We start from the raw sequence: 96,024 nt of genomic DNA, 5'->3' as shown, positions 1-96,024 counted from the left end.
GGCTGACCTGACGACGGCTGACCTGACGACGGCTGACCTGACGACGGCTGACCTGACGACGGCTGACCTGACGACGGCTGACCTGACGACGGCTGACCTGACGACGGCTGACCTGACGACGGCTGACCTGACGACGGCAGGTCGGATGGGGCGGCGGGCGATACGGGCGGTGTCGTCGCGGTCATGGTCGGCGACGAACCCGCGCCGCGCGCCCGCTGTCAAGCAACGAATTGCCCGGCAAGTCGTTTTTCGGCGGTGAACCATGCCTTCCTGCCTCCCGGCCCCGATACCTCCGCCGGCGCTTGGCGCGTCGAGCCGCCGCGCCGCACCGACGCGGTCGCGCGGTCGTTGCGCGCCGCGCTCGGCGGCCCGGCCGACCTTCCCGAAGACATGCGCACGCTGCTCCGCCGCCTCGGCGCCCGCCTCCCCCCCGCCCCCTGCTGACCCAATTCCTCCCCGGGCCACGCCCGGGGAGGGGGACCGCGCGGCAACGCCGCGTGGTGGAGGGGCCGCCGCGCCAGCGGCGGAACGCCCCCACGAAACCACCCCCATTCCTCCCCGGGCCCATGCCCGGGGAGGGGGACCGCGCGGCCACGCCGCGTGGTGGAGGGGCCGCCGCGCCAGCGGCGGAACACCCCCACGAAACCAACCCCAACGCTACCCGCCAATCCCCCAGGCCACACCCGGCGAGCGAAACCGTGCCGCAACCCCACGCCGCGGAACGCCCCGCCGCAAACCCGGCGACGCCTGCCGCCCCAAGCCCCGAGAGCCCCGCCCCCCGGAAATGCAAAACGGGGCGGCGCCCCTCGGCACCGCCCCGTTCCGCAAACCCGTCGCGCGCGATCAGCGATCGCGGCTGAGTTCCTCCACCTGTCCCATGATCGTGTCGAGCGCGCTCTTGCCGTCGGGGTTCTTCTGGCTCGATCGCCGCGACGGCAACTGCCCTTCGCTCAGCAGCGCCTCGAGCGCGACGCGGCCGCGCGCGACGCGGCTCTTGATCGTGCCCACCGCGACCTGACAGATCTCGGCGGCCTCCTCATAGGCAAAGCCGCCCGCGCCCACCAGGATCAGCGCCTCGCGCTGCGGTTGCGGCAGGTGGAGCAGCGCGCGCTGCATGTCCGAAAGCTCGACATGCCGGTCCTGGCTCGCGGGCGCGGCGAGCAGCCGGTCGGCGACCAGGTCGTCCCACTCGCCCTTGAAGCGCGCGCGGCGCATCTGGCTCAGATACAGGTTGCGCAGGATGATGAAGGTCCAGGCGCGCATGTTGGTGCCGGCCTGGAACCGCTTGCGCGCGGCCCATGCCTTCAGCAGCGTCTCCTGCACCAGGTCGTCGGCCAGATCGCGGCTTCCCGACAGCGACCGGCCAAAGGCGCGCAGATGCGGGATGACGAGCGCGAGCTGCTTTTTGAATTCGGGGTCGGAAAGCGAAACATGCGGTGCGGCCGTCGGCGCATCCTGTTCCTCGGGCGCCGTCTCCCCGCCGGGCGCACGATTTTCGGGGGTGTCGTCGTCGGTCATTCGATCCCGTTCGGTTGCGCGTGCCGCGATCGCAGTCGCGGCCGGGGCGCGGGTCAGGGTTGGGCCGGCGGCAAGCGCCGTCTGCATCGCCGTCACCGCCGTCACGACCAGACGATGATGGCAAAGGCGATGATGACCAGCGCCAGCCCGAACCCCAGCACATATCGAACCATGTGCGGCGTCGATCCGGCGCGGGCCCGATCGGGCGACAGGTGGATGGGGTCGTTCTGGTCAGCCATGCCGACATCAACCCCCCAACACCGTTTTGGGTCCGTATCCGTTGGAACCCGCGCCGGAATTTTTTCGTCGTCAGGCCGGAACGGTGGCCTCGTCAAAGAACAGCGCCTGGCTGATCGTCGTCTTGACCGTCTCGCGCTGGAACGGCTTGGTGATGAGGAAGGTCGGCTCGGGCCGCTCGCCGGTCAGCAACCGTTCGGGGAAGGCGGTGATGAAGATCACCGGCACGCTGAACTGCGCCAGGATGTCCTTCACCGCGTCGATGCCCGAACTGTCGTCGGCAAGCTGGATGTCGGCGAGCACCAGCCCCGGGCGGTCCTCCATCGCCAGCGCCACCGCCTCGTCGCGCGTCACCGCCACGCCGGTCACGTCATGGCCCAGATCGCGGACGATCTGTTCCAGGTCCATCGCGATCAGCGGCTCGTCCTCGATGATCATCACGCGCGTGCGCGTCTGGCGCTCGATCTCCGAAACCGCCTCGCGGACCAGGTCGCCGACCGCGTCGGCATCGGCCTCGATCAGATATCCGGCATCCTCGAGGCTGAACCCCTCCACCGTCGTCAGCAGCAGCGCCTGCCGCGACAGCGGGGTCAGCCGCGCCAGCCGGCGCCGCGCGATCGATTCGGCGTCGGCGACGCCTTCCTCGCCCTGCGCCTCGGCATCGAGGTTGGTCGACTGCCAGATCGCCTGAAAGGTGCGATACAGGCCCAGCCGCGGCTCGACGTCGCGGGGAAACTGGTCGGGTGCGGCGACGATCGCCTCCAGGGCGGCGCGCACATAACGGTCGCCTTCCGCCTGGCTTCCCGTCAGCGCGCGCGCATAGCGGCGGAGCAGCGGAAGATGCGGCGCAAGTTGCTGTCCAAGCGACATAAGCGGTACGTTCTCCTTCGTGGGCGCGTGGGGCATCTTGCGCCCCCACGCCGTTCCTTGGCAATCCATTCTGCAGTCCGAAGGAGCCCCTCCCCGGATTTCGCATCGGCTGTGGAACAATCGAGGCGCTATTTGGTTTCATGGCCAGCGTCGGGACGCACAAGGGCTTTGCCAAACGGCTTGCACTGTGGCGTCATGGCGCTAATCGGACGCCCGACGTCCGGAAACCGTCGTTCATTATCCGAGGCTCGGGGTCGCCGGGTGCTCAGGGGGGAATTGGTGCGTTCCGCAAAAGACCAGACGAAGCAGCCGCCGAAAACCAAGCGCGGAGCGGATGCCGGCAAGCCCGGTCGCGATGTCGGCGCCGCGTTGCGCCGCGCCTATGACGAGACGCTGGGCGAAAGCGTCCCGGACGATCTTCTCGACCTCCTGAAAAAGCTGGACTGACCGGCGCCGGCATGGGCGATTCCGAACCGCAGCGGCAATCGACCGGGCTCGCGGTGGCGATGGCGCGCATGTCGACCGGGGCCAAGGTTTTCCTGATCCTCGTCGGCGCGCTGTTTCCGCTCGCACTGATCGCGCTGCTCATCACGATCCAGACGACGCGCCACGCCAGCACCGAATCGCGCGAACAGCTCGCCGCCATCTCGAACGAAAGCGCCAGCATCGCCCAGAACATGCTCGGCGCCCAGGTCGCGCAGCTCGGCGAGGGGCTCGCCGCGCTCGAGGCCGATCCGCGCGACGCGCCCGCCTGCACGCGCCTCGTCGGCACCTTCGCCACCCAGTCGGGGGTGCGCTTCGCGGTGTTCGACGCGCGCGGGCGGCTGCTCTGCGGCCAGCGCTTCGACGCCGGCAACCGCGCGGCGCTGCGCCCGGCACAGGTCGACGCCGTGCTCAACGATACCGGGCTCGCGCTCCATATCGGCGGCACCAGCGGTGCGCGCGCGGTCGCCTTCTACCCGCTCGACGCGCTGCGCACGCTCATCCGGCCCAGCGGTTTCGTCCCCGATTACGGCGCCGCGCTGGTCGAGGGCGACGACCGGCTGGTGCTGCGCCGGCTGGCGCAGCGCGGCCCGCTCGAAAGCGCCGACACGACGCGCACGCCGCTGTCGCTCGACGGGCTGACGCTCGAAATGTCGATGCCGATCGCGCCGATCACCTCGCCGCTGGTGATCGCGACGGTACTGCTCGTGCTGATGTGGATCGCCGCGGCGGCGATCGGCTGGTTCGTCGTCGACATCCTGCTCATCCGGCCGATGCGGCGGCTGCGCACCAGCGTCGCCAATTACCGGCCCGGCGACGTGATCGACCTGCGCCGCTTCGGCGCGGTGCCCGCGCAGGAGCTGCGCGAGCTGGGCGAGACCTTTCAGCAGATCAGCCGCACCGTTCAGGCGCACGAGGCCGATCTGGCCGAGGGGCTGGTGCGCCAGACGCGGCTGACGCGCGAGGTGCATCACCGCGTCAAGAACAACCTCCAGGTGATCGCCAGCCTCATCAACTTCCATGCGCGCGGCGCGCAGGGGCCGGAGGCGGCCGAGGCCTATGCCTCGATCCAGCGGCGCGTCGATGCGCTCGCCGTCGTCCACCGCCACCATTATGCCGAGATGGAGGAAAATCGCGGGCTCGAACTGCGCGCGGTGATGGGCGAGCTTGCGTCGAACATCCGCGCGACCGCGCCCGATTCGACGCGGCTGGCGATCACGCTCGATGTCGAGCCCGTGCTCGTCAGCCAGGACGTCGCCACCGCGGTCGCCTTCCTGCTGACCGAGATCATCGAGCTGGCGATGCGCTGCAATCCGGGCGCGCAGATCCGCATCTCGCTCAAGATCGCCGACGACGATCCGGCGCGCGCGACGCTCCGCGTCGTCTCGCCCGCGCTGGTCGAAAGCCCCGAGTTCGAGGCGCTGCTCGAAAGCCGCTATGGCCGCGTCATCGGCGGGCTCGCGCGCCAGATGCGCACGCGGCTGCATCACGACCCGCTCGTCGGTGCCTACGAAAGCACGATCGCGATCAACGGGCGTCCCTGACGCATCTGACGCATCGAGGCTGGCGCATCGACGCTGGCGCATCGACAAAAGGGCATGCGTCATCGGCGTTCGCCGAACGGCGGCTTTTGGCGCCGCAACGACGGAAATCGACGCGCGATTGCGCGAAACGTCCCGGCAACGGCGCCATAATCCCCGAAAAAAATCTGCATTGGGGGGAACCGGGGATCGCGGAGGCCGTTATCAGCTTCGGATAGTGACCTTTTGCCCCCCCGCTCTCGCTATCCAACAGCAAGGCCCGGAAGCGTCAACCCTCCCCCCCCCGGTGGCGCTTCCGGGCCTCACCTATTTGGGGCTTTTTCCTTTGTTTTCATGGCTTTGAAGGCGCTCGGTCCGCGCATGGAACGAAGCCGCCCCGTCGCGCATTCCCTGTCCGCCCACTCATCAGGGAGAGATTTCGATGCGTAAGATCCTGGCCTGCGCCACCCTCGCCGGCGCCCTCCTCGTCGCCGCCTGCAACACCGTCGAAGGCGTCGGCAAGGACGTCTCCTCGGCGGGCGACACCGTCGCCAACACCGCGGAACGTTCCAAGTAAATCAATGGCTTGAGCCCCGCCCCGGCGCCGCCTTCGGGCACCGGGCGGGGCGCGGGCTCACCCCGCCTGCCCTTCCGCCGCCGCCGCGCGCTCGCGCCGCCGCCGCGTGAACCAGATCGCCACCAGCGACAGAAAATACAGCCCGATCAACGGGATGGCCAGCAACAGCTGCGATCCGACATCGGGCGGGGTCAGCACCGCCGCAATCGCCACCGCGCCCACCACGGCATAGCGCCATGCCCCTTTCAGCTGCTCATAGGTGACGATTCCCGCATGCTCGAGCAGCATCAGCAGCACCGGCAGCAGGAACGACAGCCCGAAGCCGAAGATGAACTGCATCACGAACTTGAGGTAGCTGTTCACATCCGGCAGCGCCTGCTGGTGAACGCCGCCCAGATTGCCTTGGAATCCCAGCAGAAATTTGAGCGCGACCGGCACCGCGACGAAATAGGCCATCGCCGCGCCCGCCAGGAACAGCACCGGCGTCGCGAGCAGGAACGGCAGCAGCGCCTGCTTCTCGCGGCGATAGAGCCCCGGCGCGACGAACTGCCACAACTGGTTGGCGATCACCGGAAACGCGATCATCAGCCCGGCAAAGAACGCGACCTTCACCTCGACAAGGAAACCGCCGAAAATCTCGGTGTTGATGATCGTCACCTGCCCCGCCTGCTTGAGCGGAGCGACCAGAAATCCCAGGATCGCACGCGCGAAATACAGGCAGCCGCCAAATGCGACGATCAGCGCGCCGATCGACCAGAGCAGCCGGCGGCGCAGCTCGATCAGATGTTCGAGCAGCGGGGCCTGGGTGTCGTCGATCTCATCCACGATGCGGCGGTTCCGTCGAAGGGGTGTGAGGGCCGGGCGCGGCGGGGTCGGCCACGACCGGGCCGGCGGGATGCGGTGCGGCGGCCACCGGCGCCGGGTCGGGATGGATCACCGGCGGCGCCACGGTCTCGACCGGCGGCTCGCCGTCCGCCCCGCCGCCGCTTTCGCCGGCAACCGGTGCGGGAAGCGCCGCGATCTCGTTCGATCCCAGCGGCGACGTCACCGGGCTGTGCGCGGGATGCTCGCGCATGATCCGCTCGTTCTCCGCCTTCCACTGCTTTTCCAGCTCGGCCAGCTCGGACTCGCGGATCATGTTGTCGATGCCCGAACGGAACTGCCGCGCGACGCCGCGCGCGCGCCCGATCCATTTCCCCGCGACCCGCATCGCGGCGGGAAGATCCTTTGGCCCGATCACCACCAGCGCCACGACGGCGACCAGCAGCAGTTCGGTCGGCGCGATATCGAACATTCTGTCGGCTTATCCCACTCGCATCATGCGGCACCCGCCGCGATCCGCGCCGGCTGCCCGGCGCCCCGCGCCGCGCTATTCGTCCCCGGCACGGCGGCCGGGGCGGCTGTCGTTCAGCGCTGCTCCTCGCGGGCGCGCTCGGCTTCGGGCGTATAGCTCGGCTCGGGGGCCGGCTTGCCCTCGATGCGGGTCGGCTGGGCCGGCTTGGGCGCCTCGTCGTCCTCGGCCATCCCCTTCTTGAAGTTCTTGATGCCCTTGGCCACGTCACCCATCATGTTCGAAAAGCGACCACCGCCCAGCAGGAGGATCGCCAGAACGCCGACCACGATCCAGTGCATCAGGCTGAAACTACCCATTAGACTTCTCCTTGTCCCCGTCGCTTATCTAGGCGTCGGCAGCGCCCGGAGCAACGGCCCCGGCGGTCCCCCGCGTCGAATCGAGCAGCATGGGCGCCGCCCTAATCGGCTTGCGTGACAGTTTCGCTAGCCGCAGCGTCGTCGTCCGCGCCATCCGCATCTTCCCCGGCGTCGATCCGCTCCATCGCCAGGTCGACCGGATCGAGCAGCCCGGCGGCGCGCAGGTCGTCGATCCCGGGCAGGTCGCGGCGGCTCGCCAGCCCGAAATGGCTCAGAAAGGCGGGCGTCGTCGCGTACATCAGCGGCCGGCCCGGCACCTCGCGGCGTCCGGCGGGGCGCACCCATCCCGCCTCCATCAGCACGTCGATCGTGCCCTTGCTGATCTGCACGCCGCGGATCGCCTCGATCTCGGCGCGCGTGACCGGCTCGTGATAGGCGATGATCGCCAGCGTCTCGATCCCCGCGCGGCTCAGCTTGCGCGTCTCCTCGCGATCGCGGCGCAGGAAATGCGCCAGGTCGGGCGCGGTCTGGAAGTGCCAGCGGTCGCCGCGCCGGACGAGTTCGATTCCCCGTCCCGCATAATGCCGCACCAGCACCGCCAGCGCGCCGCGAACATCGGCCGTGCTGCCCACATGCGCGCGGATCTCGTCGACCGTCATCGGCTGTTCGGCGGCGAACAGCACCGCCTCGACCGCGCGGACGACGCCCTCGCCCGCATCTGGCGACGCGCCCGTCACGACACCCCGCGCAGATAGAGCGGTGCAAAGGGCGACTGCTGGCGCAGTTCGATCCGCCCCTGGCGCGCCAGTTCGAGCGCCGCCACGAACGACGAGGCGAGCGCCGAGCGCCGATAGCTGCCGCTGGCATCCTCGGGAAGAAAACTCTCGATCGTGCTCCACGTCACCCGCGTGCCGATCAGCCGCGACACGCGCTCGATCGCCGCGTCGAGCGTCATCACGTCGCGCTGTGCGACGACGTGCATCACCGGCCGCGTGCGCGCGCTGATCCGGCCATAGGCGGCGATCAGGTCATAGATTTCGGCCGTCCACCGCGCCTGACGCGCCACGCGCAGCCCCTCCGGCGCCCCGCGCGGAAACACGTCGCGTCCCAGCCGGTCGCGCGCGATCAGCCGCGCGCCCGCCTCGCGCATCGCGTTCAGCCGTTCCAGCCGCAATTGCAGCCGCAGCGCCATTTCCTCGGGGCTCGGCGTCTCCTCGGGATTGCGCGGCAGCAACAGCGCCGATTTGAGATAGGCGAGCCACGCCGCCATCACCAGATAGTCGGCCGCCAGCTCCAGCCGCAGCGCGCGCGCCTGGTTCACGTAATCGAGATACTGTTCGACCAGTTCCAGGATCGAGATCTGGCGCAGGTCGACCTTCTGGTTGCGGGCAAGCGCGAGCAACAGGTCGAGCGGCCCTTCCCAGCCCTCGACCTCGATCGTCAACGTGTCGCCCGCATCCTCGCTCATCGGCGCAGACTAGGCGATCGTCACGGGCGGGCGCAAATGCGCGTCAGGCACATGCGAGCAGCGCGTCGCGGCGAGCGATCAGCGCCTCGAACGACGTCCGGTCGCCGCCGCCCGGCGCCGCCACGCTTGCCATCGCCCGCGCCAGCCGCGTCAGGCACGCCGCGTCGGCATCGGGAATCCGCCCGGCGATCTCCACCATCTCGTCCATCCGCGCCCAGCAATCGAGCACCACGTCGCATCCCGCCGCCAGCGCCGCCGCGGCCTTCTCGCCCGGCGTGCCCGACAGCGCCTTCATGTCGATATCGTCGGTCATCAACAGTCCGTCGAAGCCGATGCGGCCGCGGATCACCTCGCCGATCACGCGCGGCGACAGCGTCGCCGGCCGTTCGGCGTCCCATGCCTCGAACACGACATGACAGGTCATCGCCATCGGCGCATCGGCAAGCCGTTCGAACGGTGCCAGGTCGGTCGCCAGTTCCGCCTCGGATGCGGCGACGCGCGGCAGGGCGACGTGGCTGTCGACCTTTGCCCGGCCATGCCCCGGCATGTGCTTGACGACGCCGACCACCCCGGCGCGGCGCAGGCCGTCCAGCATCGCGCGGCCCAGCGCGGCGACGCGCATCGGCTCGCCGCCAAAGGCGCGATCGCCGATCACGTCCGAACTTCCCGGTTGCCGCACGTCGAGCAGCGGCGCGCAATCGACCGTGACGCCGACCTCGGCAAGCATCGTGCCCAGCGCCTCGGCATTGGCGCGCACCGCCTCGATCGCCGAAACCGGCGCGGTGTCATACAGCGCGGCGAACGCCTCGCCCGCCGGAAATGCCGGCCATTCGGGCGGCACCATCCGCGCCACGCGCCCGCCCTCCTGATCGATCAGCACGGGCAGGTCGCTTCGCCCGGTCAGGTCGCGCAGGCTGTCGGTCAGCGCGCGCATCTGCTTCCGGTCGACGCAGTTGCGACGGAACAGGATAAACCCCAGCGGGTCCGCCTCACGGAAAAAGGCGCGCTCGTCCGCGGTCAGCGCAGCGCCCGCAACGCCAAAGATCACCGGTTTCATGGCGTCCCCCTAGCCCAGCGCGCGCAGCCGCGAAACCGCGAACGGCGATCGTCCGGGCGGCCGCGGCTCAATTGGCGATGAAGCAGCTTTCGCCCGCAACCTTCAGCCGCCCGCACAGTTCGCGCGCCTGGCCGTTGCTGCCGGCGTTGACGCGCAACCGATAGAGCGTCTTGCCGTCGCGCGCGACGGGCTCGACCGACTTTCCAAGCGCCGCCAGATAGGCGAAGCGGCGCGAAAAGCGGACCCACGCCACATTAGCCGCGCCCTCGCTGGGATAGGCGCCGAGCTGGATCACCGCGCCCGATCCGCTCGGGGCGCTGGCGACCGGTGCGCCGGTGCCGTTGCGCAGCACGGTCTTGCTCCCCGGCACGGTCGGCGTCGCGGCCTTGGGCAGCGAGAGCTTGGCCGATGCCGCGGGGGTCGCCGCGGGCGACGGGCTCGCGGCCTTGCGCCCGTCGATCGGCGCTTCGGGAAGGCGGCCGACATTGATGCCCGCGTTGGTCTGCGCGCCCTGGCTGGTGGCAAAGACCGAATCGCCTTCGCCTTCCACCTGCATCCCGCCCGGATCGGTCGGCTTGATCTTGTACGGCGCCGCGGGTGCCTTGATCAGCGCGCCGTTGCCGCCCGCCGTGCGGCTGTGGTGCAGCCAGTACCAGCCGCCGCCCACCGCCGCCATCGCGGCGATGACCAGCCCGACGAACAGCAGGAAGCGGCCCGCCCATGGGCGTTCCTCATATTCCTCCTCGACCGTCTCGAGCCACGGCAGCCGCTCGTTGTCGATCTCGCTCCCGTCGGCGGCGGTGGTCATGCCTCACATCTCCTGAACGGCTTCGACACCCATGATACGCAAACCATTGCGGATAATCTGCGCGATGGCCTGTGCGAGGTAAAGCCGCGCACAGCTCAGCGCAGGGTTCTCCGGCACCAGGAAACGGCGGCTGGGGTCATCCTTGCCCATATTCCATTGTGAGTGAAGTTCCGCCGCCAGGTCATAGAGATAAAAGGCGATACGGTGCGGTTCGCGCGCCGCTGCGGCGCCTTCCACCACGCGCGGGAACTGCGCCGCCAGCTTCACCAGCCCCAGCTCGGCCGTATCAAGCAGGGACAGGTCGGCCGTCGCGCAGGCGATCCCCGCCTCGGCCATCCGGCGCCCCAGCGACGCGACGCGGGCATGCGCATACTGCACATAGAATACCGGATTGTCCTTCGACGCCTCGACCACCTTGGCAAAGTCGAAGTCCATCTGCGCATCGGCCTTGCGGGTGAGCATGGTGAAGCGGACCACATCCTTGCCCACTTCGCGCACCACGTCGGCCAGCGTGACGAAATTGCCCGCGCGCTTCGACATCTTCACCGGCTCGCCCGCGCGCAGCAGGCGCACCATCTGCACCAGCTTGACGTCGAACTTGGTCTTGCCGCCGGTCAGCGCCTGCACCGCCGCGACGATGCGCTTCACCGTGCCGGCATGGTCGGCGCCCCAGATGTCGATCAGCTGGTCGGCCGACTGCGCCTTCTGGAAGTGATAGGCGAGGTCGGCGCCGAAATAGGTCCAGCTGCCGTTCGACTTCTTGATCGGCCGGTCCTGGTCGTCGCCGAACTGGGTCGCGCGGAACAGCGGCAGTTCGACCGGCTCCCAGTCCTCGGGCGTCTCGCCCTTGGGCGCCTCGAGCACGCCGTCATAGACGAGCCCGCGCTCGCGCAGCCATGCCTCGGCCGCCTCGGGCTTGCCCGCCGCCTGCAGCTCGGCCTCGGACGAGAACAGGTCGTGATGGATGCCCAGCAGCGCCAGGTCGTCCTTGATCATCACGAGCATCGCCGCCACCGCCGTCTTGCGGAACAGCACCAGCCACTCGCTCTCGGGCGCGCCGACATATTTGTCGCCATATTCAGCCGCGAGCTGCTGCCCCACCGGCTTCAGATAGTCGCCCGGATACAGCCCCTCGGGGATCTCGCCGATGTCCTCGCCCAGCGCCTCGCGGTAACGCAGGTGCGCCGAGCGCGCGAGCACGTCGACCTGGCCGCCCGCGTCGTTGACATAATATTCGCGGATCACCTTGTGCCCGACATATTCGAGCAGGCTTGCCAGCGCGTCGCCCACCACCGCGCCGCGGCAATGGCCCATGTGCATCGGCCCCGTCGGGTTGGCCGAGACATATTCGATGTTGACGGTCACGCCGCTGCCGACCGTCGAGCGACCGTAATCGTCACCCGCGTCGCGGATCGCGCCAAGCTCGCCGCGCCAGGTCGCGTCGGTGAGCGTCATGTTGATAAAACCCGGCCCCGCCACCGAAACCGCAGCGACCGCGTCGATCTTGCGCAGCTCGGCCGCGATCAGTTCGGCCAGCGCGCGCGGATTGGTGCCGGCGGGCTTGGCCAGTACCATCGCGGCGTTGGTGGCCAGATCGCCATGGCTCGGATCGCGCGGCGGCTCGACCGTGACCGCGCGTCGTTCCAGCCCCGCAGGCAGATCGCCGGCGAGGACGAGCGCATCCAGGGCAAGGTTCAGATGCGCGGCGAAACGAGCATAGAGCGTCATGGGCATTCCAGCGGTTGAAGGAAGGGCGGTGCTGTAGCGGAACAGACGCCCTTCGTCACCCATCAGGATCGATCCCCGCGCGCCCGGGTTCCGCGCGCTAGCACTCAGCCATATTTGGCGTGAAAAGCGGCCTCGCTCATGCAGGCATAGATGATCGCCTCGACGAACGCCACAATCCCGGGAATGAAAGTCCAGCAGAACAGCAGATAAACGATGCCCCATCCGGCACGCCCGAGATAGAACTCGTGAATCCCGATGCCACCCCCAATTGATCAAAAAGACCGGGCGATAGCCGCTGACCATCGCCCGTCATCAGATGGCGCACGGAATCTTTCAATGCGACAGCTTACTGTTTCAACGGCACCATCTCGAACAACATGCCCGTTATACTTTCTTCTGCGCAGCTATGCGCGTATCAGTCCGGTCAGCGGACGGGCGGCAGACGGGTCTGCGAACAGCGTCGTCGCGACGCGGGCGGCTGGAAGGCCAAAATGCTCGGCCAGCGCGCCGCCGATCAGCCCGTCGAGCGCCGTCGTGGGGCGCAGATCCCGCCCCTCGTACAGCGCCGCATCCCCCAGCCCCGGCCAGTCGGCCTGCACCCGGCCGCCCTGCACCGCGCCGCCGAGCAGCATCGCGACCGATCCCGTGCCGTGATCGGTGCCCCCGGTGCCGTTGGCCTTCACCGTCCGGCCGAACTCGGTCGCCACCACCACCAGCGTATTGTCCCAGTGCGGTCCCAGCCCCGCCTTCAGCGCCGAGACCATCGCGTCGAGCGCCTTCAACTGCCCGTTCAGCCGCCCGCGCTGGCCCGAATGGGTGTCCCACCCGCCGGTCTCGATCATCGCGAGCCGGGCGCCGCCGGGCGCCGAGAGCAGCTTGGCTGCCAGCGTGCCGGTATCGACGGCCCGCTTGCCCGAATCGCCGCCGATCTCGCCGGCGAGCATCCGCGTCGCCATCGCCTCCTGCCACAGCGGGTGGAGTTGCCTGTCGCCCTCGTACATCGCGGTCACGCGCGCGAGCAGGTCGTCCGACGGATCGGGCAACGACGATGGGGCATAGCTCGCCACCTCCGCGGCACCGCGCAACGCCATCGGCACCGTCGCGGCGATCGCGATTGCCTTGTCCTCGGCGGGCAGCAGCCGCAGCAGCCGGTTCATCCAGCCGTCCTTGAGCTGGTAGGCCGAAAGCCCCCCCGTCTCGAGCACATTCTGCCCGTCGAAATGCGACCGGTCCCGGTACGGCGAGGCGACGGCATGGACGAACAGCGCCTGCCTCGCCTGATAAAGATCCAGCATGTGCGCCAGCGCCGGGTGCAGCGCGAACATCGCGTCGAGCCTTGGCGCGCTCGCGAAATCGGCGGCCAGGTCGCCGCGCGCGGGGGCATAGGCGGGGTCGCCCACCGGCGCCACGATGCCCAGCCCGTCGGCCGCGCCGCGCTGGATGATGAACACGAACCGCCGCTCGGTCGCCGCGCGCGCAAACGCCATGCGCGGTCCCATCAGCGTGGTGACGAATGCGCCCGTCCCGAGCGCGACGAAATTGCGCCGCGTGACCATTGCCTTCACCTCCGCATGAATTCGGGCGTGACGAGCATCAGCGCCGTCGCCTGTGCCGGGCTTTCGGCCCGTGCGATCGCCTGCGCACTGGCCGCACCCAGCGCACCTGGGAACAGTGCCGCCGCCCGCGCACGCGCGTCGATCGGGCTCCGCAGCCGCTGCGCCAGCCGCTGCGCCGCCTCGACCCGCCGCATCACCGCATCGGGCCCGGCCCAGCTCGGCGCGACATCGTCCCATCCGGCAGGCGATCCGGGCTTCCACACCGGCTGGCCCAGCTGGACGAGCAGCCCCTGCACCGGCTGCGCCTCCACGCGGTCGGTGCCCAGCGCGCGCATCGCCGAGATCGTCCATTCCCACGGCGTCTTGAACTTGGCCGGTGCCGGCGCCCAGCACTCGCCCGCGCCGATCAGCACGGCATAGAGGCTGGGGAGGTCGCCGCCCGTCTCCAGAAAGCGCTTCTCCAGCCGCGCGACCAGCGACGGCGGCGGATCGTCGGCCGCGAAATGGCGGGCCAGCTTGGTGGCGATGTGGCGCGCGGTCGCCGGATGCGTCGCCACCAGGTCGAGCACGGCCGCCGCCTGCGCCTCGCCCGCTTCGGCAAAGCGCCGGCCGAGCAGCATGCGGTCGCCGGGTTCGTGCAGCGCGGCAACGAAGCGGAAGCTGCCCGGCGCGCTGCCGTCGTCGCGACCGCCGCGCATCCCCGCCGCGGTCCATCCGGTCAGCGCCCGCGCGAATTCGGTGACGTCGGCCTGGCTGTATCCCGATCGCACGCCCAGCGTGTGCAGTTCCAGGATTTCGCGCGCCAGATTCTCGTTGAGCCCCGGCGTGCGCCCCCGCCCCGCCGCGCGGCGCGCATAGGGGCTGTTCGGCCCGACCGACTCGGCCTGGTTGAGGTAGACGAGCATCGCCGGATGCCGCTCGACCGCGTCGAGCATCTCGCCGAACCGGCCGAGGACGTGCGGACGGATCGCCTCGAACTCCAGCGTCCCGGCAAGCGCCGTCATCTCCATATTGTCCGCCGAAACCGCGAAATGATTGGCCCAGAAATGCACCAGCCGCTCGACGAACGGCGTGTCGGACATCACCGCCGTCGCCGCACGCGCGCCGACCATCGCGACATAGGATTTGCGCGCCTGCTCGTTCGCATCGCGACGAAGCTGCGTCAGCGGATCGTTCTCCGCTGCGGTTGTGGGTGCCGGCATCGGCGCCATCGCCGCGCCCGCCGGAAGCGGCGCCGCCGGCATCGGCCCCACCGGCGGCGGGACCATGGCCGGGGCCGCAGGCGTCGTGCCCGGCGGCACCGCGCCCTTGCCGGGACCGAACTGGGCACGCAGCAACCGCGCCTGCTCGCGATAATCGCGAATGGCCGTCACGACCGCCATGCTCGTCGCCACGCCGTCGAGCGATGCGGGACGCGGTTCAAAGCGCTTGAGCTGTGCGGTCAGCCAGCGGCGGGGGTCGCCGCCGGGATCATCGCCCGGGCGCCCGCCCAGGCCAAAGCGGTTCAGCGCAACACTGGCAGCAGCATCGGACACCGGCGACCAAGCTCCTTCGATCCTCTTGCGGGATGCACCGAGTCTAACGCGCGTCTGTCGCAAAACTGTGTCGGCGGGCGCGCCGGCGGCATTTTTGAGCAGGGGTATCGCTTGCACGCGCTGCAACCTGACCATGCGCGCTTTGCGTTTGCGATTACGCTGCACCGCACCATATCTGCACGATCAAGAAGGGATCATGGGCGGTCGCCGATCGGCACCGACCCGCACAAGGAAGGACCAACGATCGTGTCGCGCACCCTGTTGATTGCCGCCGCCGCCCTGCTTCCCCTCGCTGCGCCCGCGCATGCGTCCGAACGCGCCTTCACGCGCGACGGCGTCACCTACACCTACACCGTCACGCCCAAGGGCGACGCGACGGTGATCGAAGGGCGCGCGACCGGCGGCAGCCGCTTCCATCTCGTCGTGCGCGACGGCTGGGTCAGCGGCTTTTCGGGCACGACGCGCGTGTCGTTCCGCGCGCCGCAGGGCAATTCGGATCCGCTGGCGGTGGCGGGGCGCTAATCCCCCCCTCACACGCGCCAGCCATCACGGCGGATGCTGAAGAAGGGGCTCCCGATCGGGGGCCCCTTCGCTTTTGGGGGTCATGCACGCCCGCGACCGGCCGCGGCGATCAGAAACCTTCGGGCAGGTCGATCGACCCCACCAGCTCGCGATAGCGGGCGATGGCGAAGCGATCGGTCATCCCTGCGATGAAATCGGCGATGTGGCGGCTGTGGTCCGGCTCGTTGGCGGGCAGCGCCTCGCGCCATTCCTCGGGCAACTGCGCCGGATCGCCGCGATAGGCGTCGAACAGCCCCGCAACCACCTTGCGCGCGGCCTCGGCGGCGGCAAGCTGGCTCGGATGGTGATAGAGGTTGGCGTACATGAAACGCTTCAGCCCGCGCTCGGCCTCGCGCATCGCGTCCGAGAAATCGCCCAGGCAACGCCCCGCGCCGCGCACCTCGTCCACCGTCGCGACGCCGCTGTCCGCCACCCGCGCGCGCGTCGCGGCGATCAGGTCGTTGACCATCTCGCCGATCTGCGTGCGGATCAGTTCGCCGACCAGCCGGCGCTGCGGCACGCCGGGAAACTTCGCCTCGATCCGGCGCCAGCTCTCGGCCACCATCGGCACCGCCATCAGCTGGTCGAGCGTCAGCAGCCCGGCGCGCAGCCCGTCGTCGATATCGTGGTTGTCATAGGCGATGTCGTCGGCGAGCGCGGCGACCTGCGCCTCCAGCGACGGCCAGCTATCGAGCGCCAGCGGGAATTCGGCATCCACCGCCGCCAGCGCCCATTGCGGGTGCGGAACCGGCCCGTTGTGCTTGGCCAGCCCTTCCAGCGTGTCCCAGCTCAGGTTCAGCCCGTCCCACAGCGGATAGGGACGTTCCAGTCGCGTCAGCACGCGCAGCGTGTGGCCGTTATGGTCGAACCCGCCCTGCCCGTTCAGCGCAGCCTTCAGCGCCTCCTCGCCCGCATGGCCGAACGGCGGATGGCCGATGTCGTGCGCCAGGCACAGCGCCTCGGTCAGGTCCTCGTTCAGCCCCAGCGCCCGCGCGATCGTGCGGCCGATCTGCGCGACTTCCAGGCTGTGCGTCAGCCGGACGCGGAAATGGTCGCCGTCGGGCGCCATGAACACCTGCGTCTTGTGGCGCAGCCGGCGAAAGCTGATCGAATGGATGATGCGGTCGCGGTCGCGCTGGAACGCATCGCGCGGCCCGCGCACCGCACCCCGCGCTTCGGGATGCAGCCGCCCGCGCGTCTGTTCGGGCATACAGGCCCATGGAGCGCGTGGAATCACTTTTCCTCCAGCCGGGAAACCTTCTGCCCGGCGTCACTGGTAAAGACGAACGCCGAAACGCCCTGTTTGCGCAGTCCGTTGACGAATGCCTGCGCCTCGGCCTGCGTCTTGAACGGGCCGGTGAGCACGCGGTGCGTCGCGCGCAGCGGCGTCGACCAGCCCGTGCGACCGCGGAACGCGCCCGGCGCCTTGGCCGTCGTGGCCTTCCACGCCTTGCCCAGGTCGCCCGGGTTGGCGCCGCCCGCCACCTGGACCCAGATGCGCGACGGCTCGCCCTTGCCGGGATGGCGCGGATCGGGCTTGGTGCCGGGTTTTTCGGATTTGTCGGGCTTGTCGCCCTTGCCGCCGCGCGCGCCCTTCTCGGCGCGGTCGCCCTTGTCGTTGCGATCGGGCTTGGCACTGCGATCAGGCTTGGCGTTGCGCGCCGGCTTCTCTTCCGCCGCATCGGCCTTGCCGCCGCGCCCGGGCTTGGCGTGGGGATCGGGCTTGCGGGTGCCCCCGCGCGCCGTCGCCTCCGCCGCCTCGGCCTCGCGCGTCCGCGCCGCGGGCTTCTCGCGCGTCGGCCGCTCGCGCAGCGTGACGGCAGGCCGTTCGGGCGCCGCTTCGACGCGAGCATGCGCCGGCGGCGTCACCGGCGCGGGCACCGCGACCGGGCGGTTGACCGCCTCCAGCTCCTCGGCCGGAATGGCGATGCCGGCGACGATCGAATCGAGCGAGCCGTCGGCCTGAACCGGATGCCCGGGCGAGGTCGGTGCCGTCGTCTCGGGCGTCGCAGGCGGAACCGGCGCCGGTTCGGGTGCGGGCGCGGGCGCGGGCGCGGCTGCTGTCGCCGACCCGGCCGCGCTCGACGACACCCCGGCGGGACGCGCGGTCGGCGGCAGCGTCGTCACCACGGTCGGCATCGCGGCGGCGGCAAGTTGGGTCGGGTTCGCCACGTGCGGCACCGGGGGCTCGGTGCGCGTCGGCGCGGCGGCGACCGGCGCGGCAGCAGTCACCGGCGGCGTCGCGCCCGGATGCACCGGCACGGTGACGTTGGTCTCGGGCGGCGGGGCCTGGACCGGCGCCGCCGGGGTCGACCGCACCGCCACGGCCACCGGCGCCGCGGCGGCGAGCGTCGACGCCGCGGGCGCCGTCGTCTGCACCGCGGCCGGCACCGTGTCGCCGCTCCGGCCGCGCGAGCGGCTGCGCGTCGCATGCGTCGGTGCGGCCGGCCTCGGCGTCGCCGCGGCAAGCGCGGCCGCGGGCGGCGCCGGAACATAGGCGGGCATCGCCGGCGCCAGCCGCGCATCGGCGATCCGCGCGGGCGTCGGCGAAAGCTCGCCGAAATGCACTGCAAAGGCGCGGTCCGCCGGGTTCAGCCCCGCCAGCCGCCGGAAAAAGGGCGTCATCGACTGGCCGAGCGCCCCCGGCATCATCGTCGTCGCGATATGCTCGGCCCCCGCGACATCGCCGTTCATCGCCAGGACGAACGCGCGCGCGCGCCACGCCGCGCGATCATTGCGCCGCAACAGCGGGTCGAGCAGCCTTCCCGCCTCGTCGCTCTTGCCGGTGATTCCCAGCGACAGCGCCAGCCGCCGCACCGTCTCGTCATCGGGCGCATCGGCCAGCGCGCGGCGGTAATCGGCCTGGGCGAGCAGCGGCTGGCCGATCAGGTCGTGCGCAAAGCCGCGGTCGCTCGCGAAATCGCGCATCGCCACCCCGCCCGCCTCGGCCGACTGGAACAGGCGCAACGCCTCGCCCGGCCGCCCCGTGCGGACCAGCGCGACCGCACGCCCGGCCGCGATCCGCGGGTTGCTCGGCTCCACCGCCTCGGCACGCGCAAAAAAGGCGAACGCCGCCGCGCTGTCGTCGAGCCGCGCGCTCAGCACGCCCGCGTCGATCAGCGTCGGCACGTCGCGCGGATTGGTCGCCAGCAATCGAATGTCCTGCGCCAGCCGGTCGGCGTCGCTGTTCCCCGCGGGGACGACTTCGGACTGGGCCTGTGCCTGGGCTTGGGCCTGTGCCGGCGGCGCCAGCGCACCCGCGGCCAGGATAAGCGCCAGCGACAGCGGGCGCGCAAGACGATGCTGCTTCATGATCGCGGACTCCAGGGCGCGCATCCACCTGAACCCGGGATGACGCACCGCCGGCGCTGCGCCGAAACGCGTGTCGCCGGCGGTGACAGGCGCCTTACTGGTTGTTCTGGCTGCGCAGGAAACGCGGGATGTCGAGCGGATCGCTCTCGCCCTCACCCTGCTTGGCCGCCCCGCGCGAGGCCGACGCCATCCGCTCGAACAGCGTGCCGCCCGAACGACGCGCCGGCTTGGCCTCGCCGCCGACATCGTCGTCGCCGCCGGTCAGCCAGCGACGGCGGCTGCCGAATTCCGGCGCGGGTGCGGGTGCCGGGGCCGGCGCGGGCGTCGGCGTCACCGGCGGCACCGCGGTCTCGGCGCCCAGCAGCAGTTCGTCCGAAGCGCTCGCGTCCTCGACCGGGGCGGTCGGCGCCACCGGCTCGGCGGCCACGGGCGCGGGGGCCGGCGCAGCGACGGGCTCGGGCGCAGGCGCGATCGGCTCGGCGGCCGCTTCGGGCGCCGGCTGCGGCGTCGCGGGCGCATCGCCGACGCCGGTGCGGCGCGGCGTCGCGAACGAGAACACGCGCGGCTGTTCGGTCGCGGCGGGCGCCGGAACCGCGGTGCTGTCGGCGTCGATGCCGGTCGCCACGACCGACACGCGGATGCGGCCTTCCAGTTCGGGGTTGAACGCCGAACCCCAGATGATGTTCGCGTCGGGATCGACCAGTTCGCGGATGTGGTTCGCGGCCTCGTCGACTTCCAGCAGGCGCATGTCCTCGCCGCCGGTGATCGACACGATCACGCCCTTGGCGCCGTTCATCGACACGCCGTCGAGCAGCGGGTTGGCGATCGCCTTCTGCGCCGCCATCAGCGCGCGGTCGTCGCCCTCGGCCTCGCCGGTGCCCATCATCGCCTTGCCCATTTCCTGCATCACCGAACGCACGTCGGCGAAGTCCAGGTTGATGAGGCCGGGCATGACCATCAGGTCGGTGATGCCGCGCACGCCCTGCTGCAGCACCTCGTCGGCCATTTCGAACGCCTGCTTGAACGTGGTGTTCGCGTTGGCGATCAGGAACAGGTTCTGGTTGGGGATGACGATCAGCGTATCGACATATTTCTGAAGCTCTTCGATGCCCTTCTCGGCCGATTGCGCGCGGCGGCGGCCTTCGAAGGCAAACGGCTTGGTGACGACGCCCACCGTCAGGATGCCCATGTCGCGCGCGGCCTTGGCGATCACGGGTGCGGCGCCGGTGCCGGTGCCGCCGCCCATGCCCGCGGCGATGAACACCATGTGCGCGCCCTCGAGCGTCTTCTGGACCTGCTCGATCGTCTCTTCCGCGGCGGCGCGACCGATCTCGGGACGCGAACCCGCACCCAGCCCTTGCGTGATCTTGGCACCCAGCTGGATGCGCTGCCCGGCGGGCGACTGCTTCAGCGCCTGCGCGTCGGTGTTCGCGACCAGGAAATCAACGCCCTGCACGTCCGCGCGGATCATGTTCGCAATGGCGTTGCCGCCCGCTCCTCCGACGCCGATGACGGTGATCTTGGGCGTCAGCTCATCCTCGTCGATCGGAAGAAATTCGATACTCATTCCTATTCTCCCCTGGCGACGCCCCCGCGCTGGAGCGCCACCGTGAAACCTTTTGATGCACGAAGGGCGGAGCCGACTCTAGTGCAAACGCACGCCCTCTGTCGCTTTTCCTCAATAATTCGCCCGGAACGCCGCGATCAACCGCTGTAGCAGCGCAGTCGGGCTCGATTTTGTCACCATCTGGTGTGCCGGCTGCATCGCGCGCAGGTCGATCGGGTCGCTCGCGGCAAAGCGCGCCAGCCCCGCCAGCGTCGAAAAGGCCGGCCCGGCATGCGCGTCGGGAAGCACCGTCAGGCCCTTTGGCCGTCCCAGCCGCACCGCGCTGCCCAGCGCCTGCTGCGCATAATCGGCGATGCCGGTCAGCTCGGCGCCGCCGCCCGTCAGCACGATCTGCCGCCCCACCGGGTCCTGGAAGCCCAGCTTGCGCAGCTCCTTCTGGATCTCGGCCATCAGCCGCTCCAGCCGCTGGCGGATGATCGCGTTGAGCTGCGCCTTGGTGATGCGCGGCCCCTCGGCGCCGTCGTCGGGAACGGCGGGCATCACCTCGATCATCTCGTGGTTGTCGCGCGGGCTCAGATTGGCCGATCCGTGGAAGCACTTGGTGCGCTCGGCCCATTGCCGCGCCGCGCCGAACGCCGATGCGATGTCGTCGGTGATGTCGGCCGATCCCATCGGGATCGACGCCAGCCCCGCCAGCACGCCGCCGCGGAACACCGACACATTGGTCACGCCCGCGCCGATCTCGACCAGCGCGACGCCCAGTTCGCGCTCCTCCTCGCTCAGGCACGCAAGCCCCGTCGCCACCGGCGCCGCGATGATCGAACGCACCTCCAGATGCGCCGAACGGACGCACAGGTCGAGGTTGCGCACCGGCGATCCGTCGGTCGCGACGACATGGATGTCGACGCCCAGCCGGTCGGCATGGAGGCCCAGCGGGCGCTTCACCCCGGTCAGCCCGTCGACGGTATAGCGCGTCGGCTGCGCATGGAGCACCATCTTGCCCTGCGGGTCGATCGCGTCGCGCCCGGCCTTCAACAGGTCGTCGATGTCCGACTGCTCGACGCGATGCCCGCCCAGGTCGGCTTCCAGCTTGACGATGTCGGAAACCAGCCCGCCCGCCGAAAAGCTGACCCACACATCCTCGATGTTGGTCCCCGCGATGCGTTCGGCCTGCTCCACCGCCTCGCGGATCGCGATCTCGGTCGCATGCATGTCGGCGACATAGCCGCGCTTGACGCCGCGGCTCTCGCGCTGGCCGGTGCCCAGCACGACCAGCCCGCCCTCTTCCGATCGCCGCGCGATCAGCGCGGACACCTTCGACGATCCGACGTCGAGCGCGGTGATCAGGCCTTCGGTGACGGTCTTCGCCATGCTCCGCTACGCTCCCATCCCCTTGTCGCCGCCGTCCGGCCCGGGGCCGACCGGCGCCGGACCGGCGGGTGCCGGGCTCGCGCTCGGGCTCGCCGACGGCGTCGCCGCGGGGGCGCCCGGTGCGCCGGCCGTGCCCGGCGTCGCGGTCGCGCCGGGCGTGCCCTGCGGCCGCTGGATCACCATATTGCCCGGCACGCGCATGTCGAACCGCACGATACCGCGGTTGAGCAGCCGCTGCTCGCCCTCCAGCGCCGCGAACTTGCGGATCGCCAGCGCCGCCTCGCGCTCGCCCTCGGGCAGTTGCAACCGCTCGCCGGTGTTGAATACCAGATCCCAGCGGCGATTGCCCACCCATGTCGCCGCCTTGATCAGCGGCTTCAGCGCGGGCGCTTCCTCGATCAGCCGGTCGCGCGCGGCGACCTGGCCGTTCGCCCCCTCGCCGATCACCAGCGGCAGGTCAGGCATCGCGTCGGGCGACACCGGCTCCAGCGCGACGCCGCTCGCATCGACCAGCGTCAGCCGCCCCTGGTTCTGCCACACCGCGGCGGGCTCGCGCTCGACGATGAAGATGCGCAACGTGTTGGGCAGCCGCCGCGAAACGCGCGCGTCCTTGATCCACGGATAGCGCAGCAGCCGCGCGCGCACGCCCGCCAGGTCGACCAGCGGCATCGCGCGCGAATCCTGGTCGAGCGCCTGCGACAGCACCGTCATCCGGTCCATGTGCTTCAGCCCGTCGATCTGGATCTCGTCGACCTTCAACCCTGCCTCGCCGATCGCGCCCGCCACCGCGGTGCCGATCATCGCGGGCAACCCGGCCAGCACCGCCGCGCCCGTCACCGCCACGCCCAGCACGCCCACGATCGCCCAGGCGGTGATCCGCTGGAGCGTCGCCTCGCTCACCGGCAGCGCGGCGACCGCGTGGTCGAGCAGGCCGGGCCGGTTCGGCCGGCGCTGCTGCTTGCGCGGCTTGGGCTTGGCGCCGCGTCGGGTCGCGGTGCGCTGGACGGGGCGACGGCTCAAGCGGCGGCTCCCGCCATCGCCTCGTCGACGATCCGCTGCACCAGCTCGGCATAGCTGATGCCCAGGTGGCGCGCCTGTTCGGGCACCAGGCTCAGCGGCGTCATGCCCGGCTGGGTGTTGACCTCCAGCAGGAACAGCCCCTCGACGCCGCGCTCGTCGTCCCAGCGGAAATCGGCGCGCGACGCGCCCTTGCAACCGAGCAGCCGGTGCGCGGTCAGCGCGATCCGCTTGCATGCCTCGGCGACGTCCTCGGGAATCTGCGCCGGAAAGACGTGCTCGGTCAGCCCGTCGGTATATTTGGCGTCATAATCGTAAAAGCCGCTCTTGGGCTTCAGCTCGGTGACGCCCAGCGCCTGGTCGCCCAGCACCGCCGTCGTCAGCTCGCGTCCGCGGATGAACGGCTCGGCGAGCAGCGTGTCGAAATCCTGCCACGGCCCGCGCGCGTCGGGGTTGATCGGGTTGCCGTAATTGCCCTCGGCGGTGACGATCGCGACCCCCACCGACGAGCCTTCGTTCACCGGCTTCAGCACATAGGGGCGCGGCAGCGGATCGTGGCGGAACAGCTCGTCCGACGACACCATGCGCCCGCCCGGCATCGGCACGCCGTGCGGCACCAGCGCCTGCTTGGTGAGCTGCTTGTCGATCGCGATCACCGAAGTGACCATGCCCGAATGGGTATAGCGGATGCCCATCAGGTCGAGCATCCCCTGCACGGTGCCGTCCTCGCCCGGCGCGCCGTGCAGCGCGTTGAACACCAGGTCGGGGCGCAGTTCGCTCAGCCGCACCGCGACGTCGCGGTCCATGTCGATCCGCGACACGCGATGGCCCAGGCTTTCCAGCGCATCGGCGATCCCCGCACCCGAGCTCAGCGAAACCTCGCGTTCGGACGACCAGCCGCCCATCAGCACCGCGATGTGGAGCGAACGGCGCGCGCCGATCCTTGCCTTCCCGGACAGGATGTCGGTCTCTCCGCTCACTTCGCCACTCCCACGCGCTGAATCTCCCATTCCAGTTCGATGCCCGACTGCGCCTTCACCCGCGCCCGGACTTCCTCGCCCAGTCCCTCGATCTCGCCCGACGTCGCATTGCCAAGGTTGAGCAGGAAATTGCAGTGCTTTTCGCTCACCTGCGCATCACCCTGCCGCAACCCGCGGCATCCGGCCGCATCGATCAGCGCCCAGGCCTTGTGCCCCTCGGGGTTCTTGAAGGTCGATCCGCCCGTTTTCGACCGCAGCGGCTGCGACTCCTCGCGCGCGGCGGCGATGCGGTCCATCTCCGCCTGCACCGCGGCGGGTTCCTTCGGAAAGCCCCGAAAGGTCGCGCTCACCACGATCGCGCCCTCGGGCAGGCTGCTGTGGCGATAGGTATAGCCCAGCTCGGCATTGGTCAGCGTCCGGCGCTCGCCCGAACGCAGCACGACCTCGCATTCGACCAGGATGTCGCACGTCTCGCGGCCATAGGCGCCGCCGTTCATCCGCACGAACCCGCCCACCGTGCCGGGGATCGAACGCAGGAACTCGATCCCGCCGATCCCGGCGTCGCGCGCCTTTGACGAAACCAGGATGCCCGACGCGCCGCCGCCGCAGCGCAGCGTCACCGGGTCGAGCGTCTCGACCGCGGCAAAGGCCTTGCCCAGCCGCACCACCACGCCCGCGACGCCGCCGTCGCGGACGATCATGTTCGATCCCAGCCCCAGCCCCATCACCGGCGTCGCCGGGTCGAGCGCCTTCAGGAAATCGGCCAGGTCCTCGGCGTCGGCGGGCTCGAACAGCCATTCGGCCGCGCCGCCGCTCTTGAACCAGACGAGCGGGGCCAGCGGGGCGTGCGGAGTCAGCTTGCCGCGCACGGGCGGCAGCGCGCTCATCGCTTCCCCCGCGCCGCCGCCGCGGCGATCATTTCCATCCCCACAGGCCGGCCCATTGCTTCCACGCGGCCAGGTTCGCCTCGACCGCCTTCTGGCCGGCCTCCTGCATCCGCGTCCACTGGCGGCCGCCGTCGATCAGCTTCTGCGCCGCGTCGAACTGCGCCGTCTGCGCCTTGATGAGGTCGCGCTGCATCGCGACCATCGTCGACATCCAGTCGCTCATGCCGCCTCGTCTCCACGCAGCGCCGCAATCGCGGGGGCCAGCCCCGCCGCCCATTTGGTGATGTCGCCCGCGCCCAGGCAGACGACCAGGTCGCCCGGTGCCACCACCGGGGCCAGCGCCGCCGCCAGCGCGGCCGGATCGGCTACCGCCGCCGCCGCGCGGTGTCCGCGCCGCTTGATGCTCGCCACCAGCGTCTCGGCGTCGACGCCCTCGCGCGGCGTCTCGCCCGCGGCATAGACCGGCGCGACATAGACCATGTCGGCATCGTTGAACGCCTGCGCGAACTCTTCCATCAGGTTGGCGAGCCGCGAATAACGGTGCGGCTGCACCACCGCGATCACCCGGCCGCGCGCGCTCTCGCGCGCCGCCGCCAGCACCGCGCGGATCTCCACCGGATGATGGCCGTAATCGTCGATCACGGTCGCGCCGCCGACTTCGCCGACCTTGGTAAAGCGGCGCTTGACCCCGCCGAACTGCGCAAAGCCCTTCTGGATCGTCGCGTCGGCAATCCCCAGCTCCAGCGCGACGCCGATCGCGGCAAGCGCGTTCTGGACATTGTGACGGCCGGGCATCGGCAGCTCGATATTCTCGATCGACCGCGTCGTCCCGTCGCGCTGACGGATGATCGCCTCGAACCGGTTGCCGCCGGGATAGGGCGTGACGTTCACCCCGCGCACATCGGCGCTCGCGGCAAAGCCATAGGTGACGATGCGGCGGTCATGCACGCGCGGGATGATCGCCTGGACCTCGGGATGGTCGAGGCACAGCAGCGCCGCGCCGTAAAAGGGCACATTCTCGATGAACTCGACGAACGCGTCCTTCACCCGGTCGAACGAGCCGTAATGGTCCAGATGCTCGGGGTCGATATTGGTCACGACCGCGATCGTGCCGTCGAGCCGCAGGAAGCTGCCGTCGCTCTCGTCGGCCTCGATCACCATCCATTCGCTGTCGCCCAGCCGGGCGTTCGAGCCGTACTGGTTGATGATGCCGCCGTTGATGACGGTGGGGTCGATCCCGCCCGCGTCGAGCAGCGCGGCGACCATCGACGTGGTCGTCGTCTTGCCGTGCGTCCCCGCCACCGCGACGGTCGACTTCAGCCGCATCAGCTCGGCGAGCATCTCGGCGCGGCGCACCACCGGGATACGGCGCTCATACGCGGCCTCGACCTCGGGATTGTCGCGATGGATCGCGGTCGACGTCACCACCACCGCGGCATCGCCGACATTCTCCGCCTTGTGGCCGATCGTCACCGGGATGCCCCGGTCGCGCAGCCCCTGGACGACATAGCTGTCGGCCATGTCCGAACCCTGCACGCGATAGCCCAGATTGTGCATCACCTCGGCGATACCGGACATCCCGATCCCGCCGATGCCGACGAAATGGATCGTGCCGATGTCGGTTGCGACACCTTTCATGCGTAAGCGGGCCTCCCGCCCGAAACTGGCGCCGGCCGCATCCCGATCGGGGCGGCGGGCGCGTTGATGGATTCAACGAGATCGGCAAGGTCGCGCACCGCGTGCGGCCGCCCGCAACTGCGCGCGCGCGACGCCGCCAGCGCCAGCCCCTCGGTGTCGAGGCCCAGCTTCTGGATCTGCTTGGCAAGTTCGGTCGCGGTGAACAGTCGCTGCGGGATCGTCCGCGCGCCGCCCGCCTTGGTGATCTCGCGCGCATTGGCGGTCTGGTGGTCGTCGGTCGCGCTGGGCAACGGGACCAGGATCGCCGGGCGCCCCGCCGCGGTCAGCTCGGCGATCGTCGATGCGCCCGCGCGCGCGATCACCACATGCGCCCAGGCCAGATGCTCGGGCAGGTCGGGAAGATAGGTGGCGATCTCGGCCGCGATGCCGTGTTCCTGATATTTGGCGCGGACCATGTCGATATCCTCGATCCGCGCCTGGTGCGTCACCTGCAACCGGCGGCGGAAATGGATCGGCAGCAGCGCCAGCCCGTCGGGCACCACCTGGCTCAGGATCGACGCCCCCTGGCTGCCGCCGGTGACGAGCACGCGAAAGATGCCGTCCTCGTCCAGCGCGGGATAGGGCCGGTCGCGCAGGTCGAGCACCGTCTCGCGCACGGGGTTGCCGACCAGGTGCGTCTTGGCCGCCCAGCCCGGCTTCATCCGCTCGACCGCGTCGTAGGAGGTCGCGATCGCGTCGACGCGCGGCGCGACGAAGCGGTTGACGCGCCCCAGCACCGCATTCTGTTCGTGGATGATCGTCGGCACGCCCGCCGAAAACGCCGCGAGCAGCGCCGGCAGCGCCGGATAGCCGCCGAAACCGATCACCGCCGCCGGCTCGATCTCGCGATACAGGCTGCGTGCCATCGCGCGTCCCGCCAGCACCTTGCGCGCCGCGCGCAGATAGCCGAGCGGCCCGCCGCCCAGCCGCCCCGCGGGCAGCACATGCGTCTCGACGCCGTCGAACAGTCCGGGAAAGCGCACGCCGCGGTCGTCGCTCACCAGCGCGACCTGGTGCCCCCGGTTCGCCAGTTCCACCGCCAGCGCCGCGGCGGGCACCATGTGCCCCCCGGTTCCGCCGGCTGCCAGAACATAGGTTCGCGAATTCGTCATGCCTTGCTCCACCGCCCTGCATAGGGAGAGCGCTTCAGATACGGGTTTCGACGCGTGAAAGCGAGCAGCAGTCCAAAGCCGATCGACAACGCGATCATCGACGACCCGCCATAGCTGATGAAGGGCAGCGTCATGCCCTTCGACGGCGCGATGCCGACGTTGACCGCCATGTTGATCATCGCCTGCACGCCGAACTGCGCCGCCAGTCCCGATGCCGCGAGCAGCCGGAACGCGTCCTCCTCGTCGAGCATCTTCATGAACACGCGGATCACGATCGCGGCATAGAGCAGCACGATCACCGCGCACGCCATCAGCCCGAATTCCTCGCCGATCACCGAAAAGATGTAATCGGTATGCGCCTCGGGCAGCCGGAACTTCACCTGCCCCAGCCCCGGCCCGGTGCCGAACAGCCCGCCCTCGGTCAGCGTCTGGTGCGCCATCTCGATCTGGTAGCGGTCGGCGAGCGCGGCGTCCTTGGTCGGGAACAGGAAGTTGTCAATCCGCGTCCGCGCGGTCGAATAGAACAGATAGGCCGCGACCACGCCCGCCACCGCACTGCCCATCAGCGCGCCGATCGCCGCGGGCGAGATGCCGGAGATCATCAGCAGGATCACCCACACCGTGCCGAACACGATCGTCTGGCCGAAATCGGGCTGGAGCATCAGCAGCACGCCGATCAGCGCGGTCAGCGCACCCGTCAGGAACAGCACGGGCAGCTCGGGATCCTTGGCGCGGAACGAAAGCATCCACGCCGTCGCCACGATGAACAGCGGTTTCAGGAACTCCGAAGGCTGGAATTCGGAAACGCCCAGGTTGATCCAGCGCCGCGCGCCGTTGGTCTCGTGCCCGATCACCGGCACCAGCATCAGCAGCACGACGAACACCGCCGCGCCTGCCAGCGCCAGCCGCCGCGCCGCCGTCACCGGCAGCATCGACACGCCGACGAGCACGGGCAGCGAGACGCACACCCACATCACCTGCCGCCAGAAATAATACATGGTCGGCATGATGTGCGTGGCGTCCGAATAACGCCGCGCGGTCGCGGGCGACGCCGCCGCCACCGCGACCAGTCCGATGCCGATCAGCAGCAGCACGAGCAGCAGCAGCACGCGATCGACTTCCCAGAACCACATGCCCGCGCGCGACGTGTTCGCGCGACCGAGCTGTTTCTGGACGCGACGCTTCACTTCGGTGCCGATGGTCTCTCCCTCGGCGGCGTCGCTCATCCCAGCGCCTCCACCGCCTCGACAAAGGCGCGGCCGCGCGCCTCATAGTCGCGGAACTGGTCGAACGAGGCGCACGCGGGCGACAGCAGCACGACCTCGCCCGGCTGCGCCAGCGCCGCCGCGCGCGCCACCGCCGCGGCCAGCGTCCCCGCCGCCTCGACGGGCACCGTGCCGGTCAGCAGCCGCTCGAACATCGGCCCGGCATCGCCGATCGTATAGGCGCGCACGACATGGCCGAACCCCGGCCGGCATGCCTCCAGATTGTCGGTCTTGGCGACGCCGCCCAGGATCCAGTGGATGCGGGGATATGCCGCAAGCGCGGGCGCGGTCGATTCGGGATTGGTCGCCTTGCTGTCGTTGACGAACAGCACGCCGTTCCGCGTCGCGATCCGCTCCATCCGGTGCGGCAGCCCGGGAAAGGTCTCCAGCCCGCGGTCGATCGCCGCGCGGTCGATGCCCAGCGCATCGCACGCGGCGATCGCGGCCAGCGCGTTCTGCGCATTGTGCGGCCCCTGCAGCGCGGGCCAGCGCGACTGGTCCATGCACGCGCCCGGCGCGATCTTGGTCACGTCCCCGCTGCGACCGGAGAGCGCGACCTGCCGGGCGATGTTCGCCGATGCCGCATCGCCGATGCCGATGATCGCGGCATGGCCCTTGGTCTGCATGCCGAACAGCCGCGCCTTGGACGCCGCATAGCCCGCGAAGCCGTCATAGCGGTCGAGATGGTCGGGCGTGATGTTGAGCAGCACCGCGACATCGCAGTCGAGGCTGTGGGTCAGGTCGATCTGATAGCTCGAAAGCTCCAGCACATAGACGCCGCCCGCGGGCAGCGGCTCCTGCCCCAGGATCGGCAACCCGATATTGCCGCCCAGCCGCGCGGGAATGCCCGCGGTCGAGAGGATGTGATGGATCAGCGCGGTGGTCGTCGACTTGCCGTTCGTCCCGGTGATGCCGACGACGCGGTGCGGCGGCAGGTCGCCGCGCACCTGCGCGAACAGCTCGATGTCGCCGATCACCGGCACGCCCGCCGCGCGCGCATGCGCCGCGATCGGGTGGCGGTTGATCGGCACGCCCGGCGAAACGATCATCCCGGCATAACCGGTCAGGTCGGCGGCCAGCGGATCGCCGATCGTCAGCGCAGACCCCGCATCGGCGACGGCGGCCCGCGCCGCCTCGTTCGTGTCCCACGCCAGCACGTCCGCCCCGCTCGCCGCCAGCGCGCGCACGGTCGCCGCGCCCGTGCGGGCGAGCCCGAGCACCGCATAGCGTTTGCCGCGCCAGGCCGCGCTGGTAATCACCGCAGCTTCAGCGTCGCAAGACCGGCGAGCGCCAGCACGAAGGCGATGATCCAGAAACGGATCACCACGGTCGGCTCGGCCCAGCCGAGCTGCTCGAAATGATGGTGGATCGGCGCCATCTTGAACACGCGCTTGCCGGTGCGCTTATAGAAGAACACCTGGATGATGACGCTCAGCGCCTCGATCACGAACAGCCCGCCGATGATCCCCAGCACCAGCTCGTGATGCGCGGTGACGGCGATCGTGCCCAGCGCGCCGCCCAGCGCCAGGCTGCCCGTATCGCCCATGAACACCGCCGCCGGCGGCGCATTGAACCACAGAAAGGCGAGCCCCGCCCCGACGATCGCGCCGCAGAAAATCGAAAGCTCGCCCGATCCCGGCACGTGGGGGATGCCCAGATAGGTGGCGAACTTGGCGTTGCCCGTCAGGTAGACGATCACCATGAAGGCGAGGCTCGCGATGATGACCGGCATCGACGCCAGGCCATCAAGCCCGTCGGTCAGGTTCACCGCGTTGCCGAAGGCGACGATCGTGAACGCGGCGAACAGGATATAGAAATAGCCGAGGTCCGGATGGACCCAGCTCAGGAACGGCACGTAAAGCTGCGTCCCCGACTGCGACACGATGATCCAGCTCGCAACGCCCGCGATCGCGAATTCGCCCAGCAGCCGCACGCGCCCGGAAACGCCCGCGGTGCTTGCCTTGCGCACCTTGTCATAGTCGTCGAGGAACCCGATCATGCCGAAGCCCAGCGTGACGAACAGGCACGCCCACACATAGGCGTTCGACAGGTCCATCCACAGCAGCAGCGACACCGAAAGCGCGGTCAGGATCATCAGCCCGCCCATCGTCGGCGTGCCGCGCTTGGCCAGGTGGCTCTGCGGCCCGTCGGTGCGGATCGGCTGCCCCTTGCCCTGCCGCACGCGCAGCCAGCCGATGAAGCGCGGCCCGATGATGAGCCCCAGCAACAGCGCCGTCGCGATCGACGCGCCGGTCCGGAACGTGATGTAGCGGAAAAGATTCAGGACTCCGGGAAACCCCAGATGCTCCGCGATCAGATAGAACATGCTTGCCTTTCCGCCAGCGCGGCGACGACGGTCGCGAGCCGCACGCCGTTGGACCCTTTGACGAGAACCGCGTCGCCGGGGTGGAGCATGGCTTCAAGCCGGCTCAGCGCCGCGGCGGCGTCGGGCACATGGACGAAATCGGTGCGTCCCTCAAGCGCCTTTGCAAGCGGCGCCATCGCCGGCCCGACCAGAATCGCCTTGGCGACGCCCGCCTCGGCGATCGGTTCGGCGAGTTCGGCGTGGAATGCCTCGGCATGGTCGCCCAGCTCGCGCATCTCGCCCAGCACCGCCAGCCGGCGCCCCGGCTCCTGCCCCAGCACCGCCAGCGTCGCGCGCATCGACGCGGGATTGGCGTTATAGCTCTCGTCGATCACCAGCGCCTCGCCGTCGCGCACCGGCGCCAGAAAGCGCCGTCCGCGCCCCGCAAGCCCGTCCATCTCGGCCAGCGCCAGCCCGGCCAGCTCCAGGTCGCCGCCCACCGCGTCGACGGCGGCCAGGATCGCCATCGCGTTCGCCACCCAGTGTGCGCCGGGCTGGCCGATCGTGAAGCTCAGCTCGCGCGCATCGAACCGCGCGGTGACAAAGGTGCCGCCGGTGCGCGTGCGCATCGTGTCGGCCGCCCGGTAATCGGCGCCCTCGCCCAGCCCGAAGGTGACGATACGCCCCGCATGGTGCCGCGCCGCCGCCGCCAGCCGGTCGCGATACGGGCTGTCGAACGGCACGATCGCGGTGCCGCCGGGCTCCAGCCCCTCGAAAATCTCGGCCTTGGCGTCGGCGATCGCGCCGACATCGGCGAAAAAGCCCAGATGCGCCGGGGCGATCGTGGTGACGATCGCGACGTGCGGGCGCACCAGCCGGGTGAGCTGCGCCAGCTCGCCGGCATGGTTCATCCCCATCTCGAACACGCCGAACCGCGCGTCGCGCGGCATCCGGGCAAGGCTCAGCGGCACGCCGGTATGGTTGTTGTAGCTCTTGACCGAACGATGCGCCGCGCCCGGCTCGATCCGGTCGAGCGCGGCGAACAGCGCCTCCTTGGTGCCGGTCTTGCCCACCGATCCGGTGACGCCGATCACCTGGCCGCGCATCCGCGCACGCGCCGCGCGCCCCAGCGCGTCGAGCGCCGCGCCGGTATCGGCCACGCGCACCTGCGGCCCGTCGCACGGCTCGGCAACCACCACGCCCGCCGCGCCCGCGGCCAGCGCCTGCGGCACGAACCGGTGGCCGTCGGTGCTCTCGCCCTTCAGCGCCAGGAACAGGTCGCCCGGCCCCACCTCGCGCGAATCAAAGGTGACGCCCGTGACGGCAAAGTCGCCCGATGCGCTGCCGCCGGTCGCCGCGGCGATCTCGGCGGCGGTCCATAACGGGGCGGCGCCGCTCATGCCGCGCACTCGCGCGCGACGGCGACGTCGTCGAACGGCAGCACCAGGTCGCCGACGATCTGGCCCTGCTCGTGTCCCTTGCCCGCGATCAGCACGATGTCGCCCGCGCCCGCCGCGGCGATGGCGGCGGCGATCGCCTCGCGGCGTCCGGCGATCTCGGTCGCGCCCGGCGCGCCCTTCATCACCGCCGCGCGGATCTGCGCGGGATCTTCCGAACGCGGATTGTCGTCGGTGACGATCACCATGTCGGCGCCCGCGGCCGCCGCCTGTCCCATCGGCTCGCGCTTGCCCGTGTCGCGGTCGCCGCCCGCGCCCAGCACCAGGATCAGCCGCCCGCTCGCATGCGGCTTCAGCGCGGCGATCGCCGCCTCGATCGCGTCGGGCGTGTGCGCGTAATCGACATAGACGGGGGCGCCGACGCGCGTGATCGCCGCGCGCTCCAGCCGCCCGCGCACCGGCTGCAACCGGCCCAGATCGGCGATGGTCCGCGCCACCTCGCCGCCGGTCGCGATCACCAGCCCCGCCGCCACCAGCGCATTCGCCGCCTGATAGGCGCCGATCAGCGGCAGCGTGACCTGGTGCACCTGCCCTGCGGCCTCGATCTTCAGCTTCTGGCCGAGCAGCGTCGGCTCGCGCCCGACCAGCTTCAGCGTCTCGCCATGCTCGCCCACGGTCACCAGCGCGTTGCCGCGCATCCGCGCCAGCTCCTCGACGCGCGGCGCGTGCGCGTCGTCGGCCCACACCACGGCGGTGCCGTCGGGGTCGAGCACGTCGGCGAACAGCCGCAGCTTCGCGCAGAAATAGGCGGCCATGTCGCCGTGATAGTCCAGATGGTCGCGGCTCAGATTGGTGAACGCCGCGGCGCGCACGGGCAGCCCCTCGGTGCGATATTGCGACAGGCCGTGCGACGACGCCTCGAACGCCAGGTGCGTCACGCCCTCGCGCGCCAGCCCGGCGACGTTCGACAGGAAGGTGACGATGTCGGGCGTGGTCAGCCCGGTGCTCACCCGGTCCTCGGCGGTGGTGACGCCCAGCGTGCCGATCGACGCGGCGTGAAAGCCCGCCATGCGCCAGAGCTGGCGCGTCATCTCGACGGTCGACGTCTTGCCGTTGGTCCCGGTGACAGCGACCGCGACCGGCGGGAACGGCGCAAAGAAGCGCGCCGCCAGCCGCGCGAACCGCTCGCGCGGATTGTCGTCGGCGATGTGCACCGCGCCCTCGACCACGGCCTCGGGCCGGGCGACGATCGCGATCGCGCCCGCGCGCACCGCGTCGGCGATGAAATCCTCGCCGTTGACGCGTGCGCCCTGGAACGCGCCGAAGATCGTTCCCGGCGCCACCTTGCGGTGATCGATGGCAAAGCCGGTGACGGTCGCCTGCTCTCCATTGCCGGTCAGTGCGCCTAGCTTCATTGTGCTGCGAGCCTCTTGTCCTTGGGGTTTCGCCAGATCAGCGGCGTCAGCTCGCTCACATCGATGTCGCGCGCGGCATCGGGCCGCACGCCCAGGATGGCACCCACGCGCGTCACCACGCGCCCCACCACGGGGGCGGCGGTCCAGGCGGCGGTGGTCAGGCCGAAGGTCTTGGCGTTGCCGATCGGCGAGTCGAGCATGGCGACCACCACATAGCGCGGTGCGTCCATGGGGAAAGCCGCGGCAAAGGTCGAAACGTTCGAATGCTTGTTATAACCGCCCGCCTGCGCGACCTCGGCGGTGCCGGTCTTGCCGCCGACGCGAAAGCCGACGGCGTCGCCCTTGCGGCCGGTGCCCTCCAGCACGATCAGCCGCAACAGCTGGCGCATCCGCGCGCTCGTCGCCTCGCTCACCACGCGCTGGCCGGGATTGGCGTGCGCGGGATCGATCTTCAGCAGCGTCGCCGGGCGCAGCGTGCCGCCGTTGACGAGCGCGGCATAGGCCTTGGCAAGGTGCAGCGGCGTCACCGCGATGCCATGGCCATAGGCGGTGGTCATCACCGTCGTCCGCGCCCAGAAGCCGGGCCATAGCGGGCGGGCGCCGTCGCCCAGCTCGATCTGCGGCCGCTGGTCGAAGCCAAGCCGGCGGAACATCGCCTGCATCCGCTCCGGCCCCACCTCGTCGGCGATCCGCGCGGTGGCGATGTTCGACGAATAGATCAGCGTCTCGGGAATGTTCAGCCAGCGCTTCTGCTCGTCGCCGCGATCGTCGTGGATCGTGAAGCGCCCGACCTTCAGCGGCACCGTCGCGTCGAACCGCCGCGCCATCGACGTGACGACGCCCGCGTCGATCGCCGCCGCGACCGCGATCGGCTTGAAGGTCGAACCCAGCTCGTACACGCTCTGCGTCACGTTGTTGCGCGGCGGGATGCCGGTGATCGCATTGGGGTTGAACGCGGGCAGCGACACCATCGCCATCACCTCGCCCGTGCTCACGTCCAGGATCACGCCCGCCGCGCCCTGCGCCTGGAACGCGGTCATCGCGCTGCCCAGCTCGCTCTCCAGCGCCGCCTGCACGCGCGAATCGATCGACAGCGCCACCGGCTCGCGCCGCCGCGCCGGGTCGGTCAGCCGCGCGTCGAGCGCCTTTTCCATCCCCGCGACGCCGTGGCCGTCATAGCCGATATAGCCCAGCACATGCGCCGCCATCGCCGACTGCGGATACAGCCGGTCGGGCTCGCGCTGGAACTCGACCGCGGGCTCGCCCAGCGCGTTGATCGCATGGACCAGCTCGGGCATCGCGCGCCGCTTCAGATAGGCAAAGCCGACATTCGACTTCAGCAGCGCCTCATATTGCGCCGCGCTGCGCTCGGGCAGCAGCTCGGCCAGCTTCTGCGCCAGCGCGGCCTTGTCGCCGATCACGCGATTGGGGTGGATCGCGATCGACCAGGCGTCGATCGTGCGCGCGAGCGGCGCGCCGTTGCGGTCGACGATGTCGCCGCGCGCGGGCACCAGCCCGGCGGTGATGTCGCGCGCGGTCGCGGGCTCGGTCCACACCGCCAGAAAGGCGAGCTTGGCGACCAGCACGAACGCGCCGAACCCGAACAGCAGCGACAGGATCATCAGCCGCAGCTGCGCAACCGCGATCAACGCCTGGCGACTGACGCCCGGACGCCGGTTTCGCGCAGGCGGGGCGACGACGACGATCAACGGAGCGCCAGCTTCTCGCGCTTCGCCAGCTTCTCCAGGTCGCTGATGGTCGACGTGCTCAGCACGCCGTCGCCCATCATCGCCACCGCGCGGCGATCCGCCTTGCGCATCAGCTTGCGCAGATTGCCGTCCTGCTGCGCCGGCGACGCGGTCAGCGCCGCCACGCGCGCGGGCGCGGCGTGGGCCGGGGTCGCGCGCACCGGCGTCGCCGCGGCGACGCGGACCGGCGCGGCGGGCCGGGCGGCGGGTGCGGGTGCGGGTGCCGGAGCCGGGCTCGGGGCTGCCGCGGCCGTCTGGACGGCCGCCGCCGGCGGTGCCGAGGCGGCGGGCACCACCAGCGCGGCGGTCTCGACCGGCTGCGCCTGCGCGTCGACGCGGTCGAGGCTCGCCAGCGCCGCCTCGCCCGGCAGATACTGCGTCGCGACCGGCGCGGCGAGCGCCAGCACGTCGCCGTTCCACCGCTCGAGCTGCGCCAGGTTGGCGCGCGTGTTGAACTCGGTCTCCAGCGAGCGGATGTCCTTCTGCGCGGTGACGATCGCCGCCTTGGTGGCGTTGAGCTTGGCCTGTTCGGCCGCGCCCTGCGAGTTCACCAGGTAGCAGGCCGGCGCGACGATCACGCCGACCAGAAACCATCCCAACCCTTCGAAACGCGCGAGCGCCATCAGCCTTGTCCTTCCCTGGTCCACGCGGCCGCCGCGGTCCGCCGCGCGACGCGCAGCGTGGCCGAACGGGCGCGCGGGTTACGCGCAACTTCCGCCTCGCCGGGGCGCAGGGCCTTGGCGGGCGGTTCAAAACTCGGTTCGGCCCGGGGGCCGGTGGCGGGGCGGTGGCGCGATCCGGCGGGCTCGCTGCCGCTGCGCTCGCGCAGGAAGCGCTTCACCACCCGGTCCTCCAGGCTGTGGAACGTCACCACCGCCAGCCGTCCGCCGGGGGCCAGCACGCGCTCGGCGGCGTTCAGCGCGTCGCCCAGCTCGTCCAGCTCGCGGTTGATGTGGATGCGCACCGCCTGGAAGGTCCGCGTCGCCGGGTCCTTCTTGTCGTGCGGGCGGTGGCCCAGCGCGCGGCGCACCACGGCGGCCAGCTCGCCCGTCCGCGCCAGCGGCCGCGCGCGCACGATCGCGCTCGCCACGCGCCGCGCCCGCGGTTCCTCGCCATATTGGAACAGCACGTCGGCGATCTCGCCCTCGTCGGCGGTGTTCAGCCATTCGGCGGCGGTCATCCCCTCGCCCGCCATCCGCATGTCGAGCGGCCCGTCCTGCTGGAACGAAAAGCCGCGCTCGGCCTGGTCGAGCTGCATCGACGACACGCCGATGTCGAGCGTCACGCCGTCCACCGGCGCCAGCCCGCGCGCGACGATCTCGTCGGCAAGCCGGCTGAACGGCGCCTCGATCAGCACCAGCCGCCCGTCGGCCGCCGTCACCAGCGCCTGCCCCGCCGCGATCGCGCTCGGGTCGCGGTCGAACGCGATCACCTGCGCCCCCGCCGCCAGCATCGCGCGGGTATAGCCGCCCGCGCCGAAGGTCGCGTCGACATGGCGCTCGCCGGGCACGATGGCGAGCGCGGCGATCACCTCGTCGCGCAGCACGGGGATGTGCGGGGCCGCCGCATCGGCGACCCCGGCCCCGGCGGGCATGGGAGCGGTTTCGGGGTGAAGCGGCGCCGCGGTCACAGCTTGACGCCCTTCGATTCGCACAGGAACGCACAGATCTCGCGCAGGTCGGGATCGACGCTGTCGTCAGCCAGCAGCACCTCGGGCGCCCAGATGTCGAACGTGTCGCCGCTGCCGTTGAAGAACGCCCATTTCTGGATGCGCGCCTTCATGCGGAAAAAGGGCGGGATCACGAACCGCCCGCTGTCGTCGAACTGCGCCTTTTCCACCTTGCCGAACGCCGCCCGCTTGGCGCGCGCGTCCGCCGCCTCGCCGCGGTCGGCGGCAAGCTGTTCGCGGCGGTCGATGCGTTCGTACTTCTCCTTCGACCAGGCGACGTCGTGCGCCGAAAGGCACGGGTCTTCGGGGTGGAGCCCGACGACGATCTGGCGGTCTTCGGAATTGCGCTCGACGGCGACGCGCAGGTCTGCGGGGATCGCGACCCGGCCCTTCGGGTCGACGGCTTGCAGCGCAAAGCCCTGAAAGATCTCCCGTTCCGCCACGTTACGCCCCGCTTTGGGCACGACTTTCCCGCGTCCGGAATCGCGGCTTTCGCCGTGCCGGAGCCTGTGAATCGACGGTGAAAGGGTCGTGCCCCCTTAAGCTTCACTTTTAATCATAGATGCCCGCGGGAGACAACGGGAGATTGCGGAAAATCACGGGCAAAACCCCCACTCAGCCCCACCGGAACGCCGTTTTCGCATTACGATCCCTATTCGTTCCTTTCGCGTTCCACGCGCTCGCGACGGTGCTCCGCATCATTCCGGATGGGGCCGAAACGGGAGTCGGCGGGCCGCGGCAACGAACAGGGTTAACGGCCCGCGCCGATGGCGGCGGCGCGCGCGCACGGCACCGCGACGCGCGCGGCGGGCGATTCGGGCATGTCGAAGGGGCGCCGCGCGCCACGCCGCCACGATGCGCGACACACGACGTGCGGCACGGGGCGCGGCACACGGCTTGCGGCAACAGGGCGCGGTGCAACGATGGCGCACCGGCCGCCCGCGCGATCGCGTCGGCGGCGACGACGATGCCGGTCCGGCGGGCGTCAGGCGGGCGTCAGGGCGGCGGCGCGCCCGCGATCAGTGGCTGGGGGTCGTAGTCCCGTGCGTCCCCGACTTGCCGTCGGTGCTCGGCGCGACGCCCAGCTCGGCGAGCGGCTCGTCCTTGCCCTTGTCGGCGACCATGTTGGTCTGCTCGACGGTCATGTTGGCGACTGCGGAGGCGTTCGGAGCGCCGATCGCCGCAACCGGTTCCTCCCGGTTGGCGGACGAAAAGATCGCGCTGGCCAGCGCGATCAGCACCATCACCATGGCCAGCCCGGTCACGCCGACGCGGACCCGCTGCATGGATTGGCTGGTTTCTTGCGATCCCGACTTCATAAGCTGTGGCATAAATGTAACGCCTCGCTTGCCCTTTGTCGAGATAACCAGTGTCCCAGTGGCGGCGGATTGACGCAGCACAACAACCCGGTCAGAAAAACCGATCGTGCCGCGCCGCGCTCATCCCTCTGCTGCCGCTGCGGAATCCAGCCCGTTCGCCGCGCACCATTCGGGGTTGAACAGCGTCGACAGGTAACGGAACCCGGTGTCGCACAGGATCGTCGCGATCCGCTTGCCCGGCCCCAGCTCGCGCGCCAGCCGCACCGCCCCGGCAACGTTGATTCCCGACGACAGCCCCAGGCACAGCCCTTCCTCGGCCAGCAGCCGGCGCACCCACGCCATCCCCTCGGCATCGCTGATCCGGAACTGCGCGTCGACCGGCGCGCCCTCCAGATTGGCGGTGATCCGGCCCTGGCCGATCCCCTCGGCGACCGAATGTCCCTCGGCGCGCAGCTCGCCGCACGCGAAATAGGAATAGAGCGCGGCACCGTGCGGGTCGCTCAGCGCGATGCACACGCGCTCGTCCTTGGCCTTCAGCCCCAGCCCGACGCCGGCAAAGGTGCCGCCCGTCCCCACCGCACAGGTAAAGCCGTCGATCCGCCCGTCCATCTGTTCCCAGATTTCCTCGGCGGTGCCGCAGATATGCGCGCGGCGGTTGGCGATGTTGTCGAACTGGTTGGCCCAGATCGCGTTGGGCGTCTCGTCGGCGATCCGGCGGCTCGTGTGGACGAAATGCGCCGGGTTCGAATAGGGCGCGGCGGGCACCAGCACCAGCTCGGCGCCCAGCGCGCGCAGCGTGTCCATCTTCTCGCGGCTCTGCGTCTCGGGCATCACGATGATCGTCTTGTAGCCCTTGGCGTTGCCCACCAGCGCCAGCCCGATGCCGGTATTGCCCGCCGTCCCCTCGACGATCGTGCCGCCCGGCGCGATCAGCCCGCGCTCCTCGGCGTCCTGGACGATATACAGCGCGGCGCGGTCCTTCACCGACGCGCCGGGGTTGGTGAACTCGCACTTGCCATAGATTTCGCAGCCGGTGGCCTCGCTCGGTCCGCGCAGCAGGACAAGCGGGGTGTTGCCGATCAGGGCGAGCGTATCGGGAGTGACGTGCATGGCGCTAGATAGGGGTGCCGTCCCCCGGATCGCAAGCAAGCGTTACTTGGGATCGACCCCGGCGCGCTTCAGATGCGGGTCGAGCCGCCCCGTCAGCCACAGGAAGAACATCCGGTAATCCGAAACCAGCGACCACAGCGGATAGGTAAAGGTCGCCGGGCGATTGCGCTCGACGGTGAAATGCGCCGCCCAGGCAAAGCCGTAACCCGCCAGCGGCACCGCCAGCCACCACCATCCGCCCGCGCGCGCCGCCACCACCAGGAACAGGATCGACAGCGCGGTTCCGGCATAATGCAGCCGTCGCGTGCCGGGTCGCGCATGCTCCTGGAGGTAATAGGGCCAGAAGTCGCGATAGCGGGTGATCGTCCGCGCCATGGCGCAACGCTAACCCAGCCCCCGCCGCCGCTCAAGCGTCCGCGCCGCGCCCCGCGCCGCCGCGGCCTGTCCTGTGCCTGCCCCGTCCTGCCTGCCCCGTCCTGCCCGCCCGCCCCGCCTTTACCGCCGTCACCCCGTCCCGGCTGGCCGCACCCGACCGGGTCCGGCTATAGCGCCCCCGTTCTCCTCCGCCCCGAAAGCGCCGCCGCCCGCCATGACGTCCCCCGCCCCGCCCACCGCCGATCCGCGCAAGCACAGCTTCCCGCCGGTGGTCGACGATGCGGTGCGCCTGCTCGTGCTCGGTTCGCTGCCCGGCGAACGCTCGCTCGCCGAACGCCGCTATTATGCGCATCCCCAGAACCAGTTCTGGCGGCTGATGTCGCCCGTGGTCGGCGTCGATCTCGCCGCGCTCGATTATCCGCGCCGCCTCGACGCGCTGCTCGCCGCGCATGTCGGGCTGTGGGACGTCGTCGCCTCGGCGCGGCGGTCGGGCAGCGCCGATGCCGCGCTGCGCGACGTTGCCGAACACGATCTGCCGGGGCTCGCCGCGCGGCTGCCCGCGCTTCGGGCGATCGCGTTCAACGGCGGCACCGCGCACCGCATCGGGCTGCGCCGGCTCGGCGAGGCGGCGCGGCGCTGGACGATCGTGGCGCTGCCGTCGAGCAGCCCGCTCCACACGATCGGCCTCGCCGCCAAACAGCCCGACTGGCTGCGGCTGCGCGACCTTCTCGCCGACTGAGCCGACGAAACGGCGCGCGCGACCGCGCGCGTGCCCGGCCTGTTCTCCCGTTTTTATACGTGCCCCGCGCGCCTGTCGGACGGCGTCCGAAACTGGTTTCCGCGCAATTTACCGAAACTTCAGCATCTTGGCGCGAAACATGCCGCACAAGTAACCAAAACGGCGAACCCGTTAGGGGGCTTTACGTAATGGGAAGCGCCGGTCCGCGAGTTCACATCGATGCAACTAATTCACCCGGGGCGCACCTTGGAACCGCAGGTCGACCTTTCCGATCGGTACATCGTTCCGCCGAAGTCGCGCGATTCAGGCCGATTCCGACTGCTCGAGCTGCTGTCCGAAACTGCCGGTGAACTTCTCGCCAGCGACGATGTCTGCACCTCGGTCGCGCGAATCTTCGATTCGATCCGCGAGGCGCTCCATGTCGATCTTTTCCTTTACTACCGGCTCGACGGCGACGCGCTGATCCTCGACGGGGCGGGCGGCATCCCCGGCGACGCGCGACGGCGCATCGCCCGCGTCGCGCTGACGGGGACGCGCTCGGTCGACGCCTCGGTCGCGCGCGGACGCGAAATGCGCATCCTCGATCATGTCCAGGGCTCGGCCTCGCCCGCCACCCAGGCGCTGCGCGCGCTGGGCGTGGGCAGCTATGCCGCGATGCCGCTGCTCCATGGCGAGGTGGTGCTCGGCACGCTCGGCTTCGGGCGGCGCAACGGCATGCCCTTCGACTCGTTCGAGGTGCAGTTCCTCCAGACGGTGACGCGCCATCTCGCGCTCGCTCGCCACCGCGTCCGCGTCGAACAGGCGCTGCGCACCGGGCTTGCCGAACGCGACCGGCTGCTGGCCGAACATCGCGAGCTGCACGACGACATGATCGAGCTCACGCGGATCAGCGCGATGGGGACGATCGCCGCCACCGCCGCGCACGAACTCAACCAGCCGCTTGCCGCCGCCGCCAACTATGTCTCGGCGGTGCGGCTGGGCGGGACCGCCGATCCGGGGCGGGTCGAGGAACTCACCCGCGCCGCCGAACAGCAGTTGCTGCGCGCGGGCGCGATCATCCGGCGGCTGCGCCGGATCGTGTCGGGCGACGCGATGCCCGCCGAGCCGCAGGATCTCGGGCGGCTGTGCGGCGAGGCGATCCATCTCGTCGCCGCGACGCGCAGCGAGCGCGAGACGCATTATCGGCTCGATCTGCGGCCCGACGCACAGACCGCCTGTGTCGAGCCGGTGCATCTGATGCAGTTGCTCGCGACGCTCTTGCGCAACGCCGCCGACGCTGCCGGCGACGACGGCGAGGTCGAAATCCGCTCGCGCCGCGACGGCGCCGATGCGGTCGAGCTTGCGGTGGTCTTCCGCCCGCGCGACGAGTCCGGCCCCGCGACCGCGCGGCTGCGTTCGATCGCGCGCGGGCTGCGGGCACAGGCGACCACGCTCGACCTGCGCCCGCTCGGCGACGGCCGGCTCGCCGCCTGCTTCAGCGTCGCCGCCGCCTGATTACGGCTTGGCCGGGGTTGCCGGCGTCGCGGCCGCGGGCGTGACCGCCGGCGTGGCCGACGGCCTGGCTTCGGGCGCGGGCGCGTCGGGGCGCGCGCATCCGGCCAGTTCGCGGTTGCCGATCGTCACGCGCGCCTGCAACGGCGCCGGCTTCCCGCCCGCGTCGCAATCCGCGCCGCGCAGCGCGATCGTCACCGGCTCGGCCGCCGACGTCTTGGTGACGAAGCGCGCGGTGTCGCCCTCGACCTGCGGCGACACCGGATAGAGTTCGATCGGCGTCGCGGTGCCGCTGCGCGGCCAGTAGCGGATCTGTCCCGGCGCGATCGCCAGCCGCCACCCGCCCGCGCCGCTCGCCGTCAGCGCGCGGTTGAGGTCGACGCCGTTCAGCTTCGGGCCGGGTTTGGGGGCGGGCAGCGTCACTTCGCCATTGTCCGCATCCGCCGCGTTGCCCGCGTCGGTGCCGCCGCATCCGGCCAGCGCCAGCAGCGCCGTCGCCAGTCCGGCCGCGCCCGCGATCCGCCGCGTGCGCGTCGTCGGTCGGGTCATTGCCTCGTCTCCCTGATTGCGGCGGCCCTGCCCGCCCGTGCCGCCCTTCTTTCGCCGCGCCGCACCGGGGCGGTCAAGCATGTCACCGCGTGTCTTGGATCGGCACGTTTCGGCGCGCGAATGCCGGGATCGGGACGCGATTGGCGCGCCAACGCCATGCAATTGCAACAAAATGCGGTCATCGGAACGGCATTGGACGGTGCTGCGTAACAATGCTGCCGTCATGTTGCGGCGCACAAACGCAATGTTATCCTGTCTCACGAATCACTTGACGATTCTTGCCCCTTCGCCGAAAGCCCCACGGTCATGAACAAAGCTCCCATTCTTGCCGCCGCCGTCGCCCTGCTCTCGCTGACGGCTTGTGAGAACAAGCCCCAGGAAGTGACGAGCACCGCGCCCGATCCCATGGAGGCCCAGCTCCGCAACGCGGCGCCGGTCGAACTTCCGCCCGCGATCCTCAAGTCGGTGTCGATGCGCTGCGGCGACAACTCGCTGGTTTTCATCGAGTTTTTCCAGGGTGAAAAGCAGCTCAACCTGCGCACCGAAAAGGGCGGCACGCCCACCATGCTCAAGGCGCCGGCCGCGGGTGAGCCCTATGTCGCCGACGGCGGCTACAAGGTCACCGGCACGCCCAAGAGTGTCTCGGTCACGCTGCCCGGCAAGGGGGCCAAGACCTGCAAGGCTTGATCCTTCGTCGCAAAGCGTTTTGAACAGGGGCTGGCGGAATGTTCCGCCGGCCCCTTTTGATTCCGGCCCTTCGCGGCTGCGGAAAGGAGAGCGACAGCGTGGCGACGATCGCGGTCTACAGCCTCAAGGGCGGCGTCGGCAAAACGACGATGGCGGTCAACCTCGCCTGGGCCGCCGCCACGCTCTCGGCGCGCCGCACGCTCGTCTGGGATCTCGACCCCCAGGCCGCCGCGACCTATCTGCTCGGCGGCGAAGGCCGCGCGCGCGACCAGGCCCAGGCGATCTTCTCGCGCGACGTCGCGCCCGACCGCATGGTCCGCCCCACCGCGTTCGAACGGCTCGACCTGATCGGCGCCGACGCCTCGCTGCGCGGGCTCGACCATATGTTCCACGCGCTCGACAAGAAGAAGCGGCTCGCCCGCCTGCTCGACGATATCGGCAACGGCTATGACCGCGTGCTGCTCGATTGTCCGCCCGGGCTCACCGACACCAGCGAACAGGTGATGCGCGCCGCCGACCTGATCGTCGTGCCCGTCGTCCCCTCGCCGCTGTCGACGCGCGCCTTTGACGAGGTCGCGGCGCATCTCGCCGCGCGCAAGGGCAAGGTCGCGCTGCTGCCGGTGCATTCGATGGTCGATCGCCGCCGCTCGCTCCACGCGCATGCGCTCGCCGCGCATCCCGACTGGCCGGTGATCCCGATGGCGAGCATGATCGAGACGATGGCCGAACGCCGCGCCCCCGTCGGCAGCTTCGCGCCGCGCAGCCCGGGCGCGCTCGCCTTCGCCGCGCTGTGGCAGGAAATCGAACAGCGGCTCGCCGCCGTGCGGGTGGCGGCATGACGCGCGCGCGCACCGCCATTCCCGACCTCGAACCCGCGATGGTGCTGCGCGCCTATGCCAGCGGCGTGTTCCCGATGGCCGATGCGCGCGACGCGCAGGAGATTTTCTGGGTCGAACCCAAATATCGCGGCGTGCTGCCGATCGACGGCTTCCGCCTGTCGCGTTCGCTGCGCAAGACGATCCTCGCCGATCGTTTCCGCGTCACGGTCGACACCGCATTCGAATCGGTGATCCAGCTCTGCGCCGAATCGGCCGAGGATCGGCCCGACACCTGGATCAACGGTGCGATCGAATCGGTGTTCGTCGCGCTGCATCGCGTCGGACTGGCGCATTCGGTCGAATGCTGGGACGGCGACCGGCTCGCCGGCGGCCTTTACGGCCTCGCGCTCGGCCGGGCGTTTTTCGGAGAATCGATGGTCACGCGCGTGCGCGACGCGTCGAAGGTGGCGCTCGCGCATCTCGTCGCGCGGCTCAAGGCGGGCGGATTCACGCTGCTCGACTGCCAGTTCATCACCGATCACCTCGCCTCGCTCGGCGCGATCGAGATCCCGCGCAAGCGCTACATGGCGTTGCTGGGCGCCGCGCTGGGAACGACCTCTTCGGCCCCCTCTTCGCCGCCCTCGCTCTCCTCGGCGGATTTCTTCGCGCTCGACCGGCTCGATCCGCCGCCCGTCACCGCCGGCGCGGGCAGGGTCTCGTCGCCCGAATCGCGGAAGGTCATTTCGCAGCTTTTGGGCCACACGTCGTAAAGCGGGTTCTGGACGACGTTCGCGGCTGGCCGTTCCTTGAACAGCCAGCCCGAAAACATGCGCCGCCACGACTTGTCGGGCTGTTGCAGGTCAAGCTGGACGAACGCGCCGGTCAACGGCTCCTGCTCCCAGGGCGCGGTGCGGTCGCACGCGCGCAGCCGGACGATCAGGTCGCCCAGCCGCACCGCCTGCCCCGGCTTCAGCGTCAGGTCGCGCGTCTGGCCGTTATGCTTGTTGAGCACGCCGATCACCGCGACGCGTTCGGCCATCGGCGTCGCCGCGGCGTTGAGCGTGGCGGCATCGGGCCCGGTCGAAACCAGCTCGGTCGATCCGGGAACCGTCCCGCCGCCGGTGATGACGACATCGTCGGCGGCGTTGCCCGCGGCGGCATTGCCGTCGCTGCCGCCCTTGCACGCGCCGGTCATCAGCAGCAGCGCCAGCGCCGCTGCGCGTCCGGCGCCGTGGATCATGCGTCGGGAGTCCAGGCCTCGTAATCGCCCGTCGCACGGGCGCGATGGCCACCCGCCTCCAGCGCCCCGGCGGGACGATAGGCCTGGGTGGTGCCGGTCAGGTTCGGCTCGGCGGGCTTCTGCCACACCCGCACGGGGGGCAGCGCGCGATCGGGCACGTCGTCGATCTGGTGATGAAGCCAGCTGAACCATTCGGGCGGAACCCGGCTGGCATCGTTCGAGCCCTTGTAGATCACCCAGCGGCGCGGAATGCCGTTGGGATCGCGGCCGCCCTCGAAATAGACGTTGCCGAGCGAATCCTCGCCCACCTTGGTCTTGCCACGCAGGCCAACCCAGGTTCCGAAGGTGGCGCCTTCCCACCAGGTAAAGATCGACTTCAAAAGACCCATGCCCCGCCGATACTCCGGGAGCGGCCCGGGGGCAACAGGGTGCGTGCGCTCGATGCACGCTCTTTGCCCCAATCTTTGTGCCGAGCTGCGAAAAACCCGCGCCGCCGCCCGTGCCGACGGTCCGGCGCCGCCGCGAACGGCGTCAGCGGATCGTCCAGCGCACGCGGTCGCCCACCGCGATGCCCAGCGCGGCGGCGCGCCCGCCGGGGATTTCGAGCACCGCCGCCACCGGCTCGCCCGACGCGATCGGCGTTTCCGAAAAGGGTTCGGCATTGGCCGCGATCCGCGCGATCGTGCCGTTGCGGCGGATATACACGATGTCGAGCGCGCTCGGCGTGTTGTGCATCCAGAACGAGGCTTCGCGCGGCCCGCTGCCGTCGGCGGGATAGGGATAGAACAGCATCCCGCCGTCGTCGGGCAGTTCGGTGCGATACATCAGCCCGCGTTCCTGCTCGTGCGGCGTCCGTGCCAGTTCGACGCGGAATGCGCGGGGTCCGCCGCGCGTCTCGATCGTCAACGCCACGCGGCGCGCGCGCTCGGCGGGCGTCGCCGTCGCGGCACCGCCCGCATCCGCCGCGGCCTGGCCCGGCCCGCGCACCGCTGCGCTGGCTGCAAGCATCGGCACCGTCGCGACCGACATCGCCATCGCGACAACGGCGATGCCGCGCGCCGCCCGCATCGCCTCGATTCGCTGCCTGGGGGCCGCACGATCGGTCTGCATCCCGGGGTGGCGCCGCGCCATGGCCGTTTCCTTCCGCTTCACTCGGTGCGCGGTCGCGTCAGTCGCCGCGCTCCACCAATACCGCCAACAGCCCCTTTTCGCCATCGACGATCCGCGCGCGCAGCGTGTCGCCGGGCTCGACTTCCTGGATGTCGGCGCGGCGCAGCGTCTCCATATGGACGAAAACGTCCGCCGGATCGCTCGCGCGCACCAGGAAGCCGTAACCCTTCAGCCGGTTGAACCACTTCACCGTTACCGGCTCGAACGGTCCCGCCGACGCGACCAGGTTCAGCCGGTCGGGGCGGTCGTTCGCGCGCTTCGGCGCCTCGATCGCCTGGCTCAGGTCGATCGAGACGATCTCGCGCGCCTGCATCCCGCGCTCGCGCCGCACCGCATAGCATTCGACCCGTGTCCCTTCGGGCAGGCTGCGCCGGCCATGCTCCTGCAGGACGGTGAAATGGATCAGGATATCGCCCACCCCCGGCTCGTCGGCGACCAGAAAGCCGAAGCCCCGCGTCACGTCGAACCATTTGACGATACCGCGGTGAAGCTCCCCCTGCTCCTCGCTCGTCACGCGTTGCTGCTCCCGCACCTCGCCATCCGCCTCCGCCGGCGGGGCAGCAGGGACGGCGCACAGCGGAGAATCGAGCGACGCCTCGGGCGTCGCGTCGGAAGGAAGGTCTGTAATGCTGCCATCCGACGAAGCGACCGCGAAGTCGTTGGCAGCAAGCCGTTTTTGAGCGTGCATTGCTATTCCCCCAACCCGAATGGATAGCATAGACCAAAGGCGGATTGAATCGCTTTATACACTGCAAAAGCGACACTTAACGGGACAGTTCCCCCTCCCCTTCCCCCGGAAACATCTTGACTATTTTGCGCGCGATGTCCGGCGCGTGTCCGGCCCGCAGCATCGCGGCAAACTGGCGGCGTTGCGCGTCGGGATCGGCGGGCGCGCTCGCGAACGGGCCGATGCGGCGGCGGCGGGCAAAGACCAGCGCACTGTCCATCGCCGCCGTCTCGGGATCGTCGTCGGGCGGCGGCGCGGCGGCATCGTCGACGCCGGCATGGCGCAACGCCTCGGCAACCCGACGCGCGCCCAGCCCGCGGCGCGCCATCGACCGTGCCTTCGCCGCGGCATAGGCGGCATCGTCGACATAGCCGCGCGCCACCATCCGGTCGGCCAGCGCATCGGGATCGGCGGGGGTTTCGCCGTCCCAGCCGCGCTCGCGCAGCTTGCGGCGCAGATAATCGGCCAGCTTGGCCCTTGTAGTTGCGAAGCGTTCGACGTAGCGGAGCGCGATCCGCTCCAGATCGGCGCTGTCGAGGGGCGGAAGCGGGCGGTGGGTGCGGGCCATGCGCCTTGTTTGTGCCACACTGGCAACCGATTTTGAACCATAGTGCGTAGCAGACGCGGGCGGATGGGCTGCGTCGGGGGAGCACGAACTGCTACCTCACAGGGGCACGGGACATAGAATGATTTTGGAAGACACGGGATCGCAACAACAAGCCGCGGAGACGACGACGGTCGCTCCCACCCCCACCGACGATACGCTGCCGCGCCGCCTGGCCGACTTCGCCACCTTGGGCGAGGCGCTGGACTATGCCGCGCGCGGCCGTCGGGGGATGAATTTCCATGACCCGCGCGGCACGCTGGTGCGCCCCTATCCCTTTTCCGAACTGCGCACCGACGCGCTGCGTCAGGCGCATCGCCTGATCGCCGCGGGCGTCCGGCCGCAGGATCGCGTCGCGCTGATCGCGGAGACCGGGGCGGAGTTCGCCGCGCTGTTCTTCGGCGTCGTCTATGCCGGCGCGTGGCCGGTGCCGCTGCCGCTGCCGACCAGCTTCGGCGGGGCGCAGTCCTACATCGACCAGCTTCGCGTCCAGCTCGACAGCTGCGACCCGACGATGCTGCTCTTCCCGCCCGAACTCGGCGCGATGTGCGCAGAGGCGGCGCGGCTTGCGGGGACGCAGGGGATCGCCTGGGACGAATTCGACACGCGCCCCGCACCCGAGGCCCCGCTGCCGCAGGCGAAGAGCGACGACATCGCCTATCTGCAATATTCCAGCGGTTCGACGCGCTTTCCGCATGGCGTGGCGATCACGCACCATGCGCTGCTCAACAACCTCGCCGCGCATTCGCACGGGATGCAGCTTCGCGAGACCGACCGCTGCGTCTCGTGGCTGCCCTGGTATCACGACATGGGGCTGGTCGGCTGCTTCCTGTCGATCGTGGCCAACCAGGTCTCGACCGACTATCTCAAGACCGAGGATTTCGCGCGGCGTCCGCTCGCCTGGCTCGACATGGTCAGCCGCAATCCGGGCACCAGCATCTCCTATTCGCCGACCTTCGGCTACGACATCTGCGCGCGCCGCATCTCGACCCAGACGCGCGCGAGCGAGCGGTTCGACCTGTCGCGCTGGCGCGTCGCGGGCAACGGCGCCGACATGATCCGGCCCGACGTGATGCAGTCGTTCGTCGACGCTTTCGCCGATGCGGGCTTCAACGCCTCGGCCTTCCTGCCCAGCTACGGCCTTGCCGAGGCGACGCTCGCGGTGTCGCTGATGCCGCCGGGCGAAGGGATCGTGGTCGAGCTGGTCGAGGAAACGCAGCTTTCGGGCAGCCCCCAGGGCAGCGGCCGGCCGCAGCGTTTCCGCGCGATCGTCAATTGCGGCAAGCCGGTGAAGGACATGCGGGTCGAGGTGCGCGAGGAAGACGGCACGCCGCTTCCCGAACGCGCGATCGGCAAGGTGTGGTGCAAGGGGCCGTCGCTGATGGTCGGCTATTTCCGCGACCAGGAATCGACCGACGCCTGCATGAAGGACGGCTGGCTCGACACCGGTGACATGGGCTATATGTCCGACGGCTATATCTACATTGTCGGCCGGGCGAAGGACATGATCATCGTCAACGGCCGCAATCACTGGCCGCAGGACATCGAATGGGCGGTCGAGCAGCTTCCCGGCTTCAAGCAGGGCGATATCGCCGCCTTCGCGATCACCACGCCCGGCGGCGAGGAGACGCCGGCGGTGCTCGTCCAGTGCCGCACCTCGGACGATCGCGAACGCGCGCGGCTGCGCGACGAGATTCGCGAGCGCGTCCGCGCGGTCACCGGCATGAACTGCGTGATCGAACTGGTGCCGCCGCGCACGCTGCCGCGCACCAGCTCGGGCAAGCTCAGCCGCGCCAAGGCGCGCAATCTCTACCTCGCGGGCGCGATCAAGCCCTACGACATCGCCGCCTGACCGGCCGCCGCGCCGGCGGCCGATGACGACCGGGCCGGATGCGCCGGCGGGTTCGCCCGCGGCGCATCCCCCGTCCCGGCTTTTTCCAAAACCTGCCGCCGCCGCAACCAGTCGCTAACCAGCGCGGCTGTATGTTCGGCGGGTGACCAGCCAGACCAATTCGCAATTCGCGTCGCCGCGGATCAACGCCTGGGCGCTGCTCGGGCTCTATGACCCTGCCGATTCGACCGATTGGGGACCGATCCGCGCGGCCCAGCTGCGCGCCGGCGGCCGCTATGCGCTCGCCCTGTTCGCCGCCAATCTGGTCGGTGCGGGGCTGCTGGTGATGGCGCTCGCCGGGCGCGAGCCGCTGTGGCAGCTCGTCGGCTGGGGCGGCGTCACCGCGATGATCGCGTGCGCGGTCGCGCTGCGCCGCCTGCGCCATCGGTCGAGCGACCGGACCACCGCCAGCCTCGAGGAAGTCCGCGAGACCGCGCTCGAGGGGCTGGCGCTCGGCGCGATCTGGGCGGTGCCGCCGCTCGCCTTCGGCCGCGCGGCCGATGCGCCGACCTATGCCGCGCTGCTGCTCGTGCTGTCGATCCTGATGACCGCCGCCGCCGTCACGGCCGCGGCGCTGCCGCTGTCGACGCTGCTCTTCGTCACCGTCGCGGGTGGCGCGCTTGCCGTCCAGCTCGCGCTGCAGGGCTTTTCGGTGCTCGCCGCCGCCGCAGGGCTGTTCATGCTTCTCCTCATCGTCGCGACGATCGAGCGCGGCCGCGCGCTCGTCGTGATCCGCGCCGCCGAGATCGCGATCGCCGAGCGCGACGAGACCGTCAGCCTGTTGCTGCGCGAGTTCGAGGATGCCGGCTCCGACTGGCTGTGGGAAATCGACGCCCAGCGCCGCGTCGTCCGCGCCAATCCGCGTTTCGCGCTGTCGATCGGCGCCGATCCCGCGACGATCAACGGCACGCCCTTCCTCCAGCTTCTCGCCGGTCCAAGCTGGGACACCGGCGATTTCGCGCCCGAGCTGCGCCAGCTCGCCGACAAGCTCAAGCAGCGCGAGGCGTTCCGCGACCTGCTCCTCCCCGTGCTCGTCGACGGCCAGCAGCGCTGGTGGGAGATGTCGGCCAGCCCGCGCTTCGACGATCGCGGCGCCTTTGTCGGCTTTCGCGGCGTCGGCTCCGACGTCACCGAACAGCGGCGCTCGGCGGACAAGATCAACCGCATGGCGCGCTTCGACACGCTCACCGGGCTGCCCAACCGCCTTCACGTCAACGAAGCGCTCGTCCGCGCGGTCGCCGATGCCGAGCAATGGGGCGCGCGCTGCGCCTTCATGATGATCGACCTCGATCGCTTCAAGGCGGTCAACGACACGCTCGGCCATCCGGTCGGCGACCGGCTGCTCGGCCGCGTGTCCGAGCGGCTTCAGCAGATGATGACCGACAACGAGATCATCGGCCGCCTCGGCGGCGACGAATTCGCCGTCGTCGTCCGCGATGCCAACGACAGCGCGCGCGTCGAACGGCTCGCGCGGACGATCATCGAGGTACTGTCGCGGCCCTATGAGGTCGACAACCACACGCTCTATATCGGCGCCTCGGTCGGTCTTGCGATCGGCCCGCGCGACGGTCGCACCGCCGAGATGCTGATCCGCTCGGCCGACCTCGCGCTCTATCGCTCGAAGGACCAGGGCGGCGGCGTCTTCCACGCCTATGAGCCCCAGCTCCACGTCGCCGCCGAGGAACGCCGTGTGCTCGAGATCGCGCTGCGCAGCGCGGTCGAGAACGGCCAGCTCCACCTCGCCTATCAGCCGGTGGTCAGCGCCGCGACGGGACAGCTCAACGGGTTCGAGGCGCTGGTGCGCTGGACGCATCCGGAACATGGCGCGATCCCGCCGTCCAAGTTCATCCCGCTCGCCGAGGATGCGCGGCTGATCGTGCCGATCGGCGAATGGGTGCTGCGTACCGCCTGCCAGGAGGCCGCGCGCTGGCACGTCCCGGCGCGCATCGCGGTCAATGTCAGCCCCGAACAGCTCCACAACCCCGCCTTTGCCAGCGTCGTCGCCCAGGCGCTCGCCCAGTCGGGGCTGCCGGCCGAACGGCTCGAACTCGAAGTCACCGAAAGCGTGTTCATGCGCGAAGGCACCGCCGCGACGCAGGTGCTCGAAAAGGTGCTCGACCTCGGCGTGCGGCTCAGCCTCGACGATTTCGGCACCGGCTATTCGTCGCTCGGCTATCTGGCGCACACGCGCTTCAGCTCGATCAAGATCGACCGCAGCTTCATCCAGGCCGCGGCGCGCGGCGGCAAGGAGGCGGTCGCGATCATCCGCGCCGTCGTCGCGCTCGCCGAAAGCCTCGGCATGGCCACCACCGCCGAGGGGGTGGAGACCGAGGAGGAGCATCTGATGGTCCAGCGGTTCGGCTGCACCAAGGTCCAGGGCTATTATTTCGGCCGTCCCCTCCCGGTCGAGGAGGCGCGCCAGCTCACGATGCACGATCCGGACAGCATCGCCGCCGCCTGACCGGGGCGACGTCCGCGCCCCGGCGGCCGCATCGTCCCGGCCGCGCGATTTGCGGCGCACGATTTCTCGCCCATGCGGTGCGTCTCCCCCCTTGCGGCGGGGCGCGGACCCCGCTAGATGCCGCCGAACCAACCCGCCCCGGCACGCACGCCGCGCCAGGGCCGGTGGGATTAGGGGCGTAGCTCAGCTGGTTAGAGCGTCGGTCTCCAAAACCGAAGGCCCTCGGTTCGAATCCGAGCGCCCCTGCCATTTCCCGACAGCGCGAATCATCCTGCCGCCGCATCCGTGCGCCGCGCGCGCGTCCGCCGCGACACCGCTTCGATTGCACCGCAGCGCGGAACCTGCAAAGGCGGGGCAAACGTCCCTAGGAAACCGGATACGCATGTTTCGCCCGATGTATGACTGGGTGCTGCGCATGGCGCATCACCGCCACGCGCTGCGCAGCCTCGCGATCGTCGCTTTTGCGGAAAGCAGCTTCTTTCCCATCCCCCCCGACGCGATGGTCGTGCCGATGGTGCTCGCGCGCCGCGACCGCGCCTATACGATCGCGGCGGTGTGCACGATCGCCTCGGTGCTCGGCGCGATGCTCGGCTATGCGATCGGCTATTACCTGCTCGAAAGCGTCGGCCAGTGGCTGATCCAGCTCTATCACATGCAGGAAAAGATCGGGCAGTTTCAGCATATGTACGGCGAATACGGCGCCGCGATCATCCTGCTGAAGGGGCTCACCCCCATTCCGTTCAAGCTGGTGACGATCGCCAGCGGCATCGCGCACTTCAACTTCCCGCTGTTCGTGCTGCTGTGCGCGATCACGCGCGGCGCGCGCTTCTTCCTGATCGCCGCGCTGCTCCGCCGCTTCGGCCAGCCGGTGCAGACCTTCATCGAGGAACGGCTCAACCTCTTCGCCTGGGGTTTCCTGATCCTGCTCGTCGGGGGTTTCGTCGCGGTCGCCTATCTCTGATGCGCGGCGGCGGCGCTTCGCCATGGCAGACCTTGCGCCGCCGTGGCGAAGCGTCTAGATAGAGGGCTCAATCCGACAGCGCGGAAGGAAAAGCGCCGGTCCCTCGCAAGGGCCGGGCAGCGGACCCATGCCCCGCAACCGGAACAAGTTTTAGCGAGGGTGGCCCAGGTGGCAAAGACCAGTCCCGTCGAATTCATGAACCAGGTGAAGGCCGAGGCCAAGAAGGTCGTCTGGCCGACGCGCAAGGAAACGATCATGACCGGCGTCATGGTGTTGATCATGACGTCGCTTCTCGGCATGTTCTTCCTTGGCGTGGACGCGTTCTTCGACGCGGTTGTCCGCTTCCTGCTCAGCCTCGCTCAGTAAAGGGACGCCGATGTCGCGCTGGTACATCATCCACGCCTATTCCGGATTCGAGGGCAAGGTTCGCGATCAGATCCTTGCCGACGCCACCCGTCTCGGGCTCGAACGCTTCGTCGACGCGGTCGAGGTGCCGACCGAAACCGTCACCGAGGTTCGCCGCGGCAAGAAGATCCAGGCCGAACGCAAGTTCTTCCCGGGCTATGTTCTTGCCAAGCTCGACATGAACGATGACGTCTATCACCTGGTGAAGAACACGCCGAAGGTGACGGGCTTCCTCGGCGCCAGCGGCAAGCCCCAGCCGATCACCGAGAACGAGGCTGCACGCATCCTCAACACCAAGGAAGAGGCCGCCGCTGCGGCGCCCAAGACCAAGGTCAAGGTCGATTACGACATCGGCGACACGGTCAAGGTCGTCTCGGGCAACTTCGCGACCTTCTCGGGCGTGGTCGAGGAACTCGATTACGACAAGAACCGGGTCAAGGTCTCGATCTCGATCTTCGGCCGCGCGACCCCGCTCGAACTCGGTTTCGAGGACGTCGAACGCGCCAAGTAACGCGCCCCGCCCGGCCGCCACGGCGGCACGGGTCCGGGCAACGACCAGCAAGAAGCCGGGGCGCAAGCTCCGGCTTTTTTGCTGCCGGGCCGCTGCCGCTCGTCGTGGCCGCTGAAATCCGCTTGCCGTCCCCTGCCGGCTGCCGCCAATAAACACGCCGCCCGGCGCCGGGGCGCCGCATCGGGGGGATCTGCCATGTCGAACACCACACCGGCCCAGACGCGCGCGCGGATTGCGCTTGCGGCGGCGATCGCGGTCGCGGCGCTGTGGATCGGCGCGGCGTTCGTGCCGTCGGTGCTGTGGGCGGGCGTGCTCGCCATCGCGGTCGAGCCGCTGCGGACGCGACTGCTCGACCGCTGGCCGGGGCGGGAGACGGTGGTGGCGGCGCTGCTCACGCTCGCTGTGGTGCTGATCGTCCTCGTCCCGCTCGTGCTCGCCGCGTCGCAGGCGGTGGTCGAGGCGCAGGCGGCGTTCGGCTGGATCGCCCAGGCGCGCGCGCACGGCGTTCCCGTTCCCGACTGGGTCGCACGGCTGCCCTGGGGTTCGGCCGAGCTCACCGCCTGGTGGACCACGCACCTCGCCACCCCCGCCGCGGCGACGGCGGAGATCGGGCGGCTCGACCATAGCCTGTGGCTCAGCCGTTCGGGTGCGCTCACGCACGGGATCGTCCGTCGCGCGGTGGTGTTCGGCTTCACGATCGTCGTGCTGTTCTTTCTGTTGCGCGATCGCGATTCGATCGTGCGCCAGCTCGAACGCGGCGCGACGCGCGCCTTCGGCGACGCCGGCGAGCGGCTGGGACGCCAGATCTTCGCCGCGGTGCGCGGTGCGGTCGACGGGCTCGTCCTGCTCGGCTTCGCGCAGGGCATCCTGATGGCGATCCTCTACTTCTCCGGCGGCGTGCCGCACCCACTCCTGCTCGGGCTGTTCTCGGGGCTCGCCTCGATGGTGCCGTTCGGCCTCGTCGCGGTGCTCGCGGTCGCGGTGCTGCTGCTGGTCGCGCAGGGCAGCGTCGTCGCCGCGATCGTCGTCGGCGCGATCGGCTTCGCGCTCAACTTCGTCATCGATCATTTCCTGCGCCCGGGGCTGATCGGCGGGACGACGCGCCTGCCCTTCGTGTGGGTGCTGATCGGCATCGTCGGCGGCGTCGAGACGATCGGGCTGCTCGGGCTGTTCGTCGGGCCGGCGGTGATGGCGGCGCTGGTGCTGATCTGGCGCGAATGGGTCGCCGACGGCGATATCGGCGGCCCCGACCTGCCGGGCGCCCCGCCCGCGCACCCCTGACCGCCGCCGCCCGGCGCAACCCCTTGACAAATGGGCGAAAGTTCGCCATATGTTCCGGTGCTCACCGCCTGCTTCACACGATGAACGAGCCTAAACTTCCTAAACTTCGCCCGCCGCGACGGGGGCGGATCGCACCGCGGGGCATTGCATCGCCGCGCCACATCGGCTAAGGGCGCGCGCTTCCAGCGCATTCGTGGTGGAACCATGCGGGAGGCGGCCATGCGGCCGTCGCTTGACCGCTCGACTTGAAAGAGAGTGACATGGCAAAGAAAATTACCGGCTATATCAAGCTGCAGGTGCCGGCCGGCGCCGCCAACCCCTCGCCCCCGATCGGCCCGGCGCTGGGTCAGCGCGGCGTGAACATCATGGAATTCTGCAAGGCGTTCAACGCCCAGACCGGCGATGTCGAAAAGGGCACGCCGCTGCCCACGATCATCACCGTCTATGCGGACCGTTCGTTCTCGTTCGAGACCAAGACGCCGCCCGCCACCTATCTTCTGAAGAAGGCCGTCAACCTCAAGTCGGGCTCGAAGGAGCCGGGCAAGGTCGTCGCCGGCAAGATCACGCGCGCCAAGCTCGCCGAGATCGCCGAGATGAAGATGAAGGACCTGAACGCGAACGACATCGAGGCCGCGACCCGCATCATCGAGGGCTCCGCCCGTGCGATGGGCCTCCAGGTGGTGGAGGGCTGAGACCATGGCAAAGCTGACCAAGAAGCAGAAGAGCTGGACCGTCGACAGCCAGAAGCTGCACGGCGTCGATGAGGCGATCGCGATCGTCAAGGCGAATGCGACCGCGAAGTTCGACGAGACCGTCGAGGTCGCGCTCAACCTGGGCGTCGATCCGCGCCACGCCGACCAGATGGTCCGCGGCGTCGTCACCCTGCCCGCGGGCACCGGCAAGACCGTGCGCGTCGGCGTGTTCGCCCGTGGCGCCAAGGCCGATGAAGCCAAGGCCGCCGGTGCGGACGTCGTCGGTGCCGAGGATCTGATGGAAGCCATCCAGGGCGGCAAGATCGACTTCGATCGCTGCATCGCGACCCCGGACATGATGGGCCTCGTCGGCCGTCTCGGTAAGGTGCTGGGTCCGAAGGGCCTGATGCCGAACCCGAAGCTCGGCACCGTGACGATGAACGTCGCCGAAGCCGTCAAGGCGGCCAAGGGCGGCCAGGTCGAATACCGCGTCGAAAAGGCCGGCATCATCCATTCGGGCATCGGCAAGGCGAGCTTCTCGGCCGAGGATCTGCGCAAGAACTTCGACGCGCTGGTCGATGCGGTCGTCAAGGCCAAGCCGTCGGGCGCCAAGGGCAAGTATCTGAAGAAGGCGGCGCTGTCGTCCTCGATGGGCCCGGGCGTGCGCCTCGACGTGACCGAGATCGCGACGGCCTGATCGCCGTCATCGGTTTCGAAATCAGGAAAGGGCCGGGAGCGATCCCGGCCCTTTTCGCGTGAACGGGGGAGGAAGAAGGGCGGCTCAGCCCTCGCCGTACAGGTCGGGCCGCCAGTTGCGTGTCACCGTCACCCGGTCGCCCAGCCGAACGACGCGGAACAGCAGTGCCGCGAACTCGTCGGGCACGCCGATGCAGCCATGGGTGGCATAGCGGTTCTCGACCACGTCGCCGCTGCCGTGGATCGAAATGCCGTCCCAGGTCAGCCGCATCATGTACGGCATCGGGGCGCCATAGAGGTTGGAGACATGGTGCCGATCCTTCTGGAGCACCGTGAAGCTGCCGAGCGGGGTCGGCATCTCGTCGGCGCCATAGATCAGGATCGTGCGCCCGATCTCCACTCCGCCGCGATAGACGTACATCCGGTCGCGTGCGACATCGGCGACGATCTCGATCCGCCCGGTCCGCGGGGCATGCGTCGTCTCCCACAGATATTCGCCGGGCTCGAGCGGCGAATCGACGTCCAGAACGCCGCGCACCGCCGGTCCCCGCTGGACGGTTCCGGCCGGGGCGGCGACGGCCGGAACCGCTGCGGGAACCAGCGCGGCGCCGGCCAGCATCAGCGCCAGCGCGCGAATCACGGCGCCGGAGGCGCGCTTCGGGGCATGGTTTCGGCTCATGCCACCCTCTATTCCCCGCCCGGGCGGCGCTGGCCAGTCCCCGAAATCCCGCTGTGCCGCCGGGGGACGGCATCCGGCGACGTTAACCGCCGCGATGACCCGCGCCGTCCCGGCTTGCGGCCGATTGACTTTTCGTCCGCAGCCGCTATGTGCGCAGCCTCGTGCATGGGCTTGCCCCCTGCGCGTGCCGTCCGAGACAGCGAGCGACCGGGATCTGCCGGTCTTAATCTCTCGCCAAGACGGGGACAGATTTTTTCGGATCTTCCGCCCTGCCCTGGTTGCAGCGCGGCGTTCCGGGTCATGCCGGGGAAACCTCTGGCCGCTGACGATCGTGCCCCTCGGACATCGATGTAACCGGTCCTCGCTTCCGGCGGGGATCATAACGAGGAGACCGGCATGGATCGTTCCCAGAAGACCGAAGCCGTTGCCGAGCTGAACCGTACCTTCAACGAGGTCGGCGTGGTGGTCGTCACCCGCAACCTCGGCATGTCCGTCAAGCAGTCGACGGACCTGCGCAACAAGGTGCGCGACGCCGGTGCGAGCTACAAGGTCGCGAAGAACCGCCTTGCCAAGATTGCCGCTCAGGACACCGATTACTCGGTGATCGCGGACCTGCTTACGGGTCCGACGGCGCTCGCCACCTCGGTCGACCCCGTGGCTGCGGCCAAGGTTGTCGTCGAGTTCGCGAAGACCACCGACAAGATCGAGATCGTCGGTGGCGCGATGGGCGCCCAGCTGCTCGACGCCGAAGGCGTGAAGGCGCTTGCCTCGCTGCCGTCGCTCGACGAGCTGCGCGGCAAGATCGTCGGCCTGCTTCAGGCGCCGGCGAGCAAGCTTGCGGCGGTCACGCAGGCGCCGGCCAGCCAGCTGGCCCGCGTCTTCAAGGCATATGCGGAAAAGGACGCCGCGTAAGCGGTATCCCCCCTGCGACTTATTCCCGAAACCATCTGAATTTGATTGGAGTTTACCATGGCTGACCTGAACGCGCTCGTTGACCAGCTTTCGGAACTGACCGTCCTCGAAGCCGCCGAGCTGTCGAAGATGCTCGAAGACAAGTGGGGCGTCACCGCCGCTGCTCCGGTTGCGGTTGCGGCCGTTGCCGGCGCCGGCGCTGCGGCTCCGGCTGCTGAAGAGAAGACCGAGTTCGACGTGATCCTCACCGGCGACGGTGGCAAGAAGATCAACGTCATCAAGGAAGTCCGCGCGATCACCTCGCTCGGCCTGACCGAAGCCAAGGCGCTCGTCGAAGGCGCGCCGAAGCCGGTCAAGGAAGGCGTGTCGAAGGACGAGGCCGAGAAGATCAAGAAGCAGCTGGAAGAAGCCGGCGCGACTGTCGAGATCAAGTAAGCCTCGGCTGCACTTCGCAGCAGAGTTCGGGAAGGGCGGTGCCGCAAGGCGCCGCCCTTTTCGCATGCCCCGAAACCGCCGCCCGTCCCTGCCCCGTCGCCCTGCACAAAAACCCCCGGCAACCGTCGGGCTGCCGGGGGATCAGGGCGATCCGATGGCGCCGGGCCGGCCGGCGCCAGTGCGATCAAGTTCAGAAGCGGCCGCTCAGTTCCACGCCATAGAAACGCGGCTCGCCCGGAATATAGGTGGGGTCGCCAAAGGCACCGCCGGTGTTGCCGGCGTCGAGCAGATACTTCTCGTTGGTGATGTTGCGCATCCATCCCGCCACTTCGTAGCGGCCGTTGGCAAAGCTCACACCGGCGCGGGCGTTGAACAGCGTCGTCGCCTTCTGCGAGATCGCCTCCTTGTTCGGCAGCTCGAAATAGATCTTGCTGCGATAGGTCACGCTCGGCGTCGCGAAGAAGCGGATGCCGTCGCCCAGCGGCGCGTCGATCGTGAAGCCGGCCGCCGCCTGGGTTCCGGGCTGCAGGCGGAACTTGTTGCCGCGGAACTGGCCGTTGGCGGCGTTGTCGTCAATCCCGCCGTCGATATAGCCGATATTGCCGAACACGTTCAGCCACTTCGCCGGCTTCAGGTTCAGCTCGGCCTCGACGCCCAGATTGCCGGCGCTGCCCGCGCTCTGCGTCACGCTCTTGCCGCTGCTGTCGGTCACGCTCACCTGGAAGTTGTCGTACTTCTGGTAATAGACGCCCAGCGAGCCCGACAGCATGCCCAGCTTGCCCTTGATGCCGCCTTCATAGTTCCAGACGGTTTCCTCGGGCACCGGCGTCAGGCGCTGCGCCAGCACGCCGTTCACCTTCTGCGCGTCGAGCTGGACGACCGGCGAGCGGCGCCCCTTCGACACGGTGGCATAGAGGTTGATGTCGGCGTTCAGCCGGAACAGCGCGTTGAAGCGCGGCAGCACCGCCTGGAAGCTGTCGTGCGCCCACAGCGTCGTGCCCCCGGTATCGACCTGGCCGGGGATCAGCGCGCCCTTGGTCAGCACCGAATTGGGAACGATCGCATAATAGCCCGACTTGCGCCGTTCGGCGAGCACGCGCACGCCCGCAGTGAGTTCCAGCCGATCGACCGGCTTCCAGGCGACGTCGGCGAACACCGACCAGCTGTCGTTGACGCCCAGATTGGCGAAGGTCGAGCTGTAGGGCAGCACGGTCGCCAGCCCCTTGGTCAACAAGGCCGTCGCCTGGCTCGCCGTCACCGTGCCGTTCGGCGCGACGCAGCCAAGGCCCTGGATCACATTCTGCGCGCACTGGGCAAAGGTGCCTTCCTCGGTCGAGAAGGGCACGACCTGACGGTTGTTTTCGTGGAAGAAGTTCCACCCCGCCGAAACGCGCAGTCCGTCGCCGGTATAGGTGAAGCGCGATTCGTGGTTCACCTGCCAGCCCTTGGCGTTCTCGGCGAACTCCAGATACCAGGCGGCCGAGCCGTCGGCGTCGAACACCTCGCGCGAATCGAAGTCGCGATAGCCGTTGACGGTGGTGAAGTTCCAGTGATCGGCAAAGTCATAGGACAGCGTCAGGTTGCCGTCATAGACGTTGCGGCGCAGCCCGAGATGGTCATAGCCGAGCGTCGCCTTGGAGACCGGCGAGCCCGAAAGATTGGCGTCGCCGAACGGATTGCCCGGCCCGCTCGCGGTCGGATAGAGCTTCGACACGAACGGCGTGCCGCTGTTGCGCTGGCGGTCGAAGGTGCCGATCAGGTCGACGGTCAGCTTGTCGTTGGGCGTGAAGCGCAGCGATCCGCGCAGGCCGAACTGGTTCTGGGCGTACAGGTCGTCCTGCGTCGCCGACAGATTGTGCACGTAACCGTCGTGCTTCTTGTATTCGAACGCGATGCGGCCCGCGATCACCTCGTTGCCCAGGTTGACCATGCCGCGCAGCACCCGCGAATCATAATTGCCGATGCCGCCGGTAAGCGCGCTTTCATAGCCGGCCTTGGGACGGGCCGAGATCATGCTGATCGCGCCCACCGCGGCGGCGGTGCCGAACAGCGTCGCCTGCGGCCCCTTCACCACCTCGATCCGCTCGAGATCGTAGACGGCCTGATAGACGCCGCGCGACCGCGAAATGTCGACGCCGTTGTAATAGACGGTGACGCGCGGGGCCTGCTGCGCCGAACCGCTGTCCGAGGTGATGCCGCGGATCACGATGCCCGGATTGTTCGCGCTCTGCTCCTGGATGTTGAGCCCGGGGATATAGGCCGCGACCTCGTCCAGATCCGAAACGCCCAGCGCCTCCATCCGCGCGGCCGACACCGCCGAGATGGTGATCGGCACGTCGTTGGCGCGCTGTTCGACCTTCTGGGCGGTGACGATGATGTCGGTGTCGCTGGCGGCGCCCGCCTGCTGCGCCTGGGCGTCGGCGGATGCCGGTGCCGCCGTCTGCGCCTGCGCTGCGAATCCGGAAACGCTGCAAAGCAACGCTGCGACCGTACCAATCTGCTTGTGCATTTTGCCCTCCCTGTGGAAGCCGGTCCCCTGTCGGGTGGGCGTTTCATTACCAAGACAGATCGATTGCGATTCCATGGCGCACAATGCTTTTGTTGGGCGGCGCAGCGTGAACGCACGAATATGCGCGTGAAACGCAAGCCGCCGCCGCCCTGCCCCGGCATGGCATCCGGGACGGGGCGGCGGCGGTGATGCGCCTTGCTTCTTACTTGGCGGCGGCGTCGACCGGCGCGATCGGCAACAGCACCGCGCTCGACTGCGCGCCGCCATAGACGATCGTCACCGTCGCCTTCTGGTAATCGCTCGGCTTCGCAAAGAAGATGTTCTCGACATATTTCTGCGGGTTGCGATCATAGACGGGGAACAGCGTCGACTGCACCTGCACCATGATCCGGTGGCCGGGCTGGAACGTGTGGTTCACCGTCGGCAGCCGGAACTTGTACTCCTGCACCTTGCCCGCCGGGATCGGCTGCGGATGCTCGAACGAGTTGCGATAGCGGCCGCGGAAGATGTCCATCGCGATCGGCAGCTGGAACCCGCCCATCTCCTTCTGGCTCGCCATCTCTTCGGGATAGACGTCGATCACCTTGACGACGAAATCGCCGTCGGTGCCCGTCGTCTTGGCAAAGATGTCGGCGATCGGCGCACCCGAAAGCCGCATCGGCTGGGTCAGCGGTTCGGTGACATAGGTGAGCACGTCGGGGCGCCCTTCGACGAAACGCTGATCGGTGACCAGATAGGTGCCCCAGCGCCCGTCGCCCAGGTTGATCGGCCGCGGCAGGTGCGGCACCGGCTTGGCGGGGTCCGAGACATAGCTGTCTTCGCCGGCGGCGGGCTTATCGAAGCCGGCCTGCTCGCTCTTCGTCAGATAGAGCGGGGTAAGCCGCTCGGCGAGCGGCCAGCGGTTGAGATATTCCCAGCGGTTCTCGCCGGTGTTGTAGATGCTCGCGGTTGCCGGACGGAAGGCCGGCGCACCGTCCTTCAGATGGGCGTTGAAGAACGGCAGCAGGATATCGCGGCGCGCCTGGAGCGCGGTGTCGCCCTCGAACTCGAGCTGGCCGAGCTTCGAGCCGTTATAGTTGAACTGCGAATGGCGCCACGGGCCCATCAGCAGGAAGTTGTTGTTCGCCTGCGGCGTCTTCTGCAGTTCTTCCCAGGCATGCACCGCGCCGTACATGTCCTCGTGGTCCCACAGCCCCTGCTCCCACAGCGTCGGCACGTTCGAAGGGTTGGCGGCCAGGATCTTGTCGAGCGCCTGCCCCTGCCAGAAGGCGTCATAGGCGACGTGCTGGCTCAGCTTCTGCCAGAAGGGCAGCTGGTCATAACCGTATTTCTTGGCCCAGTCGCCGGCCGAACCGATCTTGCGGAACGTATCATAATCGTCCCAGCCGCCGCTCGGCGGGGTCGGCCCGCCCGCCTTGTAGCCGGTGATGCCCGAGATCCAGCCGATATTGGGCAGGCGGAAGGCGCCATGGTGGAACCAGTCGTCGCCCATCCAGCCGTCGATCATCGGGCTTTCCGGCGCCGCGACCTTGAGCGCCGGGTGCGGGTGGAGCAGCGCCATCACCACGGTCCAGCCCTCATAGGACGATCCGAGCATGCCGACCTTGCCGTTCGACTCGGGCACATTCTTGACCAGCCAGTCGATCGCGTCCCACGCATCGGTCGTGTCGTCGACCTTGGTCGGGTTGAGCGGCCCCACCGGCGGGCGCGTGACGACGAACTCGCCCTCCGAACCGTATTTGCCGCGGATGTCCTGGAAAACGCGGATATAGCCCGCCTTGACGAAGACCTCGTCGCCTTCGGGCAGCGCCGACAGCATCTTGTTGCTGTCCATCCGGCGCGCACGGCCGCCGGCATTATAGGGCGTGCGCGTGAACAGGATCGGTGCGTTCTTGGCGCCCTTCGGCACCACGATGACGGTGAACAGCTTGGTCCCGTCGCGCATCGGCACCATCACCTCGCGGCGGACATAGTCCTTCGAGGCCTCCGGGAGCGTGAACTTCTCGGGAATGTCGTTGAAGCCCGGCGTGCGCGTGGGCGCCTGCTGGGCCACGGCCCCCGTTCCGGCCGCCACCGCGACCAAGGCAAGCCCGGCAAGGGCCAGATGACGATACCCCATTTGAATCTCCCCGAGAGCGCGCCGTTGCGCGTCATAAAGTTTCAATTCGCCACCGATGCGGCACCGCCGATCTATCCCCGGCGTATCGCGATGGCGAGGAAAATTGCTTCGCCCGCCGATTTCACGCGCCAATTGCGTCGATTGCACCGCCGCGCGCCTGTCGGCATGTTTGACAGAATCCTACACGCTCCCTATATCCGCCCCATCTCCACAGGACCGGGAAAGGGTGCGTCGTCGCGCAACGTGCTTCTCGTATGGGTCCGTGGAACAGGGACGCCGAAAGCTGCCGAAACCCGGTAAGGGGTTCGTGCGGCCTTTTCGCGTCCTTTGCTGCGTCCGGGGCCCGGGGAAAACGGGGCATACGGTTTACGGCTGACGAGGCAATATAAACTCATGGCAACCAAGATCGAAGAAGGCGCGGTTCAGCGCGCGGGCTCGGGCGGGACGGTCAAGCGCCGTATCCGCAAGGTGTTCGGCAACATCCACGAAGTCGTGCAGATGCCGAACCTGATCGAGGTCCAGCGCGAATCCTACGAACAGTTCCTGCGCTCGGATCCTTCGATCGGCCACGTCTCGGGGCTGGAAAAGACGCTGCGTAGCGTCTTCCCGATCCGCGACTTCGCCGGCACGGCTGAGCTCGATTTCGTCAATTACGAGCTCGAGCCGCCGAAGTTCGACGTCGAGGAATGCCGTCAGCGCGGCATCACCTATGCGGCACCGATGCGCGTCACGCTCCGCCTGATCGTGTTCGAGGTCGATCCCGATACCGAGGCCCGGTCGGTCCTCGATATCAAGGAGCAGGACGTGTACATGGGCGACATGCCGCTCATGACCGAGAACGGCACCTTCTTCATCAACGGCACCGAGCGCGTCATCGTCAGCCAGATGCACCGTTCGCCGGGCGTGCTGTTCGACCATGACCGCGGCAAGACCCACGCCAGCGGCAAGTATCTCTTCGCCGCGCGCGTGATCCCGTATCGCGGCTCGTGGCTCGATTTCGAGTTCGACGCCAAGGACATCGTCAACGTCCGCATCGACCGCAAGCGCAAGCTGCCGGTGACGAGCCTGCTCTACGCGCTCGGCATGAACTCGGAAGAGATCCTCAACCACTTCTACAACCGCGTCACCTTCCTGCGCGGCCCGAACGGCTGGCAGATTCCGTTCCATGCCGAGGCATGGCGCGGCATGAAGCCGGCGTTCGACATCGTCGACGCGAAGTCGGGCGAGGTCGTGTTCCCCGCGGGCCAGAAGATCAGCCCCCGTGCGGCCAACAAGGCGGCGAAGGACGGGCTCGAGACGCTGCTGATCCCGACCGAGGAAATCTTCGGCCGCTATTCGGCCTATGACCTCATCAACGAATCGACCGGCGAGATCTACATCGAGGCCGGTGACGAGGTGTCGCCCGAGAATCTCGAAAAGCTCGACAAGGCCGGCATCGACCGGATCGAGCTGCTCGACATCGACCATGTCACCACCGGCCCGTGGATCCGCAACACGCTCAAGGTCGACAAGGCCGAGGAGCGGGAACAGGCGCTAGCCGACATCTACCGCGTGATGCGCCCTGGCGAACCGCCGACGCTCGAGACGGCCGAGGCGCTGTTCCACGGCCTGTTCTTCGATCCGGAACGCTACGACCTCTCGGCCGTCGGCCGCGTCAAGCTCAACATGCGCCTCGAACTCGACGCGCCCGACACGGTCACGACGCTGCGCGCCGAGGACATCCTCGCCGTGGTCAAGACGCTCGTCGACCTCAAGGACGGCAAGGGCGAAGTCGACGACATCGACAATCTCGGCAACCGCCGCGTCCGTTCGGTGGGTGAGCTGCTCGAGAACCAGTATCGCGTCGGCCTGCTCCGCATGGAGCGCGCCGTGAAGGAGCGCATGTCGTCGGTCGACGTCTCGACGGTGATGCCGAACGACCTGATCAACGCCAAGCCTGCGGTCGCCGCGGTGCGCGAGTTCTTCGGTTCGTCGCAGCTGTCGCAGTTCATGGACCAGACCAACCCGCTCTCCGAAGTGACGCACAAGCGTCGCGTCTCGGCGCTCGGGCCGGGCGGTCTCACCCGTGAGCGTGCGGGCTTCGAAGTCCGCGACGTTCACCCGACCCATTATGGCCGTATCTGCCCGATCGAAACGCCGGAAGGCCCGAACATCGGTCTGATCAACAGCCTCGCGACGTTCAGCCGCGTCAACAAGTACGGCTTCATCGAAACGCCGTACCGCAAGGTCGCCGACGGCAAGGTGACCGACGAGGTCGTCTATCTGTCGGCGATGGAAGAGCAGAAGCACACCGTCGCACAGGCGTCGGCGACGCTCGATGCCGAGGGCCGCTTCGTCGAGGATCTCGTCTCGGCACGCCAGGCGGGCGAGTTCCTGATGGCGCTGCCGTCGCAGATCACGCTGATGGACGTCTCGCCGAAGCAGCTCGTCTCGGTCGCCGCCTCGCTGATCCCCTTCCTCGAGAAGGACGACGCGAACCGCGCGCTCATGGGCTCGAACATGCAGCGTCAGGCCGTGCCGCTGGTGAAGGCGGAAGCGCCCTTCGTCGGCACCGGCATGGAAGAGACCGTTGCGCGTGACTCGGGCGCGGCGATCGCCGCCAAGCGTTCGGGCATCGTCGACCAGGTCGACGCGACGCGTATCGTCATCCGCGCTACCGGCGAGGTCGATGCCAGCGAGAGCGGCGTCGACATCTACACGCTGATGAAGTTCCAGCGCTCGAACCAGTCGACCTGCATCAACCAGCGTCCGCTGGTGAAGGTGGGCGACGTGGTGCAGGCCGGCGACGTGATCGCCGACGGCCCCTCGACCGAGTTCGGCGAGCTGGCGCTGGGCCGCAACGTGCTCGTCGCGTTCATGCCGTGGAACGGCTACAACTACGAGGACTCGATCCTGATCAACGAACGCATCGTGAAGGACGACGTGTTCACGTCGATCCACATCGATGAGTTCGAAGTGATGGCGCGCGACACCAAGCTCGGGCCGGAAGACATCACCCGCGACATCCCGAACGTCGGCGAGGAAGCGCTGCGCAACCTCGACGAGGCGGGCATCGTGTATGTCGGCGCCGAAGTGGAGCCGGGCGACATCCTGGTCGGCAAGATCACGCCCAAGGGCGAAAGCCCGATGACGCCGGAAGAAAAGCTCCTCCGCGCCATCTTCGGCGAAAAGGCTAGCGACGTGCGCGACACCTCGCTGCGTCTGCCGCCGGGCGTTTCGGGCACGATCGTCGACGTCCGCGTGTTCAACCGTCACGGCATCGACAAGGACGAGCGTGCCCTGGCGATCGAGCGCGAGGAAATCGAGCGTCTGCGCAAGGACGCCGACGACGAACGCAACATCCTCAACCGCGCGACCTGGTCGCGTCTGCGCGAGATGCTGCTGGGTCAGACCGCGACCGCGGCGCCCAAGGGCATCAAGAAGGGCGTGACGATCGACGAGGAAGTGCTCGACAGCGTCGACCGCCACGAATGGTGGAAGTTCGCCGTCGCGGACGACAAGGTCCAGGGCGACCTTGAAGCGGTGAAGGGCCAGTATGACGAGGCCGTGAAGCGCATCAAGGACAAGTTCGAGGATCGCCGCGAGAAGCTGGAGCGGGGCGACGAGCTGCCGCCGGGCGTGCTGAAGATGGTCAAGGTGTTCGTCGCGGTGAAGCGCAAGCTGCAGCCGGGCGACAAGATGGCCGGCCGCCACGGCAACAAGGGCATCATCAGCCGCATCCTGCCGCAGGAGGACATGCCGTTCCTCGAGGACGGGACGCCGGTCGACTTCCTGCTCAACCCGCTGGGCGTGCCTTCGCGCATGAACGTCGGGCAGATCTTTGAAACGCACCTCGGCTGGGCTGCGCGCGGCCTCGGCCGCAAGATCGGCGCGGCGCTCGACGCATGGCGGGCCGCCAACCCCGATCCGCAGGCGGGCGAGCCGCCCGAAGCGGTCAAGGACATGCTCAAGACCGTCTATGGCGAAAGCTATGCAGACGAGCTCGATCATCGTTCGACCGACCAGGTGATCGAACTGGCGCAGAATGTCCGTTCGGGTGTTCCGATGGGCACGCCGGTGTTCGACGGCGCGGTCGAAAAGGACGTTGCCGACATGCTGCGGCTGGCGGGGCTCGACGAGTCCGGTCAGGTGACGCTGTTCGACGGCCGCACCGGCGAGGCGTTCGACCGCAAGGTGACCGTGGGCTACAAGTACATCCTGAAGCTCCACCACCTTGTCGACGACAAGATCCACGCACGTTCGATCGGGCCGTACAGCCTCGTCACCCAGCAGCCGCTGGGCGGTAAGGCGCAGTTCGGCGGTCAGCGCTTCGGTGAAATGGAAGTGTGGGCGCTCCAGGCCTATGGCGCGGCCTACACGCTCCAGGAAATGCTGACGGTGAAGTCGGACGACGTGGTCGGCCGCACCAAGGTCTACGAAGCGATCGTCAAGGGCGACGACACCTTCGAGGCCGGCATTCCGGAGAGCTTCAACGTGCTCGTCAAGGAAATGCGCTCGCTGGGTCTCAACGTCGAGCTCAAGTCGATGGAAGAGGACGGCGATCTGGCCGAGGCGGCGGAGTAACGGGTGCGGGCGCCGCCGCCCCGCGGCGCCCTTCCCTTCGCCCGTTGCTGACGAACTTACCCTCTAGAGGGATAAAAAAATGAACGAACTGACCAACTTCGCGAACCCGCTCGCCAAGCCGGAGACCTTCGACCAGATCCAGATCGGGATCGCGTCGCCGGACCGGATCCGCAGCTGGTCCTTCGGTGAGATCAAGAAGCCCGAGACGATCAACTACCGCACGTTCAAGCCCGAGCGTGACGGCTTGTTCTGCGCGCGCATCTTCGGTCCGATCAAGGACTACGAATGCCTGTGCGGCAAGTACAAGCGCATGAAGTACAAGGGCATCGTCTGCGAAAAGTGCGGCGTGGAAGTGACCGTGTCGAAGGTCCGCCGCGAACGCATGGGCCATATCGAACTGGCCGCCCCGGTCGCGCACATCTGGTTCCTGAAGTCGCTGCCGAGCCGCATCGGCCTGCTGCTCGACATGCAGCTCAAGCAGCTCGAGCGCGTACTGTACTTCGAAAGCTACATCGTCATCGAGCCGGGCCTGACCGGGCTTGAGAAGTACCAGCTTCTCACCGAGGACGAACTGCTCGACGCGCAGGACGAGTATGGCGAGGACGCCTTCTCGGCCGGCATCGGCGCCGAGGCCGTCAAGCAGATGCTGATGGACCTCGACCTCGAAGGGGAGCGTCAGGACCTGCTCAAGGAACTGGCCGAGACCAAGTCGGAGCTGAAGCCCAAGAAGATCATCAAGCGCCTCAAGGTCGTCGAGAGCTTCATCGAATCGGGCAACCGTCCCGAATGGATGATCCTCGACGTCGTGCCGGTGATCCCGCCCGAACTGCGCCCGCTGGTGCCGCTGGACGGCGGCCGCTTCGCGACCTCGGATCTCAACGATCTTTATCGCCGCGTGATCAACCGTAACAACCGCCTCAAGCGGCTGATGGAGTTGCGCGCGCCGGACATCATCGTCCGCAACGAAAAGCGCATGCTGCAGGAAGCCGTCGACGCGCTGTTCGACAATGGCCGCCGCGGCCGCACGATCACCGGCGCCAACAAGCGTCCGCTCAAGTCGCTGTCCGACATGCTCAAGGGCAAGCAGGGCCGCTTCCGTCAGAACCTGCTCGGCAAGCGCGTCGACTATTCGGGCCGTTCGGTCATCGTGACCGGTCCGGAGCTCAAGCTGCACCAGTGCGGCCTGCCGAAGAAGATGGCGCTCGAGCTGTTCAAGCCGTTCATCTACGCCCGTCTCGATGCCAAGGGTCTGTCCATGACCCTGAAGCAGGCGAAGAAGTGGGTCGAGAAGGAGCGCAAGGAAGTCTGGGACATCCTGGACGAAGTGATCCGCGAGCATCCGGTTCTGCTGAACCGCGCGCCGACGCTCCACCGTCTGGGCATCCAGGCGTTCGAGCCGGTGCTGATCGAAGGCAAGGCGATCCAGCTCCACCCGCTGGTCTGCTCGGCGTTCAACGCCGACTTCGACGGTGACCAGATGGCCGTCCACGTTCCGCTGAGCCTTGAGGCGCAGCTGGAAGCGCGCGTCCTGATGATGTCGACCAACAACATCCTGAGCCCCGCGAACGGCAAGCCGATCATCGTGCCGTCGCAGGACATGGTGCTGGGTCTCTACTACATCACCATGGAGAAGGAAGGCGAGCCGGGCGAAGGCATGATCCTCGCCGACATGGCGGAGGTCCACCAGGCCCTCAACGCCGGCGCGGTGACGCTGCACACCCGCATCACCAGCCGCGTTCCCCAGACCGACGAGAACGGCAACTCTTACCTCAAGCGCTACGAGACCACGCCGGGCCGCATGCTGCTCGGCGAGTGCCTGCCGAAGAGCCACAAGGTGCCGTTCGACGTCGTCAATCGCCTGCTCACCAAGAAGGACGTGGGCGACGTGATCGACGAGGTCTATCGTCACACCGGCCAGAAGGAGACCGTGCTGTTCGCCGACGCGATCATGAGCCTCGGCTTCCGTCACGCGTTCAAGGCCGGCATCTCGTTCGGCAAGGACGACATGGTGATCCCGGCCGCGAAGGAAGCGCTGGTCGAGGAAACCCGTGCGCTCGTGAAGGACTATGAGCAGCAGTATCAGGACGGCCTGATCACCCAGCAGGAAAAGTACAACAAGGTGATCGACGCCTGGAGCCGTTGCGGCGACCAGGTGGCCGCGGCGATGATGGACGAGATCAAGGCGGTCAAGAAGGACCCCGAGACCGGCCGTCTGATGCCCGACAACGCCATCTACATGATGGCCCACTCGGGTGCCCGTGGTTCGGCGGCGCAGATCAAGCAGCTCGCGGGCATGCGCGGCCTGATGGCCAAGCCCTCGGGCGAGATCATCGAAACGCCGATCATCTCGAACTTCAAGGAGGGTCTGACCGTCCTTGAATACTTCAACTCGACCCACGGCGCCCGTAAGGGTCTGGCCGACACCGCGCTCAAGACGGCGAACTCGGGGTACCTCACCCGCCGTCTGGTCGACGTGTCGCAGGATTGCGTCGTGGCCGAGGACGATTGCGGCACCGAACGCGCGCTGGAGATGAAGGCGATCGTTCAGGGCGGCTCGACCATCGCGTCGCTCGGCGAGCGTATCCTGGGCCGTACCACGGCCGAGGATATCGTCGATCCCAAGACGAACACGATCGCCATCCCGGTCGGCACGCTGCTCGACGAGCCGATGATCGCGCAGATCGAGGGCATCGGCGTCCAGTCGGTGAAGATCCGCTCGCCGCTGGTCTGCGAAGCCAAGATGGGCGTGTGCGCCAAGTGCTACGGGCGTGACCTCGCCCGCGGTACGCCGGTGAACATCGGCGAGGCGGTCGGCGTCATTGCGGCGCAGTCGATCGGTGAGCCGGGTACCCAGCTGACGATGCGTACCTTCCACATCGGCGGCGCGGCGCAGCTCAACGAGCAGTCGAACCTCGAAGCGCCGGCCGACGGCACGATCCAGTATCGCGACCTGCGCGTGATCCTCGATCACCGTGGTCGCCGCGTCGTGCTCAGCCGCTCGGGCGAGATGGCGATCGTCGACATGGACGGCCGCGAGCTCTCGGTCGATCGCATCCCCTATGGCGCCTATGTCATGTTCGATGACGGCCATGTGGTGAGCCAGGGCGACCGGATGGCCGAATGGGATCCGTTCACCATGCCGGTGATCACCGAAACCGGCGGTACGGTGAAGTATCAGGACCTCATCGACGGCAAGACCATGACCGAGCAGGTCGACGAAGCGACGGGCATCGCCCAGCGCGTCGTCACCGAATATCGTGGTGCGGGCAAGAAGGAGGACCTCCGTCCGCGCCTGACCCTCACCGGCGAGGCTGCCGGCGAAGCCGCCCGCTACATGCTGGCGCCGGGTGCGGTGATCTCGGTCGAGGATGGTGCCACGGTTCAGGGCGGTGACGTTCTGGCTCGTGTGGCCCGCGAGTCCGCCAAGACCCGCGACATCACCGGCGGTCTGCCGCGCGTCGCCGAGCTGTTCGAAGCGCGCAAGCCCAAGGAAAATGCCATCATCGCAAAGGTCTCGGGCCGCGTGGTGTTCGGGAAGGACTACAAGGCCAAGCGCAAGATCGGCATCCAGCCGGAGGACGGCGGCGAGGTCGTCGAGTATCTGGTCCCGAAGTCGAAGGTGATCGACGTTCAGGAAGGCGACTACGTCAAGCGTGGCGACAACCTGATCGGCGGCTCGCCCGATCCGCACGACATCCTGGAAGTCCTCGGCATCGAGGCGCTGGCCGAATATCTCGTCAGCGAAATCCAGGAAGTCTATCGACTGCAGGGCGTGAAGATCAACGACAAGCACATCGAAGTGATCGTTCGCCAGATGCTGCAGAAGGTCGAGATCACCGACGGCGGCGACACCACGCTGCTGGCCGGCGAACAGGTCGATCGCGAGGAAATGGACGACCTCAACGCCAAGCTGGCCCCCGGCCAGCAGCCGGCGCAGGGCAAGCCCATCCTGCTCGGCATCACCAAGGCGTCGCTGCAGACCCGCAGCTTCATCTCGGCGGCGTCGTTCCAGGAAACCACCCGCGTGCTCACCGAAGCGGCGGTCCAGGGCAAGAAGGACACGCTGCTCGGCCTGAAGGAGAACGTCATCGTCGGCCGCCTCATCCCGGCGGGTACCGGCGCGGGCATGAACCGCCTTCGTGTCGCGGCGACCTCGCGCGATGCCGCGCTCCGCGTCGCGCATCGCAAGATGGCCGAGGCTTCGCTCATCGCGCCCGCCACGGCGGCCGAGGAGCATGCTGCCGAGCTCGCGCGCAGCCCGCGTGACTCGGCCGGCACCGGCGACGACGCGCTCGCCACGGTCGTGTCGTCGGGCCATGGCACCGACGCCGATGCCGGCGATTATCTGAACGACGCGGAGTAATCCGCGCCGTCCGGCGGGCATCGCCCGCCGCGCCGGATGATCGGCATCGACCGTTCGCAACCCACAAGGCCGCCGTCCGGGCAACCGGGCGGCGGTTTTGTTTTGCGCGGCGTCCGCCGCCCCGCCCCACCCCCGCCGCGCTGCCTCGGAAACAAATGAGCCGCCGCCCCGGGGGAACGGGGGCGGCGGCTCGACTGCCGGGTGCCGGCGCGTCCCGGCAGTCCCGTCACGGCATCGCGGGCGATCGCCCGGCAGGATGTCGCGACCGCACCGGCGCCGTCGGGACCCGGCGCCGGTGTTCGGGCGATCAGGGCAGCACGACGCTGTCGATCACATGGATCACCCCGTTCGACTGGTTCATGTCGGCGGCGGTGATGCGCGCGGTGCCCCCCTTGGCGTCGGTGAGCATCCAGCCGCCGTCGGGCGCCTGCGATACGGTCAGCATCGCACCCTGCACCGTCTTCAGCGTCGCCCGGCCACCCGCCGCCTTCGCGCGCGCGGCGATATCGGCGGCGTTCAGCCGGCCCGGAACGACATGATAGGTCAGCACCGCAGCCAGTTGCGCCTTGTTCTCCGGCTTGAGCAGCGTCTCGACGGTGCCCGCCGGCAGCTTGGCAAAGGCGGCGTTGGTCGGCGCAAAGACCGTGAACGGCCCCTTCCCCGCCAGCACGTCGACCAGCCCGGCGGCCTTCACCGCGGCGACCAGCGTGGTGTGATCGGGCGAGGCGACCGCCGCGTCGACGATCGTGCCCGACCCCGCCGGGGCGGCATGGCCGGCATGCATCGCCCCCTGCCCGCCGGCCAGCGCCGGGGCGGCGGCGCCCATCGCTGCGATCAGGGCCAGCGTCGCGATCGTGGCGGTCTTGGAACGCTTGTGCATCGTGCATCCTCCTCTTGCACGCCCCCCGCCATCCGGGGGGCACGCTCAAGCTACGAATGCACCGGCGCTGCGGATGCAGCCGCCGCGATCAGATTGTCGAAATCTTGCCTTCGGCGACGCGCGGGCCGGTCGGGCGCGCATGCGGCGCGTCGGCGCGCGGCTCCATCGTGATCGCCAGCACCGCGCCTTCCTGCATCAGCTTGCGGTGCGGCACCGCGACTGCCAGCTGCGACACACCCCGCGCCGAAACCTGCCCCAGCGACCGCGGCACGCCGTCGGCCGGGATCACCCACAGTTCGGGCTTGAGGGCGCTGTCGGGCATCCGGATCGCGCGGATGCGCAGCACGCCCGTCGCCGGTTCGTAATTGGCCGCAAGGAAAGCATCGACCGTCTCGCCTGCGGGTGCTTCGAGTTGCGCGACGACGACCGCGTTGGGCTCCTGCGAGCGCGGCGGCGAATCGACGACTTCCGACGCCGGCTGGAGCAGGATCACCAGCAACAGTGCCGCCGCCACCGCGGCCGACGCCAGCGTGCTCCACCGCCAGAAGCGCAGCCGCTCCTCGGCCTCGTCGGCGGCGCCCAGCCGCGCCTCGATCTGCGGCCACAGCGCCGGCGGTTCGGCCGCGTCGAACCCGGCGCACAGCGGCGCCATCCGCTCGGCCCAGGCGTCGCATGCCCGCGCGAAGTCGCGGTCGGCAAGTTTCAGCCGCAGCGCCTGCGCTCGCGCCTCGCCTTCCAGCAGGCCCAGCGCCAGCTCGGCCGCGAGCAGGTCGCGTTCTTCGGCAGACATCGGCTCAGCCATCGCCCAGGCACGCCTTCAACTGGATCAGCCCGCGCCGCACCCAGCTCTTCATCGTTCCCAGCGGGACCGCCATCGCCTGTGCGAGCTGCGGATAGGAATAGCCGTCGAAAAAGGCGCTGCGGATCGCCTGGCCCTGATGCGGTTCGAGCGCGGCGAGGCATGCCGCAATCCGCGCCTCTTCCTGCGCGGCGGCGATCTGGTCGGGGGCGCCGGGCCGCTCATCGGGCATCTCGGCTGCGGCCTCTGCGGGCAGCGTGGCCTCCGCCGCCGCCACGAGGCGCGAGCGGCGCCAGTCGATCGCGGTGTTGCGAGCGATCGTGCACAGCCAGGTCACGGGGCTCGCGCGGTCCGGATCGAACCGCCCTGCCCGCTGCCAGACCTTGAGATACACGTCCTGCAAGATGTCCTCGGCCGCATCACGATCGCCGGCAATGCGCAGGCACACGCCAAACAGCTTTGCCGCAGTCATATCATAGACGAGGCGGAGCGCCGCGCGGTCTCCCGTCGCCACGCGCTTGAGCGCGGCTACCAGCCGGTTGCGCGCCGGGTCCAGATCCGCCTTGGCAATCACCCCTTTGCTCTAGCCTTGCTCACCCTGCCCCCGCAAGCGCGCATCGCGCATCCGCAGCGACCGGAGCCCGCGGCACTTCAATGCGTTGTCCGGAAGCAAGCCTGCCGCTTGCCCTGAAAGGACCATCATGCCCAACACCCGCCCGCCGCTCGCGCTCGTCACCGGCGGGTCCAGCGGCATCGGACTCGAACTCGCCCGCTGCGCCGCCGCCGACGGCTGTCGGCTCATTCTCGTCGCGCGCGATCCGGCGCGGCTCGAACAGGCGGCGGCGTCACTGCGCACCGCGGGCGCAGCCTCGGTCGAATGCTGGTCGCTCGATCTCGCCGCGCCCCGGGCGGGCGTCACGCTGTTCGATCGCTGCCGCGACGCGGGCGCCATTCCCGATTATCTGATGCTCAATGCGGGCACCGGCGCGCTCGGCGATTTCGTCGGCGAAACCGACCTCGCGCTCGAACGCGAGGCGATCGCGGTCAACATCGCGTCGGTGGTCGACGCGGCGAAGCACTTCCTGCCGGCAATGGCAGCGCGCGGCTCGGGCCGCCTGCTCATCACATCGTCGATCGTCGCATTCGGTCCGTCGCCGCGGCTCGCGGTCTATTCGGGCACCAAGGCGTTCCTCTATGCCTTTGCCGAGGCGCTTCGCGACGAGGCGGCGCGCCACGGCATCACCGTCACCGCGCTGATGCCCGATCTCACCGAAACGCGCTTCTTCGTCCGCGCCCATGCCGAGGACAGCCGCACCGCGCACGAGCCCAAGGCCAGCCCGCGCACGGTCGCGCATGACGGCTATGCCGCGATGCTCAGGGGCGCCGACCATGTCGTCACGCCGATCACCGCCCGCCTCAAGACGGCGGCGGCGGCGCTCCTGCCGCCGCGCCTCGCCGCACGGCTGGCGCGCGCGGTGTGACGCTCGGAGTCAGTCGGGACGCACCAGCCCGCGGCGCATCGCGCGCACGCCGCCGATGATCTGGCTCGTCACCAGGTCGGGCGCCTGCGCGAGCGGCACCGGCGCCCGCCGCGCCGCCACCGCGCGACGCAGCGTCAGCGTGCCGGCCCGGATGCTGGCGCGGCACACGCGCCACCACAACTCGCCCACCGCCTGCTCGACGGGGGCCGCCGCTGCCGCGCCCCGGTTTTTGAGAAAGGCGGCGCGCAACCGTCCGATCCCGTCGAACAGCCGCCGCAACGTCGCCGCATCGGGCACCGCCTCGCGCGCCATCACGTGCCGCTGGACCAGAGCGGCGAGTTCGGCGTCGGGCGCCCCCAGCAACGCCGCCTGGCGTTCGCGCAGCAGCCGCTCGGCATTGGCGCGCATCACGTCGGCATGGCGTCGCGACGCGCCTTCGGGATGCTGGCGATACAGCGTCAGCACGGCGTCGATCTGCGCGATGCGCCCGAACGGCCGCAGCCGGTGATACAGGTCGAAATCCTCGACATAGCGATAATCGGGCCGCTCGAACGGCGACAGCCGCCGCGCCGCCTCGGCGCGGAACATCACCGACGACCAGACGATCGGATTGCACACCAGCATCTGCCAGTCGATCAGGTCGGGCGACAGCGCGCGGGCCGCGGGCCACGGCACGCGCCGTCCCGCGACCAGCTGGTCGGTCGCGCTCGCCACCAGCACCGTGTCGGGCGCGGTATCGAGCCACGCGACCTGCTGCGCCAGACGTTCGGGCAACGCGATATCGTCCTGGTCGAGCGCGGCGATATAGCGGCCGCGCGCCTCGGCAAAGGCGCGGTTGCGCGCGACCACCGGGCCGCCGTTCACCGCCGATTCGATCACCCGCACCCGCGCGTCGCCGCACGCGCGCAGCAGCGCCGGCGTCGCGTCGGTCGACCGGTCGTCGACGACCACCAGCTCCCAGTCGGTCAGCGTCTGGGCATACAGGCTCGCCAGCGTGTCGGGCAGCCAGGCGGCACCGTTATACGCCGCCATGATGACCGAAACGCGGGGAGTCACGCGACGCGGCGCTCGGGTTGGTCGAGCAACTGGTCGACGATCATCTGGCCGATATCGTTCTGCCACAGCCACAGGCCGTTGGCCTTGCCGCTGAAGCTCGCCTCGCCGCCCAGCGCGCCCTCGGGGACATGCCCCGACGCCAGCCCGATCCCGAATACGCCCGGCACCGGTCGTCCGTCGCGATCGATCACGCGGCATTGCTGGTCGACCAGTCGCGGCCGCCCCGGCGCATCGGCCGCCAGCGCGATCCGCGTCCCGTCGGCGGCATAGAGCGGCAGCGCCCGCGGGCGATAGCCCAGCGCGCCGATCACCACGTCGGCCGCGGCGATCTCGTCGCGGATCGTCGCATCGTCGATCGTGCCGATCTGGCGCAGCCCCATGCGCGGATCGGGCGCGCGTCCGCCGATGCCCAGCATCCGCAGCACCAGTTCGCGCGCTTCCAGCCGGAATCCTGCCAGCCGATAGACGAAACCGCTCACCGGGCAGATGTCGTCCGGCCCGAAGTCGAAGAAGCCGTCGGCATGCGCCGCCTCGACCGACGGATAGAAGGGCCGCAACGGCCGCCGGTGGTACATGCGCAGCGCCTCGGCCCCCAGCGGCAGCGCCGGCGCGGCCTTCAGGATCAGCGCCGCCGCCGCGACCGCGCTGGTCGATCCGCCGACGATCGCGATCCGCGGCGCCCGCTTGTCGCCCAGCCGCGCGCGCAGCGCGTCCATCCCGTCGAGCCGCAAAAAGGCGTCGCCGCCCATCAGCCGGTCGCCCGCCAGTTCGGCCAGCGGCGTTCCCGCGACGGTTTCGGCGCCGATCGCCTCGAGCGACTGATAGCCGCCGGTCGCGATCACCAGCCGCGCGGTCCGCATCACGCGCGTCTCGCCGGTCAGCAGGTTGCGCACGTTCACCGCCCAGTTGCCGTCGTCGGTACGGCGCGCGTCGATCACCTCGCTGCGCGTTGCGATATGGCCGCCATGCGCGGCGACCAGCGCGCCCAGCTCGGCGCCCGTCGCCTCCAGAAAGCCCGTCGTGCGCGACAGCGGCACGCCCAGCCGCCCGGCATATTGCGCGATTTCCTGCCCCGAATGGTGCTGCGACAACGCCGCGACGCCGGGATGCGCATTGTCTTTGACCGCGGTCAGGAACGTCTCGGCGGTGCTGTCCGACGTGATGGCATAGGTGCCCAGCTCGCCGCGCCCCAGCACCGCGTCGCGCTCGACGATCGCCAGCCCGCGTTCGGCGAGCGGCAGCAGCGTGCCGTTCTTGCTCGCCGCGGTCAGCAGCGCGGTGCCCGCCGGACCGCCGCCGACGATCAGCGCCGAATGGACGAAGCTGCCGCGCCGCTCGCGCCCGATGTTGCGCGCGCCCGACTGCGCGCACGCGTCCATCAGCGCGATGCACACCGCCTCGGCATCGGCCTCGGTCATCGCGTCGGTGACGGGCAGCGACAGGATGCGCCCCGCCACGTCGTCGCACACCGGCAACGCGCCAAAGCTTGCCTGCGCGCGAAACCATGGCTGCTCGGCCAGGTGCGGGCTGAAATAATGTCCCGCACCGATCCCCTCGGCACGCAGCATCGCGATGATCGCACGCCGGTGTCCGGCAAAGGCGCGCGGCAGCAACAGCGACTGGAACTGCAACGCCGGCCGCGATCCGCGCAGGTTCTGGAACTCGAACCCGCGCTCGGCGGCGAAACCGCCCAGCCGGTCGCGATAGACCGCGTCGAGCGCCATGCGATGCGCCGCCACGCGTTCGATCTCGTCAAGCTTCGCCTCGGCAAGCAGCCCCATCACCTCGGACAGCTTGGCGTTGAGCCCCGGCCCCTCGGCCGAACGCCCGCCCGCAAAGCCGAAATTGCTCATCCGGCGCAGTGCGGCGATCAGTTCGGCGTCGCCGCTGTGCACCAGCCCGCCCTCGGCGGTCGCGAACACCTTGGTCGCGTGCATCGAATAGACGACGGCAAAGGGCGCCCCCCGCCCGAACTGCCGCCCCTCGGCGTCGAGCGCGCCCAGCGACGCCGCCGCATCGACGACCACGCCGACGCCGCGCGCGGCATAGTCGCGATAGCGCGCCAGGTCGATCGCGGTGCCGAACGTGGCATAGGGGACCACCACCGCGATCCGTTCGCCATGCTCCGCAAACGCACGCGCCTCGGCCTCGGCGCTTGCGGCCCAGTCCCCGGGGTCGATGTCGCACAGCAACGGGGTCAGACCGGCCCACTGCGCCGCCTGCGCGGTCGCGGCAAAGGTAAAGGCGGGGATCAGCGCATAGGCGCCCGTGCCCGCGCGCGGCCCGGCGGCGTGGCGGATCGCCAGCATCAGCCCCAGCGTCGCATTGGCAACCGCCAGGCAGTCGCCCTCGCCGCCGAACAGCGTCGCCGTCGCGCGCGCCTCGAACCCGCGCACCACCGGCCCGCCGTTGCTGAACAGCTGGCGTTCCTCGATCGCGCGCAACGCATCGCCCATTTCGCTCAGCCGCGCCGGATGCGGCACGATCAGCGGCAGCCGATCCATCTCAAATCTCCCACCCCTTTCGGCCGCCGCGGCAGCGGTGCCGATCGCCTTCGCGCTTACGCCTGCGGGGGCTTAGAATTGGTAAAGCGCGACGCCTGCCGATGCAGACGCCGCGCTTCCTGGGATCATTACTTAGGCCGCGACCGGCCGGGGCCGCGCGGCCCCGGCGCGGCGGGTCAGAATTCGGCCCAGTCGCCGTCGGCTACCGCCGACACCGGCACCGGCTTCACCGACGCCGCCGATCCCTCGCCGCCCGGCGCGGGCAGCGGCGATGCGGCAGGACGCTGCGGCACGAAGCTGCGCGGCCCCGGCCGGTTGTCGCTGCTCACCTTGAACCGGTGCGCGCGGCTCGCCAGCGTCTCGACCTCGTGCGCCAGCGTGCGCGCCGCGGCCGAAGTCTGCTCGACCATCGCCGCATTTTGCTGGGTCGAACGGTCCATCTCGTTGACGACGCTCGCAATGCCGCTGATCGTCGTCGACTGGACGCGATTGTCCTCAGCCATGCTGGCGATCAGCGTGTGGACCTGCTCGACGCTCGACGAGATGCTCGCCAGCGCGCCGTCGACATTGTGGACCGCGCTCACCGCCTCGCCGATATCGTCCTGCGTCGCGGTGAGCTGTTCGCGGGCGCGCTTGGCTTCCTCTTCCGAACGCATCGCCAGCTGCGACACCAGGTCGGCGACGACGGCAAAGCCGCGTCCCGCCTCGCCCGCCCGGCCGGCCTCGACCGCGGCGTTCATCGCCAGCACGCGCGTCTGGAACGCGATCTTGTCCAGGCCCTCGATGACGCCGTCGATGCCCTGCGCGCTTTCGGCGACGCGGTTCATCGCCGCGACCACCTTGTCGGCGGTGGCGCGACCGCCCTCGACGTTGGCGACCGCCTCGACCGTCTGGCCGACGGTCCGCTCGGCGGCAGCGGCGGTGCTCTTCAGCCGCTCTTCCATCTGCGACAGCGAGGCAGAGGCTTCCTCCAGGCTCGCGGCATTGGTCTCGGTGCGACGCGCCAGGTCGTCGGCGGCACGCGCGATCTCGTCCGATCCGGTGCGGATGCCGTCGCTCGCCTCGGTCATCGCGCCGATCAGCTCGCGCAGGTGCTGCAGCGCCTCGTTGTAATTGGCGCGCAGCGCTTCATACCCCGCCGGGAACGCCTCGCGGATTTCCAGCGTCAGGTCGCCCTGCGACATCGCCTCGAGCCCGCCGGTCAGCGCCTCGACGACGATCTTCTGCGCCCGGTCGGCCTCGGCCTTTGCGGCTTCCGCCTTTTCCTTGGCCAGCGCCGAGTCACAGAACACGCCCAGCGCCTTGGCCATGTCGCCCAGTTCGTCGATCCGATCCAGGCCCGGCACGTTGCTCGTCGCGTCGCCGTCGGCAAGCGAACGCATGCGGCGCGTCAGCGCGTTGAGCGGCATCGTCACCGACCGCGCGAGCAGCCAGCCGAGCCCGGCCATGCCGACCATGCCCATCAGCGCCAGCCCGATCAGGATCATCGACTGCTGCCAGACGCCGCTCCACACGTCGTCTTCATACAGGCCGGTGCCGACGATCCACCCCCAGGGGGCGAACAGGCGGACATAGGAAACCTTGGGCTGCGGATCTTCCTTGCCCGGCTTGGGCCAGCGATACCGCACCACGCCGCCCTTGGGGTCGGCGGTCGCGGTCTTGACGAACTCGACGAACGGATGGACGCCGTCGGCGTCGACCTGGCTCGACATGTCCTTGCCGACCAGCTCGGGCTTGACCGGGTGCATCAGCATCCGGCGCGACTTGTCGTTGATCCAGAAATAGCCGCTCTCGCCATAACGCATCGCGCGCACGGCGTTCATCGCCGCGGCCTGCGCCTGGTCGCGCGTCATCGCGCCCTTTTCTTCCTGCGAATGATAATATTCGACAACGCTATAGGCTGAATCGGTCGTGCCGTGAGTCTGGCTCTCGATCTGGTCGAAGAGCACCGCGCTCAGGCGGAAAAGGGCCATGCCCAACCCGATCGTCATCGCACACAGCGCCGCGACGGTTAGCAGGTTCAGCCGCCCCGCGATCTTCAAACGCATCTTCCCAAAACTCCGGTATGCCTTCCCCGGACTTATAGGATGCGCAGGCACCCGGGCGGAGAAAACCGCCCGATTCTGGTGGATTTTACTTATGCTTCCGCAGGATAGCTGCGGCCCGTGCCGCGCTTACCGTAGCGTCAGGCGCTGCCCCTGATGCGGCAGCACGAACCGCACGCCCAGGTCGTTTCCAGCCGCCAGTTCGGCCATGATCCGCGCGCCGGGCTGTTCGCGCGTCAGGGCATATTTGACGTGCGACACCACCACCGTCAGCCCCTTGAGCGATCCGCGACCGCCCGCCAGCGCCTCCAGCTCGTGCAGCGAGGCGAGCAGCCAGCGCGGCGTCAGGTGGCCGAACAGCTTGTCGTCGGGCCGGTCGGACGGGAACGATACCTCGACGATCACCGCCTTCAGGCGCCGCTCGCGCACGCGGTCGGCCACCGCCGCCCAGATGCGGTGCATCGCATCGGCATGTTCGACCGGGTCGGGGCCGGTGTCGCCGAAGCACAGCATCGCGTCGCGGCCATGCTCGATCAGGAACGCGGTCGATTCGGTGCCGCCATGCGCCAGCGGAAATGGCGTCACCTGCATCGCCGTCCCGGCGATCGGCGTCGCCTCGCCGGGGCGCAGCGCCGCCATGTGATATTTGCCCAGCCGCGGCGGCTCGCCGGCGTCGGTGAAGTTGCTCCACGGCCCCGCGCGGAAATAGCTGCGCAGCAATTCGCTCTCGACCGACGGCAGCGCATAGATCGGCTTGGGCGCGTCCTCGGGCGACGCGGTCACCAGCCCTGCGATATGGTCGAGATGCGCGTGGCTGATCAGATAGCCCTTGATCGTGTCGCGCAGCACCCAGCCGACGCGGCTCAGCCCGGCATCGGCGGGAACGCGGATGTCGTCCAGCGCATGCGCGCGCTCGGCGGCGCGGATGCCGTTCACCAGAGCGCCCGCGTCGCACATCACGCCCGCGGTCGCGCCCGTCGGCCGCACCAGATAGGCGCTCAGGTCGCCGTCGGCGATGCCGCCCGTCGCGCCGAGCACGACGACGTCGAACCCGCCGTTCGCCGCGCCGCGCTTCGGCCCGGCCAGCGCGGGGGACGCCGGGACCAGCGCCGCCGCAACCGTCGCCAGCAGCGCGGCGCCCGCCGCAAACCCGCGCAGCCGCCGGCGCGGCGCGCGCGTCATTCCTCGCCCATCCTGAGCGCGGCGATAAAGGCTTCCTGCGGGATCTGCACGCTGCCGTATTCGCGCATCCGCTTCTTGCCTTCCTTCTGCTTTTCCAGAAGCTTGCGCTTGCGGGTGATGTCGCCGCCATAGCATTTGGCGGTCACGTCCTTGCGCAGCGCCGCGATCGTCTCGCGCGCGATCACCTTGCCGCCGATCGCCGCCTGGATCGGAATCTTGAACAGGTGGCGCGGGATCAGGTCCTTCAGCCGCTCGCACATGTGGCGCCCGCGCGCCTCGGCCTGGCTGCGGTGGACGATCATGCTCAGCGCGTCGACCGGCTCGGCGTTGACCAGGATCGACATCTTGACGAGGTCGCCCTCGCGCAGCCCGATCTGCTCATAGTCGAAGCTGGCATAGCCGCGGCTGATCGACTTCAGCCGGTCATAGAAATCGAACACCACTTCGTTGAGCGGCAGCTCATACGTCACCTGCGCCCGCCCGCCGACATAGGTCAGGTCGCGCTGGATGCCGCGACGGTCCTGACACAGCTTCAGGATCGGTCCCAGATACTCGTCGGGGACATAGATCACGGCCTTGATCCACGGCTCCTCGATCGTCTCGATCCGGTTGGGATCGGGCATGTCGGCCGGATTGTGCAGCTCGATCTCGCGCGCGTCGGCCTCGCCCGCCGCCTTGGTCAGCTTCAACCGATAGACGACGCTCGGCGCGGTGGTGATGAGGTCCAGGTCATATTCGCGCGTCAGTCGCTCCTGGATGATCTCGAGGTGGAGCAGCCCCAGGAAGCCGCAGCGGAAGCCGAAGCCCAGCGCGGCCGAGGTCTCCATCTCGAAGCTGAAGCTCGCGTCGTTCAGCCGCAGCTTCTGGATCGATTCGCGCAGCTTTTCGAAATCGGCGGCGTCGACCGGGAACAGGCCGCAGAACACCACCGGCTGGACTTCCTTGAACCCCGGGCAGGGTTCGGTCGCGGGCTTCTTCGCGTCGGTCAGCGTGTCGCCGACGCGGGCCTGCGCGACTTCCTTGATCTGCGCGGTGATGAAGCCGATCTCGCCGGGGCCGAGGTCGGGCAGTTGCTCGATCTTCGGGCGGAACGCGCCGACGCGGTCGACCAGATGCGTCGTCCCCGTCGCCATGAACTTGACCTGCTGGCCCTTCCGGATCGTCCCGTCGATCACGCGGACGAGGATGACGACGCCCAGATAGGGGTCGTACCAGCTGTCGACCAGCATCGCCTTCAACGGCGCATCGGGGTCGCCCTTGGGCGCCGGGATGCGTTCGACGATCGCGTCGAGGATCTCGTCGATGCCGATCCCCGCCTTGGCGCTCGCCAGCACCGCGTTCGACGCGTCGAGGCCGATGATGTCCTCGATCTCCTTCTTCACCTTCTCGGGCTCGGCCGAAGGCAGGTCGATCTTGTTGATGACCGGGATGATCTCGTGGTCATGCTCGATCGACTGATAGACATTGGCCAGCGTCTGCGCCTCGACGCCCTGCGCGGCGTCGACAACCAGCAACGCGCCCTCGCACGCGGCCAGGCTGCGGCTCACTTCATAGGCGAAGTCGACATGCCCCGGCGTGTCCATCAGGTTGAGGACATGGCCCTTCCATTCCAGGCGCACCGTCTGCGCCTTGATGGTGATGCCGCGCTCCTTCTCGATGTCCATGTTGTCGAGCACCTGCGCCGACATCTCACGCTCGGTGAGCCCGCCGGTGCGTTGGATCAGGCGATCGGCCAGCGTCGACTTGCCATGGTCGATGTGCGCGATGATCGAGAAGTTGCGAATGCGCGAAAGGTCGGTTGCCATAACCGGCCGCGCTTAGCAGCTTGGCGGCGAAAGCCAAGGCCCCGCGCATCGCCGCCGTCGCGCACCGCCGGCGCCGGCCCGTCGACCGCCTTTGGGGGGCATGTCGGACGGCTTCTATCGCGCCGCTACGGCATCTGCTACGCGATCGCCCGGCACGGCTGGGGAAACCGTTCGCACCGGGGGCACCATTCCTCGCGATCCTGTGGCGCGACCGCGTGGCCGTGTTTGTGAATTGGGAGGAGATTCAATGCGTAAGTTCTGCTTGGGCCTCGCCGCGGTGGCGATGGTCGCGACCCCGATGGTGCCCGCGGCCGCCCAGAAGGCGCCCGACAAATCGTCCGGCCGCAAGGCACAGGAGCGCGGCACGCGCGAAATCCCGCACTGCACCAAGAATCTCGGCACGATCTCGATCGTCGAGCCCGACAACCAGTGGTGGCGCGAACTCAACCTCGGCAGCCCGGAAGCCGTGCTGAAGGTGTTCGTCCAGCAGTCGGGCTGCTTCACCCTCGTCAACCGCGGTCGCGCGCTGCAAAGCCGCGCGATGGAACGCGCGATGGCCGATCAGGGCGAGCTGCGCCAGGGCTCGAAGATGGGCAAGGGCCAGGTCCGCGCGGCCGACTTCTTCCTCGAACCGAACATCGTCTCGGGCAACCGCAATTCGGGCGGCAGCAATATCGGCGGCGCGCTCGGCGGGCTGATCGGCGGCGGCTTCGGCGCGCTGGTCGGCGGCATCAACATCAAGAAGCGCGAAGCCAATGTGACGCTCAGCATGGTCGACGCGCGCTCGACCGAGGAATGGGTCACCGAAGGCTATGCGCGCAAGACCGACATCGGTTTCGGCGCGGGCGGCGGCGCGGGCTGGTGGGGCGGTTTCGCCGCGGCCGGCGGCGGCTATCAGAATACCGAGATCGGGCAGGTGATCGTGCTCGCCTATCTCGATGCCTATATCAAGATGGCCAAGCAGCTCGGCGGGCTTCCCCCCGGCGACTATTGATCGGGTCGCGGGCGGGGCCGGCGCGCCCTGCCCGCATCCTCGCCCGCCGCGCCGCCGCCCGGCGCTCAGCCGACGGGTTTCAGCCCCGTCGCCTCGATCGCGGCCACCGCGGCGGCAAAACGCGCCTCGCCCTCGCCGCGGATCAGCGTCCAGCGCACCCCGCGCCGCGTCAGTTCGTCGCGGCACCGCTCGAAGAAGCGCTGCCGCGCCTCGGCGGTCCCGAACATCCGCGTCCCGTCGTCGATCCACGGCAGGTCGATGTCGAACAGCAGGTACAGGTCGGCGGTCGCGTCCCACGCGTCGAACCACGGCGCCCGGGTGCCGAACAGCATGTCGGCCCATACCGCGGTGATCAGCGGGTCGGTGTCGAGGATCAGCGGGTTCGCCCCCTGCCCCAGCAGCGTCTGCGTCCAGGCGTCGTGCGTCTGCGCGATCTTCAGCAGGTCGTCCATGCTGAAATCGGTGCCCATCGTCTCGGCATAGTCGCGGCCATATTCGCGCAGCCACTCGCCGCCGAAATGCGCGGCCAGCCGCGGCGCCAGCGTCGACTTGCCCGTGCTTTCCGGGCCGTGAAGGCAGATGGTGCGCGGGATCATCCCCGTCTTGCCCGAAGCCATGCCGCCAGCCCTCCGATCGAAAGCGCAAGATAGACCGCGTACAACGCCGCGGTCATCCACAAGTCTTTGATGATAAACAGCGGAATCGCAAGCAGGTCGATCAGGATCCACAGCACCCAGCTTTCCCAGGCGCGCCGCGACTGGAGGATCTGTGCGACGATGCTCACCACCGCGATCGTACCGTCCCACCATGGATGCGCCGCGTCGGTGGTCCGCTGCATCAGCGCGCCCCAGCCCAGGCTCGCCACGACGCATCCCGCCGCGATCGCCGCCCGCGCGGGGTTCGTCAGCGTCGCCACCGGCACCTCGCCCGTGCGCCCGCGCGCGCGCGTCCAGTTCCACCAGCCATAGCCGTTGACCGCCACGTAAAAGAGCTGGAGCAGCGCGTCGCTGTACAGCCGCGCCTCCAGGAACACGAAGCCGAACAGCGCCACCGACGCGATCGCGAACGGATAGTTCCACAGGCTGCGCGTCACCACCAGCGCCACCGCCACCAGCCCCAGCAGCGCGCCCAAGAGTTCGGTCCAGTTCACCCGCCGCGCCCTAGCAGCCGCACCCGCGCCCGGTCGAGGGGGCGCGGCGCGGCATCGCGCCGATGCCTCACCAATGCCGCGTCACGCCCAGCCGCACGTTCAGCGGGCGCAGCGGGGTCAGCTGCTCGCGCAGCCCCAGCGTGAACGGGTTGCCGAACGCGAACTGGTTCGCGCGCCGGTCGGTCAGGTTGTTGGCCGCAAGCGTCAGCGTCGTCGCGCCGATCCGCGCCTCGGCGGTCAGCCCCGCGACCCAGTAATCGCCCTGCGCGATGTCGAGGAAGTCGCCCGTCCCCAGCACCGATCGCCCGACATAATCGATCGAGATGCCGACACGCGGCGCCACGCGCCCGACCGCCCAGCCATAGGACAGGCCGCCGTGCATCGACTGGGCCGGCGTCTCGGGCAGGCGGCCGTTGCTGCGCTTCGACAGCGTGGCGATCGGCCCCGTCACCTCGTTGTCGGTGAACAGGAACGACGCCTCGATGCGCAGCCCGCGCATCGGCACCCAGTCGATATTGCCCTCCACCGCCTCGATCCGGGCATCGCCGATATTGTCGGTATAGGGCTGGCCGCGATCGGTGATGAGGTCGGCCTGGACGTTGTTCCACCGCGCGAACGAGACGCTTCCCGATGCGGCGAGCCCCGTCGGCCCGTTGCGCAGCTTGCGCAGCCCCGTTTCCCACACCTCGATCGAATCCGCCTTGAAGTCGGCGATCCGCCCCACCCCCTGCGCGACGGCCAGGCCGCCGGTGCGGTATCCGGTCTGGAACCGCGCAAACAGCGCCAGCGACCGGCCCAGCGCCCATGACGCCGCGATCGTCGGGTCGAACCGCGTCGTCTCGCGGCCCTTGACGAAGTCGTCCGCCTTGGGCCGGCTCGACGGGGTGCCGTCGGTCCGCGCCGAGGTCAGCCGCCCGCCCGCCGTCACCGACAGCCGCGGCATCAGCGCAAAAGTCGTCTCGCCGAACAGCGACGCCGCCTCGGTCACGTTGGTCACGCCCAGGATGTCGGCGCCCTTGTCGGGCACGCCGATACGCCGCGTCAGCGCGTCGCGGTCGCTCACCCAGGTAAAGCCCAGCACCCATGAACGCCCGTCGGCAAGCGATCGCGCCAGCCGCGTCTCCTGGCTGACCAGCAGCTTGTCGTGGCTGGCGCGGTAATAGGCGGGCTTGCCGGTATAGGGTGCAGGCGCGCGCGGCGACACGTCGAACTGCTCGTCCGAGGCATAGCCGACCACCCCCGTCGCGACGACCAGGCTCAGCCCGCTCGTCCATTCCTTGCTCGCCACCAGCCGGCCGATCAGCAACTCGTTATCGAAAGGCTGCGCGATGCGCGACCGGCGCGAAAGCCGTCCGTCGGGGCGGTCCGAATACTGGCCGTCGCGCGTGTCGATCCACTGGCCGATCGCGCTCGCCTCGATCCGCCAGCCGTCGCCGGGGGCCAGCCGCATCGCGATCCGTCCGCCCGCGGTGTCGCTGCGGTTGATGTCGGTCAGCTTGCGCGCGCGGTCGTCGATGAAGCCGCCCTCGCGGATGCGGTATCCCACCATGCGCACGCCCAGCGTGTCGGTGACGAGCGGCACGTTGACCACGCCCGCCATGTCGAAACCGGGCGATGCGCCCAGCGTCGCCGTCGCCCCCGCGCTCGCCCAGCCCGTCAGCCGGTCGAGCACGACCGGGTTCGAGGTCAGCCGGATCACCCCGCCGATCGCGCCCGATCCGTACAGCGTGCCCTGCGGCCCCTCCAGCACCTCGACGCTGCGCATGTCGTACAGCCGCAGCCCGGGTTCGGGGCCGGAATAATTGACCTGGACGTCGTCCAGATAGACGCTGGTGGGCGACTGGGTGCTGCCGTTGAAGCTGCTGTCGGCCACCCCGCGGATGAACACCTTGTTGCGGCCCAGCCCCAGTTGCGTGCTCTGCAGGATCGGCACGCGCCGCGTCGCGTCGCTCAACGTGCCGCCGGTCGCGGCGTCGGGGTCGCCCCCCGCCTCGGCCTCGACCACGGTCAGGCTGCCGGGATAGCGCAGCAACGGGATGCGCTGCTTGCTCGCGGTGACGACGATCTCGTCGCGCGCGCGCACGATGCCGTCGGGCGCGCGCACCGGACGGGCCGCCGCCCGCGCCGCCGCGCGCCGCACGCGCACCACGCGAAACCCGCCGCCCGCAATCGCCACCGCGCGATAGCCGCTGCCGTGCAGCAACCGCGCCAGCGCCGCGCGCACCGGCATCCGCCCCTCGACCGGCGCCGTGCGCACCAGGCGCAGCCCGCTCTCGGTGCTGACGATCTCGACGCCCGTCTGCCGCGCCAGCATCATCAGCGCCCCGTCGAGCGTTGCGGGCGGAATGATGATCGGCAGGCGTTGCGCCTTCCCCGTCGCCCGGCGCGCCGGATTGGCCGGCGTCGGATTCGGTGGCGCCGTCACGGTCGCGGCGCCGGGCGCGGGCAGGCCCGCCATGGCGTCGGTCGAGATGCTGTCAGCGGTTCGGGCGCCGGCGCGGCCCGGAAGGATCGTCGCGGCGGCGACGAGGATCAGCGCGGCGTTACTGCCGATCCGGCTCGCCGTCCGACAAAATCCACCGTCTACCATCACGCCGCCACGTTGCCCCGATCAGTTCGGCCAGATGCGGTACGTCCCGATCGGCGGCCCCCGAGAAGCGGACCATGCCGGTAAATGGCCGCGCGGACAAGCGGCCCTCGACCTTGACGGCGATCCCATATTGCCGGTGCAGCGTCCGCGCGACCTCGCGCACGGGCTGCCCGTCGAAACTGAACTGGTCGTTGCGCCACCCGCCGACCATCGCCGGCGCGACGCGGCTGCGCACCACATCCTGCCCGCCCGTGCGCGCCGCCAGCGCATCGCCCGGACGCAACGTCACCGCTGCGCCCTGCGGCTGGAACAGCACCGCGCCCTCGGCGACGGCCACCGCGATCCGGTCGCCGTCGCGCGCGACGTTGAACACCGTGCCCAGGTCGCGCAGCGTCACGCCGCCGCTGGTGATCGTGAACGGGCGTTCGGCGTCGTGGCGGACATGGAACACCGCCTCGCCATCCTCCAGCGCGGCGATCCGCTGGTCGCGGCGGTCGAGCGTCAGCCGCGTGCCCCCGCTCATCTCGATCCGCGTGCCGTCGGCCAGCGCCACCGTCCGCCGTTCGCCCGCGCGCGTCGTCACCGAATAGGGTTCGGCACCGCGCGGCAGCGCGCTCGGCAGCACCAGCGCAACGCTTGCGGCGACGGCCGCTGCGGCGCCCAGCCCGCCCGCCAGCGCCCAGCGGCGACCGGCCGGCCGGCCGCCGCGACGGCCCGGCATCGCGGCGGGCACCGCCGCGACGGCGGGATTGTCGTTGCCCGCGACCGGCATCGCGGCGGGAAAGCTTGCCGTCGCGATCGCGCGATCGGCCATCGCCACGCGATCATAGGCGTCGGCATGGTCGGGGTGCGCCGCGATCCAGTCGATGAACGCCGCCCACACGGCGTCGTCCGCCTCGGCCAGACGGATGTGCCAGGCGATCGCCGTCTCGACGACATTGGCCCGATCAGCGTGCACTGTCAGCAACCCCTTTCATTGTCCTGACGACGCCCGTCGGGCAAATCCCCAGCACTTTGGTCCAGCCGATCACGAATTTTCTTATAGGCGCGCTGCAGCAGCTTCTCGACGCCGCTCACGCTGATCCCCAGCTCCTCGGCGATCGCGCGCTGCGGCTGCGCCTCCAGCCGGAACCGGCGCAGCGCGATCGCCATGCGCTCGGGCATCTCGGCGATCTCCGCCGTCACCGCCGCCAGCTCGTCGCGCGCGACTAGGCTGCGTTCGGCATCGGGGATCTCGGCGGCCTCGGGCTGGTGGTCGAGCCACAGCGCATCGCGCGCCGCGCGCCGCGTCGCCGCGATCCGCCGGTCGGTCGCCAGGTTGGCGGCGACGCGGAACAGAAAGGCCGCGGGCTGCGCGACCGGCCGCTCGGCAAGCTGGTCGATGCGCAGCCACATGTCCTGCAACGCGTCCTCGGCTTCCTCGCGGCTGCCCAGGCGCGCGACGAGCAGCCGCAACAGCATCGGCCGCTGCGCCAGGAAAACCGCCTTCAGCCCCGCTTCGGTCACGGCTCGCGTCGTCCTCTCGGGCGGATCAGGCCGGAAAGGCCAGGCCCGCCGCCGCAGCCATGCGGTCGATCGGCATCGCGTGCAAGGCCCGGGCCTCGCGCACGCGCGCCGCGGCGATCGTGTCGCCCGTGCGCTGCCCGGCGCCCGGGTGGCACATCACCAGGTGCATCGGCCCGGGTCGCTTCAGGAAATGCGGGAACAGCGCGGCATAGTCGCCGGCAAAGCCGTAATGCCCGGCAAAGCCCCGGTTGGTGCGCAGCGCCAGCGCGTCGGCCGCCGCGCGCAGCCCGCGGCAATGCCAGGCGCTGCCGATCGCCTTGCCGGCAAAGGGCCGCGCGAGCATCGCCGCCACGCGCTCGCTGCAATCGCGCACCCACGCCCCCGGCGCGCGCGCCGCGGTCTCGGCCAGCACCACGTCGCGTATGCCCGGCAGCGCGTGCGAATGCTGGTGGCCGTCGACGAAATCGGGCGGACGGCGCAGCGCGGCGGCAAACGCCTCGAACTGCGCCGCGACCTCGACGCCCACCTCGTCCAGCGGCACCTGCCACCGGCCCGCGCGCCGCGTCAGCGGGTCGATGTCGGGCATCGTCCCGCGCGGTGCGAAGCGCGGCATCGCGGTGATCGGCGGCTCGCCGGTCAGCGTCAGGTGCAGCCCGATCGCGACATGGTCGGGCACGCGCGCCAGCAGCCGGCTGTCGGCGCGCCACCCCGGCATCACCGTCATGCAGCTGATCGCGTTGATCTTGCCTGTCTCGGCCAGCCCGACGATCGTTTCGCTGATCTCGGGCGAATAGGCGAAATCGTCAGCGCACAGAATGAGACGGGACAAGCACGGGCCCTTCGATATGTTGATATTGCCGCTCGCGGATGCGGTGGCTCGACAGGCGGCGGCGCGACAGCCGCTTCGCCAGGAAACGATAGAAGAACCAGTCGCCCGCGACCGGCGCCGCGGCCGAATAGAGCAGCCGTTCGAACAGCGTCCAGCGGATCGAATCGCGGTCGCGCTCGCGCAGCGACGGCACGCACCACATCGCCTCCGAATAGCCCATGGTGCCGCGGCGCATCATCCGGTGGATGATCTCGTGATCCTCCAGCACATAGTTCCAGCGGCTGCGGTCGAACCCGCCGACGGCGCGCAGCGTCTGCGTGCAGAACGCCTGGCCCGCGCCGCCGGCATGGCACTGGCGCGGCAACAGCCGCGTCGCCGTCAGGAACCGGCGCGCCTCGGCGGCATGGGCGATCCGGCCCATCGCGGGCGGCACGAAATAGGCGCCGGCGACGACCGTGCCGGGGCGTTCGAGGATCGCCTGCGCGGCTTCCAGGTAATGCGGCGGGTAAATGGTGTCGGCGTCGCATGTCGCGACCCAGCGCGAGCGGACCCAGCCCAGCCCCGCCCGCAACGCGGCGACCTTGCCCGGCGTGCCTTCGGTCATCAGCAGATGGTCGATCCGGTGCGCACGGCATGCCGCCGCAGCCACGGCGGCGCTGTCGTCGGTCGAACCGTTGTCGACCAGGATCAGCGTGAACGGCAGCGTCTGCTTGGCCAGGCTCGCGATCGTGTCGGCCAGATAGTCGCGCTCGTTGAAGAACGGGATCATCACCGTCCAGTCGGACGACGCCCGCCGGTGCCCGCGGCCGAATCGATCCTGTGCAAGGTCCAGATACATTTACTCGCGCCCTGTGCTTCGAACCGGGCGGGCGGATTTCGGGTGCGACCGATGCGTTGCCGGCGCACGCGCCTGCCCCATGGCGCGTGCGCGGCGCTGGCCGCGACCAGACTTCCCCCACCCGATATCAAGGACGACGCAGCGTCGGCGGACCCGCACGGGCGCGCGCAAAAAAATTTCAGTGGCGGGGGTTTATCGGCCGACGCTCACGCGCCGCGCGGCGCGCGCATGCGCCGGCTGCGGCCAGGAATCGGCGCATGGACAAACGGGGTCGAAAATTTCCGTCGAACGGCGGCAATGCACCGCGCAACCGCGGGCCTTGCCACGTCAACGACCGGATCTGGCGGGAAATTGCGGCGTTTGCCACCGCATTGAAAGCCAAATGGTCGGGGAGAGAGGATTCGAACCTCCGGCCCCTGCGTCCCGAACACAGTGCTCTACCAGGCTGAGCTACTCCCCGACGGAGGCCGGTCCTTCACGCCTTCGGGGGCAGACCGGTTTAGCTTGGAGGCGCGCCTATAAGGGGCGTTCCGGGCGGGCGTCAAGCGTTTGTGATGCCAAAATCATCCCTCTCCCGATTTTTTTCCGCGCCGCCGCCGCACGGCGCGGTTTTCCGCCCTTTTCGACGGCCTTTTTCGCGGGCGTCAGATCGCGCGCGAATGCCGCGCCGGCCCCTGCCCCAGATACTCGTCGAACGCCGCCGCCACCGCGCGCACCAGCGGCCGCGCCGCATCGTCGACCTCGACCACGGTGCCCTTCACCCGCGCCAGCCCGTCGGCGACCAGCTCGCCCAGCCCCTGCGCGTGCGCCAGAAGCGCCTGCGCATCGGCGCCATAGGATCCGCAGATCTGGGCCAGGTCGGCGCGATAATCGCACATGATCCGCTCGATGATCGTCGCGCGCAGCCGGTCCTCGCCGGCAAAGGCGCGCGCCTTGGCGATCGCCGTCCCGTCGGCATCGACCCGCCGCTGATAATCGCCGATCAGCGTCGCGTTCTGCACATAGCCCTGCGGCAGCCGCCCGATCGACGACGCGCCCAGCCCGATCAGCGTCGTGCACGCATCGGTGGTATAGCCCTGGAAATTGCGGTGCAGCCGGTGTTCGGCATCGGCGCGCGCCAGCTCGTCGTCGGGCCGCGCATAATGGTCGAGCCCGATGCGGACATAACCCGCCGCCTGCAACTGCTCGGCGATCGCCTCGGCCTGCTCGTGCCGCGCGCGGCCGTCGGGCAGCGCGGCGGTATCGATCTTGCGCTGGTGCTGCTTGAAATTGGGGACATGGGCATAGCCGAACACGGCGAAGCGGTCGGGCGCGAGTTCCAGCGCCTGCGCCACCGTCTCGCGGCACGACTCGACCGTCTGGAACGGCAGGCCATAGATCAGGTCGAAATTGACGCCCGCGACGCCTGCGCGGCGCAGCCCGTTCGCGGCCGCCGCCGTCTGCTCGAAGCTCTGGACGCGGTTGATCGCCTGCTGGACCTTGGGGTCGAAGCTCTGGACGCCCAGGCTGGCGCGCGTGACGCCGGCGGTGCCCAGCGCCTCGATCATCGCGGTGTCGAGCGTGCGCGGATCGAGCTCGATCGCCACCTCGGCATCGGGGCCCAGGTCGAACGCGCGGCGCAATTGCGCCATCAGCGCGCTGAACGCCTCGGGCGGCATCAGGCTGGGCGTGCCGCCGCCGAAATGCAGGTGCCGGGCGGGCACGCGCGCGCCGATCGCCTGCGAAACCCAGTCGATCTCGGCGCCCAGCGCGTCGAGATAGCGCATCACCGGCGTGTCGCGCGCGGTGATCGTCGTGTGGCACCCGCAATACCAGCACATCGACCGGCAGAAGGGCACATGGACATAGACCGATACGGCCTCGTCGCGCGGCAGCGCGGCCAGCCAGCCGGCATAGTCCGCAGGCGTCACCCCGGGGGCGAAATGCGGGGCGGTGGGATAGCTGGTGTAGCGCGGCAGCGGGCGGTCCGCATAACGCGCAACGATCTCGGGCTTCACGTCCAGGCTCCTGATACGGATCGGCAGTCAACCTTCCCCTAGCCGCTCGCGCCATGATCGGCGCTTGGGGAGGCCCCGATTGTGGAAATTACGGATGGGCGCCCGCGCCGCCCGCACCGGTTCACGCCCGCCGCGCGTCAGAACGCGATGCGCTGGCCGTCCCATGCGAACAGCCCGCCGCTGTCCGCCGGGGTCAGCGCCCCGATCACGCGCAACAGATGCGCCGCCGCCGTTGCGGGCGTGAACAGCCGCTCGGGCGGCACGCGCCCGCGGAACGGCGCCGACAGCCCGGTCGCGACGGTGCCGGGGTGCAGCGCGGCCACCACCGCCTCGGGGTGCGTCCGCGCGGTCTCGATCGCCAGGTTGCGCACCACCATGTTCAGCGCGGCCTTCGACGCGCGATAGGCATGCCAGCCGCCCAGCCGGTTGTCGGCGATCGACCCCACCCGCGCCGAAAGCACCGCGAACACCGTCCTTCCCCGACGGGGCAGCAGCGGCAGCACATGCTTGGCGATCAGCGCAGGGCCGATCGTGTTGATCGCAAAGGCACGGGCATAGGCGTCGGCCGACTGCATCCGCAGCGACTTTTCGGGCGCCATTCCCGCCGCATGGAGCAGCCCCGTCGCGACGATCACCAGCCGCGGCGGCGATGCGGCGAGCCGCTCTGCCGCCGCCGCGATCGTCGCCTCGTCCTCCAGGTCAAAGGCAAAGCCGTGCACGCATCCGGCATCGGCGGGCGCCGTCCGCGCCCCCGCATCGATCCGCGCGATCCCCGGCATCGCCGCCAGCGCGTCGACCAGCGCCCCGCCAATGCCGCCGCCCGCGCCAAAGACGCACGCACCGGCGGACGGGGGAAAGCCGATCTCCATCGCCCGGTCATCGCGCACCGGCGTCGCCGACGCCAGATGGCCCAAGGCCCAGTCGCCGCTCTTCGTCCCGGCTGCCGCCGATCAGCGGCGCGGCTCGACTCGCGCAAAGGTCGCGGCAGTACGGCCATAGACGCCGCCCGGCGTCACCGGCCGCGCCAGCGCCGCCACCTCGCCCGGCAACGGCGCCAGCGCGTCGATCAGCGCGCGCACGCTTGCGATCCGGGGGACGCTGATCCGGTAAAAGACCTGCTTGGCGTCGCGCCGCGTCTCGACCAGGTCGGCCTTGCGCAGCACCGCAAGCTGTTGCGACAGCGCGGGCTGGCCCACCCCCGTCGCCGCCTCGATCTCGCCCACCGATCGCTCGCCGCCGATCAGCGCGTGGAGCAGCGCCAGCCGCGTCGCATGCGCAATCGCGCGCAGCACCTCGGCCTCCGCCTCGAAATCCTGGGCGGCGCGGCTCGCCATCACGCATCCCCCCGGTCGGCGACGCGGCGATAGAACCAGTCGGTCGCGCCCTGGGCGCCCAGCACGTCGGCGGCATCCTGCGGCGGCATCGCGAGCAGGTCGCCGCCCGGTTGCCAGCCTTCGGGCGCCAGCAGGTCGCCGCCCGCGACGCGCTGGAGCGCCGCGACGATCCGCAGCATCTCGTCGACCGAGCGGCCGATCGTCGCGGGATAGAAGGTCGAGGCGCGCAGGATTCCCTGCGGATCGAGGAAATAGGTCGCGCGCACTGCCGATGCGTCGGCGGCGTCGGGCGGCACCATGCCATAGGCGCGCGCGATCTCCAGCGTCGGGTCTTCCAGGATCGGGAAGTCGATCGTGACGCCGTGCGAATCGCGGATCATCCGCAGCCAGGCGAAGTGCGAGAACAGGCTGTCGACCGACAGCGCCAGCCGCGCACA

87 protein-coding genes, 2 tRNA genes and 1 pseudogene (1 of these 90 cut by a window edge) are annotated in these 96,024 nt (G+C 69.4%); 25 read left to right on the top strand and 65 right to left on the bottom strand.

The window, feature by feature from the left end; all coding sequences use genetic code 11:
* On the top strand, window positions 1-259 hold a 259-nt coding region (locus ACT3CF_RS05145), incomplete at its 5' end, for a pentapeptide repeat-containing protein (protein ID WP_478420858.1).
* A 584-nt stretch (window positions 260-843) separates the two neighbouring features.
* Here the strand turns inward: ACT3CF_RS05145 and ACT3CF_RS05140 are convergent.
* From ACT3CF_RS05140 to ACT3CF_RS05130, 3 genes are all read right to left on the bottom strand, one after another.
* On the bottom strand, window positions 844-1,518 hold the full coding sequence (locus ACT3CF_RS05140; RefSeq protein ID WP_478420857.1) for a sigma-70 family RNA polymerase sigma factor: 675 nt from the start codon (window positions 1,516-1,518) through the stop codon (window positions 844-846).
* Window positions 1,519-1,619: 101 nt separating this feature from the next.
* Window positions 1,620-1,757, bottom strand: a complete 138-nt coding sequence (locus tag ACT3CF_RS05135) for a hypothetical protein (RefSeq protein WP_478420856.1) — start codon at window positions 1,755-1,757, stop codon at window positions 1,620-1,622.
* 70 nt (window positions 1,758-1,827) lie between these two features.
* Window positions 1,828-2,625 (bottom strand): response regulator, encoded by a 798-nt coding sequence (locus ACT3CF_RS05130; protein WP_478420855.1) that lies wholly within the window; start codon window positions 2,623-2,625, stop codon window positions 1,828-1,830.
* 279 nt (window positions 2,626-2,904) lie between these two features.
* Here ACT3CF_RS05130 and ACT3CF_RS05125 point away from each other — a divergent pair, with 279 nt between their 5' ends.
* The 3 genes from ACT3CF_RS05125 (at window position 2,905) to ACT3CF_RS05115 (ending at window position 5,205) form a co-directional block, all read left to right on the top strand.
* Window positions 2,905-3,072, top strand: a complete 168-nt coding sequence (locus ACT3CF_RS05125) for a NepR family anti-sigma factor (protein WP_478421354.1) — start codon at window positions 2,905-2,907, stop codon at window positions 3,070-3,072.
* A gap of 11 nt (window positions 3,073-3,083) precedes the next feature.
* Window positions 3,084-4,652 (top strand): sensor histidine kinase, encoded by a 1,569-nt coding sequence (locus ACT3CF_RS05120; RefSeq protein WP_478420854.1) that lies wholly within the window; start codon window positions 3,084-3,086, stop codon window positions 4,650-4,652.
* Window positions 4,653-5,070: 418 nt separating this feature from the next.
* Window positions 5,071-5,205: an entericidin A/B family lipoprotein gene (locus tag ACT3CF_RS05115; RefSeq protein WP_478420853.1), complete on the top strand. Its 135-nt coding sequence runs from the start codon at window positions 5,071-5,073 to the stop codon at window positions 5,203-5,205.
* A gap of 57 nt (window positions 5,206-5,262) precedes the next feature.
* Here ACT3CF_RS05115 and tatC read toward each other — a convergent pair whose 3' ends face one another.
* The 11 genes from tatC to ACT3CF_RS05060 all read right to left on the bottom strand — a co-directional run bounded on the left by tatC (window position 5,263) and on the right by ACT3CF_RS05060 (window position 15,007).
* A complete protein-coding gene (tatC, locus tag ACT3CF_RS05110) occupies window positions 5,263-6,030 on the bottom strand; it encodes a twin-arginine translocase subunit TatC (protein ID WP_478420851.1) in 768 nt (255 codons plus the stop codon).
* Window positions 6,023-6,499: a Sec-independent protein translocase protein TatB gene (gene tatB / locus ACT3CF_RS05105; protein ID WP_478420849.1), complete on the bottom strand. Its 477-nt coding sequence runs from the start codon at window positions 6,497-6,499 to the stop codon at window positions 6,023-6,025. The genes tatC and tatB overlap by 8 nt, the downstream gene beginning before the upstream one ends.
* Before the next feature lie 113 nt (window positions 6,500-6,612).
* Window positions 6,613-6,855 carry a twin-arginine translocase TatA/TatE family subunit gene (locus ACT3CF_RS05100; RefSeq protein WP_478420847.1) on the bottom strand — a complete coding sequence of 81 codons (243 nt, stop codon included), beginning with the start codon at window positions 6,853-6,855 and terminating at the stop codon, window positions 6,613-6,615.
* A 101-nt stretch (window positions 6,856-6,956) separates the two neighbouring features.
* Window positions 6,957-7,592 (bottom strand): SMC-Scp complex subunit ScpB, encoded by a 636-nt coding sequence (gene scpB / locus ACT3CF_RS05095; protein WP_478420845.1) that lies wholly within the window; start codon window positions 7,590-7,592, stop codon window positions 6,957-6,959.
* The gene (locus ACT3CF_RS05090; protein ID WP_478420843.1) at window positions 7,589-8,323 is read right to left on the bottom strand and encodes a segregation and condensation protein A; all 735 of its coding nucleotides are present in this window, start codon (window positions 8,321-8,323) and stop codon (window positions 7,589-7,591) included. Before ACT3CF_RS05090 ends, scpB begins: the two co-directional genes overlap by 4 nt.
* 43 nt (window positions 8,324-8,366) lie before the next feature.
* Window positions 8,367-9,380 (bottom strand): beta-N-acetylhexosaminidase, encoded by a 1,014-nt coding sequence (gene nagZ, locus ACT3CF_RS05085; RefSeq protein ID WP_478420841.1) that lies wholly within the window; start codon window positions 9,378-9,380, stop codon window positions 8,367-8,369.
* 67 nt (window positions 9,381-9,447) lie between these two features.
* On the bottom strand, window positions 9,448-10,188 hold the full coding sequence (locus ACT3CF_RS05080) for an SPOR domain-containing protein (RefSeq protein ID WP_478420840.1): 741 nt from the start codon (window positions 10,186-10,188) through the stop codon (window positions 9,448-9,450).
* Between the two features lie 3 nt (window positions 10,189-10,191).
* A complete protein-coding gene (gene argS / locus ACT3CF_RS05075) occupies window positions 10,192-11,916 on the bottom strand; it encodes an arginine--tRNA ligase (protein ID WP_478420838.1) in 1,725 nt (574 codons plus the stop codon).
* A 104-nt stretch (window positions 11,917-12,020) separates the two neighbouring features.
* On the bottom strand, window positions 12,021-12,173 hold the full coding sequence (locus ACT3CF_RS05070) for a TM2 domain-containing protein (RefSeq protein WP_478421353.1): 153 nt from the start codon (window positions 12,171-12,173) through the stop codon (window positions 12,021-12,023).
* 147 nt (window positions 12,174-12,320) lie between these two features.
* On the bottom strand, window positions 12,321-13,472 hold the full coding sequence (locus ACT3CF_RS05065) for a DUF1501 domain-containing protein (protein ID WP_478420836.1): 1,152 nt from the start codon (window positions 13,470-13,472) through the stop codon (window positions 12,321-12,323).
* Between the two features lie 5 nt (window positions 13,473-13,477).
* Window positions 13,478-15,007, bottom strand: coding sequence for a DUF1800 domain-containing protein (locus ACT3CF_RS05060; RefSeq protein WP_478420834.1), 1,530 nt, complete (start codon window positions 15,005-15,007; stop codon window positions 13,478-13,480).
* Window positions 15,008-15,253: 246 nt separating this feature from the next.
* Here ACT3CF_RS05060 and ACT3CF_RS05055 point away from each other — a divergent pair, with 246 nt between their 5' ends.
* Window positions 15,254-15,529 carry a hypothetical protein gene (locus tag ACT3CF_RS05055; protein WP_478420833.1) on the top strand — a complete coding sequence of 92 codons (276 nt, stop codon included), beginning with the start codon at window positions 15,254-15,256 and terminating at the stop codon, window positions 15,527-15,529.
* 109 nt (window positions 15,530-15,638) lie between these two features.
* Here the strand turns inward: ACT3CF_RS05055 and ACT3CF_RS05050 are convergent, their stop codons facing one another.
* From ACT3CF_RS05050 to ACT3CF_RS04945, 22 genes are all read right to left on the bottom strand, one after another.
* Complete coding sequence (locus ACT3CF_RS05050; protein WP_478420832.1) at window positions 15,639-16,805, bottom strand: deoxyguanosinetriphosphate triphosphohydrolase; 1,167 nt, start codon at window positions 16,803-16,805, stop codon at window positions 15,639-15,641.
* Complete coding sequence (locus tag ACT3CF_RS05045) at window positions 16,802-18,880, bottom strand: SPOR domain-containing protein (protein ID WP_478420830.1); 2,079 nt, start codon at window positions 18,878-18,880, stop codon at window positions 16,802-16,804. The genes ACT3CF_RS05050 and ACT3CF_RS05045 overlap by 4 nt, the downstream gene beginning before the upstream one ends.
* A 94-nt stretch (window positions 18,881-18,974) precedes the next feature.
* Window positions 18,975-20,447 (bottom strand): cell division protein FtsZ, encoded by a 1,473-nt coding sequence (gene ftsZ / locus ACT3CF_RS05040; RefSeq protein WP_478420829.1) that lies wholly within the window; start codon window positions 20,445-20,447, stop codon window positions 18,975-18,977.
* A 111-nt stretch (window positions 20,448-20,558) separates the two neighbouring features.
* Window positions 20,559-21,818, bottom strand: coding sequence for a cell division protein FtsA (ftsA, locus tag ACT3CF_RS05035; protein WP_478420828.1), 1,260 nt, complete (start codon window positions 21,816-21,818; stop codon window positions 20,559-20,561).
* 6 nt (window positions 21,819-21,824) lie between these two features.
* On the bottom strand, window positions 21,825-22,838 hold the full coding sequence (locus ACT3CF_RS05030) for a cell division protein FtsQ/DivIB (protein ID WP_478420826.1): 1,014 nt from the start codon (window positions 22,836-22,838) through the stop codon (window positions 21,825-21,827).
* On the bottom strand, window positions 22,835-23,815 hold the full coding sequence (locus ACT3CF_RS05025) for a D-alanine--D-alanine ligase (protein ID WP_478420824.1): 981 nt from the start codon (window positions 23,813-23,815) through the stop codon (window positions 22,835-22,837). Before ACT3CF_RS05025 ends, ACT3CF_RS05030 begins: the two co-directional genes overlap by 4 nt.
* Window positions 23,812-24,702 carry a UDP-N-acetylmuramate dehydrogenase gene (murB, locus tag ACT3CF_RS05020; protein WP_478420822.1) on the bottom strand — a complete coding sequence of 297 codons (891 nt, stop codon included), beginning with the start codon at window positions 24,700-24,702 and terminating at the stop codon, window positions 23,812-23,814. The genes ACT3CF_RS05025 and murB overlap by 4 nt, the downstream gene beginning before the upstream one ends.
* 28 nt (window positions 24,703-24,730) lie before the next feature.
* Complete coding sequence (locus ACT3CF_RS05015; RefSeq protein ID WP_478420821.1) at window positions 24,731-24,925, bottom strand: hypothetical protein; 195 nt, start codon at window positions 24,923-24,925, stop codon at window positions 24,731-24,733.
* The gene (murC, locus tag ACT3CF_RS05010; protein WP_478420819.1) at window positions 24,922-26,340 is read right to left on the bottom strand and encodes a UDP-N-acetylmuramate--L-alanine ligase; all 1,419 of its coding nucleotides are present in this window, start codon (window positions 26,338-26,340) and stop codon (window positions 24,922-24,924) included. Before murC ends, ACT3CF_RS05015 begins: the two co-directional genes overlap by 4 nt.
* The gene (gene murG, locus ACT3CF_RS05005; RefSeq protein WP_478420818.1) at window positions 26,337-27,491 is read right to left on the bottom strand and encodes an undecaprenyldiphospho-muramoylpentapeptide beta-N-acetylglucosaminyltransferase; all 1,155 of its coding nucleotides are present in this window, start codon (window positions 27,489-27,491) and stop codon (window positions 26,337-26,339) included. The genes murC and murG overlap by 4 nt, the downstream gene beginning before the upstream one ends.
* A complete protein-coding gene (ftsW, locus tag ACT3CF_RS05000) occupies window positions 27,488-28,717 on the bottom strand; it encodes a putative lipid II flippase FtsW (RefSeq protein WP_478420816.1) in 1,230 nt (409 codons plus the stop codon). The genes murG and ftsW overlap by 4 nt, the downstream gene beginning before the upstream one ends.
* On the bottom strand, window positions 28,714-30,015 hold the full coding sequence (murD, locus tag ACT3CF_RS04995; RefSeq protein WP_478420815.1) for a UDP-N-acetylmuramoyl-L-alanine--D-glutamate ligase: 1,302 nt from the start codon (window positions 30,013-30,015) through the stop codon (window positions 28,714-28,716). Before murD ends, ftsW begins: the two co-directional genes overlap by 4 nt.
* Window positions 30,012-31,082, bottom strand: coding sequence for a phospho-N-acetylmuramoyl-pentapeptide-transferase (gene mraY, locus ACT3CF_RS04990; RefSeq protein WP_478420813.1), 1,071 nt, complete (start codon window positions 31,080-31,082; stop codon window positions 30,012-30,014). Before mraY ends, murD begins: the two co-directional genes overlap by 4 nt.
* Window positions 31,070-32,461, bottom strand: coding sequence for a UDP-N-acetylmuramoyl-tripeptide--D-alanyl-D-alanine ligase (locus tag ACT3CF_RS04985; protein ID WP_478420812.1), 1,392 nt, complete (start codon window positions 32,459-32,461; stop codon window positions 31,070-31,072). Before ACT3CF_RS04985 ends, mraY begins: the two co-directional genes overlap by 13 nt.
* Window positions 32,458-33,873 (bottom strand): UDP-N-acetylmuramoyl-L-alanyl-D-glutamate--2,6-diaminopimelate ligase, encoded by a 1,416-nt coding sequence (locus ACT3CF_RS04980; protein ID WP_478420810.1) that lies wholly within the window; start codon window positions 33,871-33,873, stop codon window positions 32,458-32,460. Before ACT3CF_RS04980 ends, ACT3CF_RS04985 begins: the two co-directional genes overlap by 4 nt.
* Entirely contained in the window at window positions 33,870-35,582 is a 1,713-nt protein-coding gene (locus ACT3CF_RS04975) for a peptidoglycan D,D-transpeptidase FtsI family protein (RefSeq protein ID WP_478420809.1), read from the bottom strand. Before ACT3CF_RS04975 ends, ACT3CF_RS04980 begins: the two co-directional genes overlap by 4 nt.
* Window positions 35,579-36,244 (bottom strand): hypothetical protein, encoded by a 666-nt coding sequence (locus ACT3CF_RS04970; RefSeq protein ID WP_478420807.1) that lies wholly within the window; start codon window positions 36,242-36,244, stop codon window positions 35,579-35,581. The genes ACT3CF_RS04975 and ACT3CF_RS04970 overlap by 4 nt, the downstream gene beginning before the upstream one ends.
* Window positions 36,244-37,215 carry a 16S rRNA (cytosine(1402)-N(4))-methyltransferase RsmH gene (gene rsmH / locus ACT3CF_RS04965; RefSeq protein WP_478421352.1) on the bottom strand — a complete coding sequence of 324 codons (972 nt, stop codon included), beginning with the start codon at window positions 37,213-37,215 and terminating at the stop codon, window positions 36,244-36,246. The genes ACT3CF_RS04970 and rsmH overlap by 1 nt, the downstream gene beginning before the upstream one ends.
* Window positions 37,216-37,247: 32 nt before the next feature.
* Window positions 37,248-37,733 carry a division/cell wall cluster transcriptional repressor MraZ gene (locus ACT3CF_RS04960; RefSeq protein ID WP_478420806.1) on the bottom strand — a complete coding sequence of 162 codons (486 nt, stop codon included), beginning with the start codon at window positions 37,731-37,733 and terminating at the stop codon, window positions 37,248-37,250.
* Window positions 37,734-38,309: 576 nt separating this feature from the next.
* Window positions 38,310-38,576 carry a hypothetical protein gene (locus ACT3CF_RS04955; protein WP_478420805.1) on the bottom strand — a complete coding sequence of 89 codons (267 nt, stop codon included), beginning with the start codon at window positions 38,574-38,576 and terminating at the stop codon, window positions 38,310-38,312.
* A 153-nt stretch (window positions 38,577-38,729) separates the two neighbouring features.
* Entirely contained in the window at window positions 38,730-39,719 is a 990-nt protein-coding gene (locus ACT3CF_RS04950; RefSeq protein WP_478420804.1) for a cysteine synthase A, read from the bottom strand.
* Window positions 39,720-39,761: 42 nt separating this feature from the next.
* Window positions 39,762-40,094, bottom strand: coding sequence for an Mpo1-like protein (locus tag ACT3CF_RS04945; protein ID WP_478420802.1), 333 nt, complete (start codon window positions 40,092-40,094; stop codon window positions 39,762-39,764).
* Window positions 40,095-40,308: 214 nt separating this feature from the next.
* Here ACT3CF_RS04945 and ACT3CF_RS04940 point away from each other — a divergent pair, with 214 nt between their 5' ends.
* Complete coding sequence (locus tag ACT3CF_RS04940; RefSeq protein WP_478420801.1) at window positions 40,309-40,833, top strand: DNA-deoxyinosine glycosylase; 525 nt, start codon at window positions 40,309-40,311, stop codon at window positions 40,831-40,833.
* 246 nt (window positions 40,834-41,079) lie between these two features.
* Complete coding sequence (locus ACT3CF_RS04935; protein WP_478420800.1) at window positions 41,080-42,327, top strand: sensor histidine kinase; 1,248 nt, start codon at window positions 41,080-41,082, stop codon at window positions 42,325-42,327.
* On the opposite strand, the gene ACT3CF_RS04930 is transcribed toward ACT3CF_RS04935, so the two are convergent.
* Window positions 42,328-42,873 (bottom strand): hypothetical protein, encoded by a 546-nt coding sequence (locus tag ACT3CF_RS04930; RefSeq protein WP_478420799.1) that lies wholly within the window; start codon window positions 42,871-42,873, stop codon window positions 42,328-42,330.
* 306 nt (window positions 42,874-43,179) lie between these two features.
* On the opposite strand from ACT3CF_RS04930, the gene ACT3CF_RS04925 reads away from it, so the two are divergent.
* The 3 genes from ACT3CF_RS04925 to aat all read left to right on the top strand — a co-directional run bounded on the left by ACT3CF_RS04925 (window position 43,180) and on the right by aat (window position 45,148).
* The gene (locus ACT3CF_RS04925; RefSeq protein ID WP_478420798.1) at window positions 43,180-43,560 is read left to right on the top strand and encodes a hypothetical protein; all 381 of its coding nucleotides are present in this window, start codon (window positions 43,180-43,182) and stop codon (window positions 43,558-43,560) included.
* A 98-nt stretch (window positions 43,561-43,658) separates the two neighbouring features.
* Window positions 43,659-44,399: a ParA family protein gene (locus ACT3CF_RS04920; RefSeq protein WP_478420796.1), complete on the top strand. Its 741-nt coding sequence runs from the start codon at window positions 43,659-43,661 to the stop codon at window positions 44,397-44,399.
* The gene (gene aat, locus ACT3CF_RS04915; protein ID WP_478420795.1) at window positions 44,396-45,148 is read left to right on the top strand and encodes a leucyl/phenylalanyl-tRNA--protein transferase; all 753 of its coding nucleotides are present in this window, start codon (window positions 44,396-44,398) and stop codon (window positions 45,146-45,148) included. Before ACT3CF_RS04920 ends, aat begins: the two co-directional genes overlap by 4 nt.
* Window positions 45,149-45,183: 35 nt before the next feature.
* Here the strand turns inward: aat and ACT3CF_RS04910 are convergent.
* The 5 genes and pseudogenes from ACT3CF_RS04910 to ACT3CF_RS04890 all read right to left on the bottom strand — a co-directional run.
* Window positions 45,184-45,417: pseudogene (locus ACT3CF_RS04910) on the bottom strand (DUF2155 domain-containing protein); the annotation flags it as partial.
* A 197-nt stretch (window positions 45,418-45,614) separates the two neighbouring features.
* Entirely contained in the window at window positions 45,615-46,007 is a 393-nt protein-coding gene (locus ACT3CF_RS04905) for an NADH:ubiquinone oxidoreductase subunit NDUFA12 (protein ID WP_478420794.1), read from the bottom strand.
* Between the two features lie 142 nt (window positions 46,008-46,149).
* Window positions 46,150-46,626, bottom strand: coding sequence for a DUF192 domain-containing protein (locus ACT3CF_RS04900; protein WP_478421351.1), 477 nt, complete (start codon window positions 46,624-46,626; stop codon window positions 46,150-46,152).
* Between the two features lie 160 nt (window positions 46,627-46,786).
* A complete protein-coding gene (locus ACT3CF_RS04895) occupies window positions 46,787-47,476 on the bottom strand; it encodes a cold-shock protein (RefSeq protein WP_478420792.1) in 690 nt (229 codons plus the stop codon).
* A gap of 76 nt (window positions 47,477-47,552) precedes the next feature.
* The gene (locus ACT3CF_RS04890; RefSeq protein ID WP_478420791.1) at window positions 47,553-48,083 is read right to left on the bottom strand and encodes a regulatory protein RecX; all 531 of its coding nucleotides are present in this window, start codon (window positions 48,081-48,083) and stop codon (window positions 47,553-47,555) included.
* Window positions 48,084-48,201: 118 nt separating this feature from the next.
* Between ACT3CF_RS04890 and ACT3CF_RS04885 the strand changes: the two genes are divergently transcribed.
* The 9 genes from ACT3CF_RS04885 (at window position 48,202) to rplA (ending at window position 57,018) form a co-directional block, all read left to right on the top strand.
* Entirely contained in the window at window positions 48,202-49,971 is a 1,770-nt protein-coding gene (locus ACT3CF_RS04885; protein WP_478420789.1) for a fatty acyl-AMP ligase, read from the top strand.
* Window positions 49,972-50,113: 142 nt separating this feature from the next.
* Window positions 50,114-52,471: a putative bifunctional diguanylate cyclase/phosphodiesterase gene (locus ACT3CF_RS04880; protein ID WP_478420788.1), complete on the top strand. Its 2,358-nt coding sequence runs from the start codon at window positions 50,114-50,116 to the stop codon at window positions 52,469-52,471.
* A 172-nt stretch (window positions 52,472-52,643) separates the two neighbouring features.
* A tRNA-Trp gene (locus ACT3CF_RS04875) sits at window positions 52,644-52,720 on the top strand.
* Between the two features lie 133 nt (window positions 52,721-52,853).
* Window positions 52,854-53,432, top strand: coding sequence for a YqaA family protein (locus ACT3CF_RS04870; RefSeq protein ID WP_478420787.1), 579 nt, complete (start codon window positions 52,854-52,856; stop codon window positions 53,430-53,432).
* Between the two features lie 168 nt (window positions 53,433-53,600).
* Complete coding sequence (secE, locus tag ACT3CF_RS04865; RefSeq protein ID WP_478420785.1) at window positions 53,601-53,798, top strand: preprotein translocase subunit SecE; 198 nt, start codon at window positions 53,601-53,603, stop codon at window positions 53,796-53,798.
* Between the two features lie 10 nt (window positions 53,799-53,808).
* Entirely contained in the window at window positions 53,809-54,348 is a 540-nt protein-coding gene (gene nusG / locus ACT3CF_RS04860) for a transcription termination/antitermination protein NusG (protein ID WP_478420784.1), read from the top strand.
* A gap of 195 nt (window positions 54,349-54,543) precedes the next feature.
* A complete protein-coding gene (locus tag ACT3CF_RS04855) occupies window positions 54,544-55,629 on the top strand; it encodes an AI-2E family transporter (protein ID WP_478420783.1) in 1,086 nt (361 codons plus the stop codon).
* Between the two features lie 260 nt (window positions 55,630-55,889).
* Window positions 55,890-56,321 carry a 50S ribosomal protein L11 gene (rplK, locus tag ACT3CF_RS04850; protein ID WP_478420781.1) on the top strand — a complete coding sequence of 144 codons (432 nt, stop codon included), beginning with the start codon at window positions 55,890-55,892 and terminating at the stop codon, window positions 56,319-56,321.
* Between the two features lie 4 nt (window positions 56,322-56,325).
* A complete protein-coding gene (rplA, locus tag ACT3CF_RS04845; RefSeq protein ID WP_478420780.1) occupies window positions 56,326-57,018 on the top strand; it encodes a 50S ribosomal protein L1 in 693 nt (230 codons plus the stop codon).
* A gap of 84 nt (window positions 57,019-57,102) precedes the next feature.
* Here rplA and ACT3CF_RS04840 read toward each other — a convergent pair whose 3' ends face one another.
* Window positions 57,103-57,696, bottom strand: a complete 594-nt coding sequence (locus tag ACT3CF_RS04840) for a L,D-transpeptidase family protein (protein WP_478420779.1) — start codon at window positions 57,694-57,696, stop codon at window positions 57,103-57,105.
* A gap of 396 nt (window positions 57,697-58,092) precedes the next feature.
* On the opposite strand from ACT3CF_RS04840, the gene rplJ reads away from it, so the two are divergent.
* Both rplJ and rplL read left to right on the top strand, forming a co-directional pair.
* Window positions 58,093-58,608 (top strand): 50S ribosomal protein L10, encoded by a 516-nt coding sequence (rplJ, locus tag ACT3CF_RS04835; RefSeq protein ID WP_478420777.1) that lies wholly within the window; start codon window positions 58,093-58,095, stop codon window positions 58,606-58,608.
* Between the two features lie 57 nt (window positions 58,609-58,665).
* The gene (gene rplL / locus ACT3CF_RS04830; RefSeq protein WP_478420776.1) at window positions 58,666-59,043 is read left to right on the top strand and encodes a 50S ribosomal protein L7/L12; all 378 of its coding nucleotides are present in this window, start codon (window positions 58,666-58,668) and stop codon (window positions 59,041-59,043) included.
* 190 nt (window positions 59,044-59,233) lie between these two features.
* On the opposite strand, the gene ACT3CF_RS04825 is transcribed toward rplL, so the two are convergent.
* Both ACT3CF_RS04825 and ACT3CF_RS04820 read right to left on the bottom strand, forming a co-directional pair.
* Window positions 59,234-61,552: a TonB-dependent receptor gene (locus ACT3CF_RS04825; RefSeq protein WP_478420775.1), complete on the bottom strand. Its 2,319-nt coding sequence runs from the start codon at window positions 61,550-61,552 to the stop codon at window positions 59,234-59,236.
* A gap of 202 nt (window positions 61,553-61,754) precedes the next feature.
* A complete protein-coding gene (locus tag ACT3CF_RS04820; RefSeq protein ID WP_478420774.1) occupies window positions 61,755-63,671 on the bottom strand; it encodes a CocE/NonD family hydrolase in 1,917 nt (638 codons plus the stop codon).
* Between the two features lie 393 nt (window positions 63,672-64,064).
* Between ACT3CF_RS04820 and rpoB the strand changes: the two genes are divergently transcribed.
* Both rpoB and rpoC read left to right on the top strand, forming a co-directional pair.
* Window positions 64,065-68,234 carry a DNA-directed RNA polymerase subunit beta gene (gene rpoB, locus ACT3CF_RS04815; RefSeq protein ID WP_478420773.1) on the top strand — a complete coding sequence of 1,390 codons (4,170 nt, stop codon included), beginning with the start codon at window positions 64,065-64,067 and terminating at the stop codon, window positions 68,232-68,234.
* 79 nt (window positions 68,235-68,313) lie between these two features.
* Window positions 68,314-72,597 (top strand): DNA-directed RNA polymerase subunit beta', encoded by a 4,284-nt coding sequence (gene rpoC, locus ACT3CF_RS04810; protein WP_478420772.1) that lies wholly within the window; start codon window positions 68,314-68,316, stop codon window positions 72,595-72,597.
* 307 nt (window positions 72,598-72,904) lie between these two features.
* Here the strand turns inward: rpoC and ACT3CF_RS04805 are convergent, their stop codons facing one another.
* The 3 genes from ACT3CF_RS04805 to ACT3CF_RS04795 all read right to left on the bottom strand — a co-directional run bounded on the left by ACT3CF_RS04805 (window position 72,905) and on the right by ACT3CF_RS04795 (window position 74,850).
* The gene (locus ACT3CF_RS04805) at window positions 72,905-73,477 is read right to left on the bottom strand and encodes a fasciclin domain-containing protein (protein WP_478420770.1); all 573 of its coding nucleotides are present in this window, start codon (window positions 73,475-73,477) and stop codon (window positions 72,905-72,907) included.
* 88 nt (window positions 73,478-73,565) lie between these two features.
* Window positions 73,566-74,267 (bottom strand): anti-sigma factor, encoded by a 702-nt coding sequence (locus ACT3CF_RS04800; protein WP_478420769.1) that lies wholly within the window; start codon window positions 74,265-74,267, stop codon window positions 73,566-73,568.
* A gap of 4 nt (window positions 74,268-74,271) precedes the next feature.
* Window positions 74,272-74,850: a sigma-70 family RNA polymerase sigma factor gene (locus ACT3CF_RS04795; RefSeq protein WP_478420767.1), complete on the bottom strand. Its 579-nt coding sequence runs from the start codon at window positions 74,848-74,850 to the stop codon at window positions 74,272-74,274.
* A gap of 127 nt (window positions 74,851-74,977) precedes the next feature.
* Between ACT3CF_RS04795 and ACT3CF_RS04790 the strand changes: the two genes are divergently transcribed.
* Entirely contained in the window at window positions 74,978-75,757 is a 780-nt protein-coding gene (locus tag ACT3CF_RS04790; RefSeq protein ID WP_478420765.1) for an SDR family NAD(P)-dependent oxidoreductase, read from the top strand.
* A 9-nt stretch (window positions 75,758-75,766) separates the two neighbouring features.
* Here the strand turns inward: ACT3CF_RS04790 and ACT3CF_RS04785 are convergent, their stop codons facing one another.
* The 5 genes from ACT3CF_RS04785 to lepA form a co-directional block, all read right to left on the bottom strand.
* Complete coding sequence (locus ACT3CF_RS04785; RefSeq protein ID WP_478420764.1) at window positions 75,767-76,813, bottom strand: glycosyltransferase family 2 protein; 1,047 nt, start codon at window positions 76,811-76,813, stop codon at window positions 75,767-75,769.
* Window positions 76,810-79,317 carry a DegT/DnrJ/EryC1/StrS family aminotransferase gene (locus tag ACT3CF_RS04780; RefSeq protein ID WP_478420763.1) on the bottom strand — a complete coding sequence of 836 codons (2,508 nt, stop codon included), beginning with the start codon at window positions 79,315-79,317 and terminating at the stop codon, window positions 76,810-76,812. The genes ACT3CF_RS04785 and ACT3CF_RS04780 overlap by 4 nt, the downstream gene beginning before the upstream one ends.
* 176 nt (window positions 79,318-79,493) lie before the next feature.
* Complete coding sequence (locus tag ACT3CF_RS04775; RefSeq protein WP_478420762.1) at window positions 79,494-81,365, bottom strand: cache domain-containing protein; 1,872 nt, start codon at window positions 81,363-81,365, stop codon at window positions 79,494-79,496.
* Window positions 81,366-81,491: 126 nt separating this feature from the next.
* The gene (locus ACT3CF_RS04770; protein ID WP_478420760.1) at window positions 81,492-82,544 is read right to left on the bottom strand and encodes an MBL fold metallo-hydrolase; all 1,053 of its coding nucleotides are present in this window, start codon (window positions 82,542-82,544) and stop codon (window positions 81,492-81,494) included.
* Complete coding sequence (gene lepA / locus ACT3CF_RS04765; protein WP_478420758.1) at window positions 82,541-84,349, bottom strand: translation elongation factor 4; 1,809 nt, start codon at window positions 84,347-84,349, stop codon at window positions 82,541-82,543. The genes ACT3CF_RS04770 and lepA overlap by 4 nt, the downstream gene beginning before the upstream one ends.
* A 247-nt stretch (window positions 84,350-84,596) precedes the next feature.
* Between lepA and ACT3CF_RS04760 the strand changes: the two genes are divergently transcribed.
* The gene (locus ACT3CF_RS04760) at window positions 84,597-85,343 is read left to right on the top strand and encodes a CsgG/HfaB family protein (protein WP_478420757.1); all 747 of its coding nucleotides are present in this window, start codon (window positions 84,597-84,599) and stop codon (window positions 85,341-85,343) included.
* A gap of 65 nt (window positions 85,344-85,408) precedes the next feature.
* Here ACT3CF_RS04760 and ACT3CF_RS04755 read toward each other — a convergent pair whose 3' ends face one another.
* From ACT3CF_RS04755 to ACT3CF_RS04700, 12 genes are all read right to left on the bottom strand, one after another.
* A complete protein-coding gene (locus ACT3CF_RS04755) occupies window positions 85,409-85,939 on the bottom strand; it encodes an AAA family ATPase (protein ID WP_478421350.1) in 531 nt (176 codons plus the stop codon).
* Complete coding sequence (gene pnuC / locus ACT3CF_RS04750; protein ID WP_478420755.1) at window positions 85,936-86,493, bottom strand: nicotinamide riboside transporter PnuC; 558 nt, start codon at window positions 86,491-86,493, stop codon at window positions 85,936-85,938. The genes ACT3CF_RS04755 and pnuC overlap by 4 nt, the downstream gene beginning before the upstream one ends.
* A gap of 67 nt (window positions 86,494-86,560) precedes the next feature.
* The gene (locus tag ACT3CF_RS04745; RefSeq protein WP_478420754.1) at window positions 86,561-89,083 is read right to left on the bottom strand and encodes a TonB-dependent receptor; all 2,523 of its coding nucleotides are present in this window, start codon (window positions 89,081-89,083) and stop codon (window positions 86,561-86,563) included.
* Entirely contained in the window at window positions 89,037-90,041 is a 1,005-nt protein-coding gene (locus ACT3CF_RS04740) for a FecR family protein (RefSeq protein ID WP_478420753.1), read from the bottom strand. Before ACT3CF_RS04740 ends, ACT3CF_RS04745 begins: the two co-directional genes overlap by 47 nt.
* Before the next feature lie 2 nt (window positions 90,042-90,043).
* The gene (locus tag ACT3CF_RS04735; protein ID WP_478420751.1) at window positions 90,044-90,589 is read right to left on the bottom strand and encodes an RNA polymerase sigma factor; all 546 of its coding nucleotides are present in this window, start codon (window positions 90,587-90,589) and stop codon (window positions 90,044-90,046) included.
* A 25-nt stretch (window positions 90,590-90,614) separates the two neighbouring features.
* Window positions 90,615-91,418, bottom strand: a complete 804-nt coding sequence (locus tag ACT3CF_RS04730) for a ChbG/HpnK family deacetylase (RefSeq protein ID WP_478420750.1) — start codon at window positions 91,416-91,418, stop codon at window positions 90,615-90,617.
* Window positions 91,393-92,256 carry a glycosyltransferase family 2 protein gene (locus tag ACT3CF_RS04725; protein WP_478420749.1) on the bottom strand — a complete coding sequence of 288 codons (864 nt, stop codon included), beginning with the start codon at window positions 92,254-92,256 and terminating at the stop codon, window positions 91,393-91,395. The genes ACT3CF_RS04730 and ACT3CF_RS04725 overlap by 26 nt, the downstream gene beginning before the upstream one ends.
* 383 nt (window positions 92,257-92,639) lie before the next feature.
* Window positions 92,640-92,716 (bottom strand) — tRNA-Pro (locus tag ACT3CF_RS04720).
* Between the two features lie 184 nt (window positions 92,717-92,900).
* Window positions 92,901-94,253, bottom strand: coding sequence for an oxygen-independent coproporphyrinogen III oxidase (gene hemN / locus ACT3CF_RS04715; RefSeq protein WP_478420747.1), 1,353 nt, complete (start codon window positions 94,251-94,253; stop codon window positions 92,901-92,903).
* A 137-nt stretch (window positions 94,254-94,390) separates the two neighbouring features.
* The gene (locus ACT3CF_RS04710) at window positions 94,391-95,122 is read right to left on the bottom strand and encodes an SDR family NAD(P)-dependent oxidoreductase (RefSeq protein ID WP_478421348.1); all 732 of its coding nucleotides are present in this window, start codon (window positions 95,120-95,122) and stop codon (window positions 94,391-94,393) included.
* Between the two features lie 81 nt (window positions 95,123-95,203).
* Window positions 95,204-95,587 (bottom strand): ArsR/SmtB family transcription factor, encoded by a 384-nt coding sequence (locus tag ACT3CF_RS04705; protein ID WP_478420745.1) that lies wholly within the window; start codon window positions 95,585-95,587, stop codon window positions 95,204-95,206.
* Window positions 95,587-96,024, bottom strand: partial view of a peroxiredoxin gene (locus tag ACT3CF_RS04700; protein WP_478421347.1) — the 3' portion only. It continues 213 nt past the right edge of the window; only the last 438 of its 651 coding nucleotides appear in the window; the start codon falls outside the window, past its right edge; its stop codon occupies window positions 95,587-95,589. The genes ACT3CF_RS04705 and ACT3CF_RS04700 overlap by 1 nt, the downstream gene beginning before the upstream one ends.

The organism is Sphingomonas chlorellae, assembly GCF_056485145.1.
This window is presented reverse-complemented; position numbering and strand designations above follow the sequence as displayed.

Bases quoted from the DNA above. Each gene is read 5' to 3' on its own strand.
- ACT3CF_RS04755 (WP_478421350.1), bottom strand. From the start codon at position 85,939: ATGATCCCGCGCACCATCTGCCTTCACGGCCCGGAAAGCACGGGCAAG.
- ACT3CF_RS04770 (WP_478420760.1), bottom strand. From the start codon at position 82,544: ATGACGCGCGCGCCGCGCCGGCGGCTGCGCGGGTTTGCGGCGGGCGCC.
- ACT3CF_RS04775 (WP_478420762.1), bottom strand. From the start codon at position 81,365: ATGCGTTTGAAGATCGCGGGGCGGCTGAACCTGCTAACCGTCGCGGCG.
- ACT3CF_RS04745 (WP_478420754.1), bottom strand. From the start codon at position 89,083: ATGGTAGACGGTGGATTTTGTCGGACGGCGAGCCGGATCGGCAGTAAC.
- ACT3CF_RS04800 (WP_478420769.1), bottom strand. From the start codon at position 74,267: ATGTCTGCCGAAGAACGCGACCTGCTCGCGGCCGAGCTGGCGCTGGGC.
- murC (WP_478420819.1), bottom strand. From the start codon at position 26,340: ATGAAAGGTGTCGCAACCGACATCGGCACGATCCATTTCGTCGGCATC.
- ACT3CF_RS04985 (WP_478420812.1), bottom strand. From the start codon at position 32,461: ATGAGCGGCGCCGCCCCGTTATGGACCGCCGCCGAGATCGCCGCGGCG.
- ACT3CF_RS04955 (WP_478420805.1), bottom strand. From the start codon at position 38,576: ATGCAGCGGGTCCGCGTCGGCGTGACCGGGCTGGCCATGGTGATGGTG.
- ACT3CF_RS04840 (WP_478420779.1), bottom strand. From the start codon at position 57,696: ATGAGCCGAAACCATGCCCCGAAGCGCGCCTCCGGCGCCGTGATTCGC.
- nagZ (WP_478420841.1), bottom strand. From the start codon at position 9,380: ATGAAACCGGTGATCTTTGGCGTTGCGGGCGCTGCGCTGACCGCGGAC.
- rplL (WP_478420776.1), top strand. From the start codon at position 58,666: ATGGCTGACCTGAACGCGCTCGTTGACCAGCTTTCGGAACTGACCGTC.
- ACT3CF_RS04945 (WP_478420802.1), bottom strand. From the start codon at position 40,094: ATGGCGCGGACGATCACCCGCTATCGCGACTTCTGGCCCTATTACCTC.
- lepA (WP_478420758.1), bottom strand. From the start codon at position 84,349: ATGGCAACCGACCTTTCGCGCATTCGCAACTTCTCGATCATCGCGCAC.
- ACT3CF_RS05130 (WP_478420855.1), bottom strand. From the start codon at position 2,625: ATGTCGCTTGGACAGCAACTTGCGCCGCATCTTCCGCTGCTCCGCCGC.
- ACT3CF_RS05065 (WP_478420836.1), bottom strand. From the start codon at position 13,472: ATGGTCACGCGGCGCAATTTCGTCGCGCTCGGGACGGGCGCATTCGTC.
- ACT3CF_RS04780 (WP_478420763.1), bottom strand. From the start codon at position 79,317: ATGGATCGGCTGCCGCTGATCGTGCCGCATCCGGCGCGGCTGAGCGAA.
- murB (WP_478420822.1), bottom strand. From the start codon at position 24,702: ATGAGCGCGCTGCCGCCCGTGCGCGGCAAGCTGACTCCGCACGCCCCG.
- ACT3CF_RS05140 (WP_478420857.1), bottom strand. From the start codon at position 1,518: ATGACCGACGACGACACCCCCGAAAATCGTGCGCCCGGCGGGGAGACG.
- ACT3CF_RS04905 (WP_478420794.1), bottom strand. From the start codon at position 46,007: ATGGGTCTTTTGAAGTCGATCTTTACCTGGTGGGAAGGCGCCACCTTC.
- ACT3CF_RS04710 (WP_478421348.1), bottom strand. From the start codon at position 95,122: ATGGAGATCGGCTTTCCCCCGTCCGCCGGTGCGTGCGTCTTTGGCGCG.
- ACT3CF_RS04725 (WP_478420749.1), bottom strand. From the start codon at position 92,256: ATGTATCTGGACCTTGCACAGGATCGATTCGGCCGCGGGCACCGGCGG.
- ftsW (WP_478420816.1), bottom strand. From the start codon at position 28,717: ATGAGCGACGCCGCCGAGGGAGAGACCATCGGCACCGAAGTGAAGCGT.
- ACT3CF_RS05090 (WP_478420843.1), bottom strand. From the start codon at position 8,323: ATGAGCGAGGATGCGGGCGACACGTTGACGATCGAGGTCGAGGGCTGG.
- ACT3CF_RS04900 (WP_478421351.1), bottom strand. From the start codon at position 46,626: ATGCTTGCAGCCAGCGCAGCGGTGCGCGGGCCGGGCCAGGCCGCGGCG.
- ACT3CF_RS05135 (WP_478420856.1), bottom strand. From the start codon at position 1,757: ATGGCTGACCAGAACGACCCCATCCACCTGTCGCCCGATCGGGCCCGC.
- ACT3CF_RS04790 (WP_478420765.1), top strand. From the start codon at position 74,978: ATGCCCAACACCCGCCCGCCGCTCGCGCTCGTCACCGGCGGGTCCAGC.
- nusG (WP_478420784.1), top strand. From the start codon at position 53,809: ATGTCGCGCTGGTACATCATCCACGCCTATTCCGGATTCGAGGGCAAG.
- ACT3CF_RS04825 (WP_478420775.1), bottom strand. From the start codon at position 61,552: ATGCACAAGCAGATTGGTACGGTCGCAGCGTTGCTTTGCAGCGTTTCC.
- rplK (WP_478420781.1), top strand. From the start codon at position 55,890: ATGGCAAAGAAAATTACCGGCTATATCAAGCTGCAGGTGCCGGCCGGC.
- ACT3CF_RS04885 (WP_478420789.1), top strand. From the start codon at position 48,202: ATGATTTTGGAAGACACGGGATCGCAACAACAAGCCGCGGAGACGACG.
- ACT3CF_RS05100 (WP_478420847.1), bottom strand. From the start codon at position 6,855: ATGGGTAGTTTCAGCCTGATGCACTGGATCGTGGTCGGCGTTCTGGCG.
- ACT3CF_RS04705 (WP_478420745.1), bottom strand. From the start codon at position 95,587: ATGGCGAGCCGCGCCGCCCAGGATTTCGAGGCGGAGGCCGAGGTGCTG.
- ACT3CF_RS05045 (WP_478420830.1), bottom strand. From the start codon at position 18,880: ATGAAGCAGCATCGTCTTGCGCGCCCGCTGTCGCTGGCGCTTATCCTG.
- rplJ (WP_478420777.1), top strand. From the start codon at position 58,093: ATGGATCGTTCCCAGAAGACCGAAGCCGTTGCCGAGCTGAACCGTACC.
- argS (WP_478420838.1), bottom strand. From the start codon at position 11,916: ATGACGCTCTATGCTCGTTTCGCCGCGCATCTGAACCTTGCCCTGGAT.
- ACT3CF_RS04805 (WP_478420770.1), bottom strand. From the start codon at position 73,477: ATGCACAAGCGTTCCAAGACCGCCACGATCGCGACGCTGGCCCTGATC.
- ACT3CF_RS04890 (WP_478420791.1), bottom strand. From the start codon at position 48,083: ATGGCCCGCACCCACCGCCCGCTTCCGCCCCTCGACAGCGCCGATCTG.
- rsmH (WP_478421352.1), bottom strand. From the start codon at position 37,215: ATGCCCGCCGGGGCCGGGGTCGCCGATGCGGCGGCCCCGCACATCCCC.
- rplA (WP_478420780.1), top strand. From the start codon at position 56,326: ATGGCAAAGCTGACCAAGAAGCAGAAGAGCTGGACCGTCGACAGCCAG.
- ACT3CF_RS04820 (WP_478420774.1), bottom strand. From the start codon at position 63,671: ATGGGGTATCGTCATCTGGCCCTTGCCGGGCTTGCCTTGGTCGCGGTG.
- mraY (WP_478420813.1), bottom strand. From the start codon at position 31,082: ATGTTCTATCTGATCGCGGAGCATCTGGGGTTTCCCGGAGTCCTGAAT.
- ftsZ (WP_478420829.1), bottom strand. From the start codon at position 20,447: ATGAGTATCGAATTTCTTCCGATCGACGAGGATGAGCTGACGCCCAAG.
- ACT3CF_RS04930 (WP_478420799.1), bottom strand. From the start codon at position 42,873: ATGACCCGACCGACGACGCGCACGCGGCGGATCGCGGGCGCGGCCGGA.
- rpoC (WP_478420772.1), top strand. From the start codon at position 68,314: ATGAACGAACTGACCAACTTCGCGAACCCGCTCGCCAAGCCGGAGACC.
- ACT3CF_RS05015 (WP_478420821.1), bottom strand. From the start codon at position 24,925: ATGAGCGACTGGATGTCGACGATGGTCGCGATGCAGCGCGACCTCATC.
- ACT3CF_RS04950 (WP_478420804.1), bottom strand. From the start codon at position 39,719: ATGCACGTCACTCCCGATACGCTCGCCCTGATCGGCAACACCCCGCTT.
- ACT3CF_RS04940 (WP_478420801.1), top strand. From the start codon at position 40,309: ATGACGTCCCCCGCCCCGCCCACCGCCGATCCGCGCAAGCACAGCTTC.
- ACT3CF_RS04855 (WP_478420783.1), top strand. From the start codon at position 54,544: ATGTCGAACACCACACCGGCCCAGACGCGCGCGCGGATTGCGCTTGCG.
- ACT3CF_RS04970 (WP_478420807.1), bottom strand. From the start codon at position 36,244: ATGGCGCTCGCGCGTTTCGAAGGGTTGGGATGGTTTCTGGTCGGCGTG.
- ACT3CF_RS04895 (WP_478420792.1), bottom strand. From the start codon at position 47,476: ATGCACGCTCAAAAACGGCTTGCTGCCAACGACTTCGCGGTCGCTTCG.
- ACT3CF_RS04870 (WP_478420787.1), top strand. From the start codon at position 52,854: ATGTTTCGCCCGATGTATGACTGGGTGCTGCGCATGGCGCATCACCGC.
- ACT3CF_RS05115 (WP_478420853.1), top strand. From the start codon at position 5,071: ATGCGTAAGATCCTGGCCTGCGCCACCCTCGCCGGCGCCCTCCTCGTC.
- aat (WP_478420795.1), top strand. From the start codon at position 44,396: ATGACGCGCGCGCGCACCGCCATTCCCGACCTCGAACCCGCGATGGTG.
- ACT3CF_RS05080 (WP_478420840.1), bottom strand. From the start codon at position 10,188: ATGACCACCGCCGCCGACGGGAGCGAGATCGACAACGAGCGGCTGCCG.
- ftsA (WP_478420828.1), bottom strand. From the start codon at position 21,818: ATGGCGAAGACCGTCACCGAAGGCCTGATCACCGCGCTCGACGTCGGA.
- ACT3CF_RS04980 (WP_478420810.1), bottom strand. From the start codon at position 33,873: ATGAAGCTAGGCGCACTGACCGGCAATGGAGAGCAGGCGACCGTCACC.
- ACT3CF_RS05120 (WP_478420854.1), top strand. From the start codon at position 3,084: ATGGGCGATTCCGAACCGCAGCGGCAATCGACCGGGCTCGCGGTGGCG.
- ACT3CF_RS04925 (WP_478420798.1), top strand. From the start codon at position 43,180: ATGAACAAAGCTCCCATTCTTGCCGCCGCCGTCGCCCTGCTCTCGCTG.
- murG (WP_478420818.1), bottom strand. From the start codon at position 27,491: ATGACGAATTCGCGAACCTATGTTCTGGCAGCCGGCGGAACCGGGGGG.
- tatB (WP_478420849.1), bottom strand. From the start codon at position 6,499: ATGTTCGATATCGCGCCGACCGAACTGCTGCTGGTCGCCGTCGTGGCG.
- ACT3CF_RS04760 (WP_478420757.1), top strand. From the start codon at position 84,597: ATGCGTAAGTTCTGCTTGGGCCTCGCCGCGGTGGCGATGGTCGCGACC.
- rpoB (WP_478420773.1), top strand. From the start codon at position 64,065: ATGGCAACCAAGATCGAAGAAGGCGCGGTTCAGCGCGCGGGCTCGGGC.